The 111,114-nt window shown below is 67.8% G+C and carries 120 protein-coding genes and 1 pseudogene (2 of these 121 running past the window's edge); 74 read left to right on the forward strand and 47 right to left on the reverse strand.

Annotated elements, in window-relative coordinates:
- From G6N67_RS27605 to G6N67_RS27635, 7 genes are all read left to right on the forward strand, one after another.
- A protein-coding gene (locus tag G6N67_RS27605; RefSeq protein ID WP_036436887.1) for a magnesium chelatase subunit D family protein crosses the window boundary here: on the forward strand, positions 1-1,369 show its 3' portion. The gene continues 509 nt to the left of window position 1, outside the view; 1,369 of the gene's 1,878 nt are visible here — the last part of the coding sequence; the start codon falls outside the window, past its left edge; it ends in the stop codon at positions 1,367-1,369.
- An 11-nt stretch (positions 1,370-1,380) separates the two neighbouring features.
- Positions 1,381-1,995: a cob(I)yrinic acid a,c-diamide adenosyltransferase gene (gene cobO, locus G6N67_RS27610; protein ID WP_036436890.1), complete on the forward strand. Its 615-nt coding sequence runs from the start codon at positions 1,381-1,383 to the stop codon at positions 1,993-1,995.
- 133 nt (positions 1,996-2,128) lie between these two features.
- Positions 2,129-3,502, forward strand: a complete 1,374-nt coding sequence (locus G6N67_RS27615; protein ID WP_036436892.1) for a cobyrinic acid a,c-diamide synthase CobB — start codon at positions 2,129-2,131, stop codon at positions 3,500-3,502.
- The gene (cobA, locus tag G6N67_RS27620) at positions 3,499-4,713 is read left to right on the forward strand and encodes a uroporphyrinogen-III C-methyltransferase (RefSeq protein ID WP_036436894.1); all 1,215 of its coding nucleotides are present in this window, start codon (positions 3,499-3,501) and stop codon (positions 4,711-4,713) included. The genes G6N67_RS27615 and cobA overlap by 4 nt, the downstream gene beginning before the upstream one ends.
- 33 nt (positions 4,714-4,746) lie before the next feature.
- Positions 4,747-6,339 (forward strand): MFS transporter, encoded by a 1,593-nt coding sequence (locus tag G6N67_RS27625; RefSeq protein WP_036436895.1) that lies wholly within the window; start codon positions 4,747-4,749, stop codon positions 6,337-6,339.
- 3 nt (positions 6,340-6,342) lie between these two features.
- Positions 6,343-7,011, forward strand: coding sequence for a VOC family protein (locus tag G6N67_RS27630; RefSeq protein ID WP_036436897.1), 669 nt, complete (start codon positions 6,343-6,345; stop codon positions 7,009-7,011).
- Between the two features lie 23 nt (positions 7,012-7,034).
- Positions 7,035-8,792 carry a proline--tRNA ligase gene (locus tag G6N67_RS27635; RefSeq protein ID WP_036436899.1) on the forward strand — a complete coding sequence of 586 codons (1,758 nt, stop codon included), beginning with the start codon at positions 7,035-7,037 and terminating at the stop codon, positions 8,790-8,792.
- Positions 8,793-8,855: 63 nt separating this feature from the next.
- Here the strand turns inward: G6N67_RS27635 and G6N67_RS27640 are convergent, their stop codons facing one another.
- The gene (locus G6N67_RS27640) at positions 8,856-9,317 is read right to left on the reverse strand and encodes a ferritin-like domain-containing protein (protein ID WP_036436904.1); all 462 of its coding nucleotides are present in this window, start codon (positions 9,315-9,317) and stop codon (positions 8,856-8,858) included.
- Positions 9,314-9,835, reverse strand: coding sequence for a hypothetical protein (locus tag G6N67_RS27645; protein ID WP_110798567.1), 522 nt, complete (start codon positions 9,833-9,835; stop codon positions 9,314-9,316). Before G6N67_RS27645 ends, G6N67_RS27640 begins: the two co-directional genes overlap by 4 nt.
- Before the next feature lie 182 nt (positions 9,836-10,017).
- Here G6N67_RS27645 and rimP point away from each other — a divergent pair, with 182 nt between their 5' ends.
- From rimP to G6N67_RS27680, 7 genes are all read left to right on the forward strand, one after another.
- Positions 10,018-10,563 carry a ribosome maturation factor RimP gene (gene rimP, locus G6N67_RS27650; RefSeq protein ID WP_036436905.1) on the forward strand — a complete coding sequence of 182 codons (546 nt, stop codon included), beginning with the start codon at positions 10,018-10,020 and terminating at the stop codon, positions 10,561-10,563.
- Positions 10,560-11,588, forward strand: a complete 1,029-nt coding sequence (gene nusA / locus G6N67_RS27655; protein WP_036436906.1) for a transcription termination factor NusA — start codon at positions 10,560-10,562, stop codon at positions 11,586-11,588. The genes rimP and nusA overlap by 4 nt, the downstream gene beginning before the upstream one ends.
- A 188-nt stretch (positions 11,589-11,776) precedes the next feature.
- Positions 11,777-12,019: a DUF448 domain-containing protein gene (locus G6N67_RS27660; RefSeq protein WP_306666498.1), complete on the forward strand. Its 243-nt coding sequence runs from the start codon at positions 11,777-11,779 to the stop codon at positions 12,017-12,019.
- A 101-nt stretch (positions 12,020-12,120) separates the two neighbouring features.
- Positions 12,121-14,934, forward strand: a complete 2,814-nt coding sequence (infB, locus tag G6N67_RS27665; RefSeq protein ID WP_163642320.1) for a translation initiation factor IF-2 — start codon at positions 12,121-12,123, stop codon at positions 14,932-14,934.
- Between the two features lie 31 nt (positions 14,935-14,965).
- A complete protein-coding gene (gene rbfA / locus G6N67_RS27670; RefSeq protein WP_036436911.1) occupies positions 14,966-15,481 on the forward strand; it encodes a 30S ribosome-binding factor RbfA in 516 nt (171 codons plus the stop codon).
- On the forward strand, positions 15,474-16,454 hold the full coding sequence (locus G6N67_RS27675; protein ID WP_036436914.1) for a DHH family phosphoesterase: 981 nt from the start codon (positions 15,474-15,476) through the stop codon (positions 16,452-16,454). The genes rbfA and G6N67_RS27675 overlap by 8 nt, the downstream gene beginning before the upstream one ends.
- On the forward strand, positions 16,447-17,793 hold the full coding sequence (locus G6N67_RS27680) for an MATE family efflux transporter (protein WP_036436917.1): 1,347 nt from the start codon (positions 16,447-16,449) through the stop codon (positions 17,791-17,793). The genes G6N67_RS27675 and G6N67_RS27680 overlap by 8 nt, the downstream gene beginning before the upstream one ends.
- A 76-nt stretch (positions 17,794-17,869) precedes the next feature.
- Here G6N67_RS27680 and G6N67_RS27685 read toward each other — a convergent pair whose 3' ends face one another.
- Entirely contained in the window at positions 17,870-18,481 is a 612-nt protein-coding gene (locus G6N67_RS27685; RefSeq protein ID WP_036436919.1) for a class I SAM-dependent methyltransferase, read from the reverse strand.
- 45 nt (positions 18,482-18,526) lie between these two features.
- Between G6N67_RS27685 and G6N67_RS27690 the strand changes: the two genes are divergently transcribed.
- The gene (locus G6N67_RS27690; RefSeq protein ID WP_036436922.1) at positions 18,527-18,967 is read left to right on the forward strand and encodes a MerR family transcriptional regulator; all 441 of its coding nucleotides are present in this window, start codon (positions 18,527-18,529) and stop codon (positions 18,965-18,967) included.
- Between the two features lie 97 nt (positions 18,968-19,064).
- On the opposite strand, the gene G6N67_RS27695 is transcribed toward G6N67_RS27690, so the two are convergent.
- The 4 genes from G6N67_RS27695 to G6N67_RS27710 form a co-directional block, all read right to left on the reverse strand.
- Positions 19,065-19,886: an ABC transporter ATP-binding protein gene (locus tag G6N67_RS27695; protein ID WP_036436925.1), complete on the reverse strand. Its 822-nt coding sequence runs from the start codon at positions 19,884-19,886 to the stop codon at positions 19,065-19,067.
- A 16-nt stretch (positions 19,887-19,902) separates the two neighbouring features.
- Positions 19,903-20,934 carry an ABC transporter substrate-binding protein gene (locus G6N67_RS27700; RefSeq protein WP_036436932.1) on the reverse strand — a complete coding sequence of 344 codons (1,032 nt, stop codon included), beginning with the start codon at positions 20,932-20,934 and terminating at the stop codon, positions 19,903-19,905.
- Positions 20,935-20,961: 27 nt separating this feature from the next.
- Entirely contained in the window at positions 20,962-21,837 is an 876-nt protein-coding gene (locus G6N67_RS27705) for an ABC transporter permease (RefSeq protein ID WP_036436939.1), read from the reverse strand.
- Between the two features lie 112 nt (positions 21,838-21,949).
- Positions 21,950-22,981: a LacI family DNA-binding transcriptional regulator gene (locus G6N67_RS27710; RefSeq protein WP_036436942.1), complete on the reverse strand. Its 1,032-nt coding sequence runs from the start codon at positions 22,979-22,981 to the stop codon at positions 21,950-21,952.
- Between the two features lie 176 nt (positions 22,982-23,157).
- On the opposite strand from G6N67_RS27710, the gene G6N67_RS27715 reads away from it, so the two are divergent.
- Genes G6N67_RS27715 through G6N67_RS27725 form a run of 3 tightly spaced genes read left to right on the forward strand, consistent with a single transcriptional unit; the run spans position 23,158 to position 26,347 of the window.
- Positions 23,158-24,324, forward strand: coding sequence for a Gfo/Idh/MocA family protein (locus G6N67_RS27715; protein ID WP_036436945.1), 1,167 nt, complete (start codon positions 23,158-23,160; stop codon positions 24,322-24,324).
- A 5-nt stretch (positions 24,325-24,329) separates the two neighbouring features.
- Entirely contained in the window at positions 24,330-25,511 is a 1,182-nt protein-coding gene (locus tag G6N67_RS27720; RefSeq protein WP_051579107.1) for a dihydrodipicolinate synthase family protein, read from the forward strand.
- Entirely contained in the window at positions 25,508-26,347 is an 840-nt protein-coding gene (locus tag G6N67_RS27725; protein WP_036436955.1) for a sugar phosphate isomerase/epimerase family protein, read from the forward strand. Before G6N67_RS27720 ends, G6N67_RS27725 begins: the two co-directional genes overlap by 4 nt.
- Here the strand turns inward: G6N67_RS27725 and G6N67_RS27730 are convergent.
- The 3 genes from G6N67_RS27730 to G6N67_RS27740 all read right to left on the reverse strand — a co-directional run bounded on the left by G6N67_RS27730 (position 26,334) and on the right by G6N67_RS27740 (position 29,104).
- On the reverse strand, positions 26,334-27,173 hold the full coding sequence (locus G6N67_RS27730) for an EamA family transporter (protein ID WP_230022219.1): 840 nt from the start codon (positions 27,171-27,173) through the stop codon (positions 26,334-26,336). The two genes, G6N67_RS27725 and G6N67_RS27730, sit on opposite strands and share 14 nt — an antisense overlap.
- A 187-nt stretch (positions 27,174-27,360) precedes the next feature.
- Entirely contained in the window at positions 27,361-28,278 is a 918-nt protein-coding gene (locus tag G6N67_RS27735) for a hypothetical protein (RefSeq protein ID WP_131524778.1), read from the reverse strand.
- A gap of 67 nt (positions 28,279-28,345) precedes the next feature.
- Positions 28,346-29,104 (reverse strand): enoyl-CoA hydratase, encoded by a 759-nt coding sequence (locus G6N67_RS27740; protein ID WP_036436960.1) that lies wholly within the window; start codon positions 29,102-29,104, stop codon positions 28,346-28,348.
- Between the two features lie 36 nt (positions 29,105-29,140).
- Here G6N67_RS27740 and G6N67_RS27745 point away from each other — a divergent pair, with 36 nt between their 5' ends.
- Complete coding sequence (locus G6N67_RS27745) at positions 29,141-29,407, forward strand: DUF2277 domain-containing protein (RefSeq protein ID WP_036438388.1); 267 nt, start codon at positions 29,141-29,143, stop codon at positions 29,405-29,407.
- Positions 29,404-29,967 carry a DUF1802 family protein gene (locus G6N67_RS27750; RefSeq protein WP_229479916.1) on the forward strand — a complete coding sequence of 188 codons (564 nt, stop codon included), beginning with the start codon at positions 29,404-29,406 and terminating at the stop codon, positions 29,965-29,967. The genes G6N67_RS27745 and G6N67_RS27750 overlap by 4 nt, the downstream gene beginning before the upstream one ends.
- Here G6N67_RS27750 and G6N67_RS27755 read toward each other — a convergent pair.
- Positions 29,956-31,602, reverse strand: a complete 1,647-nt coding sequence (locus G6N67_RS27755) for a CocE/NonD family hydrolase (protein WP_036438390.1) — start codon at positions 31,600-31,602, stop codon at positions 29,956-29,958. The two genes, G6N67_RS27750 and G6N67_RS27755, sit on opposite strands and share 12 nt — an antisense overlap.
- A gap of 42 nt (positions 31,603-31,644) precedes the next feature.
- Positions 31,645-32,229, reverse strand: coding sequence for a DUF3558 domain-containing protein (locus tag G6N67_RS27760; RefSeq protein WP_036436961.1), 585 nt, complete (start codon positions 32,227-32,229; stop codon positions 31,645-31,647).
- A 149-nt stretch (positions 32,230-32,378) separates the two neighbouring features.
- On the opposite strand from G6N67_RS27760, the gene G6N67_RS27765 reads away from it, so the two are divergent.
- From G6N67_RS27765 to G6N67_RS27820, 12 genes and pseudogenes are all read left to right on the forward strand, one after another.
- Positions 32,379-33,335, forward strand: coding sequence for an ACP phosphodiesterase PptH (locus G6N67_RS27765; protein ID WP_036438391.1), 957 nt, complete (start codon positions 32,379-32,381; stop codon positions 33,333-33,335).
- A 28-nt stretch (positions 33,336-33,363) separates the two neighbouring features.
- Positions 33,364-34,029, forward strand: a complete 666-nt coding sequence (gene pptT, locus G6N67_RS27770; RefSeq protein WP_036436962.1) for a 4'-phosphopantetheinyl transferase PptT — start codon at positions 33,364-33,366, stop codon at positions 34,027-34,029.
- The gene (gene truB, locus G6N67_RS27775) at positions 34,026-34,913 is read left to right on the forward strand and encodes a tRNA pseudouridine(55) synthase TruB (RefSeq protein ID WP_036436963.1); all 888 of its coding nucleotides are present in this window, start codon (positions 34,026-34,028) and stop codon (positions 34,911-34,913) included. Before pptT ends, truB begins: the two co-directional genes overlap by 4 nt.
- A 164-nt stretch (positions 34,914-35,077) precedes the next feature.
- The gene (locus tag G6N67_RS27780) at positions 35,078-35,659 is read left to right on the forward strand and encodes a TetR/AcrR family transcriptional regulator (protein WP_110798618.1); all 582 of its coding nucleotides are present in this window, start codon (positions 35,078-35,080) and stop codon (positions 35,657-35,659) included.
- A 120-nt stretch (positions 35,660-35,779) separates the two neighbouring features.
- A complete protein-coding gene (locus G6N67_RS27785; RefSeq protein WP_036436974.1) occupies positions 35,780-36,985 on the forward strand; it encodes a lipid-transfer protein in 1,206 nt (401 codons plus the stop codon).
- A gap of 101 nt (positions 36,986-37,086) precedes the next feature.
- Positions 37,087-37,527: a type II toxin-antitoxin system Rv0910 family toxin gene (locus tag G6N67_RS27790; protein ID WP_036436976.1), complete on the forward strand. Its 441-nt coding sequence runs from the start codon at positions 37,087-37,089 to the stop codon at positions 37,525-37,527.
- Positions 37,524-38,411, forward strand: a complete 888-nt coding sequence (locus G6N67_RS27795) for a MaoC/PaaZ C-terminal domain-containing protein (RefSeq protein ID WP_036436983.1) — start codon at positions 37,524-37,526, stop codon at positions 38,409-38,411. The genes G6N67_RS27790 and G6N67_RS27795 overlap by 4 nt, the downstream gene beginning before the upstream one ends.
- A 3-nt stretch (positions 38,412-38,414) precedes the next feature.
- Entirely contained in the window at positions 38,415-39,287 is an 873-nt protein-coding gene (locus G6N67_RS27800; protein ID WP_036436986.1) for an SDR family oxidoreductase, read from the forward strand.
- Positions 39,284-40,525 (forward strand): acyl-CoA dehydrogenase family protein, encoded by a 1,242-nt coding sequence (locus G6N67_RS27805; protein WP_036436987.1) that lies wholly within the window; start codon positions 39,284-39,286, stop codon positions 40,523-40,525. Before G6N67_RS27800 ends, G6N67_RS27805 begins: the two co-directional genes overlap by 4 nt.
- Complete coding sequence (locus G6N67_RS27810; RefSeq protein ID WP_036436989.1) at positions 40,522-41,358, forward strand: alpha/beta fold hydrolase; 837 nt, start codon at positions 40,522-40,524, stop codon at positions 41,356-41,358. The genes G6N67_RS27805 and G6N67_RS27810 overlap by 4 nt, the downstream gene beginning before the upstream one ends.
- Positions 41,359-41,393: 35 nt before the next feature.
- Positions 41,394-41,654, forward strand: a pseudogene (locus tag G6N67_RS27815) (AMP-binding enzyme); the annotation flags it as partial.
- Positions 41,651-42,499, forward strand: coding sequence for an SDR family oxidoreductase (locus tag G6N67_RS27820; protein ID WP_036437006.1), 849 nt, complete (start codon positions 41,651-41,653; stop codon positions 42,497-42,499). The pseudogene G6N67_RS27815 and the gene G6N67_RS27820, both read left to right, overlap by 4 nt.
- A 6-nt stretch (positions 42,500-42,505) precedes the next feature.
- On the opposite strand, the gene G6N67_RS27825 is transcribed toward G6N67_RS27820, so the two are convergent.
- Entirely contained in the window at positions 42,506-43,675 is a 1,170-nt protein-coding gene (locus G6N67_RS27825; RefSeq protein ID WP_036438392.1) for an LLM class flavin-dependent oxidoreductase, read from the reverse strand.
- Between the two features lie 121 nt (positions 43,676-43,796).
- Positions 43,797-44,504, reverse strand: a complete 708-nt coding sequence (gene mntR / locus G6N67_RS27830; RefSeq protein ID WP_036437008.1) for a manganese-binding transcriptional regulator MntR — start codon at positions 44,502-44,504, stop codon at positions 43,797-43,799.
- Between the two features lie 81 nt (positions 44,505-44,585).
- On the opposite strand from mntR, the gene G6N67_RS27835 reads away from it, so the two are divergent.
- The 6 genes from G6N67_RS27835 (at position 44,586) to bla (ending at position 51,200) form a co-directional block, all read left to right on the forward strand.
- A complete protein-coding gene (locus G6N67_RS27835) occupies positions 44,586-45,572 on the forward strand; it encodes a bifunctional riboflavin kinase/FAD synthetase (RefSeq protein WP_036437011.1) in 987 nt (328 codons plus the stop codon).
- 96 nt (positions 45,573-45,668) lie between these two features.
- Positions 45,669-45,938 (forward strand): 30S ribosomal protein S15, encoded by a 270-nt coding sequence (rpsO, locus tag G6N67_RS27840; RefSeq protein ID WP_036437013.1) that lies wholly within the window; start codon positions 45,669-45,671, stop codon positions 45,936-45,938.
- Positions 45,939-45,948: 10 nt separating this feature from the next.
- Positions 45,949-46,449: an LppU family putative lipoprotein gene (gene lppU, locus G6N67_RS27845; protein ID WP_419724252.1), complete on the forward strand. Its 501-nt coding sequence runs from the start codon at positions 45,949-45,951 to the stop codon at positions 46,447-46,449.
- A 292-nt stretch (positions 46,450-46,741) separates the two neighbouring features.
- Positions 46,742-49,003 (forward strand): polyribonucleotide nucleotidyltransferase, encoded by a 2,262-nt coding sequence (locus G6N67_RS27850; protein ID WP_036437019.1) that lies wholly within the window; start codon positions 46,742-46,744, stop codon positions 49,001-49,003.
- Positions 48,981-50,306, forward strand: coding sequence for a M16 family metallopeptidase (locus G6N67_RS27855; RefSeq protein WP_051579109.1), 1,326 nt, complete (start codon positions 48,981-48,983; stop codon positions 50,304-50,306). Before G6N67_RS27850 ends, G6N67_RS27855 begins: the two co-directional genes overlap by 23 nt.
- Before the next feature lie 18 nt (positions 50,307-50,324).
- On the forward strand, positions 50,325-51,200 hold the full coding sequence (bla, locus tag G6N67_RS27860) for a class A beta-lactamase (protein ID WP_036437021.1): 876 nt from the start codon (positions 50,325-50,327) through the stop codon (positions 51,198-51,200).
- A 9-nt stretch (positions 51,201-51,209) separates the two neighbouring features.
- Here bla and G6N67_RS27865 read toward each other — a convergent pair whose 3' ends face one another.
- The 3 genes from G6N67_RS27865 to ald all read right to left on the reverse strand — a co-directional run bounded on the left by G6N67_RS27865 (position 51,210) and on the right by ald (position 53,577).
- On the reverse strand, positions 51,210-51,701 hold the full coding sequence (locus G6N67_RS27865; protein ID WP_051578988.1) for an Hsp20/alpha crystallin family protein: 492 nt from the start codon (positions 51,699-51,701) through the stop codon (positions 51,210-51,212).
- 113 nt (positions 51,702-51,814) lie between these two features.
- A complete protein-coding gene (locus G6N67_RS27870; protein WP_036438395.1) occupies positions 51,815-52,366 on the reverse strand; it encodes a DUF4334 domain-containing protein in 552 nt (183 codons plus the stop codon).
- Between the two features lie 95 nt (positions 52,367-52,461).
- The gene (ald, locus tag G6N67_RS27875; protein WP_036437023.1) at positions 52,462-53,577 is read right to left on the reverse strand and encodes an alanine dehydrogenase; all 1,116 of its coding nucleotides are present in this window, start codon (positions 53,575-53,577) and stop codon (positions 52,462-52,464) included.
- Positions 53,578-53,674: 97 nt separating this feature from the next.
- On the opposite strand from ald, the gene G6N67_RS27880 reads away from it, so the two are divergent.
- On the forward strand, positions 53,675-54,187 hold the full coding sequence (locus G6N67_RS27880; RefSeq protein WP_051578989.1) for an HTH-type transcriptional regulator AldR: 513 nt from the start codon (positions 53,675-53,677) through the stop codon (positions 54,185-54,187).
- Here the strand turns inward: G6N67_RS27880 and G6N67_RS27885 are convergent.
- On the reverse strand, positions 54,176-54,943 hold the full coding sequence (locus tag G6N67_RS27885; RefSeq protein ID WP_036438399.1) for an META domain-containing protein: 768 nt from the start codon (positions 54,941-54,943) through the stop codon (positions 54,176-54,178). The genes G6N67_RS27880 and G6N67_RS27885 overlap by 12 nt on opposite strands.
- A 22-nt stretch (positions 54,944-54,965) precedes the next feature.
- Here G6N67_RS27885 and G6N67_RS27890 point away from each other — a divergent pair, with 22 nt between their 5' ends.
- Positions 54,966-57,674 (forward strand): helix-turn-helix transcriptional regulator, encoded by a 2,709-nt coding sequence (locus tag G6N67_RS27890; protein WP_036437024.1) that lies wholly within the window; start codon positions 54,966-54,968, stop codon positions 57,672-57,674.
- 62 nt (positions 57,675-57,736) lie between these two features.
- A complete protein-coding gene (locus G6N67_RS27895; protein ID WP_051578990.1) occupies positions 57,737-58,774 on the forward strand; it encodes an LLM class flavin-dependent oxidoreductase in 1,038 nt (345 codons plus the stop codon).
- Here G6N67_RS27895 and G6N67_RS27900 read toward each other — a convergent pair.
- Positions 58,766-60,151, reverse strand: a complete 1,386-nt coding sequence (locus G6N67_RS27900; RefSeq protein ID WP_036437025.1) for an HNH endonuclease signature motif containing protein — start codon at positions 60,149-60,151, stop codon at positions 58,766-58,768. The genes G6N67_RS27895 and G6N67_RS27900 overlap by 9 nt on opposite strands.
- Positions 60,152-60,276: 125 nt before the next feature.
- Between G6N67_RS27900 and dapB the strand changes: the two genes are divergently transcribed.
- From dapB to G6N67_RS27920, 4 genes are all read left to right on the forward strand, one after another.
- The gene (gene dapB, locus G6N67_RS27905; protein ID WP_036437026.1) at positions 60,277-61,014 is read left to right on the forward strand and encodes a 4-hydroxy-tetrahydrodipicolinate reductase; all 738 of its coding nucleotides are present in this window, start codon (positions 60,277-60,279) and stop codon (positions 61,012-61,014) included.
- Positions 61,011-61,475: a hypothetical protein gene (locus tag G6N67_RS27910; RefSeq protein ID WP_036437027.1), complete on the forward strand. Its 465-nt coding sequence runs from the start codon at positions 61,011-61,013 to the stop codon at positions 61,473-61,475. Before dapB ends, G6N67_RS27910 begins: the two co-directional genes overlap by 4 nt.
- Before the next feature lie 22 nt (positions 61,476-61,497).
- Positions 61,498-61,950, forward strand: coding sequence for a flavodoxin family protein (locus tag G6N67_RS27915; protein WP_036437028.1), 453 nt, complete (start codon positions 61,498-61,500; stop codon positions 61,948-61,950).
- A gap of 70 nt (positions 61,951-62,020) precedes the next feature.
- Positions 62,021-62,476, forward strand: coding sequence for a hypothetical protein (locus tag G6N67_RS27920; RefSeq protein WP_036437031.1), 456 nt, complete (start codon positions 62,021-62,023; stop codon positions 62,474-62,476).
- Here the strand turns inward: G6N67_RS27920 and G6N67_RS27925 are convergent.
- Both G6N67_RS27925 and G6N67_RS27930 read right to left on the reverse strand, forming a co-directional pair.
- Positions 62,470-63,387, reverse strand: coding sequence for an HpcH/HpaI aldolase/citrate lyase family protein (locus tag G6N67_RS27925; RefSeq protein ID WP_036437034.1), 918 nt, complete (start codon positions 63,385-63,387; stop codon positions 62,470-62,472). The genes G6N67_RS27920 and G6N67_RS27925 overlap by 7 nt on opposite strands.
- Before the next feature lie 45 nt (positions 63,388-63,432).
- Positions 63,433-64,170, reverse strand: a complete 738-nt coding sequence (locus tag G6N67_RS27930) for a dienelactone hydrolase family protein (RefSeq protein WP_036437037.1) — start codon at positions 64,168-64,170, stop codon at positions 63,433-63,435.
- A gap of 96 nt (positions 64,171-64,266) precedes the next feature.
- Here G6N67_RS27930 and G6N67_RS27935 point away from each other — a divergent pair, with 96 nt between their 5' ends.
- The gene (locus G6N67_RS27935; protein WP_036437040.1) at positions 64,267-65,067 is read left to right on the forward strand and encodes a thymidylate synthase; all 801 of its coding nucleotides are present in this window, start codon (positions 64,267-64,269) and stop codon (positions 65,065-65,067) included.
- A gap of 56 nt (positions 65,068-65,123) precedes the next feature.
- Positions 65,124-65,594: a dihydrofolate reductase gene (locus G6N67_RS27940; RefSeq protein WP_036438403.1), complete on the forward strand. Its 471-nt coding sequence runs from the start codon at positions 65,124-65,126 to the stop codon at positions 65,592-65,594.
- Here the strand turns inward: G6N67_RS27940 and G6N67_RS27945 are convergent.
- On the reverse strand, positions 65,576-66,814 hold the full coding sequence (locus tag G6N67_RS27945; protein ID WP_036437043.1) for a DUF4303 domain-containing protein: 1,239 nt from the start codon (positions 66,812-66,814) through the stop codon (positions 65,576-65,578). The two genes, G6N67_RS27940 and G6N67_RS27945, sit on opposite strands and share 19 nt — an antisense overlap.
- 55 nt (positions 66,815-66,869) lie before the next feature.
- Here G6N67_RS27945 and G6N67_RS27950 point away from each other — a divergent pair, with 55 nt between their 5' ends.
- Positions 66,870-68,072: a winged helix-turn-helix domain-containing protein gene (locus tag G6N67_RS27950; protein ID WP_036437046.1), complete on the forward strand. Its 1,203-nt coding sequence runs from the start codon at positions 66,870-66,872 to the stop codon at positions 68,070-68,072.
- Here G6N67_RS27950 and G6N67_RS27955 read toward each other — a convergent pair.
- Complete coding sequence (locus G6N67_RS27955) at positions 68,062-68,649, reverse strand: PepSY domain-containing protein (protein WP_051578991.1); 588 nt, start codon at positions 68,647-68,649, stop codon at positions 68,062-68,064. The two genes, G6N67_RS27950 and G6N67_RS27955, sit on opposite strands and share 11 nt — an antisense overlap.
- A gap of 101 nt (positions 68,650-68,750) precedes the next feature.
- Here G6N67_RS27955 and G6N67_RS27960 point away from each other — a divergent pair, with 101 nt between their 5' ends.
- A complete protein-coding gene (locus G6N67_RS27960) occupies positions 68,751-69,452 on the forward strand; it encodes an RsiV family protein (protein ID WP_051579110.1) in 702 nt (233 codons plus the stop codon).
- A 5-nt stretch (positions 69,453-69,457) separates the two neighbouring features.
- Here G6N67_RS27960 and G6N67_RS27965 read toward each other — a convergent pair whose 3' ends face one another.
- Positions 69,458-70,849, reverse strand: coding sequence for an APC family permease (locus tag G6N67_RS27965; protein ID WP_036437049.1), 1,392 nt, complete (start codon positions 70,847-70,849; stop codon positions 69,458-69,460).
- Between the two features lie 32 nt (positions 70,850-70,881).
- The gene (locus tag G6N67_RS27970; RefSeq protein ID WP_036437051.1) at positions 70,882-71,811 is read right to left on the reverse strand and encodes a proline iminopeptidase-family hydrolase; all 930 of its coding nucleotides are present in this window, start codon (positions 71,809-71,811) and stop codon (positions 70,882-70,884) included.
- 90 nt (positions 71,812-71,901) lie between these two features.
- On the opposite strand from G6N67_RS27970, the gene G6N67_RS27975 reads away from it, so the two are divergent.
- Positions 71,902-72,669: a FadR/GntR family transcriptional regulator gene (locus G6N67_RS27975; protein WP_036437053.1), complete on the forward strand. Its 768-nt coding sequence runs from the start codon at positions 71,902-71,904 to the stop codon at positions 72,667-72,669.
- A 12-nt stretch (positions 72,670-72,681) separates the two neighbouring features.
- Here the strand turns inward: G6N67_RS27975 and G6N67_RS27980 are convergent, their stop codons facing one another.
- The 6 genes from G6N67_RS27980 to G6N67_RS28005 form a co-directional block, all read right to left on the reverse strand.
- On the reverse strand, positions 72,682-73,245 hold the full coding sequence (locus G6N67_RS27980; RefSeq protein WP_036437056.1) for a nucleoside deaminase: 564 nt from the start codon (positions 73,243-73,245) through the stop codon (positions 72,682-72,684).
- A gap of 25 nt (positions 73,246-73,270) precedes the next feature.
- Positions 73,271-73,552, reverse strand: a complete 282-nt coding sequence (locus G6N67_RS27985; RefSeq protein ID WP_036437058.1) for a hypothetical protein — start codon at positions 73,550-73,552, stop codon at positions 73,271-73,273.
- 172 nt (positions 73,553-73,724) lie between these two features.
- Complete coding sequence (locus G6N67_RS27990; protein WP_081812691.1) at positions 73,725-74,372, reverse strand: sensor domain-containing protein; 648 nt, start codon at positions 74,370-74,372, stop codon at positions 73,725-73,727.
- Between the two features lie 124 nt (positions 74,373-74,496).
- Positions 74,497-75,369, reverse strand: a complete 873-nt coding sequence (locus tag G6N67_RS27995) for a hypothetical protein (protein WP_036437060.1) — start codon at positions 75,367-75,369, stop codon at positions 74,497-74,499.
- Entirely contained in the window at positions 75,369-75,962 is a 594-nt protein-coding gene (locus tag G6N67_RS28000; RefSeq protein WP_051578992.1) for a TetR family transcriptional regulator, read from the reverse strand. The genes G6N67_RS27995 and G6N67_RS28000 overlap by 1 nt, the downstream gene beginning before the upstream one ends.
- Positions 75,959-77,425 carry an FAD-dependent monooxygenase gene (locus G6N67_RS28005; protein WP_036437062.1) on the reverse strand — a complete coding sequence of 489 codons (1,467 nt, stop codon included), beginning with the start codon at positions 77,423-77,425 and terminating at the stop codon, positions 75,959-75,961. Before G6N67_RS28005 ends, G6N67_RS28000 begins: the two co-directional genes overlap by 4 nt.
- 100 nt (positions 77,426-77,525) lie before the next feature.
- Between G6N67_RS28005 and G6N67_RS28010 the strand changes: the two genes are divergently transcribed.
- The 5 genes from G6N67_RS28010 (at position 77,526) to G6N67_RS28030 (ending at position 81,618) form a co-directional block, all read left to right on the forward strand.
- On the forward strand, positions 77,526-77,795 hold the full coding sequence (locus G6N67_RS28010; protein ID WP_036437064.1) for a type II toxin-antitoxin system VapB family antitoxin: 270 nt from the start codon (positions 77,526-77,528) through the stop codon (positions 77,793-77,795).
- Positions 77,792-78,184, forward strand: a complete 393-nt coding sequence (locus G6N67_RS28015) for a type II toxin-antitoxin system VapC family toxin (RefSeq protein ID WP_036437066.1) — start codon at positions 77,792-77,794, stop codon at positions 78,182-78,184. Before G6N67_RS28010 ends, G6N67_RS28015 begins: the two co-directional genes overlap by 4 nt.
- 23 nt (positions 78,185-78,207) lie before the next feature.
- Positions 78,208-78,960: an FAD-dependent thymidylate synthase gene (thyX, locus tag G6N67_RS28020; protein WP_036437068.1), complete on the forward strand. Its 753-nt coding sequence runs from the start codon at positions 78,208-78,210 to the stop codon at positions 78,958-78,960.
- A 64-nt stretch (positions 78,961-79,024) separates the two neighbouring features.
- The gene (gene dapA / locus G6N67_RS28025; protein ID WP_179976880.1) at positions 79,025-79,933 is read left to right on the forward strand and encodes a 4-hydroxy-tetrahydrodipicolinate synthase; all 909 of its coding nucleotides are present in this window, start codon (positions 79,025-79,027) and stop codon (positions 79,931-79,933) included.
- Positions 79,934-79,941: 8 nt separating this feature from the next.
- Entirely contained in the window at positions 79,942-81,618 is a 1,677-nt protein-coding gene (locus tag G6N67_RS28030) for a ribonuclease J (RefSeq protein WP_036437071.1), read from the forward strand.
- On the opposite strand, the gene G6N67_RS28035 is transcribed toward G6N67_RS28030, so the two are convergent.
- Together G6N67_RS28035 and G6N67_RS28040 are read right to left on the reverse strand one after the other, a co-directional pair.
- Positions 81,615-82,052, reverse strand: a complete 438-nt coding sequence (locus G6N67_RS28035) for a hypothetical protein (protein ID WP_036437073.1) — start codon at positions 82,050-82,052, stop codon at positions 81,615-81,617. The two genes, G6N67_RS28030 and G6N67_RS28035, sit on opposite strands and share 4 nt — an antisense overlap.
- A complete protein-coding gene (locus tag G6N67_RS28040; RefSeq protein ID WP_036437075.1) occupies positions 82,049-82,672 on the reverse strand; it encodes a helix-turn-helix transcriptional regulator in 624 nt (207 codons plus the stop codon). Before G6N67_RS28040 ends, G6N67_RS28035 begins: the two co-directional genes overlap by 4 nt.
- 50 nt (positions 82,673-82,722) lie before the next feature.
- Between G6N67_RS28040 and G6N67_RS28045 the strand changes: the two genes are divergently transcribed.
- The gene (locus tag G6N67_RS28045; protein ID WP_036437077.1) at positions 82,723-83,322 is read left to right on the forward strand and encodes a DUF2249 domain-containing protein; all 600 of its coding nucleotides are present in this window, start codon (positions 82,723-82,725) and stop codon (positions 83,320-83,322) included.
- A 4-nt stretch (positions 83,323-83,326) separates the two neighbouring features.
- Here G6N67_RS28045 and G6N67_RS28050 read toward each other — a convergent pair whose 3' ends face one another.
- Genes G6N67_RS28050 through G6N67_RS28060 form a run of 3 tightly spaced genes read right to left on the reverse strand, consistent with a single transcriptional unit; the run spans position 83,327 to position 85,340 of the window.
- Positions 83,327-84,202: an SAM-dependent methyltransferase gene (locus tag G6N67_RS28050; RefSeq protein WP_036437079.1), complete on the reverse strand. Its 876-nt coding sequence runs from the start codon at positions 84,200-84,202 to the stop codon at positions 83,327-83,329.
- Positions 84,199-85,026 (reverse strand): mycofactocin-coupled SDR family oxidoreductase, encoded by an 828-nt coding sequence (locus G6N67_RS28055; protein ID WP_036437081.1) that lies wholly within the window; start codon positions 85,024-85,026, stop codon positions 84,199-84,201. The genes G6N67_RS28050 and G6N67_RS28055 overlap by 4 nt, the downstream gene beginning before the upstream one ends.
- Entirely contained in the window at positions 85,026-85,340 is a 315-nt protein-coding gene (locus tag G6N67_RS28060; protein WP_036437083.1) for a putative quinol monooxygenase, read from the reverse strand. The genes G6N67_RS28055 and G6N67_RS28060 overlap by 1 nt, the downstream gene beginning before the upstream one ends.
- Positions 85,341-85,467: 127 nt before the next feature.
- Between G6N67_RS28060 and G6N67_RS28065 the strand changes: the two genes are divergently transcribed.
- Positions 85,468-88,089 (forward strand): DNA translocase FtsK, encoded by a 2,622-nt coding sequence (locus G6N67_RS28065; protein WP_230022211.1) that lies wholly within the window; start codon positions 85,468-85,470, stop codon positions 88,087-88,089.
- A gap of 7 nt (positions 88,090-88,096) precedes the next feature.
- On the opposite strand, the gene G6N67_RS28070 is transcribed toward G6N67_RS28065, so the two are convergent.
- Entirely contained in the window at positions 88,097-89,089 is a 993-nt protein-coding gene (locus tag G6N67_RS28070; protein WP_036437088.1) for a hypothetical protein, read from the reverse strand.
- The gene (locus G6N67_RS28075) at positions 89,086-89,568 is read right to left on the reverse strand and encodes an amino-acid N-acetyltransferase (protein ID WP_110798621.1); all 483 of its coding nucleotides are present in this window, start codon (positions 89,566-89,568) and stop codon (positions 89,086-89,088) included. Before G6N67_RS28075 ends, G6N67_RS28070 begins: the two co-directional genes overlap by 4 nt.
- An 81-nt stretch (positions 89,569-89,649) precedes the next feature.
- Between G6N67_RS28075 and pgsA the strand changes: the two genes are divergently transcribed.
- From pgsA to pspM, 5 genes are all read left to right on the forward strand, one after another.
- The gene (gene pgsA / locus G6N67_RS28080; protein ID WP_036437092.1) at positions 89,650-90,255 is read left to right on the forward strand and encodes a CDP-diacylglycerol--glycerol-3-phosphate 3-phosphatidyltransferase; all 606 of its coding nucleotides are present in this window, start codon (positions 89,650-89,652) and stop codon (positions 90,253-90,255) included.
- Positions 90,233-90,721, forward strand: a complete 489-nt coding sequence (locus G6N67_RS28085; RefSeq protein WP_036437095.1) for a CinA family protein — start codon at positions 90,233-90,235, stop codon at positions 90,719-90,721. The genes pgsA and G6N67_RS28085 overlap by 23 nt, the downstream gene beginning before the upstream one ends.
- Positions 90,722-90,803: 82 nt before the next feature.
- Entirely contained in the window at positions 90,804-91,124 is a 321-nt protein-coding gene (gene clgR / locus G6N67_RS28090; protein ID WP_036437097.1) for a transcriptional regulator ClgR, read from the forward strand.
- Positions 91,125-91,290: 166 nt separating this feature from the next.
- Positions 91,291-92,103, forward strand: coding sequence for a phage shock protein PspA (gene pspA / locus G6N67_RS28095; protein WP_036437099.1), 813 nt, complete (start codon positions 91,291-91,293; stop codon positions 92,101-92,103).
- A gap of 18 nt (positions 92,104-92,121) precedes the next feature.
- On the forward strand, positions 92,122-92,952 hold the full coding sequence (pspM, locus tag G6N67_RS28100) for a phage shock envelope stress response protein PspM (RefSeq protein WP_036438410.1): 831 nt from the start codon (positions 92,122-92,124) through the stop codon (positions 92,950-92,952).
- A 3-nt stretch (positions 92,953-92,955) separates the two neighbouring features.
- Here the strand turns inward: pspM and G6N67_RS28105 are convergent, their stop codons facing one another.
- Both G6N67_RS28105 and G6N67_RS28110 read right to left on the reverse strand, forming a co-directional pair.
- Positions 92,956-93,369 (reverse strand): DUF5313 domain-containing protein, encoded by a 414-nt coding sequence (locus tag G6N67_RS28105; protein ID WP_036437101.1) that lies wholly within the window; start codon positions 93,367-93,369, stop codon positions 92,956-92,958.
- Positions 93,370-93,375: 6 nt separating this feature from the next.
- Positions 93,376-93,810, reverse strand: a complete 435-nt coding sequence (locus G6N67_RS28110) for a limonene-1,2-epoxide hydrolase family protein (RefSeq protein WP_036437103.1) — start codon at positions 93,808-93,810, stop codon at positions 93,376-93,378.
- A gap of 41 nt (positions 93,811-93,851) precedes the next feature.
- On the opposite strand from G6N67_RS28110, the gene G6N67_RS28115 reads away from it, so the two are divergent.
- The 5 genes from G6N67_RS28115 to recX all read left to right on the forward strand — a co-directional run bounded on the left by G6N67_RS28115 (position 93,852) and on the right by recX (position 97,252).
- Positions 93,852-95,024, forward strand: a complete 1,173-nt coding sequence (locus G6N67_RS28115; RefSeq protein WP_036438412.1) for a glycosyltransferase — start codon at positions 93,852-93,854, stop codon at positions 95,022-95,024.
- 10 nt (positions 95,025-95,034) lie between these two features.
- Entirely contained in the window at positions 95,035-95,229 is a 195-nt protein-coding gene (locus tag G6N67_RS28120) for a DUF3046 domain-containing protein (protein ID WP_036437105.1), read from the forward strand.
- A 43-nt stretch (positions 95,230-95,272) separates the two neighbouring features.
- Positions 95,273-95,476, forward strand: coding sequence for a hypothetical protein (locus tag G6N67_RS28125; RefSeq protein WP_036437106.1), 204 nt, complete (start codon positions 95,273-95,275; stop codon positions 95,474-95,476).
- Between the two features lie 200 nt (positions 95,477-95,676).
- The gene (gene recA, locus G6N67_RS28130; RefSeq protein ID WP_036437110.1) at positions 95,677-96,726 is read left to right on the forward strand and encodes a recombinase RecA; all 1,050 of its coding nucleotides are present in this window, start codon (positions 95,677-95,679) and stop codon (positions 96,724-96,726) included.
- A complete protein-coding gene (gene recX / locus G6N67_RS28135; RefSeq protein ID WP_036437113.1) occupies positions 96,695-97,252 on the forward strand; it encodes a recombination regulator RecX in 558 nt (185 codons plus the stop codon). The genes recA and recX overlap by 32 nt, the downstream gene beginning before the upstream one ends.
- Before the next feature lie 30 nt (positions 97,253-97,282).
- On the opposite strand, the gene G6N67_RS28140 is transcribed toward recX, so the two are convergent.
- Genes G6N67_RS28140 through G6N67_RS28155 form a run of 4 tightly spaced genes read right to left on the reverse strand, consistent with a single transcriptional unit; the run spans position 97,283 to position 100,431 of the window.
- Entirely contained in the window at positions 97,283-98,170 is an 888-nt protein-coding gene (locus tag G6N67_RS28140; RefSeq protein ID WP_036437114.1) for an amino acid ABC transporter permease, read from the reverse strand.
- Positions 98,167-98,847: an amino acid ABC transporter permease gene (locus G6N67_RS28145; RefSeq protein ID WP_036437117.1), complete on the reverse strand. Its 681-nt coding sequence runs from the start codon at positions 98,845-98,847 to the stop codon at positions 98,167-98,169. Before G6N67_RS28145 ends, G6N67_RS28140 begins: the two co-directional genes overlap by 4 nt.
- A gap of 16 nt (positions 98,848-98,863) precedes the next feature.
- Positions 98,864-99,676, reverse strand: coding sequence for a glutamate ABC transporter substrate-binding protein (locus G6N67_RS28150; protein WP_036438414.1), 813 nt, complete (start codon positions 99,674-99,676; stop codon positions 98,864-98,866).
- A gap of 26 nt (positions 99,677-99,702) precedes the next feature.
- On the reverse strand, positions 99,703-100,431 hold the full coding sequence (locus G6N67_RS28155; RefSeq protein WP_036438416.1) for an amino acid ABC transporter ATP-binding protein: 729 nt from the start codon (positions 100,429-100,431) through the stop codon (positions 99,703-99,705).
- Positions 100,432-100,580: 149 nt separating this feature from the next.
- On the opposite strand from G6N67_RS28155, the gene miaB reads away from it, so the two are divergent.
- Both miaB and G6N67_RS28165 read left to right on the forward strand, forming a co-directional pair.
- Positions 100,581-102,146, forward strand: a complete 1,566-nt coding sequence (miaB, locus tag G6N67_RS28160) for a tRNA (N6-isopentenyl adenosine(37)-C2)-methylthiotransferase MiaB (protein ID WP_036437120.1) — start codon at positions 100,581-100,583, stop codon at positions 102,144-102,146.
- Positions 102,134-102,769, forward strand: coding sequence for an Rv2732c family membrane protein (locus G6N67_RS28165; protein ID WP_036437121.1), 636 nt, complete (start codon positions 102,134-102,136; stop codon positions 102,767-102,769). Before miaB ends, G6N67_RS28165 begins: the two co-directional genes overlap by 13 nt.
- Here the strand turns inward: G6N67_RS28165 and G6N67_RS28170 are convergent.
- Complete coding sequence (locus G6N67_RS28170; RefSeq protein WP_073917081.1) at positions 102,766-104,085, reverse strand: DUF349 domain-containing protein; 1,320 nt, start codon at positions 104,083-104,085, stop codon at positions 102,766-102,768. The genes G6N67_RS28165 and G6N67_RS28170 overlap by 4 nt on opposite strands.
- Before the next feature lie 150 nt (positions 104,086-104,235).
- Between G6N67_RS28170 and G6N67_RS28175 the strand changes: the two genes are divergently transcribed.
- From G6N67_RS28175 to hflX, 5 genes are read left to right on the forward strand one after another with little or no spacing between them, the layout of a single operon-like run.
- Positions 104,236-105,111 carry a DMT family transporter gene (locus G6N67_RS28175; protein WP_036437124.1) on the forward strand — a complete coding sequence of 292 codons (876 nt, stop codon included), beginning with the start codon at positions 104,236-104,238 and terminating at the stop codon, positions 105,109-105,111.
- 9 nt (positions 105,112-105,120) lie between these two features.
- Entirely contained in the window at positions 105,121-105,804 is a 684-nt protein-coding gene (locus G6N67_RS28180; RefSeq protein WP_036437126.1) for a class III extradiol ring-cleavage dioxygenase family protein, read from the forward strand.
- The gene (miaA, locus tag G6N67_RS28185; RefSeq protein WP_036438420.1) at positions 105,801-106,706 is read left to right on the forward strand and encodes a tRNA (adenosine(37)-N6)-dimethylallyltransferase MiaA; all 906 of its coding nucleotides are present in this window, start codon (positions 105,801-105,803) and stop codon (positions 106,704-106,706) included. Before G6N67_RS28180 ends, miaA begins: the two co-directional genes overlap by 4 nt.
- 4 nt (positions 106,707-106,710) lie before the next feature.
- Complete coding sequence (gene dapF, locus G6N67_RS28190; protein ID WP_036437128.1) at positions 106,711-107,577, forward strand: diaminopimelate epimerase; 867 nt, start codon at positions 106,711-106,713, stop codon at positions 107,575-107,577.
- A 45-nt stretch (positions 107,578-107,622) separates the two neighbouring features.
- Positions 107,623-109,023 (forward strand): GTPase HflX, encoded by a 1,401-nt coding sequence (hflX, locus tag G6N67_RS28195; RefSeq protein WP_036437131.1) that lies wholly within the window; start codon positions 107,623-107,625, stop codon positions 109,021-109,023.
- A gap of 11 nt (positions 109,024-109,034) precedes the next feature.
- Here the strand turns inward: hflX and G6N67_RS28200 are convergent, their stop codons facing one another.
- Positions 109,035-110,522, reverse strand: coding sequence for a PE-PPE domain-containing protein (locus tag G6N67_RS28200; RefSeq protein WP_036437134.1), 1,488 nt, complete (start codon positions 110,520-110,522; stop codon positions 109,035-109,037).
- Positions 110,523-110,620: 98 nt separating this feature from the next.
- Positions 110,621-111,114, reverse strand: the 3' portion of a protein-coding gene (locus G6N67_RS28205) for a molybdopterin guanine dinucleotide-containing S/N-oxide reductase (RefSeq protein WP_036437136.1). 1,795 nt of this gene lie beyond the right edge of the window; only the last 494 of its 2,289 coding nucleotides appear in the window; the start codon falls outside the window, past its right edge — the gene reads right to left on this strand; the stop codon is at positions 110,621-110,623.

Raw genomic sequence — 111,114 nt, forward strand, 5'->3', positions numbered from 1 at the left:
CGTCGCGGCATCGCGTGACGTCGACGTGCGGGTCGAGGTGATCCGGTCGCGCATGGACTACGAAGCCGACCCGGAGGGATTCGGCGGTCGCTACGCCGAGGCCGATGCCGAGGTCTCCCGGCGGATAGCCGCGGCGCGTGCGCTTGTCGGCTCGGTCATCTTGCCGGACAACGAGTTACGGCGTATCGCGGCGCTGTGCGCAGCGTTCGATGTGGACGGTATGCGGGCGGACCTCGTGGTGGCACGTACCGCGGTGGCGCACGCGGCGTGGCGTGGAGCCGCGACCGGGGCGAGCGGAGCGACGGGAAGTATCACCGTCGACGAAGAGGACATCCGCGTCGCGGCCGAACTCGCGCTGCCGCACCGCAGGCGGCGTGATCCGTTCGACGATCCGGGGCTGGACCCCGAGCGGCTCGACCAGGCCATGCAGCAGGCGGGGGAGTCCGCCGAACACGACGAGCCGGAGCCGGATCCCGATCCACCCGGTGGCGGTGACGGTGGTGGGCTGTCCACGGAAGGGCAAGCCGCGCCGGGCAATTCGCAGTCGTCGGCACCTCGGCAGAGTGCGCCGCCTGCGGCGGTGTTCCGCACCAAGGCCCTGGTGGTGCCGGGAATCGGTGAGGGCGCGCCGGGTCGACGGTCGCGGGCCCGCAACCGCACGGGCACGCCCATCGGGGCAACCGCCGAACCCGGTGCCGGGCACGGCTTGCACGTCTTCGGCACCCTGCTGGCCACGGCGGGCCGGCAGCGGGATGCCGGCCGCCCGCGCCCACAACCCGACGACGTCCGGCGCGCGATCCGCGAGGGTCGCGAAGGCAACCTGGTGATCTTCGTCGTCGACGCGTCGGGTTCGATGGCGGCCCGCGACCGCATGTCGGCGGTCGCGGGCGCGACGCTGTCGCTGTTGCGTGACGCCTATCAGCGTCGGGACAAGGTCGCGGTGATCACGTTCCGAGCCGACGACGCCCGGGTGCTGCTGCCACCGACATCGTCGGTGCACATCGCCGGCCGGCGGCTGGCCCGCTTCGACACCGGCGGCAAGACCCCACTGGCCCAAGGACTCCTGACGGCCCGTGACGTGGTCGTGCGTGAGAAGGCACGTGACCGCGCGCGGCGGCCGCTTTTGGTGGTGTTGACCGACGGCCGTGCCACCGGGGGCCCCGATCCGCTCGGCCGGACCAGGACTGCCGCGGCCCGGCTGGTGGCCGAGGGGACTGCGGCCGTCGTCGTGGATTGTGAAACATCCTTCGTGCGACTGGGTTTGGCCGGACAGCTGGGTGAGCAACTCGGTGCGCCGGTGGTGCGGCTCGAGCAGCTGCACGCCGACGGGCTCACCAGGCTGGTCAAGACCCAGGCCGACGCCGCGTAGAGAGGACCGCCATGCCACAAGGGCAGCCGCTCACCGTCCCCGACGACGGGCTGACCACCAAAGCCCGGCGCAACGCGCCACTGCTGGCGGTGCACACCGGTGCGGGCAAGGGAAAGTCGACCGCCGCGTTCGGCATGGCGCTGCGGGCGTGGAATCAGGGATTCCGTGTCGCGGTGTTCCAGTTCGTCAAGAGCGCCAAGTGGAAGGTCGGCGAGGAGGCCGTGTTCCGCGAGTTGGGCCGCCTGCACGACGAACACGGTGCCGGCGGTTCCGTCGAGTGGCACAAGATGGGCTCGGGGTGGTCGTGGACCCGCAAGCACGGCAGCGATGTCGATCATGCCGCGGCCGCAGCCGACGGCTGGGCGGAGATCAAGCGCAGGCTGGCCGACGAGCGCCACGACTTCTATGTGCTCGACGAGTTCACCTACCCGCTGAAGTGGGGTTGGGTCGACGTCGACGACGTGGTGGCGACGCTGACCGCGCGCCCCGGCACCCAACATGTGGTGATCACGGGCCGGGATGCGCCGCAACGCCTCGTCGACGCCGCCGACCTGGTGACGGAGATGACCAAGATCAAGCACCCTATGGACGTGGGCCGCAAGGGTCAGAAGGGCATCGAGTGGTGACCCTTTCCCGCGCGCACCTTTCTCCCGCGAGCAGACACATCGGTACCCCTGAACGGCGGTTTCCGGGTACCTGCGTTGGGGGCACCTCCCGCTTGCGGGGGACTGCTCGCCGAGAGACTGCTCGCGGGAAGACGTGACTTCCACGACCACGCCGGCGGTGGTGATCGCCGCACCGGCGTCGGGCAGCGGGAAGACCACTGTCGCAACGGGTCTCATCGGTGCCCTGCGCACCGCCGGTCACACGGTCGCGCCGTTCAAGGTGGGGCCGGATTTCATCGACCCCGGCTACCACGCGCTCGCGGCGGGCCGCCCCGGCCGCAACCTCGACCCGGTGCTGGTGGGGGAGAATCTGATCGGCCCGCTGTACCGGCACGGCACGGCAGACGCCGACATCGCGGTGGTCGAAGGCGTCATGGGCCTGTTCGACGGCCGTATCGACGACCAGATGACGGGCACACCCCGCGGGTCGGCCGCGCAGGTTGCTGGCCTGCTCGGCGCGCCGGTGGTCCTGGTGGTCGACGCGCGGGGCCAGAGTCACAGTGTGGCCGCGCTGCTGCACGGGTTCGCGACGTTCGACCCGGCCGTGCACATCGCCGGGGTGATCCTCAACCGGGTCGGCTCCGCGCGGCACGAGACCGTGCTGCGCCAGGGCTGCGAACACGCCGGCGTCCGGGTGCTCGGCGCGATCCCGAGGGCTGACGAATTATCCGTTCCCTCACGGCATCTCGGGCTCGTGACCGCCGTCGAGCACGGCAGGCAGGCCCGTGCCGCGGTCGCCGCGATGACCACGCTGGTGGCTCGCCACGTCGACCTCGCGGCCGTCGCGGCCGTGGCCGGTGCACAGGTCGGCGCTCCCGCGTGGAGCCCCGCCACCGAACCGGTGCCGGGCGAGGTGACCGTGGCGTTGGCAGCGGGCAAGGCCTTCAGCTTCGGCTACACCGAACACGGCGAACTGCTGCGAGCCGCGGGTGCCCGCGTCGCCGAGTTCGACCCGTTGGCCGATCCGTTGCCGCCGGGCACCGACGCCCTGGTGCTGCCCGGCGGCTTCCCCGAGCAGTTCACCGCCGAGCTTTCCGCCAACACCGTTGTGCGGCGCCAGATCAGAGAACTGGCGCACCGCGGCGCCCCGGTGCACGCGGAGTGCGCCGGGCTGACGTATCTGGTCGACGATCTCGACGGCGTGCCGATGTGCGGCGCGCTCGCGGGCTCGGCGCGGTTCACCGAACGGCTCACACTGGGCTACCGCGACGCCGTCGCGGTCGTCGACTCGTCGCTGCATGCCGCGGGTGAACGCGTCACCGGCCACGAATTCCACCGCACCGCAGTGACGTTCACCGACGGGCACCCTCCGGCATGGGCGTTCGCGGGGCCGGGTGGTCGGGGCGTGCGGGACGGTGCGGTGCACCGCGGTGTGCACGCCGGCTATCTGCACACCCACCCCGCCGCGCACCCTCGGGCCATCACCCGGTTCGTCGCGGCTGCGGCACGCACTAAGCTCGGCGGGTGAGCTCAGAGAACGCCTACCTCGTCGGCCTGCGGCTGTCCGGCAGAAAGGTTGTCGTCGTCGGCGGTGGAACCGTCGCGCAACGGCGACTGCCATTGCTGATCGCCAACGGCGCCGATGTGCACGTCATCGCGCGGAGTGCCACCCCGGCGGTGGAGGCGCTCGCTCAGGAGAAGCCCGGCATCACGCTGCACCTGCGGGACTACCGCGCCGGAGATCTCGACGGCGCCTGGTACGCGATCGCGGCCACCGATGATCCCGAGGTCAACGCCGCCATCGTGGCCGAAGCCGACGAGCGGCACATCTTCTGCGTGCGCGCCGACATCGCGCGCGAAGGTTCGGCGGTGACACCCGCGACCTTCGACCGGGCCGGGTTGTCGGTGGGTGTGCTCGCCGGTGGTGACCATCGTCGGTCCGCGGCGATCCGTTCGGCGATCCACGAGGCGCTGCAGAGCGGACTGTTGACCGAAGAGTCGACCGGCGACGAACCCGCCGCCGGGGTGGCACTCGTCGGCGGCGGACCCGGGGATCCGGAACTGATCACGGTGCGGGGCCGCCGGCTGCTGGCCCGCGCCGACGTCGTCGTCGCCGACCGGCTGGCACCGCAGGATCTGCTCGCCGAGCTCGGCCCGCACGTCGAGGTGATCGACGCCGCAAAAATCCCGTACGGCCGGGCCATGGCCCAGGACGCCATCAACCAGGTCCTGATCGACCGGGCCCGCGCCGGCAAATTCGTGGTGCGCCTCAAAGGAGGCGATCCGTTCGTGTTCGCGCGGGGCTACGAAGAGGTACTGGCGTGCGCCGAGGCGGGCGTTCCCGTCACGGTTGTGCCGGGTGTGACAAGTGCCATAGCAGTTCCTGCGCTGGCCGGTGTTCCGGTCACTCACCGGGGCATGACGCACGAGTTTGTGGTGGTCAGCGGCCATGTTGCGCCGGGGCACCCCGAATCGTTAGTGAATTGGGACGCACTGGCCGCGATGACCGGCACGATCGTGCTGCTGATGGCCGTCGAGCGCATCGAGCTGTTCGCCAAGGTGCTGCGGGAAGGGGGCCGACCTGCGGATACGCCGGTGCTGGTGGTGCAGCACGGCACCACGATGGCTCAGCGAACGTTGCGTGCCACGCTCGGGGATGCGCCGGAGCGGATTCGCGAGGAGGGGATTCGACCTCCCGCGATCATCGTGATCGGTCCGGTGGCGACCTTCGCCGGTTAAAGGATTCTTAAGATTACTGTAAGGTAGCCCGGTATGACGGCTCTCAATGACGCAGAGCGCGCAGCAATCAACCGAGGCGCAGAGGACAACGCAGAGCGGGGGCTTCCGGTGCAAGGTGCGGCCCGGCGAGGCGAGGGGCTCGCGGCGCGGCTGCCCTCCTGGTTCCCGTCCTGGGGCTTCCTTTCGGCGGTCATCGCCATCGGCGGTATGCAGCTGCTCGCCACCATGGACAGCACCGTCGCGATCGTCGCGCTGCCGCGCATCCAGGACGAGCTCGGCCTGTCCGATGCCGGCCGCAGCTGGGTCATCACGGCCTATGTCCTGACGTTCGGCGGTCTCATGCTGCTCGGCGGTCGGCTGGGTGACACCATCGGCCGCAAGCGCACCTTCATCGTCGGCGTCGCCCTGTTCACCATCGCCTCGATCCTGTGCGGCATCGCCTGGAACGAGGCCACCATGGTCACCGCCCGGCTGCTGCAGGGCGTCGGTGCGGCCATCGCCTCGCCGACCGGGCTCGCGCTGGTCGCGACGACATTCCCGAAGGGGCCCGCGCGCAACCTCGCCACCGCGGTGTTCGGCGCCATGACCGCCATCGGCTCGGTCATGGGTCTCGTGGTCGGCGGCGCGTTGACCGAGGTGTCGTGGCGGCTGGCCTTCCTGGTCAACGTGCCGATCGGCATCGTGATGCTCTACCTGGCCCGCACGGCCCTGCGCGAGACCAACCGCGAGCGCATGAAGCTCGACGCCGCGGGCGCGATGCTCGCGACCCTGGCCTGCACGGCCGCGGTGTTCGCTTTCACCCAGGGCCCCGAGAGCGGCTGGCTGTCGCCCATCACGCTGGGCTCCGGTGCGGCGGCTGCCGTGTTCGGTATCGCGTTTCTCATCGCCGAGCGCAACGCGGAGAACCCGGTGGTGCCGTTCGATCTGTTCCACGAGCGCAACCGCGTCGCGACGTTCGCGGCCATCTTCCTGGCAGGCGGCGTGCTGTTCACGCTGACCGTGCTGATCGGCCTGTACGTGCAGGACATCCTCGGCTACAGCGCATTGCGCGCGGGTGTGGGCTTCATCCCGTTCGTGATCGGCATGGGCATCGGGCTCGGTGCGTCGTCCCAGATCGTGCGGTTCTTCCAGCCCCGCCTCGTCGTGATCGCGGGCGGCATCCTGGTTCTCGGATCGATGATCTACGGTTCGACGCTGCACCAGGGCATCCCGTACTTCCCCAACCTCGTGGTGCCGATCACCATCGGCGGTATCGGCATCGGCATGATCGTGGTGCCGCTGACGCTGGCCGCGATCGCGGGCGTCGGCTTCGACCGCATCGGCCCGGCCTCGGCCATCGCGCTCATGCTGCAGAACCTGGGCGGTCCGCTGGTGCTGGCCATCATCCAGGCCGTCATCACCTCGCGCACGCTGTACCTGGGAGGCATCACCGGCCCGGTCAAGGAGATGAACCCGGCGCAGCTGGCCGCGCTCGACGCGGGCTACACCTACGGCCTGCTGTGGGTCGCGGCGGTTGCGGTCCTGGTCGGCGGTGCGGCGCTGTTCATCGGCTACTCGTCCGAACAGGTGGCACACGCGCAGGAAGTCAAGGACGCGATCGATGCCGGAGAGCTCGAAGTCGACTGAGCCGTGAGCCCTCTGACGCGCCGGCAGCTCTCCGACACCGTCGGCGCACTCGGCTGGCGCCTGGTGCTCGGCGCGATCTACACCGAGGTGCTCGCGCCGTCGATGTCCGATGCTGTGGCAGCTGCGTCGCACGCGGTCGCGGCCGCGGGCCGCGACGCGGCGCGCCACCTCGCCATCGACATCCGCGCCGACCGCGCCGTGCTGCGGCTGCGGTCGGCCGATTCGGCCACTGCCACCGAGCGTGATCTGGAGCTTGCGCAGGCGCTCTCGCAGGCGCTGGCCGCGCGTGGATTCGAGCTGACCACAGGCGGGGCCGTGCAGGCCGTGGAGATCGCGATCGACGCGCTCGACATCGCCGCGGTGCGGCCGTTCTGGAAGGCCATCACCGACTACGAGGACGAACCCGGCCCGTCGGACCTCAATGCGGGCCTGGTCGACCCCTTCGGCCGTGGGCCCGCGATCTGGTTTCAGCAAATGGATTCGCCACGGCCGCAACGCAATCGGATCCACCTCGACATCGACGTCCCGCATGACGTGGCCACCGCGAGGATCGAGGCGGCGCTCGCCGCGGGCGGCACCCTGCTCAGCGACGACGCCGCGCCGGCGTTCTGGGTGCTGGCCGACGCCGAGGGCAACGAGGCGTGCATCTGTACCTGGCAGGGCCGCGACTGAGCGCATCGCTAAGGTTGTCGGCTGTGATCACCCGAATGTCAGAGCTGTTCCTGCGCACCCTGCGCGACGACCCCGCCGACGCCGAGGTGCCCAGCCACAAGCTGCTGATCCGGGCCGGCTACGTCCGCCCGGTCGGCCCAGGCATCTACAGCTGGCTGCCACTGGGCCTTCGGGTGCTGCGCCGGATCGAGAAGATCGTCCGCGACGAGATGAACGCCATCGGCGGTCAGGAGATCCTGTTGCCCGCGCTGCTGCCGCGTGGGCCTTATGAGACCACCAATCGGTGGACCGAGTACGGCGACACCCTGTTCCGGCTGCAGGACCGGCGCGGCAACGACTATCTGCTCGGGCCGACGCACGAGGAGATCTTCACACTCACGGTCAAGGGGGAGTACTCCTCCTACAAGGATTTTCCGGCCATCCTGTACCAGATCCAGACCAAATACCGCGACGAGGCACGACCGCGTGCCGGCATCCTGCGTGGTCGCGAGTTCGTCATGAAGGACTCGTATTCGTTCGACATCGACGACGACGGCCTCAAGAACGCCTACCACGCGCACCGTGAGGCCTATCAGCGCATCTTTGCGCGCCTGGGGGTGCGCTACGTGATCGTGTCGGCCGTATCCGGCGCGATGGGCGGCAGCGCTTCCGAGGAATTCCTCGCCGAGAGTGAGGTGGGAGAGGACACGTTCGTCCGCTGCCTGGACTCCGGCTACGCGGCCAACGTCGAGGCGGTGATCACGCGGGCACCGGCGCCGCTGCCGATCGATGGGCAGCCCGAGGCGGTCGTCCACGACACGCCAAACACCCCGACCATCGCGACCCTCGTGGAGTGGGCCAATTCCACTGGCCTGCCGCAGTTCTCGGACCGCGCGGTGACCGCGGCCGACACGCTCAAGAACATCCTGGTCAAGACCCGCGAACCCGGTGGCGAGTGGGAACTGCTCGGCATCGGTGTGCCCGGCGATCGTGAGGTCGACGAGAAGCGCCTCGGCGCCGCGCTCGAACCGGCCGAGTTCGCGCTGCTCGACGAGGCCGACTTCGCCAAGAACCCCTTCCTGGTCAAGGGCTACGTAGGCCCGAAGGCGTTGCTGGAGAACGGGGTTCGCTATCTCGTCGACCCGCGGATCGTGGACGGCACGGCCTGGATCACGGGCGCCGACGCGCCCAACAAGCACGTCGTTGGCCTGGTCATGGGCCGCGATTTCACCGCCGACGGCACCATCGAGGCGGCCGAGGTCCGCGACGGCGACCCGTCGCCGGATGGCGCGGGTGTGTTGACCTCGGCGCGCGGCATCGAGATCGGCCACATCTTCCAGCTGGGCCGCAAGTACGCCGACGCGTTCACCGCCGATGTGCTCGGCGAGGACGGCAAGCCGGTCCGGTTGACGATGGGCTCCTACGGTGTCGGGGTGTCGCGACTGGTCGCGGTGATCGCCGAACAGCAGCACGACGAGCTCGGCCTGCGCTGGCCGGCGTCGGTGGCGCCGTTCGACGTGCACGTCGTGGTGGCCAACAAGGACGACGCGGCCCGCACCGGCGCCACCGAGCTGGTGGCAGGCCTGGACCGGCTCGGCCACGAAGTGCTGTTCGACGACCGCAAGGCCTCACCCGGCGTGAAGTTCAAGGACGCCGAGCTGCTGGGCATGCCCTGGATCGTCGTGGTCGGGCGCGGCTTCTCCGACGGTGTGGTCGAGCTGCGCAATCGGCTCACCGGCGAAAAACAGGAGATCCCGGTGGACGGCGCGGTCGAGGCGATCTCGGCGGCCCTCACCACCTAGCGCGAACAGTCACGTAGGTACCCGGAAACGCGCATTTTCGGGTACCGAAGTGTCTGCTCGGCGTTATTCGGAGCCGCCCGGGAACGCGACGGTGACTGGCCAGACGTCGAGCATCTGGCTCCACCTGGCCGCGGTGACCGCGGCTTCGGTCAGGGCGGTCACGGCGAAGGTGCGCAGCTCGCTCGTGGTCGCCTGTTCGAGTACCGCGCGCCAGGCGACGGCCGCATCCTGCTCCATGCGCACCGCGAGGTTGGCGGCATCGGTGGGATCGGTCACCTGGGCCGGCAGCTGGTAGCCGGCCGCGGGCAGCGGCGGGGTCACCGAGCGTTGGTCGAGCATCGCGATCGCGGCTTCGCGGCGGGCCCGGTGTTCGGCCATCGCTGCCGCCACCAGGGCGTTGTCCTCGGCGGTGGCATGTGCGGAGACCAGGCCGTAGCCGTAGATGATGCCGTGCTCGGTGGCCACGGCGTCGAACAGGGCGCCGTCCTCGGCCGTGGTGGGCCGTGCCGGTTCGGGTGAGGTCATTGCGCACCGCCCAACGCGACGGTCTGCGCCGCGGTGCACGACGCCGCGATCGAACCGAGCAGCCCGGCGCGGTAGCCGGACAGCCGGGCGGCCAGGTCGGCTGCGCTGTGCGCCGACTGTTGCAGCGCGTTGCCGACGTCCTTGACGGTCGGTGCCTGCGCCGGGGCCGTGGTGTTCGACGGTGCCGTCGAAGTCGTCGTCGCGGCCCACGCCTCGGCCTTGTCACCCGCGATCCGCGCCAGCTCGTCCGAGAGCGCCTGGGCATGCGCCGAACGCTCGGAGGCCACCGCGGTCAACGCGCGCAGCTGCTTCGACGTGGGCGGTAGGGCCGCGGCGGCGTCGCTGGCCATGGACGCGTCGGCACGGGCTCGCTCCAGTTGTGCGGTCAGATCGGTGTATTCGGGCGGTGGTGGCGCTGTCCCGCATGCTGCGGTGGCGCCCAGCAGGGCCAGGGCCGCAGCCGAGAACAACGCACGCCGCCGGCTCATGGTCGGTAGGGCGCGCGGCACGTGGAACATCCTGCCATTGCTCCGAACCCGTCCTGCCGGGCGTCAACCGCCTCAGGGGGCGAGCCTGGACATTCGCTGCGCCAAATCCGGATTGCCGCTTGCCGGGGCGGGCCTGGCGTATCGTGGAGAGTCGATTCCAGGGGGCATCGCCTCTGAATCGTGTCCGGACAACTCAAGATGAGGAGCTCGCCGTGGCACCGGATCCGAAGTTGCGGTCTGCGGATTTACCGTCGCAGAAGCAGGTGATCGAACTGCTGGACGGCGAGTTCACGCGCGCCGGTTATGAAATCGACGATGTCGTCATCGACGCTGCCGCTCGGCCGCCGCGCGTCACCGTGGTAGCGGACGGCGATCAGGGGCTCGACCTGGATTCGCTTGCGGAACTGTCGCGGACGGCATCCGAATTGCTCGATCAACTCGACCGCGGCGACACGCCGTACGTGCTCGAGGTCACGTCGCGCGGTGTCGATCGACCGTTGACCGAGGCCAAGCACTTCCGGCGGAACCGCGCCCGCAAGGCAGAACTGACGTTGGCCGACGGTTCGACGCTCACCGGCAGGCTGGGGGAGACCGACGCCGAGTCGGTACAGGTGGTGGTCAGGTCCGCCCGGGATTTCGAGGTCCGCCGGGTCGCCCTCGCCGACATTGTCAAAGCCGTTGTCCAAGTGGAGTTTTCGCCGCCCAACCGGCGTGAACTGGAACTGGCCGGAGAATCTGGGAAGGGGGCCCACCGATGAACATCGACATGGCGGCGCTGCATGCCATCGAGGCGGACAAGGGCATCACGGTTGACGTGGTCATCGAGACCATCAAGTCGGCGCTGCTGACGGCCTACCGGCACACCGACGGTCACGAACCCGATGCCTACATCGACATCGATCGCAAGACGGGTGTCGTCAAGGTCATCGCGCGGCAGACCGACGCCGACGGCAACGTCGTGCACGAGTGGGACGACACGCCCGAGGGTTTCGGCCGGATCGCCGCGACCACCGCCAGACAGGTCATCCTGCAGCGGTTGCGCGACGCGGAGAACGAGAAGACCTACGGCGAGTTCTCGGCGCACGAGGGCGACATCGTGGCAGGCGTGATCCAGCGTGACGCGCGCGCCAATGCCCGCGGCCTGGTCGTGGTGCGCATCGGCAGTGAGACCAAGGGCTCGGAAGGTGTGATCCCGAGCGCCGAGCAGGTGCCCGGCGAACGCTATGAACACGGCGACCGCCTGCGCTGCTACGTCGTCGGCGTCACCCGCGGAGCCCGCGAGCCGCTGATCACCCTGTCGCGTACGCACCCGAACCTGGTGCGCAAGCTGTTCTCGCTCGAAGTGCCCGAGATCGCCGACGGGTCGGTGGAGATCGTCGCGGTGGCCCGCGAGGCCGGCCACCGGTCCAAGATCGCCGTCACGTCGCGGGTGCCCGGGCTGAACGCGAAAGGCGCCTGCATCGGGCCCATGGGTCAGCGGGTGCGCAACGTGATGAGCGAGCTGTCGGGCGAGAAGATCGACATCATCGACTACGACGAGGATCCGGCCCGGTTCGTCGCCAACGCGCTGTCACCGGCCAAGGTCGTGTCGGTATCGGTGATCGACGAGGCCGCGCGCGCGGCCCGCGTGGTGGTGCCTGACTTCCAGCTGTCTCTGGCAATCGGCAAGGAAGGGCAAAACGCCAGGTTGGCGGCCCGCTTGACCGGTTGGCGCATCGATATCCGCAGCGATGCCGCGGCCCAGTCGGACTCCGAGGCGCCGCACGGGGCGGTCCGCGACTGACGTCTCGATCGACACGTCGACCGGCGGTTCGGAGCACACCCCGCGGGGCGGTAGACTCAGCCGTGATCCAGCGCGAGACTTCGGCTTCGGCGCCTCCACCCAGCCCCGGCGATTCGGTCGGGCCGGTACGGACATGCGTCGGCTGCCGGAAACGAGAGTCAGCCGCTGAATTGCTTCGTGTAGTCGCCGTGAGCGACGGGAACGGACAGCACGTCGTTTCCGTTGACCCAGCGGCAAGGCTTCCCGGGCGTGGTGCTTGGTTGCACCGCGACCGGCAGTGCCTACAGGTGGCAATCCGGCGGCGGGCATTCGCCCGAGCGCTGCGCATCGCCGGTTCGCCGGACACGTCCGCGGTGGTCGAGTACATCGAGACCTTCGAGAACGAAGAGAACGAAGAAGTGCCCGATCACGTCGGTAAAGAGAACAGGTAGCGAAGAACATGAGCACACCGTGAAGTCCCGATGACCATGCGTCATAGCTAACCCGAGGCACGGCGCCTACCACCGCTGTTGCCTCCAGATGAGGAGAAGTAGTGGCAGGTAAGGCCCGTGTACACGAGTTGGCCAAGGAACTCGGTGTCACAAGCAAGGAGCTGCTCGCCAAGCTCAAGGAGCAGGGCGAGTTCGTCAAATCGGCGTCTTCCACGGTGGAAGCGCCCGTCGCGCGGCGGCTGCGCGAAACGTTCGGCACGCAGTCTGCGGCCAAGTCCGACAACAAGCCCGCAGCGCGTCCCGCGCCTCGAACCGATGCAAAGCCCGGTGGCGGTGCCACGCCGGCGGCTCCGCGGCCGTCCGCGACCCCCGGCCCGGTGACCCCGGCCGCGTCGGCGCCCTCGCCGGCGGCTGCCCGGCCGGCTCCGGCCAAGCCCGCAGCGCCCGCACCAGCCGCGTCCCAGGCCAAGCCTGCGGCCCCGAAGCCGGCTGCTCCGCAGGCTCCGGCCGCCCCGAGTGCCCCGGCGGCGTCCGCGGCGCCGAGTGCCCCCGCGGCGACACCGGCACCGCGCCCGACCCCGGGGGCCACCCCCGGTCCCCGGCCCGGCCCGTCCAACGCACCGAAGCCCGCGCCCCGTACGCCGCGGGTCGGCAACAACCCGTTCTCCACTCAGCAGCCTGCTGAGCGGCCCATCCCGCGTCCCCAGCCGCGTCCGGGTGCACCCCGGCCCGGCGGTGGCCCACGTCCGTCACCCGGCAACATGCCCCCGCGTCCGGCGGGTGCAGGCGCGCCGGGTCGCGGTGGCCCCCGCCCCGGTCCGCGTCCCGGCGGTGGCCCCCGTCCCGGTGGACAGGGCGGTCGTCCCGGTGGCGGCGGTGGCGGTAACTACCGCGGCGGCGGTGCCGGTGGCGGTGGCGGTGCTGCGGCCGGTGGTGGCGGTGGCTTCCGCGGCCGCCCGGGCGGTGGCGGCGGTGGCCGTCCCGGCCAGCGCGGCGGCGCGGCAGGTGCCTTCGGTCGTCCCGGCGGCGCTCCCAAGCGCGGTCGCAAGAGCAAGCGGCAGAAGCGGCAGGAATACGACTCGATGCAGGCGCCGGTCGTCGGCGGCGTGCGGTTGCCGCACGGCAACGGTGAGACCATTCGGCTGGCCCGCGGCGCATCGCTGTCCGACTTCGCCGACAAGATCAACGCCAACCCGGCCTCGCTGGTGCAGGCGCTGTTCAACCTCGGTGAGATGGTCACCGCGACGCAGTCGGTCGGCGACGAGACGCTCGAGCTGCTCGGCAGCGAGATGAACTACGTCGTGCAGGTCGTGTCCCCGGAGGACGAGGACCGCGAGCTGCTCGAATCCTTCGACCTCACCTACGGCGAGGACGAAGGCGGCGAAGAGGATCTGCAGGTCCGTCCACCCGTTGTCACCGTCATGGGCCACGTCGACCACGGCAAGACCCGACTGCTCGACACGATCCGTAAGGCCAACGTCCGGGAGGGCGAGGCCGGCGGCATCACGCAGCACATCGGCGCCTACCAGGTGGAGGTGGACCTCGACGGCAACGTCCGGCCCATCACCTTCATCGACACCCCGGGTCACGAGGCGTTCACCGCCATGCGTGCCCGCGGTGCCAAGGCCACCGACATCGCGATCCTGGTGGTCGCGGCCGACGACGGCGTCATGCCGCAGACGGTCGAGGCGATCAACCACGCGCAGGCCGCTGACGTGCCGATCGTGGTCGCGGTCAACAAGATCGACAAGGAAGGCGCGGACCCGCAGAAGATCCGGGCTCAGCTCACCGAGTACAACCTGGTGGCCGAGGACTACGGCGGCGACACCATGTTCGTCGACATCTCGGCACGGCAGGGCACCAACATCGACCAGCTGCTCGAAGCGGTGCTGCTGACCGCCGATGCCGCCCTGGATCTGCGGGCCAATCCCGACATGGAAGCCCAGGGCGTGGCCATCGAGGCGCACCTGGACCGCGGCCGTGGTCCCGTTGCCACCGTGCTCATCCAGCGCGGCACCCTGCGGGTCGGCGACTCGATCGTCGCCGGCGACGCCTACGGGCGTGTCCGCCGCATGGTCGACGAGCACGGCGAGGACGTCGAAGAGGCGCTGCCATCGCGGCCGGTGCAGGTCGTGGGCTTCACGTCGGTGCCGGGCGCAGGCGACAACCTGCTGGTCGTCGACGAGGACCGCATCGCCCGCCAGATCGCCGACCGGCGCAACGCGCGCAAGCGCAACGCGTTGGCCGCCCGTTCGCGCAAGCGGATCAGCCTGGAAGATCTCGATTCGGCGCTGAAGGAAACCAGCCAGCTGAACCTGATCCTCAAGGGCGACAACTCGGGTACCGTCGAGGCCCTCGAGGAGGCCCTGATGGGCATCCAGGTCGACGACGAGGTGGAGCTGCGCGTCATCGACCGCGGCGTCGGTGGGGTCACCGAGACCAACGTCAACCTGGCATCGGCGTCGGACGCGATCATCATCGGGTTCAACGTCCGCGCCGAGGGCAAGGCGACCGAGCTGGCCAACCGCGAGGGTGTGGAGATCCGCTACTACTCGGTGATCTACCAGGCCATCGACGACATCGAGAGCGCGCTCAAGGGCATGCTCAAGCCTGTCTACGAGGAGAAGGAGCTCGGCCGCGCCGAGATCCGGGCGATCTTCCGGTCGTCGAAGGTCGGCAACATCGCCGGCTGCCTCGTGCAGTCCGGGATCATGCGGCGCAACGCCAAGGCCCGGTTGCTGCGGGACAACGTCGTGGTCGCCGAGAACCTCACGGTGTCGTCGCTCAAGCGTGAGAAGGACGATGCCACCGAGGTCCGCGAGGGTTACGAGTGCGGTCTCACGCTGACCTACTCGGACATCAAGGAAGGCGACATCATCGAGACGTACGAGCTGGTCGAGAAGGCGCGTACGTAAGTGGCCGACGAACGCTTGCGTGAGGAGCATTGTGGTTGACCCTGCACGCGCGAAACGACTCGCCAAGCGGATCTCCACGATCGTCGCCTCGGCCATCGAGTACGAGATCAAGGATCCGCGCCTGGCGGGTGTGACCATCACCGACGCGAAGGTGTCCGGTGACCTTCACGACGCCACGCTGTACTACACGGTGATGGGGCCGACGCTGGACGACGAGCCGGATTACGCCGGTGCGGCGGCAGCGTTGGAGAAGGCCAAGGGCGTGCTGCGGACCAAGGTGGGCGCCGGGACCGGGGTGCGATTCACCCCGACCCTGGCGTTCGTCCGCGACACCGTGCCCGATGCGGCGCACCGCATGGAGGAGCTGCTGGCCGCCGCCCGGGCTGCCGACGCCGATTTGGCCCGAGTTCGGGAGGGTGCCACACACGCCGGTGACGCCGACCCGTACCGTGTGAGCGGGGCGGAGGACACGAACGGGCCTGTCGACGGGGCAGACACAGAGGACGACGGTGACTACCGAACTCGTGACGACCGATTCGATGGCTGACATCGCTGCTCCTGGCGTGCGAGTCGACGCTCACCGAGCCGTCGATCTGCTCTCGGCGGCATCGAGCGTCAGCGTGGTGTGCCACGTCTACCCCGACGCCGACACCATCGGTGCGGGCTTGGCGCTCGCCCAGGTTCTCGAGGGCGCAGGCAAGAGCGTCGAAGTGGCGTTCGCCGCGCCGGAGAAGCTGCCGGAGTCCTTGCAGTCCCTGCCCGGCGGGCACCTGCTGGTCTCGCCCGACGTGATGCGTGACGACGCGGATCTCGTTGTCACGGTGGACATTCCAAGCGTCAACCGGCTCGGCGCGCTTCGAGGGCTCGCCGAGGACGGCCGCGCAGTCCTGGTCATCGACCATCACGCATCCAACCGGCTCTTCGGGTCGGCGAACTACGTCGATCCGTCGGCCGATTCCACCACGATGCTGGTGGCCGAGATCCTCGACGCGTGGGACAAGCCGATCGACCGTCAGGTCGCGCACTGCCTGTATGCGGGTCTGACCACCGACACCGGATCGTTTCGGTGGGCCAGTGCACGGGCACACCGGCTGGCGGCCCGGCTCGTCGAATTGGGCGTGGACAACGCCTCCATCAGCCGGACCCTGCTCGACACCCATCCGTTCGCGTGGCTGCCGATGCTGTCGCGGGTGCTGTCCTCGGCAGAGCTGTGCCCCGAGGCCGTCGACGGCCGCGGCCTGGTGTACGTCGTCGTATCCCACTCCGAGTGGTCCGGCGCCCGGCCCGAAGAGGTCGAGAGCATCGTCGACATCGTCCGCACCACCCAGCAGGCCGAGGTCGCCGCGGTGTTCAAGGAGATCGAGCCGCAGCACTGGTCGGTGTCGATGCGGGCGAAGTCCATCGACCTGTCGAAGGTCGCGATGTCGTTCGGCGGCGGTGGGCACCGGCTGGCCGCAGGCTATTCCGCGACGGGTCCGGCCCGGGACGTGGTGAAGGCGTTGCAGGCCGCTCTTGGCTGAGTTCGGCCTCGACGCGGAAGGCGACCGGCCCGTCGCGCCCGTGACGAGTCGGCGCATCGCCGCGTTGGCGCTTCCCGCGCTGGGAGTGCTGGCCGCCGAGCCCGTCTACCTGTTATTCGACATCGCGATCGTCGGCCGGCTGGGTGCGCTCAGCCTCGCCGGCCTGGCGATCGGCGGTTTGGTGCTCAGCCTCGTCAGTTCGCAGCTGACCTTCTTGTCCTACGGAACCACGGCGCGCTCGGCGCGGTTCTACGGTGCCGGGGACCGGACCGCGGCGGTCGGCGAAGGCGTCCAGGCCACCTGGCTGGCAGTGCTGCTCGGTGTGCTGATCCTCGCGGTCGTGCAGGCTGTTGCGGTGCCGCTGCTGTCGGTGATCTCCGGCGGCGGCGAGATCGCCGAGGCGGCGTTGCCGTGGCTGCGGATCGCGATCCTGGGAGCGCCCGCGATCCTCATCTCGTTGGCCGGCAACGGCTGGATGCGCGGTGTGCAGGACACCGTGCGTCCGCTGCGCTACGTCGTGACCGGATTCGCGGTCTCGGCGGTGCTATGTCCGCTGCTGGTGTACGGCTGGCTGGGAATGCCGCGGCTGGAGCTGGCGGGCTCCGCGGTGGCCAACCTGGTGGGGCAGTGGGTCGCGGCGGCGATGTTCATCTGGGCGCTGTTGTCGGAAAAGGTTCCGCTGGGTCTGCACCCGTCGGTGCTGCGGGCCCAGCTGGTGATGGGCCGGGATCTGCTGCTGCGCACCATGGCGTTTCAGGCGTGCTTCGTCTCGGCCGGTGCGGTGGCGGCCCGCTTCGGCGCGGCCGCGGTCGCGGCGCATCAGGTCGTGCTGCAGCTGTGGAGCTTCCTCGCGCTGGTGCTCGACTCGCTGGCCATCGCGGCGCAGTCACTCGTCGGTGCCGCGTTGGGCGCGGGCGAACTGGGCCACGCCAAGGTCGTGGCCTGGCGCGTGACGGTGTTCTCGACTGTGGCCGCGGTCGTGCTGGCGGCGGTGTTCGCGGTCGGGGCCGACGTCATGCCCGCGTTGTTCACCGATGACCGTTCGGTGCTCGACGAGATCGGCGTGCCATGGTGGTTCCTGGTGGCTCAATTGCCGATCGCCGGAATCGTTTTCGCGCTCGACGGGGTACTGCTCGGCGCAGGCGACGCGAAGTTCATGCGCAACGCGACACTGGTCAGCGCGTTGGTCGGGTTCCTGCCGTTGATCTGGTTGTCGCTGATCTACGGCTGGGGGCTGCTCGGCATCTGGTCGGGCTTGAGCACGTTCATGGTGCTGCGGTTGGTCTTCGTCGGCTGGCGCGCGTTCTCCGGGCGCTGGCTCGTAGCCGGCACCGGCTGACCCAGCCGCGCGAGCGTGCGAGTCTGCTGCCCGACACGCCGGTCGGCACCAGCATTTTGCGCACCTTCGGCGGTGTTCAGTGGCGAGTACCGCCGACCACCCACACGGCCCGCTTGCCGCTGCCGCGCCGGGCCACGGTCACGTCGTCGAAACCCGCGTGGCGACACAGCTCCGCGAAGGACTCGGCCTGCTCCTCGGTCCAGCCGTGGCTGGCCAATCCGGTGGCGTCGGCCGCCACCTGCCGCTCGACCGCGAGCAACCGTCCGCCCGGCTCCAGCACGCGGCGCGCCTCGCCGACGGCCACACCGACGTCTTGCCAGTGGTGCACGGTGGCCAGCGCCCACACCACGGTCGCCGATCCGTCGGCAACCGGGAGGGCTTCGGCAGTGCCTTCGCGCCACGTGACGGCGAGCCTGCGCGGGGTCACCATGCGCGCGACCCTGAGCATGGTCGATGCCGGATCGACACCGGTGACCCGGGCGCCCCTGCGGGCGGCCACGCGGGCCGCGGTGCCGGGGCCGCATCCGACATCGACGACATGGTCTGCGGACGACACCTCCGCGATGTCGGCCGCCATCCTGGCCTTCGCCCGCCCCACCACGAGGAAGAGCAGCCCGCACAGCACACCACCGATCCCCGCGAATCCGGGGTGGTCGGCGTGGTGATTGACCGCACGTACGGAGCCCATGGGTAGACCTTGCCGGTTCAACTTGGGTTGAAGTCAAATATCGGCATGGATGTGATCTCGATCGGCGAGGCCGCCGCGCGGCTACAGATGAGGCCCTCGGCGTTGCGGTACTACGACGAGCGCGGGTTGGTGTCGCCGCGGCTGCGCCGGGCGGGCAAGCGGATGTACGGGCCCGAGGAGCTGCGCCGGCTCGCGTTGCTCAAGATATTCCACCGGTTGGGCCTGCCGCTGGAGACTGCGGCTGCGGTGCTCGACGCGCCGGGCGATCAGTGGCGCGAGACGGTGCGCAAGCAGATCGCCGAGCTCGATCGGGTGATCGCGCAAGCACAAGGGGCGCAACAGTTTCTGACCCACTCCCTGAATTGTCCGGCCGATCACCCCGCCCGCGAGTGCGCGACGATGATGGGCGCGCTGGACCGGCTCGTCGACGGGATGAGCGTCGAGGAACTCGGCGCCGAACAGGGATCCGGTTGGCCGGCCGACTGAGTGACGATGCCCGCGTGAGGGTGCGCAAACTGTTGGCTGACAACGGTGTGCCGGGCGACAAACACGCACGCTCGCGGTGTGAGGTGGGCGGGTTGACTCAGTCGGCCGCGCTGGAACTGCCCAGCAGATCGCGCACGCGGTTGGCCACGCGGATGAACTCCGGGCGTTCCATGGTCTCGGCGTAATCCCGTTCGGCAGGCAGCTCGACGTCGAGTGTCTCGACGATCCGGCCCGGCCGGGGGCTCATCACCACCACCCGGTTGGCCAGGTACACCGCTTCGGCGACCGAGTGCGTGACCAGCACCACCGTGGTGCCGGTGTCGCGCCAGATCCGGTGCAGTTCGACGTTCATCTTCTCGCGGGTCAGCGCGTCGAGCGCCCCGAACGGCTCGTCCATCAGGAGCACACCGGGCTCGTGCAGCAGTGCACGGCACAGTGAAACCCGTTGCTGCATACCGCCGGACAGCTCGTGCGGCAGCGCATTCTCGAATCCCGCCAACCCCGTCATCTCGATGAGCTGGTCGCACCGGCGGGCCGCGGCGGCCTTCGGCATGCCGCGCATCTCGGCCTGCAACAGGATGTTCTTGCGTACCGAACGCCATTCGAGCAGCGCAGCCCGTTGGAACACATAGCCGATCTCCCGCTGCGGCCCTTTCACGTGTCGTCCGCGAAGCCGCACGGAGCCCGAGGTCGAGTCGGTCAGACCCGCGACCACCTTCAGCAGCGTCGACTTTCCGCAGCCGGAAGGGCCTGCGATCGAGACGAACTCACCGTCGGCCACGCGCAGGTCGATGTCGTCGAGGGCCGTGACAGTGGCTCGTTTGGAGGTGAACCTGACCGTGAGGTTCTCGATGGCGATGGCTTCAGCGGCTTCGGTCGTCACCGTCGTTCCCGGGGCAGTGATCGTGGCAGTGGTCATGTCAGTCAGGCTCCTGCTATTGCTGAGGCTTCGGGGCGAACGACGAGTCCCAATACTCCGCAGGGTCTTTCGCGGTTTTGAGCAATCCGGCGTCGGTCAGCGTGGTGATCGTGGTGGTCCAGTCCTCGTTGGAGTTGGTGCCCGGCGGCTGGTTGGCGGTCGCGGGCGTGCTCAGCAGCGGGATGGTCTGCTTCCACTGGTCCAGCAGCACCTCCCGGGGCGGCATCTGCGGATCCTTTCCTGCCATGGCCTGCACGGCGGCCTCGGGATTCGCGGCGGCAGCGGTGAATGCCTCACTCGTCGCATCGACCATCGACCGCACGAGATCCGGGTCGTCGCTGATGGTTTGGGTGTTGGCGATCAGACCGTTGCTGTAGAAGTTCAGCCCCGCGTCAGAGTACTTCAGGTACCGCACCTCCCGGCCGCTCTTGTTGGCGATGGTCGGGCCCTGGTCGTGGGCGAACCCGATCAATCCGTCGACGCGCCCGGACAGCATCGCCGACATCTTGCCCGCGGCGTCGAGGCTCTGCTGGGTGACCTGGTCGGCGGGTACGCCCACCTTGTCCAGATAGATGGGGAACGTCGTGGTGGGGGCATCGCCTGCCGAGACCGCGATGGTGCGGCCCGCGAGATCTTTGGGCTCGTCGATGCCCGAGTCGGCGAACACCTGTACGGCCGACGGCGTGGTCTGCAGGAACACACCGGTGCTCTTGACCTTGACACCTTTGTCGATGTTGGTCAGCACGGCCGGGGTGTCGGCCCAACCGAAGTCGGTCTGTTGCGAGCCGACGGCCTGCACGGTCTTGGTCGAACCCTGGCCCGCGTCGATGGTCAGGTCGATGCCGTGTTTGGCGAAGATGCCCTCCTGCACACCGTAATAGAACGGCGCGTGCTCGCCGTACGGATACCAGTTGAGCATCAGGGTCGCCGGGGTGGCCGAACCGTCTGCGGCGGGGGACTTTTCAGAATTGCTGCCGCCACAGGCGGACAGGGTGAGAGCCGCGGCAGCGGCAAGCGCAACGGTGGTGCGGCGCAGAGATGAGGTCATGGCTCTAGTTTCCTGGGTGGTTGCGGATCAGGCGGAGGTGGCGGACTTGGCGGTACGGCGCGAGGAATGCCATGGGATGAGCAGCTTCTCGGCGATCTCGATGATCGCGAAGAGCGCGATGCCAAGCACCGACATGATGATGAGGGCCGCGAACAGCATTGCGGTGTCGATGTTTCCGTTGGCCTGAAGGATCACGTAGCCCAGGCCTTCGTTGGCGCCGACGAACTCGCCCACGACCGCGCCGGTGACCGCCAGGGTGGCGGCGACCTTGAGGCCGGACATCAACTGCGGCAGAGAAGCCGGAAACCGGATCTTGAGGAAGGTCTTGAACCGGCTCGCGCCCATGGTCGAGGTCAGTTCGAGGATCTCGGGGTCCACCGAACGCAGACCGGCCAGACCCGAGATCACGATGGGGAAGAACGCCATCAGCACGGCCACCAGGATCTTCGGCGACGGACCGAAACCCAGCCACACGATGAACAGCGGCGCGATCGCGATCTTCGGGATGACCTGTGCGAACAGGATCAGCGGGTAGACGGTCTTCTCGAGGCTCGCCGAGTAGATCATGATCACCGCAACGAATTCGCCGATGATCGCGGCGATGACGAACCCGATCACGGTCTCCCAGGTGGTCACCCAGGTGTTCTGCGCCAGATAGGCCGCGTTCTCCTGAGCGGTGCGCCAGGTGTCGGCGGGCGAGGGGAGGATGTAGGGCGCGACGAGTTGGGCCTCGGTGACGGCCCACCAGGCGGCCAGCAGTGCCGCGACGAGCACCAGTGGCCGCCACAGGGCCGAGGCCGTGCGTCGCGCCGAAACGGCAGGGGAGAAGATTCGGCGCTGGGGTGCCGGGCCGGAGTCCGGAGACCCGGAGGGGCGCACCCCGGCCGAAGCGGTTACCGCCATGGATGAGTCCTAAGGTCGCAGTATTCGCGGGAGTGGAACCCGATCTGGGAATGCGCTTTCCGAAGCGGTTCGACCATAACGTGACCCAGCGCACACTGTCAACGGCGCCCCGCTAGGGCAGCCGGGTGCTGTCGCGCAGAATGACCCGTCCGGGAACGCGTTCACGCAGGTCATCGCACTCCGTGTCAGTGCGCAACGCCAACTCGACTGCGCGCGCGCCGATCTCTTCGAGGGGCAGGGCCACGGTCGTCAGGCTCGGGATGTGGTCGCGCAGTGTGGGGATGTCGTCGAAGCCCGCGATGCCGATGTCTTCGGGCACCGACAGACCGAGTTCGCGCCACGCGGCGACGGCTCCTATGGCCATCACGTCGGTGACCGCGAACACGCACACCGGCTCGGCCTGAGCACCCGGGCTGAGCTGCAGTGCCCCCGCGAGCCGGCGCGCCGCCGAATGGCCGCCGTCGCGGGTGAATTCGCCCGAGACCTCGACGAGCGGGGTGAGACCGCGCCTCCCGAGCGCCTCGACGAATCCATTGCGTCGGTCGACTCCGGTGCGGATGCTGCCCGGGCCGCCGATGACCGCGAACTGCGTATGCCCGGCGGCCATCAGGGCATCGGCCAAATCGCCTGCAGCCACGTGATTCTCGGGTTCGACGGCACCTCCGAAGGCCAGTGGCTGGCCGATCACCACGACCCTGCCGCCGTTGACCCGGTAGCGGTCGAACTCTGCCTCGAGTTCTCGGTCGAGATCGCCACTCTGGCGCGAGCCGGCCAGCACGATGGCGTCGGCGCGGTGCGCGATGAACGTCGAGACCGATTCGCGCTCGATGTCGAAGTCGCGGTCGGTACTGGCCAGCAGCACCTGCTTGCGTGCGGTCCGCGCCGCGGTCTGCACACCGCGCGCGATCGAGGAGAAGTACGGGTCGGCGATGTCGTGCACGATCAAGCCGAGCAGTCCTGTCGCGGCCCGCGCGAGGGCCTGTGCCTGCGCGTTCGGCACATAGCCGAGTTCCCTTGCGGCCGTGCGGACGCGGTCGGCGACACCCTCGCCGGGTACCCGGCTCGACCCGTTGATCACCCGTGACGCGGTGGCGAGTGAAACGCCTGCTCGCGCGGCCACATCCTGCAATCTCACCGCTGCCATGTGCGCTCCCGACGTCGTTGGGGTTGACCGGATCGTCGTCATGAGCTTACCTTGGAAAGCGCATTCCGAAGTGCTGACATCGCCGAACGCCCTCTCGAAGGCGTTCGTCGGTGCAGGTCAGTCAATCGACCGCGCTTGCCGGCCGTCGCCGGCCCATCACAGAAGGCTTCCCTGGAATGAGTACATCCTCGGGCACCGCCCGCCGCACCGTGCGCATCGCGATGAACGGTGTCACCGGACGCATGGGCTACCGCCAACACCTCGTCCGGTCCATCCTGCCGCTCCGCGATGCGGGCCTCGTCCTGGCGGACGGCACGCGGGTGGCCGTCGAGCCGATCCTCGTCGGGCGCAGCGCGGACAAGCTCGCCGACATGGCGGCCGAGCACGGCATCGAGCACTGGACCACAGACCTCGCCGCCGTCATCGCCGACCCGAGCGTCGACGTGTATTTCGACGCGCAGGTGACCTCACGCCGGGTCGAGGCGCTGACCGCGGCGATCAAGGCGGGCAAGCACGTCTACACCGAGAAGCCCACCGCGGAAACCCTCACCGAGGCAGTCGAACTCGCGCGGATGGCAGAGAACGCCGGCATCACCGCCGGAGTCGTGCACGACAAGCTGTATCTACCCGGCCTGGTCAAACTGCGTCGACTGGTCGACGAGGGCTTCTTCGGCCGCATCCTGTCCATGCGCGGCGAGTTCGGTTACTGGGTGTTCGAGGGCGACGGCCAGCCCGCCCAGCGGCCGAGTTGGAACTACCGGGCTGAAGACGGTGGCGGGATCACCGTCGACATGTTCTGTCACTGGAACTACGTGATGGAAGGAATCCTCGGCAAGGTCGAGGCCGTGACCGCCAAGGCGGTGACACACATCCCCACCCGGTGGGACGAAGCGCACGAGCCCTATGCGGCGACCGCTGACGACTCCGCCTACGGCATCTTCGAACTGGCGGGAGGCATCGTCGCTCAGATCAATTCGTCATGGGCGGTCCGGGTCTACCGTGACGAGCTGGTCGAGTTCCAGGTAGACGGTACGCACGGCTCCGCGGTCGCCGGGCTTCGCCGGTGCGTCGCCCAACACCGTTCGCATACACCGAAACCCGTGTGGAACCCCGATCTGCCCGTCACGGAGCCGTTCCGCGACCAGTGGCTGGAGGTGCCGGCCAACGCTGATCTGGACAACGGGTTCAAGTTGCAGTGGGAGGAATACCTGCGTGACATGCTGGCCGGCCGTCCGCACCGATACGGGCTGCTCTCGGCGGCGCGGGGTGTCCAGTTGGCCGCACTGGGTTTGCAGAGTTCGGCGGAAGGCCGCCGCATCGAGGTTCCGGAGATCGTGCTGTGACCCTGATCCAGACCGGTACCACGGTGTCGTTGCCCATCGACGGGCAATTGCGGACCTTCGAGCTCGGGGAGCCCGGCTCCTGGCACCGGCCGGAACATCCCATCACGTCGCGGATCGCTTATGCCGCCGCGCATGTCGTTCCGCGGCCACTGGCCGACAACACCCCGGGCGCGCCGGCCGACCTGGACTGGGACGCCACGCTGGCGTACCGCCGCGAGCTGTGGTCGTACGGTCTCGGCGTGGCCGATGCGATGGACACCGCGCAGCGCGGCATGGGAATGGACTGGGCCGCCACCCGTGAGCTGATCCGGCGCAGCGGTCGGGAGGCCGCTGCCGCGCACGGTCGGCTGGCTTGCGGAGCGGGGACCGATCAGCTTGCACTCGACGATGTTTCATCGGGTGCGGCTGGTCTGAGGACGATCGCCGACGCCTACCGCGAGCAGGTGGAGGTGGTGCGCGAGGCCGGTGCACAGGTGATCCTGATGGCATCGCGGGCGCTGGCCAGGGCCGCGCAGTCCCCAAGCGACTACCTGACGGTCTACGACGCGGTCCTGTCGGACGTCGATCAGCCCGTCATCCTGCACTGGCTCGGGGAGATGTTCGATCCCGCGCTCCGCGGCTACTGGGGGAGCGCCGAAACCGAAACCGCGACACAGGTTTTCCTGGAGCTGATCGGCGCCAATGCCGCCAAGATCGATGGCGTCAAGGTCTCGCTGCTCGATGCCGATCACGAGGTGGCGTTGCGGCGTGCCCTGCCCGCCGGGGTCCGGCTGTACACGGGCGACGACTTCAACTACCCGGAGCTGATCGTCGGTGACGAGCACGGCCACTCCGACGCCCTGCTCGGCATTTTCGCGGCGATCTACCCGGCCGCATCGGCGGCCCTGCAGGAACTCGATGCCGGCGATGCCGACAACGCACGAGCGATCCTGGAGTCCACGCGTGCGCTCGGCCGGCACATCTTCACCGCACCCACCTATTACTACAAGACCGGGATCGCGTTCCTGTCCTGGCTCAACGGCCGGCAACCCGGATTCGGGATGGTCGGCGGATTGGCCGGCGGCCGTTCGGTTCCGCACCTTTCAGAACTGTTCGTGCTTGCCGACCGGGCCGGACTGCTGACCGATCCGGCGCTGGCCGCACACCGGATGCGGATGTTTCTTGAGCTGAACGGAGTGCGGCCATGAGCACCGCGGATTACGACCGGTTGTCGCTGAACACCATGACCACCAAGGGTTTCACGCTTCGCGAGGCTGTCGAGGCGGCCGCCGGTGCCGGTCTCGGGGCGATCGGCCTATGGCGCGACCGGGTCGCCGAGGCGGGCCTGGACACCGCGGCAAAGCTGGTGCGCGAGCACGGATTGCGGGTCTCCAGTCTGTGCCGCGGTGGATTCCTCACGGGAGCCGACGCGACCGCGGCGTTCGACGACAACCGGCGCGCGATCGAAGAGGCGGCCACTCTGGGGACGGCCGAACTGGTGTTGGTGGTGGGCGGTCTCGTCGACCGTGATCTTCCGGAGGCACGCAGGCGGGTGGCCGACCGGCTCGACGAGCTGGTGCCGTACGCCGTCGAGCACGACGTCCGTCTCGCGCTCGAACCACTGCACCCGGTCTTCTGCGCGGACCGCGCGGTGATCTCGACGCTCGCTCAGGCACTCGCACTGGCGGCCCCCTACCCGGCGTCGGCCGTCGGCGTCGTCGTCGACACGTTCCACGTGTGGTGGGATCCGGACCTCGCGGCGGGTATCGCGGAAGCCGGGGCGCAACAGCGCATCAGCGCATACCAGGTGTGCGACTGGCTGGTGCCGATGGCCGCCGACCCCTTGGTGTCGCGCGGCATGATGGGGGACGGCGTGATCGACTTCGCGGCGATCACGGCGCTGGTGCGCGATGCCGCGTACGACGGCGACGTCGAGGTCGAGATCTTCAACGAAAAGATCTGGGCGACAGCCGGACACGCCGTGATCGAGACCATGAAGCAGCGCTATCGCGATCTGGTGGCGCCCGCGCTCACGGCAGGCTGATCAACAGCACTCCGGCCAGCACCACACCGGCGGCCACGGCTCGACGGGCACCGAGCCGCTCGCCGAGGAACACCGCTCCGATCAGCGCGCCGAACACGATGCTGGTCTCACGCAGTGCAGCGATAGGTGCGAGCGCGCCGGTGGTCTGTGCCGCGAGCACGATCGTGTACGCCGCGAGTGAGATGGCCCCGCCGGCCAGGCCCGGCACCGCGCACTCGCGCACGGCGCCGGCGAGCCGTGGCCCGCGGCGAACGGCAGCGATGATGGCCAGCGGCGGGCCCTGCAGCAGAAACATCCAGCCCGCGTAGGCGAGCAATGGTGAATGGGCAACGCCGACACCGTCGACCACCGTGTAGCCCGCGATGGTGACGCCGGTCAGCAGCGCGGCTGTCAGCGCGGGAACGTCTTTGCGCCGCGGCAAGCCACCGGCCAGGACCAGGCCGATCAGCCCGGCCGAGATGGTCAGCACGCCGATCAGTTCGGCCACCGGTAGCTCGCGGCCGAGGAAGACCCCGGCGATCACCGCGACCAGCCACGGCGAGGTGCCGCGCGCGAGCGGGTACATCTGGCTGAACTCGCCGAGCTGATAACTCGCCAGCAACAGCAGGTTGTACACAACGTGGGCGGCCGCCGACGCGACGATGTACGGCCAGGCCCCGGCAGGCGGCAACCCGCCGATCCCGATCATCACCGCGCCACCCACCGCGTCGACCAGACCGATGAGCGCAAAACCCACCAGCCGGTCAGGGATGGCGTGGGCCAGTGAATTCCACACGGCGTGCATGAGTGCGGACAGCAGGACCGCGAGCATGATCGGAACGGACAACGAGAGGCTCCTCGGGTCGGCCCCGTGATAGGGGCGTGGGCGATGGAGCCTCCAGGCTTTTGCCCCGTCAGCTGTGGACGTCTGTCCAGGCGCCGCTCGGTCCAGTCCCGAACCGTCCTGATTGTCGATCCATGGCGGACGGCCGGCGGAACCCTAGGCGCGATCGATGTCCAACTTACCTGTGAGCTCAGTGCGCCTGGGCAGGGCCCCTCAGTGAGACGAACACGTCGTCGAGCACGCGTGGCCTTCCGGCACGTTCGGCGGTGTTGCGGGACGCGGGGTTGTGTCGATCGATGGTGCCGATCAACATTCGGGCCCGATCGGTGGCAACACCTACAGCCCAAGCGGTTTGGGCCGACGCCGCGTAGCCGTTGCCGTTGTGCCCGGCATCGATCACCTCTTCGTTGATCTCGTCGCCGGTGATCCAGCCGATCGCGCCCGGTGCGATGGCAAGAACCCCGACGCTGACATCACGTGCGCGGATGGCGCGCAGCAGTCCGTCGTCATGCCAACGCCTCAGGTCGGCCGAGTCGGCCGCAGAGATGTTGCGCGCCAACGCAGGTTGATGCCCGGCGACGTGTGCGTACCGGCGCTCCACGAGGTCGATGGCCTCATCGGCACTGTTGAAGCGGTCGAGTCGAACACGCCCGTCGGGTGGTGCCATGTCCCGATACCGAGCGACATGGATGCTGACGTCGAGCAACACGCCCGGCCCGGTCAGGCGGCCGGGACGGGTTCGCAGGCGCAGGTATGGCGGTCTGAACGCAGCCCACTCCGCGGCGACGCAGTCGCCCAGTGCGGCAACGTCATCGAAGCTGTGTGCGGCGACTTCCACGAAAGGCCGTGTCACGTCGCGACTGTAGAACCGGATCCCTCCGATGAGATCACCGCGGGAACTACGAATCCGGCGATGTGAGTAATCGGCCGGTTCGATGCCGGGCAGCGTGATGTGGTCGGAGAATGTCCGGCCGAACGCGAGGTTGCCGACCCGGTCGGTTTGTTCGGCAAACCACTCGTCGACCAGGGCGTCGCCGTGGTCGCCGTAGAGTGCGGCCGCGACGTCGATCTGGTCTGACAGCGAGGGCCATCGGGTACCGAGACGCATCTGAGCCAGCATCGTCCGGGAAGGCCCTCGCGTCCACGGATTTTTGGACGCCGAGTCGCGACGCTGTTCAGCGCACCTGCGCGCGGCCGCGCTCGAACACCGACGCGCGGCTGGCCGCGATGTCGTCGCCGGTCGCACCGGCCATCCAGGCCCGCGCGGACTCGGCCTCGATCCACAGCCCGGCGTTGGTCTGGGACGCATCGATGCGGTGATACGAGTGCAGCAGGGCACGCACCGCCGCCTGGTTGTTGCCGACGATCGAGGCCGCCACAGCGCGGGCCGCCGTCAACAGTTCGTCGTGCGGCACGACCTCGGTGACCAGCCCGGCGCGCAGGGCATCGGTGGCCGAGAGGTAGTCGCCCGTGAGGCTCATCCGGCGCGCGAGGCCCACACCGACCTTCTGCGGCAGCCGGACCGAGAGGCCCCACGTCGGCAGCAGGCCCACCCGGGCGTGGGTGTCGGCGAACCTCGCGTGTTCGGAGGCGATCAGGATGTCGCAGTTGAGCGCCAATTCGAGGCCACCGGTCACCGCTGCGCCGTTGATCGCGCCGATGACGGGCTTGGTCATGGCGGGCCACTTGGGTGAGATGTCGGGCAACTCGGTGGTGTCACCGAGTTCCTTGAGATCGAGCCCGGCGCAGAACACCGGATCGGCGCCCGTGAGGATCACGACGTCGACGTCGTCGTCGGCCTGCGCGGCGTGCAGCGCAGCGTAGAACGCCGTTCGCAACTCGGCCGACAGCGCATTACGGGATTGCGGCCGGTTGAGTGTGAGGGTGCGAATCCGATCGGTGGTTTCGGTAAGCAGGACGGCGGCGTCGGTCATGGCATGAACCTATCGCGGGGCACCTATCGTGGGGACATGTGCCGCAACATCACCGAGCTGCGGGGGCTTGAGCCCGCCGCAACCGACGAGGAGATCGAAGCCGCTGCCAGGCAATATGTCCGCAAGGTCAGTGGTATCACCCGCCCGACCGGAGCCAATGTGGACGCTTTCGAGACCGCGGTCGCCGAGGTGACCGCGACCACGACGCGTCTGCTGACCGGGTTGGCCCCGCGCCGTCAACCGCCGAAAACCGTTCCGCCGCTGCGCCGTCCCGAGGTTCGTGCGCGGCTTGCGGCGAAGTGAGCACGACCGCGCTGACTCAACCCGCGCTCAAGGAATGGAGCGCGGCCGTGCATGCGCTGCTCGACGGCAGGCAAACCATCCTGCTGCGCAAAGGCGGCATCCACGAGAAGCGGTTCGCCGTGAACAGCGGACAGTTCCTGCTGTTCCCGACGGTTGCGCACAGCCACGCCGAGCGGGTTCGCCCCGAACACCGTGACCTGCTCGTCCCGGCGGCGGCCGACAGCACCGAGGACGCGCTGATCATCCGGGCCGGCGCGAAAGTGGTTGACACCATTGAGGTCAACCATCCGGAGGCCATCGATGCTCTCGAGTCCATGCACATCTGGACGCGGGAGTCGGTGCAGGCCGACCGGTTGGATTTCCGGCCACGGCATCGGCTTGCCGTGCTGGTGGTGCAGGTCAGTGCGCTGGCGGAGCCGGTCCGCCTGGACCGCACGCCCGACTACGCCGGATGCAAGAGTTGGGTACAGCTGCCCGTGCAGGCCGATTGGCGGCCACCGGTGCACGGCGACGCCGCGCTGCGCGACGTCGCCGCCCGGGTTCGGAGCTCAGTCGGCTGACGGCGGGCGTGACCCGGCCGGCAGCACGAGTCGCGAAAGCCCACCGTGGCCGTGATGAACGGTGTGGGTCGCACGGACCATGCGTGAACCGGAGACGACCGGCTCGGCGGTACCGAGATTGCGCGCGAAACGGGGATGAGAGCCGCCCGAGATCATCAGCCGAATCCGCGAACCTGCCCTGAAGCGGTGTGCGACCGCGTCCAATTCCAGGCGCACCGGCCCGGTGTGGTTGTTGAGCCGGCGGAACGCGTCGGAGACGTTGCGGGAGCGCCCCTTCGCGTCCACCTCGCTGACTCGCACGAAGATGTCGTGGTACGGGTTGTCGCAACTGTGCGCCAACTCCACGACCGGGTTGCCGGTCACGAAGAGATCGGCGGGCAGCGGGTCACCTGTGAACGTCAGCACGTCGCTGCGCTCGGCGAGCCGGCTGTCGTTGCGGTAACCACCCTCACGAGCCAGCAGCCGGCCGCCGATGGTCGGGGTGGGATTGGCGGGGTGGTAGGTGAACGTCGACGGCGGCGCGGTCTCGGCGGGTGCGACGCCGGCCAGCCGTCCCGTCGGCTGTAGAAACAACTCGTGATCGGTCTGCCGCGGCGGCCAGTCGGGCAGGTCGACCCAGCCGTGGTTGGTGACGTGGATGCGCACGGGGCTGCGGTCCACCGCGGGCTTCCCGGCAAGATGCGTGCCCAGCCAGTCCAGCGATTCCCGCAGCACCGTCGGTGCGCCCTTGGTCATTACCTGGGTGTGGGTCCAGGATCCGACGGTCAGTGCGACCGGGACATCCCGCCGCCGCAGGTGCTGATACTGCGCGAGCGTCTGCTCCAGAAACAGATCCTGCCAGCCGCCGACCAGCAGGACGGGCACCGACGTGCGGTCGAGCGCCTCGGGGCATCGCAGCGCGTCCCAGAACGGATCCTCCGCGTCGGGATGGTCCAGCCACGTCTCGTACCAGGGCGCACCGGCGCCGAGCAGGGTCCGGCCGGCCTGTCCCGCGGGCAATCGGTCGGTGGCCCTGGCGACCGCACGCGGGGCGCGCCATTCCCGCAGAATCGTGCGCGCGAGCCCCGGGTCTTCCTGGTGGGCGACCATGTTGCTCCAGCCGAGGAAGTCGTTGAGGGTGAACGAGCCGGTGCCCCACGCGGAGGCCTGGAAATCGTGCGGCCCGACGGTGATCACCGCGGCCTTGAGTTCCGGCGGCGGATCCGACAGCAGCGCCCATTGGGTGAACCCGAGGTAGGACAGACCGATCGTGCCGAAGCTGCCGGTGAACCACGGTTGCCCGCGCAGCCATGCCACGGTGTCGGCGCCGTCGGCCTTCTCGTGGACCATGGGCGTGAACTCGCCGCCGGATCCGAACGTGCCACGCACGCTCTGCAGCACGACGTGGTAGCCGCGGGCGGCGTACACCTGTGCGAACAGCGCCGAAAACGGGAACCGGCGCCCGTACGGGCCGCGCACCAGCAGCGTTCCTGCGGGCGTTTCGGTGTGTGGCGCGTAGTGGTCGGCGATCAGGTCGACCCCGTCGCGCATCGGGACACGCAGGCGCTGGTGCACGGTGAAGGTGGTGGTGTGGGGTGGCAGCCCCAGCAGCCGACTGACGGTCCGGCGGGCGGCCGCCGGGGCAGTGGTAGTCACGGTCACCACACCGAGCCTACTTAAGCCTGCTAATCAGTTGGTTCAGAACTTGTAGTACGGCGCCAGTTCGTGGGCCCGCTGCATGTTGGTCTGCAGGCAGTCGGGGTTGGGCTCGGAGTAGATCGGCGAATAGAACAGCGACTGCTGGATCACGCCGTAGCTGGTCTTGAACGCCACCATGCAGGTGATCCACCACCGGTCGTTCCAATCGGTGGGCTTCATGATCCAGTACTGCGCGGCACGGTGACCGTCGATGTCCAGCTCGAGGGCGTCGGCGGGAATCGTCGCCTCGTAGGTCCGCCACACGAACGCCTCGACGGCCATCTGGTAGTTGCCGGCGTCGTACTTGCACCGCAGGCTGTCTTCCGGGGTGGGCGGCGTGAAGGCCAGGCCGATCCGCTGGACCACGTCCAGCGGGATGTCGCGGCACGGATCGAACGGTGAGGGGTCCGTGGTTTCGATCACCGGCCACTTGATGGTCGTCGACACGTTGGTCATCGGCAGATCGGTGGCTTCCAGACGCAGGACTCCGGAGCCGGAACCGGCCGTCGGTGTCGTCTGCCAGACCACGATCACTGCTGCGACCAGCGCGCACAACGCCGACAACAGGCGCAGCCTGGCGGCCATGAAACCCCCTTGCGGTTCGGTGAGAACTCATCCCCGGCTTGCCGGGAGTGTAGCGGTCCGCGGCGGCCGACTCGACCATAAACGAGAACCTGTTCTAGTTGGCGGGCGGTTCGCGACCGGGCGCGCCGCTAGGCTGGTCGGTTGTGGTGATGGACCAGGAGTCGAGAGATCGACAGCCGATTCTGTGGGCGATCAGCGATCTGCACACCGGACACACCGGAAACAAGCCGGTCACCGAGTCGCTGTATCCGGCTTCACCCGACGATTGGCTGATCGTCGCGGGCGACGTCGGTGAACGCACCGACGAGATCCGGTGGGCGCTCGACCTGTTGCGCAAGCGCTTCGCGAAGGTCATCTGGGTGCCGGGCAACCACGAGCTGTGGACCACCAACAAGGATCCGATGCAGATCTTCGGGCGGGCCCGCTACGACTACCTGGTCGACATGTGCGACCAGATGGGGATCATCACCCCCGAGCATCCGTATCCGGTGTGGACCGAACAGGGCGGCCCGGCCACGATCGTGCCGATGTTCCTGCTCTACGACTACACGTTCCTGCCGGCCGGTGCGGCGACCAAGGCCGAGGGCCTGGCCATCGCGCGCGACAAGAATGTCGTCGGGACGGACGAGTTCCTGCTGTCGTGCGAGCCGTACGCGACACGTGACGCGTGGTGTCGCGACCGGGTGAGCCAGACCCGCAAGCGCCTCGAAGACCTCGACTGGATCACGCCGACGGTCTTGGTGAACCATTTCCCGCTGGTCCGGGAACCCTGCGAGGCGATGTTCTACCCCGAGTTCTCGCTGTGGTGCGGGACGACGGCGACCAAGGACTGGCACACGCGCTACAACGCGATCTGTTCGGTGTACGGGCATCTGCACATTCCGCGCACCACCTGGTATGACGACGTGCGCTTCGAAGAGGTTTCGGTCGGTTATCCCCGGGAATGGCGGCGGCGCAAGCCGTACCGGTGGCTGCGGCAGATCCTGCCCGATCCGAAGTACGCACCCGGCTACCTCAACGAGTTCGGCGGACATTTCGAGATCACGGCCGAGATGCGCACGCACGCCAAGCAGATGCAGGACCGGATCAGCCAGAGGCGCGGGTGATGAGCGCTTGCGCGAAGAGCAGAGCAATATGACGGGCACGCTGCTGGCCCAGGTGCTGCCCGACTCGGTCGCCTCGGCCGAACTGTATGACGATCCGCCGGGATTGGCCCCGCTGCCCGAGGAAGAGCCGCTGGTCGCGCGCGCAGTCGCCAAGCGCCGCAACGAGTTCGTCACGGTGCGCTACTGCGCGCGGCAGGCGCTGGGGGAGTTGGGCATCGGCCCGGTCCCGATCCTCAAGGGCGACAAGGGCGAACCGTGTTGGCCCGACGGTGTGGTCGGCAGCCTGACCCACTGCAAGGGCTTCCGCGGCGCGGTGGTCGGCCGGGCGGGCGAGGTGCGATCGGTCGGGATCGACGCCGAGCCACACGATGTGCTGCCTGACGGCGTGCTCGACGCGATCACCGTGCCCGCCGAGCGTATCGAGCTCGGCGGGATGCCCGACGGCCTGCACTGGGATCGAATCCTCTTCTGCGCCAAGGAGGCAACGTACAAGGCGTGGTACCCGCTGACGCATCGGTGGCTCGGGTTCGAGGACGCGCACATCACCTTCGGCGTGGACGCATCGGGCGTCACAGGTGGGTTTCGGTCGCGGATTCTCATCGACCCCGCGGCCGAGCACGGTCCACCGTTGACCGCGCTCGAGGGACGCTGGTCGGTGCGGGACGGTGTCACGTTGACGGCGATCGTCCTGTGAGCGGCCCCGAAGCCGGCCTGGTCATCGTCGACAAGCCGGCGAGCATGACGAGCCACGATGTCGTGGGCCGGTGCCGACGGTTGTTCGGTACGCGCAAGGTCGGCCACGCCGGCACGTTGGATCCGATGGCGACCGGCGTGCTGGTGGTCGGGATCGAGCGCGCCACCAAGATCCTCGGGCTGCTCACCGCGACCGACAAGTCCTACGCCGCCACCATTCGGCTCGGCCAGACCACCACCACCGAGGATGCCGAAGGTGAAGTGGTGCAATCTTTTTCAGCCTCGCACGTGACGGGGGAGCAGATCGCCGAAGCGGTCGCGGCGTTGCGCGGCGACATTCACCAGGTGCCTTCTGCGGTGAGCGCGATCAAGGTCGACGGCCAGCGGGCCTACAAGCTGGCCCGGGAAGGGCAGACCGTCGAACTGGCGGCCCGGCCCGTGCGCATCGACCGGTTCGACGTCCTCGCCGTGCGACATGTCGACGAGTTCGTCGACGTGGACGTCGAGGTGGACTGTTCCTCCGGCACATACATTCGGGCGCTGGCCCGCGACGTCGGTGCCGCGCTCGGTGTGGGCGGACATCTGACCGCGTTGCGGCGCACCAAGGTTGGTCGCTACGGCCTCGACGAGGCGCGCACCCTCGACGAGCTTGCCGACCAGGCGCGGCTGAGCTACACGCTCGACGAGGCCTGCCTGGTCGGCTTCCCGCGTCGCGACCTGACCGCGGCGGAGGCCGAGGACACCAGGCATGGCCGGCCGCTCAAACCAGCCGGGATTGACGGCGTCTACGCCGCGACCGCACCCAGCGGACAGGTGATCGCTCTTCTGCAGGATGGCTCGTCGCGCACCAAGAACGTCGTGGTGTTGCGTCCGGCAACGTTGTAGGAGGCGACGATCCCGACGAGGGCTGTATCGCCACCGGTCAACTTAGATACCAGTTTGATGGTTTCATGCCCGGTGTGCATGGCCTGACGACGTAAGATGCAGCGGTGACCGCACGAGTGGACGGGCCGGCCAAGCGGCGCACGCAGGCCGAACGCAGCGCCGCCATGCGAACGCGCTTGCTCGACGCCACCGTGGAATGCCTCGTCACCTACGGCTATGCGGGCACGACCACGCAGCGAGTGGCCGAGGTTGCCGGTGTCACGCGTGGAGCGCAAGTCCACCACTTCCGGTCCAAGGAAGATCTCGTGGTGGCTGCGATCGAGCACCTTGCCGAGCAGCGCGCTCAAGCCGCCGTCCGTGACCTCGGCCGCGTGGCCGCGAGCCCGGACCCGGCCTCGATGGTGCTGGACTATCTGTGGGAGTCCCATCAGGGTCCGGTATTCGTTGCAACGCTTGAACTCTGGGTGGCGGCGCGCACCGATGAGGTGCTGGCCGCGCAGATCGAGCGGGTCGAGCCGATCGTCACCGGCGCGTTGGTCGGAGCGCTCGCGCAACTGGTCCCGGATCGGGCGGCGCAGAAGGAACTGCGCGACCTGGCGTACACGGCAATGGATGCACTGCGGGGGATTCTGCTGTCGAGCTTTGCAGATCGCGATCCCAAGCGGGCCAGAAAGCGGTGGGACAGGGTGTGTGTGCACCTCGGCCGCATGCTCTCCGACACCTTGAACGCCGAGATCTCGTCGTAAGCCGTGCCGCGTAGCGGCCTGGTCTCGGAAATTCGTCTCGACGCGGGCGGAAGTCGTGGCCTTCTTGTAAAGATACAAACAGGTTGGTATGTTTCTCTCGAGCAGAGGAAAAGAGGGTTCATGCCCAACAAGGTCTATGTCATCGGCGTCGGGATGACGAAGTTCGAGAAGCCCGGCCGCCGGGTCAATGACGACGGGTCACCGTGGGACTATCCGGACATGGCCCGTGAGTCGGGGTCAAAGGCATTGGCAGACACGGGAATCGACTATCGCGAAGTCCAGGAGGCCTACGTCGGCTACGTCTACGGCGAGTCGACATCGGGCCAGCGGGCTGTCTACGAGCTTGGCATGACCGGCATCCCGGTGGTCAATGTCAACAACAACTGCTCGACCGGATCGACCGCGCTGTACCTCGCGGCGCGGGCCGTCCGCGCTGGGCTGGCGGACTGTGCGCTGGCGCTCGGGTTCGAGAAGATGCAACCGGGTTCACTCGGGTCGACGTATGACGACCGCGAGCAGCCGATGGCCAGGCACTTCCTGGCGCTGGCCGAGATCTCCGAAGTGCTGTTCCCGCCGGCGCCCTGGATGTTCGGCGCGGCCGGTCGCGAGCACATGAGGCAATACGGTTCTATTCCAGAGCATTTCGCGAAGATCGGCTGCAAGAACCACAAGCATTCGGTGAACAATCCGTACGCGCAGTTCCAGGATGAGTACACGCTCGACGACATCCTCGGCTCGCGGATGATCTACGACCCGCTGACCAAGCTGCAGTGCTCACCGACCTCCGACGGGTCCGGCGCGGCGATCCTGGCGAGCGAGGACTTCGTCGACAAGCATGGGCTGGCCGGGCAAGCCGTGGAGATCGTCGGCCAGGCCATGACCACCGACTTCGAGAACAGCTTCGACGGCACCTGCAAGGCGCTCATCGGTCACCACATGAATGTCGCTGCTGCCCAACAGGTTTACGATCAGTCCGGTCTCGGCCCCGAGGACTTCCAGGTCATCGAGCTGCATGACTGCTTCAGTGCCAACGAACTGCTGCTGTACGAAGCGCTGGGTCTGTGCGCTGAGGGTGAAGCGCCGAAGCTCGTCGACAACGGCGACACGACCTATGGCGGGCGCTGGGTGGTCAACCCGTCGGGCGGGCTGATCTCCAAAGGGCATCCGCTGGGTGCCACCGGCCTGGCCCAGTGCGCCGAACTCACCTGGCAGTTGCGGGGCGCCGCCGACAAGCGACAGGTGGACAACGTCACCGCTGCGCTTCAGCACAACATCGGCCTGGGCGGCGCCGCCGTGGTGACCGCCTACCAGCGCGCCGAGCGCTAGGACTTCCCTGCCGAGCACACGTGCGGGCGCCCGCGTTTCGCGGCTTTTGGGGTACCGGCGCGTCTGCTCGGCGAATAAAACAAGCACAAGGAGAAACGACAGTGGGACATATCGAAGCAACGCGTTACCTGACCGCCGGCCCTGATGCGCTGTGGGCGACTGTCGCGGACCCGCAGACGTGGGACAAATGGTTCACGGTCCACGACAGGTGGCTGGAGGAGCCGCCGGCCACGTTGACCGAAGGGGCCCGGCTCACCGCCAAGATCGTGATGCTGGGCATGGCGAACAAGATCGAATGGACCATCGAATCTGTCGACGCTCCACACAGTCTCGTGCTCAGCGGCACCGGAATGGCCGGAGTCAAGGCGAGGTTCGCGTTCACCATCGAGCCCGCCGGCACCGGATCCCGTTTCACGGTCACCGGCGACTTCGAAGGGGCCCTCGTGAAGGGCGCGCTTGCCAAGGCCGTGGAGAAGGACGGTGTCAAGCAGCTCGACAAGAGCCTGGACGCGCTCGACGCGCTGGCATCGGCGTCGGCATGACCACGACGAACAACGCCACCGGAGAGGAATTGCGCTTCGACGACAGCGGGTTGAACACCTGGACCGACGAGGAACGGTTCGAGGTCACCCGGAAACGACTCGCCGAATACGCCGCGGCCACCAACGATCCGATCCCCGCCCATTGCTCTGGTGACGTCGCCTCGCCGGTCTTTGCGATCGTTCCGGTCTTCGAGGCGTTGCTGGTGCCCGCGGTTGACGTGCTGCCGGTGGAACTGATTCCCCGGGTGGTACACGGCGAACAGGACTTCCACTTTCATCGGCCGATCCGGCCGGGCGACAAGCTGGTGTCGCGCGGCAAGATGATCGGCTACGAAGGACTCGAGAACGGCACCCGCGCGGCGATCTATCTCGAATGCCGCACCGAGGACGGCGAACTGGTCAACGAGCAGTACGTCACGACGTTCGTGCGCGGCTTCGATGCCGGCAAGGCCATGGGGGAGTTGAGCCCCGGGCACCGCTTCGACGCGGCACTGCGTGCGCACGACCCGGTCGCCACCGTCGTCCAGCACGTCGACGACGATCAGACCTTTCGGTACAGCCCCGCCGCGGGTGACCCCATGCCCATCCACCTCGACGAGGAGGTGGCGCGTGACGCGGGTCTGCCCGGGATCATCGCTCATGGACTGTGCACCATGGCGTTCACGTCGTGGGCTCTGCTCACCGAGGTGGGCGGATCAGATGTCAGCCGGCTCAAGCGGTTCGCGGTGCGTTTCTCCAAGATGGTGCTTCCGGGTGACGACCTCGAAACCCGCATCTGGCGGAAAGAGACAACTGGCGGTGCCACGACATACGCGTTCGAAACCGCCAGGGGATCCGACCTCGTCATCACCGACGGCCTGGCCGAAATCGTAGAGGAGACATAGCTGATGGGTGCACTGGAAGGCCGCGTCGCGATCATCACCGGCGCAGGGCGCGGGATCGGCCGTGAACACGCGCTGCTGTTCGCGGCCGAAGGCGCCAACGTGGTCGTCAACGATCTCGGCGGCAGCAACGCCGGTGAGGGCGCCGACGCCGGGCCGGCCCACGAGGTGGTGGCCGCGATCAAGGCGGCCGGCGGCAAAGCAGTGGCCAACACCGAGAACGTCGCCACCTGGGATGGTGCGAAAACCCTGGTCCAGCAGGCGATCGACGAATTCGGCCGACTCGATGTCGTGGTAAACAACGCCGGAATCCTGCGAGACGGTTTCATCCCGACGATGGCCGAATCCGACTGGGACGCCGTGATCGCCGTCCATCTCAAAGGCCATTTCGCGGTGCTGCGCCACGCGGCCGAATACTGGAAAGCGCAGTCGAAGGCAGGTGACCAACCCATCGCTTCGGTGATCAACACCGCTTCGGGTTCCGGTACCACGATTCCCAACGCGGGTCAGGCCAACTACGGTTCGGCGAAGGCCGCGATCGCGGCGCTGACGCTCGTGGCTGCCGACGAGTTGGACCGCTACGGCGTGCGGGTCAACGCCATCGCGCCGATTGCGCGGACCCGGCTGACCCTCGCCACCCCCGGTATGGGCGCACTGATGGCCGAACCCGAGGACGAGGGCGAGGTCGACCTGTTCAGCCCCGTCAACATCTCACCCCTGGTGGCCTACCTCGCAACCGAGAAGTGCACGATCACCGGTCGGGTGTATGCCGTTCAGGGCGGGGCGATCTCGCAGCTCGCCGGGTGGCATGACGTCGAGACCATCGAGACCGACGGGCTGTGGCAGATCGACGACATCGCCGAAAGGTTGCCATCGTGATCGAGTGGTCCGACACCGACGTCATCATGCGCGACACGGTGCGCGAGTTCATCGACCAGGAGATCCGGCCCCACCTCGATGGTCTGGAATCTGGCGAGCTGTCACCGTATCCGTTCGCCCGCAAACTGTTCAGTGAGTTCGGTCTCGACGTCATGGCTGCCGAGGCCGTCAAGACCATGCTGGACAAGCAACGTGAACGTGGTCCGGGGGACACGGCGCACAAGACCCGTGGAATCGGGGGTTTCGGTGAGCAGGCGTCGATGGCCGCTGTCATGGTCTCCGAGCTGGCTGGGGTCAGCATCGGGCTCCTGAGCACGATCGGGGTGAGTCTCGGGCTCGGTGCCGCGACGATCATGAGCCGCGGCACGCCGGCGCAGAAGGAGCGCTGGCTGCCTGAGCTGGTGACGCTGGACAAGATCGCGGCATGGGCCATCACCGAGCCCGATGCCGGCTCGGACGCGTTCGGCGGCATGAAAACCTACGTCAAGCGGGACGGTGCCGACTACATCCTGAACGGGCAGAAGACGTTCATCACCAACGGCCCCTACGCCGATGTGCTGATCGTCTACGCAAAGCTCGACAGCGGCGACGCAGCAGTCGACAGGCGTGATCGTCCGGTACTCACCTTCGTCCTGGACTCCGGCATGCCCGGGCTGACGCAGGGCAAGGCGTTCAAGAAGATGGGCATGATGTCCTCGCCGACCGGCGAACTGTTCTTCGACAACGTGCGTCTCACCCCGGATCGGCTACTGGGTGAGACCGAGGAACACGGTGGCGGAGATGGACGCGACAGTGCGCGTGCGAATTTCGCGGCGGAGCGGGTCGGTGTGGCATTGATGGCGCTCGGGATCATCAACGAATGTCATCGGCTGTGCCTGGACTATGCGAAGACGCGCACGCTGTGGGGCAAGAAGATCGCCGAGTTCCAGCTGATCCAACTGAAGCTGGCCAGGATGGAGATCGCGCGGATCAACGTGCAGAACATGGTCTTCCAGACGCTGGAGAAGCTTCAGGCAGGGAAGATGCCCACGCTCGCGGAGGCCTCGGCGATCAAGCTCTACTCGTCAGAGGCCGCGACCGAGGTGGCGATGGAGGCGGTCCAACTGTTTGGCGGCAACGGTTATATGGCCGAGTACCGCGTCGAACAGCTCGCCAGGGACGCCAAGTCGCTGATGATCTACGCGGGCAGCAATGAGGTGCAGGTGACCCACATCGCGAAGGGGCTGCTCGCGGGATGATCGCCGAGACCCGGGCCGGCTACGGAGGTGTCGGGACACGGGTGCTGTCGGTGGCCGGCGACGGAACTCCCGTCGTCCTTTTCCACGGCTATGCCGACAGCGCCGATACCTGGCGAGGGGTACTGGCTCGACTCGATGAAATGGGACGCACGGCGTTCGCGGTCGATCTGCCCGGTTTCGGCCAGGCAGATCGCCGCGGCCCAGGTCCGATGCTGCCCCAGTTCGATGCGTTTGCCGACGCGATCCTCGCCGAGCACGGACCTGCGATTCTGGTCGGTAACTCACTCGGCGCGGCGACCGCTGTCCGCGCTGCCACCCGCAATCCCGATCGGGTCACCGCACTGGTGGCGCTCGATGATCCGCTCAACGCACGGCACTGGTTGGCGAGACTTGCCAGATCGCGAGAACTTCCCGTTCGATTCTGGAAAGGGCTTGGACGCGTTCCTGTTCCGGCACGAGCATGGCAGTGGGTCGGGAGCCAGAGCTTGCGCCGGGTGCTGTACGGCTCGCCGAGCGCTGCTGATCCGGCAGTGATGGCTCACTGGCTCGGAACCTTCGAGAGTACGGCGTCGGTGGCCACCCTTGGCCGCTACGCGTTCCAGTACGCGCACGAGACCACGGGTGGGCACCGTGACGTCCGGGTCACCTGCCCGACCGTCGTCGTTCACGGTGCCCGTGACCGCATCATCCCTGTGCAAGCGAGTCATGTTCTGCACCAGCAGATTCCAGGAAGCGAGCTTGTCGTGCTACCGCGAGCAGGTCACTGCCCCCAGCTCGACGACCCCGACGCCGTCACCCGACTCGTCATCGGGATCGGGGCGAGTCGGCGATGACCGTCCTCCGCACACTGCGCGACGTCGTGGCGGCGATCGTCTCGGGTGGCGAGAACGTCTTCCCGCTGGAAGTCAAGAACGTGCTCGGTGTCGATGACGGCGACTTCGGAAAACGCCTGCGGGCCTTCATGGTTCGCCGGCGCGGAGCCGTGCTGGACGCCGACGCGGTACGAGCTCACGTGCGGTCCGGGCTGGCTCGGCACAAGGTGCCCAGGGACGTGATCTTCCTCGACTCGCTGCCGCGCAACGAGACCGGGAAGGTTCTCAAAGGTGTGTTGCGGAAGGAGTTTCGATGAAGTCGCACTCGTATCGCGGTGGCCAGGTGGTGGCGATCACCGGCGGAGCCAGAGGGATCGGCAGGGCGACGGGCGCGGCATTTCTGCGCGCAGGTGCGCGGGTCGCGCTCGGCGACGTCGATACCACGCTGGTCGAGAAGACTGCGGCCGAGCTTGCCGAAGTGACCGGCGGTGTGGTGTGCGGGCTGCCGCTCGACGTCACCGACCGGACATCGTTCGCGCGGTTCCTCGATACGACCGAGGATCGGCTCGGCCCACTGGACGTGCTGGTGAACAACGCGGGCATCATGCCGACCGGCTGCTTCACCGACGAGACCGACGACATGACCGACCGCATGGTCGCCATCAACCTGTGTGGCGTCCTCTCCGGTTCGAAACTCGCCGCGACGCGAATGGCGGACCGCGGCGGGCATATTGTCAACGTCGCATCGCTCGCGGGCGTGAGCGCATTCCCGGGCTTGGCCACCTACTGCGCGACCAAGCACGCGGTCGTCGGGTTCTCCGAAACGTTGCATCTCGAGCTCGCCGCGAACGGCATCGGTGTCACGGCGGTGTTGCCCGGCGTGGTGCACACCGAACTCTCCGCAGGCCACGGTGCTCCGAAGTGGATCCGTCCGATCGCGGAGGTGGAACCCGAAGAGGTCGCGACCGCAATCGTCGACGCTGTCGGCGGCCGGCGGGCGAAGGTCTCAGTGCCCCGCGCCCTCGGAACGATGATCAAGATCGCGTCGGGCCTGCCCGACGGCGTGCGACACCGCATCTCGCACGCCGCCCATTTCGACACCGCGTTCACCGACGTCGATCCGGCAGTGCGGGAGGCGTATCACCGCAGACTTCGGCGCTGACCGCGACTAACGTGCTGCCCCCACGAACGGGATGGACGCGGGGCTGGCACCTGGGGTGCCGCCGTCGAACAGCCCACGCTTGCGCAGGATCGGCACCACGCCCTCGCCGAACCAGAACAGCTCCTCCAGGTGCGGATAGCCCGAGAAGATGAACTCGTCGATACCGATCTCGGCGTACTCCGCGATGCGGTCGGCGACCTCGGTGTGGCTGCCCACCAACGCGGTTCCCGCGCCGCCGCGCACCAGCCCGACACCGGCCCACAGGTTGGGTGCGATCTCCAAACTGCGTGCGTCACTCCAGGTTCCGTTGACGCGATTGGCTTCGTGCAACGCCAGCATGCGGCGTTGGCCCTCGGACTGGCTGCGGGCCAGCCCGGCCTGCGCGGTGCGGACCGTGTCCTCGTCGAGCGCCGCGACCAGCCGGTCGGCCTGCGCCCAGGCCTCCTCGGACGTGTCGCGGGAGATGGTGTGCAGCCGGATGCCGAACCGTAGCTTGCGGCCCTGCTCCTCGCCGAGTGCGCGGATCCACTCGATCTTCTCGCGCACCGCTACGGGCGGCTCGCCCCAGGTGAGGTAGACGTCGGCGTGACGGGCCGCGACCGGACCCGCCGCCGCGGAGCTACCGCCGAAGTACAACGGCGGCACCGGGTTCGGCGGCACCGCCAACGCCGCGTCCTCGACATTGATGTAGTCACCCCGGTGGGTGACGGTCTCGCCGTCCCACAGCCGCCGCACCACGTCGAGGAATTCGTCGGCGCGCCGGTACCGCTCGTCCTTCTCGAGATGGTCGCCGAAGGATCGTTGCTCGTGGGCTTCGCCGCCGACCACCACGTTGAGCAGGATCCGGCCCGGCGCGTGGCGGGCGAACGTGGCGGCCATCTGCGCCGACAGTGTCGGGCTCACCAGCCCGGGGCGGAACGCGACGAGGAACGCCAGCGACGTCGTCTCGCGGGCCAGCAGGGCCGCGGTGATGAACGCGTCCTCGCACCACGCACCGGTCGGGATGAGCGCTCCCGTGAAGCCGAACCGTTCGGCGGCCCGCACAATCGACGCGAGGTAGTCGATCGACGCTTCGCGATCACCGCCGGCCGCGCCTGCGGGCGTTCCGTGTCCGCCCCCGACGATCAGGCGGCTGTCGCCGTACGTGGGCAGAAACCAGTGCAATGAGACAGTCACGAGCAGTTCATTCTGGTCTTCGACGGGCCGCGTCGCACGAGTAAAAATCGCGGTGATCCCGAAATGACGGCGAGCGGACGCGGACTCGCACAAACCGAGCCGCCGGCTGGTCACCGGATGGTCAGGCGACGACCCAGATCGCCTCGGCCGCCGGGCTGCCCAGGTCGACCGTGATCTCCGCTTCCGTCTCGCCCGGCGTGGCGGGTTTCTCGACGGCCACCGAGATCATGCCCGCGAAGTCCCGGCGGGCCAGCACACGCAAGCGAGAGTCCAGGCTGATACCGACGCTGTCGAAGTACCGCAGCATCTCCGGGTCGGCATCGGAGATCCGGGCCACGGTGCCGGCGTCACCGTCCTGGCAGACCGACAGCTGCCGGGCCGGCGGGGTCGGCACCTTGCCGTCGGCAGCCGGAATCGGATCGCCGTGGGGGTCGCGCGTCGGGAATCCGAGCTTGGCGTCGATGCGGTCGAGCATCCGATCGCTCACCGCATGCTCGAGGATCTCGGCCTCGTCGTGCACCTCGTCCCAGCCGTAGCCGAGCTCCTGCACCAGGAAGGTCTCCATCAGCCGGTGTCGGCGCACCATGGCCAGCGCCGCGCTGCGCCCGGCGTCGGTGAGCGTCACCGCGCCGTACTTCTCGTGGTCCACGAGGCCCTGGTCGGCCAGCTTGCGGATGGACTCCGAGGCGGTCGAAGCCGACACACCCAGCCGCTCGGCCAGCAGTTTTGTGCTGACCTTCTCCAGCGACCACTCCTGGGCTGTCCATATGACTTTCAGGTAGTCCTGGGCAACCGTCGAGAGGTCGCGATGATTACCGTCGGGACTCACAGTAGGAAAGTTTAGGCAATCGTCACTTCATCCGGGGATCTAGAGCAGACCCCGGCGTGGCCGGGCCGTAGGCTTGGCGCTGTGCAACGCTGGCGTGGGCAGGACGAGATCCCCACGGACTGGGGCAGGTGTGTTGTCACCATCGGGGTGTTCGACGGTGTTCACCGCGGACACGCCGAGTTGATCAGCCATGCGGTCAAGGCGGGCAGATCCCGCGGCGTACCGGTCGTGCTGATGACATTCGACCCGCATCCGATGGAAGTGGTGTTCCCGGGCAGCCATCCGGCGCAGCTGACCACGCTGACCCGGCGCGCCGAACTCGTCGAGGAACTCGGCGTCGACGTCTTCCTCGTCATGCCGTTCACCTCCGACTTCATGAAGCTCACGCCCGACCGCTACATCCACGAGCTGCTGGTGGAACACCTGCACGTGGTCGAGGTGGTCGTGGGCGAGAACTTCACGTTCGGCAAGAAGGCCGCCGGAAACGTCGACATGCTGCGCAAGGCCGGTGAGCGGTTCGGCTTCGCGGTCGAGAGCATGTCGCTGGTGACCGAGTCCCTCGACGCCGAGCACCGCGACGAGCGCGTGACGTTCTCGTCCACCTACATCCGGTCGTGCGTCGACGCCGGTGACGTGGTGGCCGCGGCCGACGCGCTGGGCCGGCCGCATCGAGTCGAGGGCGTGGTGGTCCGCGGCGACGGCCGCGGCAGGGTGCTGGGCTTTCCGACCGCCAACGTCGCGCCCCCGATGTACTCGGCGATCCCGGCCGACGGGGTCTACGCGGCATGGTTCACGGTGTTGGGACACGGGCCGGTGATGGGCACCGTCATTCCGGGGGAGCGCTATCAGGCCGCGGTGTCGGTCGGCACCAACCCGACCTTCTCGGGCCGCACCCGCACCGTGGAGGCCTTCGTCCTCGACACCGAGGCCGACCTCTACGGCCAGCACGTCGCGGTCGATTTCGTGTCCCGCATCCGCGGTCAGGAGAAGTTCGACTCGGTCCAGGATCTGGTGGTGGCCATGGAGGCCGATACCGACCGGGCCCGCGCGATTCTGGCTGCGCAGTAGAAGGCTGCTAGACTTCCCGGCGATCCGGCACATGCTGCAGGCCGCGGTGGCTGTGTCGAGAATATGTTCGCGGACCGATTTGATGGAGTTGTCTTCGTGGCGCTTACTGCCGAGCAGAAAAAAGAAATCCTGGGTTCCTACGGTCTGCACGAGACCGACACCGGTTCGCCCGAGGCGCAGGTCGCCCTGCTGACCAAGCGGATCTCGGACCTGACCGAGCACCTCAAGGTGCACAAGCACGATCACCACTCGCGCCGCGGCCTGCTGTTGCTGGTCGGCCGTCGTCGCCGGCTGCTGAAGTACGTCGCGCAGGTCGACGTCGAGCGCTACCGCTCGTTGATCGAGCGTCTCGGACTGCGTCGCTGACCCGAACTCAGTGGCATTCCGGCCCGCGGCCGCCCTCATCGGGGCGGCCGCGTTCTTCGCTACGGCGGTATTGACGGGGTGTGCGTCCGCGGCCTCGGCGGACATGCAGGTGGGGGATTGTTTACGGATCGGCGGCACGCTGGAGCATCCGGAGGCCACCGAGGCGCCGTGCGGCAGCAGGGCATCCAACTACAAGGTGGTCTCGACGGTCACCGACAGTGATCAGTGCCCATTGGACGTGGACTCCTATTACACGCTGACCACACCGCTGCGCGACGAGTCCGAAACCATCTGTATGGACATCGACTGGACCGTCGACGGATGTATGAGCATCGACCCGGAATACGATCGGGATCCGTTACGGGTCGACTGTGGCGACTCCGGTGCGCCGAACCGCCAGCGCGTCACCCAGATCCTGACCGGCGTGGCGAATGTCGACCAGTGCGCCAGCGGCGTGGGGTACGCATACGATCAACGCCAGTTCACCGTGTGTGTCGAGGACGTGTCCTAGCTGGGCACGGATGGCGATTCGGCGGTTGCTGCCGTGTAACATGAGGGCGTTCGCCGGCTGTTTCCGCCGTGCGAACCCTGGGTGCGGTACCCGCAGAACCGCGGGCACCGCTCCTGCGAGTCACAGCAGGGCCCGCCTGATCGGGCGGTCTTCGGTAGTGGCTGCCGGGAACCCCGTACGGGACATGTCCGGCCGCTTCGATCGACGGCCGTAGCCGCATCAGGGTCAGTGGCGTATCTGACCGTGACGACGCGAAACAGCTGAATCGATTCGAAAGAGGCAACCGGACTAAATGTCTGTAGTTGAACTTGAAGACGGTGTGTTCGAGTCCACCGCTGTCATCGACAACGGGAGCTTCGGCACCCGCACCATCCGCTTCGAGACGGGCCGTCTGGCCCAGCAGGCCGCCGGTTCCGCCGTCGCCTATCTCGACGACGAGACCATGCTGCTGAGCGCGACCACCGCCAGCAAGAACCCCAAGGACCACTTCGACTTCTTCCCGTTGACGGTCGATGTCGAGGAGCGCATGTACGCCGCGGGCCGCATCCCCGGCTCGTTCTTCCGTCGCGAGGGCCGTCCCTCCACCGAGGCGATCCTGACCTGCCGCCTGATCGACCGGCCACTGCGCCCGTCGTTCGTCGACGGCCTGCGCAACGAGATCCAGGTTGTCGTCACGGTCCTGAGCCTGGACCCCAAGGATCTCTACGACGTGCTTGCCATCAACGCCGCATCCGCGTCGACCCAACTGGCCGGTCTGCCGTTCTCCGGCCCGGTCGGTGGCACCCGCGTCGCGCTGATCGACGGCCAGTGGGTCGCCTTCCCGACCGTCGAGCAGCTGGAGCGCGCGGTGTTCGACATGGTCGTCGCGGGCCGCGTCCTCGAAGACGGTGACGTCGCGATCATGATGGTCGAGGCTGAGGCCACCGAAAACGTCATCGAGCTGGTCTCCGGAGGAGCCCAGGCGCCGACCGAGGCCGTCGTGGCCGAGGGACTGGAGGCGGCCAAGCCGTTCATCAAGGCGCTGTGCACCGCCCAGCAGGAGCTGGCCGAGCGCGCCGCCAAGCCGACGGGCGAATACCCGGTGTTCCCCGACTACGAGGAAGACGTGTATTCGGCGGTCGCCGCGGTGGCCACCGATGCGTTGTCGGAGGCGCTGACCATCGCGGGCAAGACCGAGCGCAACGACCGCACCGACGAGATCAAGGTCGAGGTGCTGGAGCGGTTGGCCGAGACCTACGCCGGCCGCGAGAAGGAGATCGGCGCCGCGTTCCGCTCGCTGACCAAGAAGCTGGTCCGCCAGCGGATCCTGACCGACCACTTCCGCATCGACGGCCGTGGCATCACCGACATCCGCGCCCTGAGCGCCGAGGTGGCCGTGGTGCCCCGCGCGCACGGCAGCGCTCTGTTCGAGCGTGGCGAGACCCAGATCCTGGGTGTCACCACGCTGGACATGATCAAGATGGCCCAGCAGATCGACTCGCTGGGACCGGAGACCACCAAGCGCTACATGCACCACTACAACTTCCCGCCGTATTCGACCGGTGAGACCGGTCGTGTCGGCTCGCCCAAGCGTCGCGAGATCGGCCACGGCGCGCTGGCCGAGCGGGCCCTGGTGCCGGTGCTGCCCAGCGTCGAGGAGTTCCCGTACGCCATCCGTCAGGTGTCCGAAGCCCTTGGCTCCAACGGCTCGACGTCGATGGGCTCGGTGTGTGCGTCGACGCTGGCGCTGCTGAACGCCGGTGTGCCGCTCAAGGCGCCGGTGGCCGGCATCGCGATGGGTCTGGTCTCGGATCAGGTCGAGGGTGAAGCCCGGTACGTCGCGCTTACCGACATCCTGGGTGCCGAGGACGCGTTCGGCGACATGGACTTCAAGGTCGCGGGCACCAAGGACTTCGTCACCGCGCTGCAGCTGGACACCAAGCTGGACGGCATCCCGTCCAAGGTGTTGGCGGGGGCGCTGAGCCAGGCCAAGGACGCACGGCTGACCATCCTCGAGGTGATGGCCGAGGCCATCGACACCCCCGACGAGATGAGCCCGTACGCGCCGCGCATCACCACCATCAAGGTTCCGGTGGACAAGATTGGCGAGGTGATCGGGCCCAAGGGCAAGATGATCAACTCGATCACCGAGGAGACCGGCGCCCAGATCTCGATCGAGGACGACGGCACGGTGTTCGTCGGTGCCGCCGACGGGCTGTCCGCCCAGTCCGCGATCGACAAGATCAACGCGATCGCCAACCCGCAGCTGCCCAAGATCGGCGAGCGCTTCCTCGGCACGGTCGTCAAGACCACCGACTTCGGTGCGTTCGTGTCGCTGCTGCCGGGCCGTGACGGCCTGGTCCACATCTCCAAGCTGGGCCGCGGCAAGCGCATCGCCAAGGTCGAGGACGTGGTGAAGGTCGGCGACAAACTCCGCGTCGAGATCGCCGACATCGACAACCGCGGCAAGATCTCGCTGGTCCTCGTGGATGAAGAGCAGGCAGAGCAGGCCGCAGCTCCCGAGTCGGGTGAGGGCGCTGCCGCGTCCGCCGATGTTGCGCCCGCCGAAGCCTGATATCGGGGCCGCACTGGACACGTCGCACGTCCGCCGGACAACTCTGCCCGGCGGACTGCGCGTCGTCACGGAGTACATCCCGTCAGTGCATTCCGCATCGGTGGGGATCTGGGTCGGTGTCGGTTCCCGCGATGAGGGCCGGACAGTGGCCGGGGCCGCGCATTTCCTCGAGCACCTGCTGTTCAAGTCGACACCGACCCGCAGTGCCGTCGAGATCGCACAGGCGGTGGACGCCGTCGGCGGTGAGCTCAACGCGTTCACCGCACGCGAGCACACCTGCTACTACGCACACGTGCTCGACAGTGACCTCGCGCTGGCGGTGGACCTGGTGGCCGACGTGGTGCTGCGTGGCTGCTGCGCGGCCGAAGATGTCGAGGTCGAACGCGACGTGGTGCTCGAAGAGATCGCCATGCGCGACGACGACCCCGAGGACACCCTCGGTGACGTGTTCCTGTCCGCGATGTTCGGTGACCACCCGGTGGGGCGTCCCGTGATCGGCAGTGTCGAGTCCATCTCGGAAATGACGCGGGCTCAGCTGCATTCGTTTCACATGCGGCGCTACACACCCGAACGCATGGTGCTCGCGGTCGCGGGCAACGTCGACCACGACGAGGTTGTCGCGTTGGCGCGGCAGAACTTTCGGGGCCGGCTGGTCCGCGGCCGGAAAGCCGCCGCACCGCGCAAGGGTGCAAGCCGGCTGTCCGGTCGCCCTACGCTGCAGTTGATCGATCGCGACGGTGAGCAGACCCACCTGTCGCTGGGAGTGCGCACACCCGGTCGGCACTGGCAGCACCGCTGGGCATTGTCGGTGCTCAACACCGCTCTCGGCGGTGGACTGAGTTCCCGGTTGTTCCAACAGATCCGGGAGACCCGGGGCCTGGCGTACTCGGTGTACTCGACGGTGGACACGTTCGCCGACAGCGGGGCGTTCTCGGTTTACGCCGGATGTCAGCCCGAGCGGTTCGACGAGGTGGTCCGGGTGACCACCGATGTGCTGGAAACCGTTGCGCGGGAAGGCATCACCGAAGAGGAGTGCCGGATCGCAAAGGGCTCGTTGCGCGGTGGGCTGGTGCTCGGGCTCGAGGATTCGAGTTCGCGCATGCACCGGATGGGCCGCAGCGAGCTCAACTATGGTGAGCACCGCACCATCGAACACACGCTCGCCCAGATCGACGCCGTCACACTCGACGAGGTCAACGCGGTCGCGCGCCAGTTGCTCACCCGAGACTACGGCGCCGCTGTGCTGGGCCCGCATTCATCGAAAAAGTCTCTGCCGCAACGGCTCCGGGCAATCGCCGGATAGCACGCTAGGCTGGGCCCCGTGACGGAACTTTCACGGCGAGGCGTATTGATCGGTTCCCTGGCGGCGATCGTGGCGGCGGGGATGAGCAACCAGACGGCGTCGGCCGCCCCGCTCGACGGCCAGATCAGCGCGCTCGAACAGCGTGACAACGCACTGATCGGGATCTTCGCGACCAACCTGGACAACGGCCGCACGGTGACCAATCGGGCCGACGACCTGTTCGCGATGTGCTCGACGTTCAAGGGCTACGCCGCGGGTCGGATACTGCAGCAGGTCGGGCGTGGTCAACTGTCGCTCGACAAGCGGGTTTTCGTCGATCCGGGTGCGGTCGTGGCCAACTCGCCGGTGACCGGGCCGCGGGCCGGCAGCGAGATGAGCCTCGGTGAGCTGTGTCAGGCCGCGCTGCAGCAGAGCGACAACACCGCGGCGAATCTGCTGCTGAGGACCATGGACGGGCCGGCCGGGATCACGGCGTTCGCACGCAGCATCGGTGACGACCGCACGCGGCTGGACCGCTGGGAGACCGAACTGAATTCGGCGATCCCGGGTGACCCCCGCGACACCAGCACACCGGCGGCGCTGGCAGCCGGTTATCGCAGACTTCTGGTCGAGGACGCGCTGAGCCCTGCGCAACGCGGCCAACTCGAGGAGTGGATGCGGGGCAATCAGACCTCGAGCCTGCGGGCCGGCCTGCCGGCCGGCTGGACCACCGCCGACAAGACCGGCAGCGGTGACTACGGCAGCACCAACGACGTTGGCGTGGCGTACGGTCCTGACGGTCAGCGGCTCGTGCTGGCGGTGATGACGCGGTCGCAGGCCGACGACCCGAAGGCCGACAACCTGCGACCGCTCATCGGTGAGTTGGCGGCGCTGCTGGTGCCGTCGTTGCTCTGACCTGCTCGACTACTCGCCGTCGTGGTGCTCTGTGTGAGTGCCTTCGACAGTCGCGTTCTCGGCGCCGAGATCCTCGGCGTTCTGGATCGCGATCTGCCGTGCGTTGGACGGTGCCTGCGACAGCGGAACCCGCACGGTCAGGATGCCGCGCTCGTAGCTCGCGGTGATCAGCTCCTCGTCGGCCTCGGCGGGCAGGGTCACGGTGCGCAGGAACGAGCCGTAAGAGAATTCGGAGCGCGAGTTGACCTCCGAGCGCTCGGTGCGCTCGGCCTTCACGGTCAGCTGGCCGTCGGCCACGGTGATGTGGACGTCGTTGGCCGGGTCGATGCCGGGGATCTCGGCGCGCAGCTCGTAGTGGTCGTCGGTGACCTCGTCCTCGATGCGCATGAGGTTGCGCTCGAAGATCGGCCGGAGGCTGGCGAACGGGGTGATCCCGGCGAAGAACTCGGAGAGCTCCGGCAGGAACGGACGGGGCTGGTGCGCGACGGGCAGGTTAACCACAGGTGACTCCTCGGATCCTGGTAAAAGACTTGTGACGCTTGCTCTTTCGATCCAAGCATCGTCGCGGAGCCGACGGCCGAATGTGTGGTGAACAGCGGGAGTACGCGCGGCTGCTAGGCCGGCCGCAGGGAGTCGTCGCGGTGCAGGACGAAGAAATACGGTCGACGGGATCCCCGCAGGTCCATCGCGCCGATCACGGCGTCGTCGGTCAACCGGCGAAACACGTCGTTGATCGGCAGCTGGTCGTAGATCATCGTCGCGGTGTCGACACCGCGGTACCGGGTGGTGCGCAGTCTGGCCTTGGGGGATCGGGTCTGCAGCACGGGCCGCAGGGCCGCGATCGGCCCGGCCACCGAGCGGTTCTTCAACAGCGGCACTTTGGACGAGATCCCCAGGCCACCGAACGCGAGTGCGGGATTGAGGGCCCACAGGGCGTTTCCGTCGCTGGTGGGGAACAGCAGCGGATGCACGGTCTCGGCGTCGGTGAACTGCTTGCCCCACCAGCCGCTCGCCTCGAGCAGCCCGTCCATGGGGTGTTGCGTCGGCAACTCGGCACCATGCCAGGTACCGATCATGAACTCCGGCTCGACGGCTTCGGCCGCGTCGAACACGGCGAGGGCCGCGGCGGTCGTGGTCGGGATCGTGGGAAACAACTCGTGCAGCATGGCCGTCACCCTACTTGACACGTGTCAAGAATGGCCAGGCGCGAAAACTGATCGCCCGGCCGGAGTTGTTCCGGCCGGGCGATTCGGTGGGGTGATTACGCCAGGAACTGTGCGGGATCGGTGAACGGCAGGTCCAGATCCTTGGCGACCTGTTCGGACAGCAGGCCACCGTCATGGGTCGACAGGCCCTTCGCGAGCGCGGGGTCCGCCGCGCACGCGGCCTGCCAACCCTTGTCGGCCAGCTTGAGCACGTACGGCATGGTGGCGTTGGTCAGCGCGAAGGTCGAGGTCCGCGGCACCGCGCCCGGCATGTTCGCGACGCAGTAGAACACGGTGTCGTGCACGTTGAACGTCGGATCGTCGTGCGTCGTGGGCCGGGAATCCTCGAAGCAGCCACCCTGGTCGATCGCGATGTCGACCAGTACGGCGCCGGACTTCATATGCGCCACAGTCGAATTGGTGACCAGCTTGGGCGCCTTCGCGCCTGGGACCAGCACCGCGCCGATCACCAGGTCAGCGCGCTTGACGGCCTCCTCGAGTTCGAGGCTCGACGAGTACCGCGTCTCGATGCTGCCGTTGTTCTCGTTGTCGATCTTGCGCAGCGTGTTGATGTTGAGGTCGAACACCGTGACGTGGGCGCCCATGCCTTTGGCGATCCGGGCGGCGTTGTAGCCGGCGACACCGCCACCGACGACGACGACCTCTGCGGGCGCGACGCCGGGCACGCCTCCCATGAGCACGCCGCGGCCACCGTGGCTACGCATCAGGTGATAGGCGCCGACCTGTGCGGAGAGCCGGCCGGCGACCTCGCTCATCGGGGCCAGCAGCGGCAACGCACCGTCCGCGGTCTGCACGGTCTCGTAGGCGATCGAGGTGGTACCCGAGGCGAGCAGCGCGTCGGTGCACGGCTTCGAGGCCGCGAGGTGCAGGTAGGTGAACAGGGTCTGGCCCTTGCGCATGCGCGAGTACTCGGCCTCGATCGGCTCTTTGACCTTGAGCAGCAACTCGGCGTCGGCCCACACCTGGTCGGCGGTCGCGACGATCTCCGCGCCGGCGGCCTTGAAGTCGTTGTCCGAGATGGCCGAACCGTCACCGGCTCCGGCCTGGATGATCACGTCGTGGCCACGACGGGTCAGCTCGGCCACACCCGCGGGGGTGATCGCCACGCGGTACTCGTTGTTCTTGATCTCGGTCGGGATACCGACGAGCATGGTCGCTCCTTCAGGGTTGGAATGCTGCAAATAAGTGTGAAGAAACTTCGGCTACCAGGCAATATCCCTGATGAAGATTCGATACGATTGTGCGGTGATGGAAGAATCGACGAAATCTGCGGCGAGTTCGGCCCGCGGGTCGAAGGATGTTCGGCCCTCGGACCTCGACGAGGTCGACCGGCGCATTCTGTTGGCCCTGCATGCCGATGCGCGCATCTCCAACAGTGCCCTGGCCGACGCGGTCGGGATCGCCGCGTCGACGTGTCACGGGCGGGTGCGCCGGCTGCAGGAGATCGGCGTGATTCGCGGTTTCTACACCGACATCGACCCTGCGGCAGTCGGTCTCGGCCTACAGGCGATGATCTCGGTGAGCCTGCAATCCAACGCCCGCGGCAAGATTCGCAGCTTCATCGCACAGATCCGGAAACGGCCGCAGGTGATGGACGTCTACTTCCTGGCCGGCGGCGACGATTTCATCCTGCACGTCGCTGCGCGCGACACCGACGATCTGCGCAAGTTCGTGGTGGAGAACCTCAACGCCGATGCCGACGTCGCAGGCACCCAGACCTCGCTGATCTTCGAACACCTGCGGGGCGCGTCACCCCTGTGAGCGCAGAACCAGGCCGTATCCGTCGTCGCGCGTGAGGCGCAACTGGTCGGCATCGACCGCAGCAGTCACGTGGCCGGTGAGTACCCGCAGCACGGCTTGTTCGATCTCGCCGATCTCGCCGGCACAGGCCATCTTGGTCACCGCGAGCGGCCCGAAGTCCACGGCGTCACCGCTCCCGGAGACCTCGGCGTGGCCGTTGAACCGGTTGCACCCGGTCGTCCCCGTGACCGTGCCGTCGGGCGCGATCGTGAGACTGGGTTTGGCCTGCTCGATGGCCACCGACGTGGTGACCGCCTGGTCGGATACCAGGCTGTGCACCTGCCACGTGGTGCCGGTGAGCGGGCGGTCGGGATTCAGCACCTTGCGGTCCTGCAAGGTCACCGTGGCGGCGTCGGTGCGCAGCGTGAGAGTGTCGCCGTCCAGCGTCCAGGATGGGCGTGCATCGAAGAACTTCGACATCCATGCATCGGCGTCACCCGCCGGCGGCGGGCAGGCCATCATCGTCATCGCCAATTGCGCGGCGATGTGGCCGTCGGCAAGGTCGGCCGTTCCCGCTCCCCGGTTGCAGCCCGCGAACGTGCTGATCCGATCCCCGTCGAACCCCACCGTCAGCGGCCCGCCGCCCGGGATCTGATCGCCGTCGACCGCGACCGAGACGAACGTGCGACCGTCCACCGTCTGCGGATCCGCTGAAGCGCTCTCGGTACCGGAACAACCCGCCAGAACCAATGCGATGACGATCGGTAACACGCGCATCACCACACGGTAGTTTGAACATGTGCTGCACGGGAGGGCGGCCGAGCTCGGTGCCATCCGCGCATGTCTGGCGCACGCACGAACCGGTCGCAGTTCGGTGCTGTTGGTCGTCGGAGAGGCCGGCAGTGGGAAGACCGCATTGCTCGACCGTGCTGTGGAGGATGCGGGTGACTTCCGGATCCTGCGCTGCACCGGTGTCGAATCAGAGGCCGAATTGCCGTTCGCGGCATTGCACCTGTTGCTGCACAACGACCTTGACCAAATCGGTAAGCTCCCGGCGCCCCAGGCGGCCGCGGTGCGCGCGGCCTTCGGTCTTGCCGAGGCGCCGGGCGTCGACCGCCTGCTGGCCGGCCTGGCGACCCTGGGCCTGCTGTCCGAGATCGCGACCGACACTCCGTTGCTGTGCCTGGTCGACGACGCCCAGTGGGTGGACCGGGCATCGCTGGACGCGCTGCTGTTCGCCGGTCGCAGGTTCGGCGCAGAAGGAGTGGTGTTGCTGATCGCGAGCCGTGAGGATCTCACCGCCGCAGACCTGCCCGCCGTACGGCTCGGCGGCCTGTGTCAGTCGGCGGCAGTCGCGCTCCTGGCCGAGCGGGCCGCAGCCCTGACCCCTGACCAGCGTGACCGCGTGCTGATGCAGTCGCAACGAAACCCACTGGCGCTCATCGAATTCGCCGCGGCGCAGCAGTCTGGAGGACTCGGTGCGGTAACGGATGCCGCACATCGGGTGATCGATGCGTTCGAGGTGCAGGTACGACGCCTACCCGCGGCCACTCGGCGCCTGCTGTTGGTGATGGCGGCCGACGACACCGGCGAGCTGGGTGTCCTTCTCGCGGCCTCGGCAAGTCTGGACCTCGGGCCGGCCGACTTCCGTCCGGCAGAAAACGCCGGATTGATCCAGCTGAGCGTGGAATCCGCGGTATTCCGTCATCCGCTGATCCGGTCCGCGGTCTATCGCGCAGCGTCGATCACCGACCGCGGCCGGGCACATCGCGCACTGGCCACGGCTCTGTCGGCCGATGGGTACGCGGATCGCCGGGCATGGCACTTGGCCTCGGCGGCAGTCGGATTCGACGCTGCAGCTGCCGACGCGCTGGAAGCGGCTGCGGTGCGGGCCGAGCGTCGTGGCGGGTACGCGGCCGCGACTGCAGGCTACGAACGTGCCGCCCGGCTCACCGCCGATCCTGATATTCGGGGTCGTCGGCTGGCGGCAGGCGCGGCGTGTGCGCGTGATTCTGCTCAACTCGACCGCGCTGCCTCGATGGCCACTGACGCGGACCGACTGACCACTGATCCGCGCAACCGCGCGCGCCTCGCGTGGGTGCGTGCCCGCGTCGAGTTCGAGCGCGGTACTCCGAGGCGGGCTTCCGAACTGATGCTCGACGGCGCCGGTCTTCTGACGGGCATCGATGACGAGCGCGCCGCGCAGATGCTGGTCGAGTCGGGACGCATGGCCTACTTCGCCGATGCCGCACCGAGTTTGGGCCGCTTGATAGAAGCCATCGACGGAATAGACCTGCCACGCAACCATCCCCTGAGAGCCTTCCTGGCGGCGACGTCGATCGTGGCCAAGCTGCAGGCGGGGTGGCCCGGCCGAGAGGTGCCGCCGCTGCCGCCCGTGGTGCACGCGATCGCGGCGGACTCGCTCGGTGCCACGGTCGGCAACCTTCCCGCGCACAGTGCGTTTCTCAACCTTGTGATCGGGGATGCCGACGAAGCGATGGCGCAGGCCGGGCGCATGCTGGCCGAGGCCCGTGAACGCGGCCTGATCGGCGGGCTTCCGCACATTCTGCTGACGGCGGCGCAGGCTGCCTTGCTCGCTGGGAGGTTGTCGGACGCGCTGCATGCCGCCGAGGAGGGGATCCGGATATCGGAGGACACCGGTCAGCAGCATTCCGCGGTGAACTTACGGGCGGTGTTGGCCCGGGTCACCGCGATGACCGGGGACGCCGACCGCTGCCGCGCCCTCGCCGAGGAGACAATCGCGTCAGGTGTGCAACGACATTCGCTGAGCTCGGGTTTGGCGCAGTTGGCGCTCGCGACGCTCGACCTCGGTTCGGCACGATACGCAAGCGCGCTGGACCGGTTGGCAGCAGTGCCCGAGCCCCTGCAGCGGCACCCGGGTTTCGTGAATCTCGCCGCGCCGGAATGGGCCGAAGCGGCCAGCCGTTCCGAGCAGCCGGAGCGGGCCGCGGACGCAATGCGCAATTTCGAGGCGTGGGCCGAGTATCGCGACAATCCGGTTGTCTACGCCGGCTGGAACCGCTGCCGGGCGCTGCTGGCCGCTGATGACCGGGCGGAAGACCACTTCACAGCGTCACTGCGGCTGTACCGCACCATCAACCGGCCACTGGGGCTCGCCCGCACACAGTTGCTGTACGGCGAATGGCTGCGGCGCATGAGACGCCGGTCGGAATCGCGGGCGCCGTTGCGGCGCGCATTGCATGTCTTCGAACAGGCCGCCGCGCGGTCTTGGGCGGAGCGCGCGCGTGCTGAGCTGCGGGCTACCGGCGAGCGTGTGTCGAGTGGAGCTGAGTATGGTGGCGCAGTAGACCGGCTTACCGCCCAGGAGCTGCAGGTGGTTCGGCTCGCGGCGGCCGGGCTCAGCAATCGCGACATCGGCGCGCAGCTGTTCATCAGCCCGCGAACCGCCGGATACCACCTGTACAAGGCGTTCCCGAAGCTCGGCGTGGCAGATCGGCGCGAGTTGGGCGGCCTCGATCTGCACTAGAGCGCCGAATACAGTCACGCGACAGATTCGGAGACGCCGCTGCTCGCGGCACGGTCGGTGGCATGAAATTCGGAGTCGATATCCCCACCTGCCTGGCCGGGATGGCTTACCCGGTGCCGTTCGCCGGAGCCGACGAGGTCGTGCGGATCGCGGTTGAGGCCGAACAACTCGGGTATGACGAAGTGGCGGGCAACGACCACCTCAGTACGCAGCAGTTCGTCCGGCAGGCCTGGCAGGCGCCGCCCGACTATTACGAACCCCTGATCATGCTGGCGACGATCGCGGCCCGGACATCGGTGGTGCGGCTGGGCACCGGCATCCTCGTGCTGCCGATGCGCGACCCGGTGCTGCTGGCCAAGCAGGTAGCCACCCTCGACCAGATCAGTGGCGGCCGGGTGAATCTCGCCGTGGCAGCAGGAGGCTACCGCGACGAATTTGAAAGCGTCGTGCCCGACCTCGCCGATGCGTCGAGATCCGATCTGATGGCCGAGGGCATCGACGCCTTGCGTGTGCTGTTTGAGCAGCCACGGTCGACATTTGAGGGAAAGTACCGGCGATTCGTCGACGTCGAGTCCTATCCGAAGCCCGTGCAGAGCCCGTTACCGATCTTCTCGGGCGGCAACGCCACAGGTGCTCTGCGGCGGGCAGGGGAGCGGTGCGACGGATGGTTGCCTGCCAAGATCGGCCCCGCCGAGATCGGCGAAGGGCGCGAACGGATCGCGCAGTATGCGCGGGCCGCGGGCCGCGATCCGGCGGCGATCACCATCGGCCTGCAAACAGTGGTGTGCATCGCCGACACCGCCGAACAGGCGCGCGAGAAGTTCGAGCGATCGACGTTCGAACTGTTTCGCGGGTCGTTGTCGAACACCATGATGAAGGGTGTCGACCTCGACAAGTACCTGTCCGACAACCTCATCGGCACCCCCGAGGAGGTGTGTGCCAAGGCGGCGGCGTTCGACGCGGCTGGGTTGGACGGGTTCTACGCAACCCTGTTCGTCGCCGACACGGTCGATGAGATGCTCGGCCAGATGCGGCGTTTCGCGCAGCATGTGATTCCGGAGTTCCGGGACCGGCATGCTGAGGCGACAAATTCACGTTGAGCGACAGTCGGTTTCGTCGTCGTCGTCATCTTCGGTGAGGTAGTGCTGAGGGCGGTGGTGGTAGTTGATCCGGGCTTGCCCCCAGTCGAGTAGCGGTGGTGGCGTCCATTGGTAGCGGCCGGTGGGGCCCTTCGTGGTGGTCCAGCCGTAGGCGGTGACCAAGCCGTTATCCGGCCCGCAGGCCAGGGTGAGGTCGTCGATGTTGGTTTCCCCGCCGTGTTGCCAGTCCTGGTGGCCGTGATGGGCCTGGCACCGGTAGCCGCACGCGGTGCACCCGGGCCGGGTGCAGCCCCGATCCCGGGCGAACAGCATCAACCGCTGCCCGACCGAAGCGACCCGTTTGGTGCGGCCCAAATGCAGCGCGATGTTGGTGTGCTGGTCGAACACCGCCAGGTAGTGCCAGGCGTGGGCGGCCAACCGGATCAGATCCGGTATCGGCAGCCGGGTACCGCCCGCGGTGACAGCCACTCCCGCTCCGGCTTCCAACTCTTGCAGCGTGGTGGTGACCACGATCGAGGCGGGCAACCCGTTGTGCTGACCCAGATCCCCGGTCTTCAACGCGGTGCGCGTGATCGCCAACAACGCATCATGGGTGCGCTGGCCGGGGGTGCGGGTATCGGCGTCGATCTGGTCCTGCGACGGCGTCCCAGACACACACGGTGCCTCGTCGTCCGGATTGCACATCCCCGGCGCCCCGTATTTCTCCAGCCCCGGTTCCAGATGCGCCCGCAATTCCGGGGTGATGATCCCATACAGCCGCGACATCCCCTCGGAATCCTGCGGCCCCAGGTACAGCCCGCGACGCTGCGCGCGGCGCTGCTCGACGGGCACCGGCCCGTCCTGATCCAACAAGTACAACGCTTCATCCACGGTGTGTTGCAGCGCTTCGGGGGTGTCCTGGGCCGCTGCGGCGGTCAGCTTCTGCTCGAACTCCACCAGGCGGGCCTCCTCGACCCACCCCGGGCACTTGGTGAAGAACCCGTGCAGAATCGCCACATGATCGGGGGTGAGCCAGCCACCGGCCTGCGCCGCAGCGATCACCGCCCGCCGCGCCGGCAGCACCTCCCCGGTCACCGCGAACCGCGGCCCCAGATGATGGGCGTCGCGCAACCGGCGGCGGGCCTCCTTGCCGGAGATCCGCAGCCGGATCCGCAACGCCTCCGGCCACGACTTGGCGCCGATCTTCTTCGGCGTGGTCTGCTCTCCCAACACCGCAATCGCGGTCTGCTCCACCGTCGGCAACCCGTTGTAGGCGTCCTGCACACCCGCACACACCGCGAGCAGATCTGCCTCCGACAACACCTGCCACGGCAGCTCCCGCAGGCCGGCCACCGCCGCGTGCAACGCGGCAAGCTTGGCAGCCACCTCCGGATTCATGCTTCGAACATTAGTTCGAACATCTGACACTTTTCGTCGATGTGGGGCGCATGAGGCCACAGTGGCCAGAGTTTTTGCAGCGCCATCGGCCGGGGTCGAAAATCCCGGGCAGTAGGCTGCCACCCATGCGAGTTGGTGTTCTTGGTGCACGGGGCAAGGTCGGCGCGACCATGGTCCAGGCGGTTGAATCGGCGGACGATCTGACCTTCACCGTCGGTGTCGATGCCGGTGACGAGCTCAGTACGTTGACCGGATCCGATACCGAAGTGGTCATCGACTTCACTCATCCGGATGTCGTCATGGACAACCTGAAGTTCCTGATCGACAACGGCATTCACGCCGTCGTCGGTACCACGGGCTTCACCGACGAGCGCATCGCACAAGTGCAGGCCTGGCTCAAGGGCAAGCCGGAGGTCGGCGTGCTCATCGCGCCGAACTTCGCCATCGGTGCCGTGCTGAGCATGCACTTCGCCAAACAAGCAGCGCGCTTCTTCGAGTCGGTCGAGGTCATCGAGCTGCACCACCCACACAAGGCCGACGCCCCGTCGGGCACCGCGGCGCGGACCGCCAGACTCATCGCTGACGCGCGAAAAGGCCTGCCGCCCAACCCCGATGCCACCAGCACCGGTCTGGAGGGCGCGCGCGGTGCCGATGTGGACGGCATCCCGGTGCACTCCATCCGGCTCGCGGGCCTGGTCGCCCACCAAGAGGTGCTGCTGGGTACCCAGGGCGAGACGCTCACCATCCGGCACGACAGCCTGGACCGGACGTCGTTCGTCCCGGGAGTGCTGTTGGCGGTGCGCAAGATCCGCGAGCACTTCGGGCTCACCATCGGCATTGAGCCGTTGCTCGACCTGTCGTGAGCGAGAGCGCGCGGTCGCTGCGCATCCAGTTGCTGATCGGCTTCATGTGTCTGGCGCTGATCGTGTACTTCCTCATGTTGGGCCGCACCGCGATCATCCTCATCGGCTCGGGGGACGCCGCGCCGGTCGGACTCGGAGTGGCGTTGTTGGTCTTTCCGTTGATCGGTGCGTGGGCGATGGTCGCCACCCTGCGTGCCGGCCTGGCTCACCAGCGGTTGGCCCGGCTGGCGCGCGAGCAGGGAATGGAACTCGACGTCAGCGATCTGCCGCGGCGTCCGTCGGGCCGCATCGAGCGTGAGGCGGCCGACGCACTGTTCATGACGGTCAAGGGCGAGCTCGAAGAAGACCCCGACAACTGGGTGCGGTGGTACCGGCTGGCCCGCGCCTACGACTATGCCGGCGACCGCAGCCGCGCCCGCGAAACGATGCGCACCGCGGTTCGGATGCAAGAAGGCCGTTGACCGTGACAGTGTGGGGGAACCGATGCCACGACTGCTGATCGTCCACCACACGCCGTCGCCGTATACGCAGGCGATGTTCGAAGCAGTGCTTGCGGGCGCGACGGATCCCGAGATCGAGGGCGTCGAGGTGGTCCGTAGGCCCGCGCTCAAGGTCGCGCCGAGCGACATGCTGGAGGCCGACGGATACCTGCTCGGCTCACCGGCCAATCTCGGATACATCAGCGGCGCACTCAAACACGCATTCGACGTGTGCTACTACCCATGCCTCGATACGACGCGCGGGCGGCCCTACGGGTTGTACCTGCACGGCAACGAGGGCACCGAAGGCGCGGAGCGCGCCGTCGACACCATCACGACCGGCCTGGGCTGGGCCAAGGTCGCAGAGTACGTCGTGGTGTCGGGTAAACCGGGCAAATCCGAGTTGCAGGCGTGCTGGGAACTCGGCGCGACAGTTGCCGCACAGCTCATGAATTGACGCCCGTTACGGGTATTTTCGACGAGACCGCAGCCGTGTTGTAGCGAGACGATGTGACGGAGGATCAGGTATGCCGGGGATTGCCGAACTAGCTCTCGGTGCCGCACCGATCGCCGGAGGCGCCATGCTCGGGGTGATCGCAGGCAATTTGAAACCGCCGGACGTGCGTGGGCTCATCGCCAAGGACATGGACCTGCTGGAACGGCTGCCGGCTGAGGACGTCGAATTGAAGGCGAGGCTCAAGGCCAGCATCGACCAGCGCATCAGCGAGCTCATCACGGCGGGGGACCGCAGTCGTGAGATTCGCGAGGCCGCAATGTCCTATCGCGGCAACTGGCGAGACATCGTCGTATTCATCTGCGCGGTGCTGTTCACCATCGTCTGGTGGAACGTGAGCCACAGCAGGGCCAATTGGCTCACGATGTTCATCGCGATGATCATCGTGTCAGTCGCCGCGGGCATCTACGCGGGCCGCGGGGTACTCCGCGCGATCAGGACGTTCCTGCACCGAGACGACGATCAATAGTGGAAGGTGTCGGACGGCGCGGGCACGTGATCCGGATCGTCGCCGAACTCGGATTCGTGGATGCCGTAGGCCTTTGCCAGATCGAGGATTTTGTTGGCGCGGGCGATACGGGGTAGGTCTGAGCCGTTGCGGATCTCGCCGCCGTCCCGCTGGAATTCGGCGAAAAACTCCTTGGCCCAGCTGATTTCCTCCTGAGAGGGCGACAGGCCCTCGTTCACCGTGGGGCACTGGTCCGGCGTCAGGCAGATCTTGCCGGTCATGCCGAACTCCGCCGAGACAGCGGTGGCCTCGGACAGTTTCAGTGCGCTCGACCCGACGGTGGGTCCGTCGATGGCGCTGGGCAGATGGGCGGCCTTGGCGGCGATAGTGAACCGGGACCGGGCGTAGGCCAACGTGGCCGGGTTGTCGCCGAAGCCGGTGTCACGGCGGAAGTCGCCGATCCCGAACGCCAGCCGGAAGGTGCCTTTGGCGGCCGCGATCTCGGTGATGCGTTCGAGGCCGCGGGCCGTTTCCACCAGCGCGACGATCGGGATGTTCGGCAGGCGTTTGGCGGTTTCGGTGACATGGTCGACCGACTCGACCATGGCCAGCATGATCCCGCCGACCGAGGTCTTGCCGAGCATCTCCAGATCCTCGGCCCACCACGGGGTGCCGAAGCCGTTTACCCGGACCCAGTCGGTGTTGCCCTCGCCCAGCCAGCGGATCACGTTGTCGCGTGCCGCGGTCTTGTCCTTCGGGGCGACAGCGTCCTCGATGTCGAGGATCACGATGTCGGCGCGCGACCGCGCGGCCGGCGCGAAGCGCTCGTACTGCGCGCCGTTGACCAGCAGCCAACTCCGCGCGAGTACCGGGTCGATGCGGAACCCGGACTCGTCGGGATCGGGCTGGAAGGTGCTGGTCTGGTCGTACACGCCGTCAATCGTCGCTTACCGCCGCACCGGCGGACGCGGCGGGGCTCAGCCGAGCCGCGCTCCGAAGAAACTCTCCATGGCGTCCCAATGCTGCCGCGCCGCGGCCTCGTCATACGGTGCGTTGTCGGGAACCGCGAAACCGTGTGCGGCAGCATAGATTTCGATGGTGTGCTCGACGCCTGCGGCCGTCAACGCCTTCTCCAGGGTTTCGGCCTGTTCGGGCGTGAACGAGGCGTCACCCTCCGCGCCGCCCACATACACCGCGGCCTGAATCTTGTCGGCCAGCAGATGCGGGCTGCCGGGATCGTCGGACGCGAGCCCACCACCGTGGAACGACATCGCCGCCGCGACCCGCTCGGGCACGCGGCCCGCGACCACGAGCGACGTCCGGCCGCCCATGCAGTAGCCGGTCGTGCCGAACTTGCCGTCGACGACCTCGGGCCGAGCCTGCAGATAGTCGAAGAACGCCGTGGCATCGGCCGCCATGACGTCGGGCGTCACCTTCTGCATCATCGAGAACAGCCGCGCACGTTCGGACTGGTCGCCGAACACGGTCGCCATGTCGAACGGGGCCCAGCCGGCGTCGCGGTAGTAGATGTCGGGAACCAGCACTGCGTAGCCTTCGTCGGCGAGCTGGGCCGCCATCTGGTCGAACGTCGCCCGCGGTCCACCGGCATCCGGGTACATGACCACGCCCGGCCACGGTCCGTGGCCGTCCGGAACCGCGAGGGTCACTGCACACGTTCCGTCGGCGGTGGTGATGGAGTCCTTGATGATGGGCATGGGTTCTGTTCTACTCCTGGAAGCTGAGCGCCGACGCGCCGCGGCCCCGTTGCGGGGGTCGTCGTCCCGCACCGCGATCCGACGTAAGCTGGCCCAGTGCCGATCAAAACGCCCTACGAGGATTTGCTACGGCTCGTGATGGCGCAGGGGACGCCCAAATCGGACCGCACGGGCACCGGTACCCGCAGCCTGTTCGGGCATCAGATGCGCTACGACCTCGCGGACGGTTTCCCGTTGCTCACCACCAAGAAGGTGCACACCAAGTCGGTGATCTACGAGCTGCTGTGGTTCCTGCGCGGTGATTCCAACGTGGGCTGGCTGCACGAGCACGGTGTCACCATATGGGACGAATGGGCCAGCGAGACAGGCGATCTGGGGCCGATATACGGAGTGCAGTGGCGGTCGTGGCCGACCCCGTCGGGTGAGCACGTCGACCAGATCAGCAACGCTCTGGAACTGCTCAAACGAGATCCCGACTCGAGGCGCAACATCGTCTCGGCGTGGAACGTCGGCGAGATTCCGCAGATGGCGCTGCCGCCCTGCCATGCGTTCTTCCAGTTCTACGTGGCCGACGGCAAGCTGTCCTGCCAGCTCTACCAGCGCAGCGCCGACCTGTTCCTCGGGGTGCCGTTCAACATCGCCAGCTACGCGTTGCTGACCCACATGATGGCCGCACAGGCCGGGCTCGGGGTCGGTGAGTTCGTCTGGACCGGTGGGGACTGCCACATCTACGACAACCACGTCGAGCAAGTGGCGCTGCAACTCGCCCGTGAACCCAGGCCCTATCCGGAACTCGTTCTGGCACCCCGTGATTCGATATTCGACTACACCTACGAGGACATCGTCATCAAGAATTACGACCCGCATCCCGCGATCAAGGCGCCCGTCGCCGTATGAGCGACCGTGAAAGTGTGATCGAGACTTCCGAGCAGAGCCGCACCCGGCTTCGGCGGCTGGCATTGATCTGGGCGCAGTCGACGTCGGGCGTCATCGGGCGCGACAACACCATCCCGTGGCGGTTGCCGGAGGACCAGGCCCGGTTCAAGGAGCTCACCCTCGGACAGACCGTGGTGATGGGCAGGCTCACGTGGGAGTCTTTGCCGGCCAAGGTGCGGCCGTTGCCGGGCCGGCGCAACGTCGTGGTCACCCGCAACCCCGGATACGTGGCGGACGGGGCCGAAGTCGTCACGGAACTGGGTGACGTGTTCCGCGGCTGGGTGATCGGCGGTGCGCAGATCTATCGGCAGGCGCTCCCGTTCGCCGACCGCTGCGAGGTGACCGAGATCGACGTCGATCTGCCGGCTGCTGCCGGTGATGCGATGGCGCCGGTTCTGGACGAGTCCTGGACCGGCACCAGCGGAGAATGGCTGACCAGCAGCTCGGGCTTGCGGTATCGGTTCTGCACCTACACGCGGCAGCTGTAGCCGGCCAGTCGGCGCACCTCCGCGTCGGAGTCGCCGGTCGCCGCGTCGCTGATCCGTTGGCGCAATACCTCCAGTTCGTCTGGGTCCACGTCGTCAGGGCCCATGGGGCCGATCAGCTCGCCGACGACGATCACCGCGTGGCGCCGGATCACCGGTTCGGGATGGTCGAGCCCGAGCCGCGCGCCCGGAATGTCGGCCGCGTCGGGGGTGCAGTATCCGCGCCCCGGTTTGAGCTCCTCGGTCACGGCCGCGGCGATCGACGGGTCGGCGAGACCGGCGGCCAGCAGCGAGTAATCCAACGGAGCCCAGCCGCGGCCCTGATCGCGGAACGACGTGTACGGCGCGGCAACCGCAGCGGCCCGGCTCGACGCGGGAAGGTCGCGGCGCGCCAACACCTCCGGTCCCGCACCGAGGCGTCCCAGTGCCGTGGCCACCCAGTCGTGGGCGTTGGCGCGCAGCGGTAGGGCAGCCCACAAGGCGTCCATCACGTCGGGCGTCGCGATGGCCAGGTCGGCGAGGAGTTTGGCGCCCGCCCACGCCGTGTCGGGGTGTGCCAGTGCCGCAATCCCGACCGGCACGGCGGCCGCGCCGGCGTCGAGGAGGAGTTCGATTGCGCGTTCACGGCCGAGTGCTTGCGGTGGTCCGGCGACGAGGCCTGCCGGCGTGGCGAGCGCCTGTACGCGCTGCTCGACCGGCATAGCCGCGACAGCGCGCTCAGCGTCGGCCGCGGCCGCGTAATCGGGAAAATGGAGGCGTAATTCCTCCGGCGTGACCGACCGCACCAGAAGCTCACCGGGCTCGTCGTCGACGAAGACGACGACGTCGGGCGGCAAGGTGCCGTCGGCCACGAGCGCGGCCCGGGTCCGCGCCGCGATGGTCAGGATGGCCTCGGCGAATCGGCCCCACGCCTGTTCCCACTGCGCGCGTGGCAGCCCCGTCACAGCCGCACTGAGCCGCTCGCCCCACCGCGCGTCGGTTTCGGCCCACTCATAATCCTGGTGCTCCCAATCCGGTGGGCTGAATCGGCAGTCGGCGTCCTCGACCGATTCTTCGGTCGCGAACGCGAGATTGGGCAGATAAATCACCCCGGTGGTCTCCGCATAGAACCCACTGAATGCCACTGCGTAGGGGCGTTCGCCGAGTACGTCGACCATGGCACGTACGGCGTCGGAGGCGGCCGCCGTCAACTCACCGACGAACCCGTCCCAATCGAATTCCACGGCGTCCAGTATCGCCGGAACCGGACTTGTCGGTGGCGTAGGGAACGATGGCGGGGTGGCCACTCTGACTACCGCACAGGCCCGCCGCATCGCCGTCGCTGCGCAGGGGTTTCATGAACCGAAACCCCGTGGCGCGGTCACGCGCGCGCATCTGCGCCGGTTGATCTCCCGGATCCAGGTACTGCAATTGGACTCGGTGTCCGTCGCGGTGCGCGCCCACTATGCACCGGTTTTCAGCCGGCTCGGCCCGTATGACCGGGAGATCGTGGATCGCGCGGCGTGGTCGCATTCGGCGCGCTCGCCGCGACTGCTGGTCGAATACTGGGCGCACGAGGCCGCGCTGATGGCCGTCGACGACTGGCCGTTGCTGCGGTGGCGGATGCGTGAGTACACCCACGGCCGCTGGGGCACCGATATCGTGCGGAAGAACGCCAAACTCGCCGAAGACGTGGTCGCCGCCGTCGCCGAGCTGGGTCCGTCCACAGCGGGACAGATCGAGGCCCACCTGGAAGCCGAACCCCGCGGGCGCAAGGGGCCGTGGTGGGGCCGGAGCGACACCAAGTGGGTCGCAGAGGCGTTGTTCGCGTCGGGAGTTTTCACGACCGCGACGCGGGTGGGGTTCGCGCGGCACTACGACCTCACCGAGAACGTGCTGCCGCCCGATGTGATCGCCCGGGAGGTGGGCGAGGATGATGCGATCCGCGAACTGACACTGCGCGCGGCGACAGCGCTGGGTGTCGGCACCGAAGCCGACATCCGGGACTACTTCCGGCTGGGGGCCAAGCAGGTCAAACCGGCCATCGCCAAGCTGGTCGCCGACGGGGAGCTGGAGCCTGTCGAGATCGAGGGTGTTCCCGCGTATCTGCGGGCCGGCCAGATCCTGCCCCGCCGTGATCGCGGCACCGCGCTGCTGTGCCCGTTCGATCCGCTGATCTTCTTCCGGCCCCGCGTCGAGCGACTGTTCGGCTTCCACTACCGCATCGAGATCTACACGCCCGCGCCCAAGCGCCAGTTCGGTTACTACGTCTGGCCGTTCCTGCTCGACGGCGAGTTGGTGGGTCGGGTGGACCTCAAGCGGACGGACACTGCCCTGCATGTGGTCGGTGCCTTCACCGAAGACGGTCAAGACCGCATCCGAGTCGCAGGTGCGCTGGCGGGGGAGCTGCGGTCGATGGCGTCATGGCTCGGGGTCGACGACGTGACCGCGGGGGAGCGCGGCGATCTGGTGACGCCGCTGCGCCGCAGCCTCACCGGGTAGCGATGACCGTTCCGGTCTGGGCGTCGACCTCGTACTCGACCTCCGAGCCGTCGGCCCGGACGAACTGAACTTTCCAGACCACGGTGTTCGCCGCGTTCGTGTCGATCTCCATTTCATCGAACGCGGCGTCACCCGCCTGCTCGCCGGCGGTCGTGAGGGCTCGCACCGCATCGGTCTGAATACCCTGAAGCTTGGCGATGTCGTCGTCGGGCGTGCTCTTCTGTTGCTGCGACACCACGCGGTTGCCGCTCGAATCGACCAGGATCTTGAACTCATTCGCATCCGACGCCACCTTGACGTCGAATACCTGTTCAGTGCCGCGGGAGTCGATCTCGAGGTCAAAAGGGCGCCCGTTGGGCACGGCGCCCGCTGCGGTGCGCAATGCGGCCTGGGCCGCAGCGACCGGGGCGGTGTCACTGCGGCCGGTTGTGGGCGCAGCGGGCGTCGTCTGCGTGGCTGCGGGCGACGTCGCTGTGGGCGACGGGGTTGCCTGCGATTCTGTGGAACTGTCGGCGCCGCAGCCGACGGTCACTGCCGCCAAGAAACTACCGATTACCGCTGCCAGCCGCACCACCACGACGCTTCCTCCCGACGATGTTCGTGCTTCGACTACCCGGACTTGCCGTCGGCAAAACGATCGGTGTCCGAAACACCCCCTGGCCGGACCATAATCGAATGATGGCGAGTAGGGGCATCGTTGCGGCATTCGCGGTTCTGTCGGTCATGGTCTTCGGCGGAACCGGAACTGCCGCCGCCGATACCGGAACCAGCAACGGCGCGACGTACACCGTGGCAACGAAGTCCGTCGACCCGGGCGACGGCTGGACAGTCGACGTAGGCCAGTTGTCCGGTGGAGACCAGGCCGTGGCCTCGGCGTTCAACGCGGCGAGCGTGGCGTCGGGGAGAACCATGGGCGGCATGCTCGACCGCGACGAGGTCATCCGGGACGACGCAACCTTCGAGGCCAAACCCGAAGTGAGCTTTCGCCCGACCGCCATCTCGCAGGTGCTGACCGGTGTGTACTTCCATCAGGGCGCGGCACATCCGCTGGACTACGTCACCACCGTCGTCATCGACAGCCGCTCCGCGCGGCCAATCACGCTCGACGACCTCTTCGCCGACAAGCAGGCCGGGTTGAACAGGCTTTCCGAGCAGACGAAGCTGCTGTTTCCGGGTCTCACGGGTGAGCCGTCACCGATGTCCGACCGGCCCGGCAACGCGCCCGTCGAGGAGAACTTCCACAACTGGATCCCGACCGCGGACGGACTGGAAATCCATTTTGAGGATTACCAATTCGCCCATGGTCTGCCGGTGATCACGGTGCCGTGGTCGAAGCTCACCGATGTGCTCGCCCCTGACATGCAGGTGCTGGCGCGGTAGCCGGGCTATTCCTCCGCGAGCTCCGGTACACCACGGCCCCGGATCATGTTGGTGGCGAACACGATTGCCCCGATCGCGAGCCACACGATGCCCCCGATCTTGGCCAGCGCGTCGGCGTTGACCAGCACGTACGCGATGATCAGGAAGCCGATTGCCGGGACCACCAGGTGCAGCAGATAGTTCTTCGACTTCTTGCGCACCAGGTAGTACCAGGCCACCGAGATGTGCAGCAGGCAGAACCCGAAGAGCGCGCCGAAGTTCACCAGTGACGAGATCAGGCCAATCTGGCCCACGAAGAACAGCACCAACACCAGGCTGAGCGCACTGACCACCAGGATCGCCGCGATGGGCACCTTGCGTGAACTGATCGTCGACAGGAACGACGGCAGTTGGCGGTCACGGCTCATCGAGTACAACAGGCGGCTGGTCGCGGCCTGCGCGGCCATGGCGTTCGCGAAGCCCACCGCCAGCACGTTGACGACGAAGAACGCGTTCATCCACCCCGTGCTCGACGCGGCCTGCACCAAGAGGAAGAAGGCGTTGCCCATCTCGTCGTCACTGAACGATTCGCGACCGCCGGCCAGCAGGCTGGCCAGCCACGTCTGGGTGATGAACAGGAACGCCACCACGAACAGTGCGATGATCATCGCCCGCCCGGCAGGGTTCTTCTTGCCGGTCGACTCCTCGGCCAGCGTCGAGATGCCGTCGAAGCCAAGGAAACTCAGCACCGCGATCGACAGTGCGGCGGCGATCAGCGGCGCGCTGACGAGCTCAGAATTCCAGATCGGTGTGGTGCTCCACACGACGTCGGGCAGCGTCTGCCCGTTGATGGCGCGCACCGCGATGACCACGAACAGCACGACGAACACCAGCTCGACGGCCAGGAACATGCGGTTGACGATCTTGAGGGATCCGACGCCGAGCAGGTTGATGACCGTGTTGACGACGACGAACACGATTGCCCAGACCCAGCGCGGCGTTCCGGGGAACAGTCCGACCATCGATTCGGCCGCGAAGACGTAGAGCAGCGTGGGGATCAGCAGGTAGTCCAGCAGGATCGCCCAGCCCGCGAAGAAGCCGAGGCCGGGGTGGATGCCGCGACCCACATACGCGAAGACCGATCCTGCCAGCGGAAACGACTTGGCCATCTGCGAATAGGCCAGGGCGGTGAACACCATGGCGATCAGGCCGATGAGATAGACCAGCGGCACCATGCCCGACGCGCTGTTGTAGACGGTGCCGAAGATCGTCCACGGTGCGATCGGCACCATGAACACCAGCCCGTAGACGATCAGGTCGACTGTCGATACGGAGCGGTCGAGTTCCTGTTTGTAGCCGAATGATTCGAGGCTGCGCTGTCCTTCACCGGTGGTGAGGTGGCTCGCGGTAGTGGCCATGGAGATCCTGTCGGGTCGAGGGATGGTGGGTGTCAGACCCGGGCGGCGGCGGCCAGATCGTGCTCGTGCAGGAATGCCGCGATGACGGCGCGGAACTCCTCGGGTTTCTCCAAATGTGTGCAATGACTGCTGTCCGGAAATACGTGACTGCGGACATCGGCGATGTGGTCCACGTACGGCTGCCATGTCGCGGGTGTCGCCTCGTCGAATTCGCCTGCCACCACGAGAACCGGCGCAGTGATCGCCGGCAGCCGCTCGATGATGCTCCAATCACGCAACGTGCCGATCACGTGAAACTCGTTGGGGCCGTTCATCGTGTGGTAGACCGTCGGTTCGGCGATCATCTGGGCCTCGCTGTCGGCGAAGTCCTTGGGCATGGGTGTCACCCGGCACACGTGGCGGCGGTAGAACTCGAGCGTGGCCTCGATATACGCCGGATCGTCGACGGTGCCATCGGCTTCGTGCCGGAGCATCGCGGCGAGCATCTCGGGTGGCAACTGCTCCCGGAGTTCGGCAGCGCCTTGCAGCCAGAGTTGCATCGAGGCGGGCGAATTGCAGATCGACAGCGACTCCAAGCCGTCCGGTTGCCGGACGGCGATCTCGGCACCCAGCATGCCGCCCCACGACTGGCCGAGCACGTGATAGCGCTCGATCCCGAGTGCCGCACGTACCGTGTGGAACTCGTCGACGAACAGCTCGGGCGTCCAGAAGTCCGCGGGTGCATCGGGTAGGTGCGTGCTGTTCCCGCAACCGAGTTGGTCGTAGTGGATAACGGTGCGGCCGGTCTCGTCGGCCAGCGCGGCGATGTTGGCGACGTAGTTGTGCGCCATTCCCGGGCCGCCGTGCAGGACGAACAGGGGCAGGGCGTCGGGGCGGGCGGTTTCCGGTGTGGTGACCTGAACCCAGGTCTGGTGCTCGCGGAAGGGCACCGTGCGGGTCGAACGTGGCATGGTGGTCAGCATGAGACATTAATGGTCTCGCGGCAAGACCATTAATGGTGTTTTAACAATTGCTGTCGATACTGTGGGTGCGGACGCGAGAGGGGAGCGGTGATGACGCAGCCCGCCGGTGCCGGGGTACCCGGGTTGCTGGAGTGTGAGCTCGAATCGCCGTCGCGCATCGACGAGATCACCGATCGGCTGGTCACGGCCATCGCGCTCGGCGAATACCTTCCCGGTGCGCGGTTGCCTGCCGAACGAGAACTCGCGGCAGCCCTTCGGGTGGGCCGAATGACGGTGCGGGCGGCGCTTGCGCGGCTGGTCGACCGCGGGCTGGTGGAAACCCGGCGCGGCCGCGGCGGCGGATCGTACGTTCTGCAGCAGTGGCCTGAATCGTCGACCGAGGCGGTCGGGCGCACGCTGACCATCCGGCTCGACGAACTGCGCGACCGGTGCGATGCGATCTGCCGTCTGCACGGTGCCATCTGCCGGGCCGCGGCCGAATCGCGGTCCGACGACGACGTCGCGGCACTGCGGGAGTGTTTGGCGGCGTACCGATCCGCCGAGAGCGGGCTGGCCGCTCAGCAGGCCGACAGCGCGCTGCACCTCGCGATCATCGATGCCGCGCACAACCGCGTCCTCAAGCAGGTTTTGCTCGAGCTGGAGGCGTCGGTGAGTATCGGTGCGCCCGCGCACCTTTGGGGCGAACCGGCGACGATGCGGCAGATGGAGCTGCGGGCCCTGTATGAGCACGAACAGCTGATCGACGCGATCGCCGCCGGCCGCGGCGACGACGCCGACGCGATCGCCCGCGCCCACGTCGCCATCGACTTCGAACTCATCTCGGCGGCGATGCGCCGCGCGGGCGTGCTCACCGACTGAGTTGCGGCTGGTTCAATTCAACGGAATGTCGTTGTTGCCCTTTGACTCCTGATACCGGTCGGACAGCGTCGCATACCGGGCACGGATCCGCTGATCCTGCTCGCGCATCTCCGGCTCGATCAGGTCGGGAATCGAGTAGGCGGTCCAGAACGCATTGCGTTGGCGATAGCCGCCGGGCTCCAACCCGAACACCTCGTCGAGGATCTTCAGGTCGTGGGGGATTGCGAAGCCGTCGCGCGAGTCCTGGTGGCTGAAGAAGTAGTAGAAGTTGTCGAAGCCGGCCCACGTGATGGCCGACATGCACATGGTGCAGGGCTCATGGGTGGACAGGAACAGCAGGTCGGCGGTGGACGGCCGGCCGGGCAGTTCGTAGAACAGTTTGAGCGTGTGAACCTCACCGTGCCAGAGCGGGTTTTCGATCTCGTTGTTGGTTCCGGCGAGCACCAGCGACAGGTCGGACTTCCGTAGGATCGCCGCGCCGAACACCTTGTTGCCATCCCCGACGCCTCGCTCGGTGATCGGCAGGATGTCATGCTCGATCACGTCGAGCAGGCGGCTGGCGAGATTCGGTGGCATGGCCAACCATAGAACGGTTGCGCCCTCAGATCATGCTGAGTGTCTCGAGGTGGATCTCGGTGGTCCCGAACTCGTCGGCCGGCGTGGTGCGCCGGCACCACAGGCCTTCCTGGCGCTTCTCGGTCTGCACGATGCGGCCGTCGACGTTGAACGTGATCTCCAACTCGACCGGCTGCCCCGCGTCGTCCAGGCCCTGATGCTCCCAGATGATCGTGCGCCGGTCGCTGTTCGGGCCACTGTCGAAGATCAGTTCCCAGTCCCGTTCGTTGGCGCGCTCACGCACCAGATCCATGACGTGATAGCTCATTTCGTTCTTCCTGGCTCGGTAGGCTGCTGCGTTGTCCAATGCTTGCGCATCCGCCGCCGGGCGTCTGTCCACCGATCGGACGGCAATGGGACGACGTATCGTTCGGCCGATCGGGGGATACCAGGTTGTTCTCATTTTCTGTAAGCGAGTCGCTGCTAGTTCTCACACTGAACTAGGCGGCTCGAATCTTCGAGACGATTCGCTCCGCCACATTCGACGCGCCCGCGACGTCATGTCCCGTCCCGCAAACTTCTGCGCCCAGAACCACATTTTCCACCCGGCGGACGTCGACGCCGCATAGCCCGGACCCGCCAGCCATAGTAAAGCTCCAATGCAACTGCGTCGCAGATGATTCGATGGATCCAACTGCGCTTTTAGCCTCAGGAGTGGCACGGCACTCATACAGTTTCGCCGTTAGCTGGTCGAAGATGTCGTCTGCAGTCGGCGCCTGCGGGTACAGTGCGATCGTCTGTGTGACTCTCGGTTGTATCTCGGTCGAAGATTCGACCGTTCGATATCCCAGATACGGACCCCCAATGACCGCCGCGTCACGAGGTCCGGCGACCATCTGTGCACATGGATAAGCACGATCGCCGCCCCGTTTCTGGGGCGTGCCCTCAATCATCGGTTCACCAGAAGCATCCAGGCCAGTCGCCGAGCGAATCTCCTCGCTACTCAGAAAAAAGCCTGAAAGTTCAGTTGCCGCAATAGCAGGTGTTGATTCGAATGAAGTACCAGGGTCTTTCGGCACGGCGTCCGAGCATCCGGAGATCGTCAGTATCACAGAGATAGCGCTGACAATCGCGGAGGACGGTCTCATATCCGGATCCTAGTGCAGCTTCTCAGCGTCAATGTGCCTCCTGGATATTCAGGCCGCCGGTTCTTGCACCAGGGTCGTGACCCCTGACAATCGGCAGCCCTGGTGTCGAAAGCGGCGCGCGCTTTCACGAGCTGTGTGCTTGCTCGAACTCGGCAGCGCCGGAGATGGCAACCGCGACGGCGCCGGCCACGGCCGCGATGAAGGCCAGGATCACCAACCAGCCGTACCCTGGGCGCGACACGTCGCCGAGCACCACCACGCCGATGACTCCCGGCACCACGGTTTCGCCGACCACCAGTGCCGCGGCGACGCCGTTCACCGAACCGACCTGCAGCGCGACGGTGAACAGGTAGAAGCCGCCGAGCCCGGCGACCACGATCGCCCACAGCGCCGGATCGGCAAGCAACACACGCACATTGAACGGCTCGAGGCCGTCGACCAGGCGCACCGCGACCGCCATCGCGCCGTAGAGCACCCCGGCGATCAGGCCAGCAGGTACCGCGGCGCTTCTTCCGAGCATCCGCACCGATCCCGCGCCCAGGCCCAGGATGACCGCCGATACGGCCAGGACGCCCCAGTGCATGACCGCGCCCGGATCGCGGTCGCCGAGGCGTCCGGCGGTCGCGCCCAGGATGCACAGTGCCACAAGGACTGTGGCAATGGCGATCCAGTCGCGTCGATGCAACCGGAGGTGCAGCACGAACATGCTCAGCACGGCCGTGACGACGAGGTTCGCGCTGATGATCGTCTGCGACAGGAACAACGGGATCAACCGCGCCGAGACCAGGCTGCCCACGAAACCGAAAAGGTCGAGTGCCATTCCGGCGATGAAGATGGGCGCGAGCATCGCCGTGATGGTCGACCGTAGGGTGGGCCCGTTCTCGGCGACATCACCGCCCGCCGCGACGGAATTCCGCGCAGCGTTGGACTGCAGGACCGACGCCGTGCCGTAGCCGACGCACGCCAGCAGCGCCGCTACGACGCCGAGCAGGGACATCAGGTGATTGTAGGAGGCGTGACACCCACTGCCAGTGCAGTGAACGCCGCGTCGATCATGGCGACGAGATCCGCGTCCTCGGCCCGGGCCCACGCGGTGATCGCCGGGGCCACCGCACCCAGCGCGGCTGACGCCTGTACGACGCACGTCAGATCGGGGGTGGTCAGGCCGGCCCGCCGCGCGAGCGCCCGCGCGAACAGGTCGCGGGATTGGTCCTGGGCGATGATGTTTCGTGACCGCAGCGCCTCGTTGTCGAGGATCAGCCGGATCCGCTGGAGCAGTGCGTCCCGGTCGGCACCGAGGATCCGCTCAAGCCCTTGTCGCATGGCGTGATGCAGTGCGGTCAGCGCGGGTTCGTCGGCGGGGCGCGCGATGATCAACTCTTCCAGCATCGGGTCGTACTCGTCGTACTCGACGACGGACTCCTTGCGCGGAAAGTACCGGAAGAACGTCATGTGCGATACGCCGGCCGCGGCAGCGATCTCTTCCACCGTCGTTGCGTCGTAGCCTTTTTCGGCAAACAGACGCAGGGCGTGGTCTTGGATCGACTGCCGGGTGGCGGCCTTCTTGGCCGCGCGCCAGTCGGTACTCATGCCGCAGGCACCGCCACCCGGCCCAGCGCGGAGTCGAGCCAGGCACGCAACGCGGTGGGGTCGGAGCCTTTCCACGCGACGTGGCCGTCGGGGCGAATCAGCAGGCCGGGTCGGGTGCCGCTCAGGGCCGTCACCGCGCCGAGCCGATCGGCTGCGACCGCGGCGAGGGACTGCGGGCCGATGAACGCCCACTGCGGCCCGAGCACGTCGTAGAGCCGTGCCGCAGTGCCTGCCACGGTGACGCATGTGCGGTCGGGGATCCGGTCACCGGGTTGGATTCCGGGGGCCCAGCGACGTCCGCCCCACGGTCCGCTGCGATACGAAACCTCAAGCTGTGAACCCTTTTCCGTGATCCGGCGCTGGATCAGGCGGCGGTTCAGCAGGGGTATGGCGATGTGGTCGCGGACGGCTCGCGCCACCCGGTTCTGCCCGACGACGATCTGGGTCAGGCCGCTGGTGGTCTGGAGCACGTCCTTGGCAATTGGTCGCCGCTCGGCTTCGTAGGTGTCGAGCACCCGCTCATCGGCGTGGCCCGACACCACGAGTGCGAGTTTGAACGCCAGATTCTCGGCGTCGCCGATGCCGGTGTTCATGCCCTGGCCGCCGAGCGGGCTGTGGATGTGCGCGGCGTCGCCGGCCAGCAGCACGCGTCCGCGCCGATAGCTGTCGGCCAGCCTGCGTTGAATGCGGAACGTCGACGTCCACACCGTGGAACGCACGGTGCCGCCGGCTTCGGCGGCCAACGCGGCGCCGAGGTGGCCGACGATGTCGTCCGGGCTCGCGTCGTCGGGCATGCCTGGGGGAGCGGGCGCCATGAGGCGCCACAGGTCGATCCCGGGCAGCGGGAACGCCGCGAGCAGCTTGTCGGCGCGTGCCCACGAAGTGGCGCCTTCACGCGTGCGATCCAGGTCTGCGTGCACGTCGGCGAGCAGGAACCGCTCGACGATCGGAACGCCGGGAAACCCGATGCCGACGGCCTTACGGACCGCGCTGTGCGCGCCGTCGGCGCCGACCACCCAGCCCGCACGCACCTCCTCGTCGCCGGCGATCAGGGTGATCCCGTCTGCGTATGCGGCGAGCCCGGTGACCGGCTTGTCCCACTCGACGGACCCGCCCAGCGTCGTCAACCGGTCCCGCAACGCGCCCTCGATCTCGGCTTGCGAGATCAGCAGCGCCGCCGGCCCGCGAAGGCGAGTGGGTTGCCCGACGGGAAAGCTCGCGAGTGCTTTCCCGTCGACGTTGACGTCGACGCGGCGCACGGGAAGCCCACGTTCGGGCAGATCGCCCAGTGCGCCCAGCCGGTCGAGCACCTCGACTCCACGTGGTTGCAGACCGAGCGCACGCGATGTCACGGCAGGCCCGTGGGCTTTGTCGAGTACCCGTACGGAGATCCCCGCGGCCCGCAAGCCGCAGGCGAGCGCCAATCCCGTCGGTCCGGCTCCCACGATCGCGACGTCTGTCATCACGCTGCCCTTCTGGTGTTAGTAACTAACATGTTAGGGGCTAACGGCATGACTGGCAACGGATGGTAGAAATGCAGAGTTATGAAGGTAGAATTCTACCGTGAGTCTGAACATCAAGAGTGAGCGCGCTGTAGCGCTCGTGCGAACCCTCGCGGCGCGCACGGGGATGAGCCAGACCTCGGCGGTCGAAGACGCGGCGGCCCGCCGCCTCGCTGAACTGGATCGTGCTGACTCGGATCGCGCCGGGCGCAGGCGGTCCGCCGCTGACGCGGTGTTGAGCGAACTGGGGCGCATGCTCACCGACGACGACAGGGCGGCGATCCGGTACGCGGAATCAGACCTCTATGACGACCTCGGTCTGCCGCGGTGATCGTCGACACCTCGGCGATCGTGTCGATCGTGCTCGCCGAGGCCGGTTCGGATGAGTTGAAAGACGCATTGGCGCGGTCCGAGCACACCCGGATGTCGGCTGCGACCTATGTCGAGCTGTGTGCAGTGCTGCATCGGCGAGGAAAGCCGGAAATCACCCGCCTGGTCGACCGATTGCTCGGCGCATACGGCATCGAGATCGAGCCGTTCGACGCAGACCAGGCTCGGGTGGCCGCTCAGGCCTATCGCGATTACGGGCGTGGCAGTGGACATCCGGCCCGCCTCAATCTCGGCGATACCTACAGCTACGCACTCGCCAGCTTCGCCGGCGAACCGTTGCTCTACCGTGGCGTCGGCTTCGGCCGTACGGACATTCCCGCGGCGGGCTGACCGGCCGACAGTAGGGTGGGCGCGTGGCCGAGATCGCCCCGCTGCGCGTGCAACTGATCGCCAAGACCGAATTCGTGGCGCCGCCGGACGTGCCGTGGGAGACGGACGCCGACGGTGGACAGGCGCTCACGGAGTTCGCCGGACGGGCCTGCTACCAGAGCTGGTCGAAACCCAATCCGAAGACGGCGACCAACGCGGGCTACATCGGCCACATCATCGACGTCGGGCATTTCTCAGTGCTCGAACACGCGTCGGTGTCGTTCTACATCACCGGGATCTCCCGATCCTGCACGCACGAACTGATCCGGCACCGGCACTTCTCCTACTCGCAGCTGTCCCAGCGTTACGTGCCGGAGAACGACGCCGAGGTCGTGGTGCCGCCCGGGATGGACGACGACCCGGAACTCGTCGAGATGTTCGTCGCCGCGGCCGACGCCAGCCGCGCGACGTATGTCGAGTTGCTGGCCCGGCTTGAGGCGAAGTTCGCGGATCAGCCCAACGCGGTGCTGCGCCGCAAGCAGGCCCGCCAGGCGGCCAGGGCCGTGCTGCCCAACGGCACCGAGACCCGCATAGTCGTCACCGGCAACTATCGCGCCTGGCGGCATTTCATCGCGATGCGCGCCAGCGAGCACGCCGACGTCGAGATCCGGCAATTGGCCATCGCATGCCTGCGCCGGCTGGTGGAGGTGGCCCCCGCGGTGTTCGACGATTTCGACATCTCGACACTGGCCGACGGGACCGAAGTGGCGACGTCGCCGTTGGCGACGGAGGCCTGACGAGGCTCGCCTGAGTGGCCTGCGGGTATCGCGGCGGAAGCCGGAACCCGAGCAGGTAATCTTGTTGCCCGTGAGCATCAGCGGAATCGACGTCACCACCCAGTTGGGCACCGTGCTGACCGCCATGGTGACGCCGTTCAAGCCCGACGGCTCACTCGACCTCGACACCGCGGTACGGCTGGCCGGTCACCTGGTCGATTCCGGCTGCGACGGGTTGGTGCTGTCCGGCACCACCGGTGAGTCGCCGACCACCACCGACGACGAGAAACTCGCCCTGCTGCGCGCGGTGGTCGGCGCGGTCGGTGACCGGGCGCGCATCATCGCCGGCGCAGGCAGCTACGACACCGCACACAGCGTGCACCTTGCCAAGGCGTCCGCCGAAGCCGGCGCCCACGGCCTGCTGGTCGTCACGCCGTACTATTCGCGGCCGCCGCAGGCCGGTCTGATCGCGCATTTCACGAAGGTCGCCGACGCCACGGACCTGCCCGTGCTGCTCTACGACATTCCGCCGCGCTCGTCGATTCCGATCGCGTGGGACACCATCCGCACGCTCGCCGAGCACCCCAACATCGTCGGGGTCAAGGACGCCAAGGGCGATCTGCACGGCGGCGGGCAGATCATTGCCGAAACGGGACTCGCGTACTACTCGGGTGACGACGCCCTGAACCTGCCGTGGCTGGCGATGGGTGCCGTCGGCATCGTGAGCGTCTGGGGCCACCTGGCCGCGGGCCAGCTGCGCGACATGGTGTCCGCGTTCCACTCCGGCGACGTCGCGACGGCCCGCAAGATCAACGTTGCGCTCGGCCCGCTCGCCGCGGCCCAGGCTCGGCTGGGTGGTGTGACCATGTCGAAGGCCGGTCTGAAACTACAGGGCCACGATGCCGGTGATCCACGGTTGCCGCAGATTCCGGCGTCCCCTGACGAGATCGAGGCGCTGGCCGCTGACATGCGCGCCGCCACGGTGCTCAGGTAGGGAGGCTGGTGAGCACCGACCTCGCACCGCCCGCGCCGCTGGCTCCCGGCGGCCTGCGGGTCACCGCGCTCGGCGGCATCAGCGAAATCGGCCGCAACATGACGGTTTTCGAGCATCTCGGCCGATTGCTGATCGTCGACTGCGGGGTGCTCTTCCCCGGGCACGACGAGCCGGGGGTGGATCTGATCCTGCCGGACCTGCGGCACATCGAGCACCGGCTGGACGACGTCGAGGCGCTTGTCGTCACCCACGCTCACGAGGACCACATCGGGGCCATCCCGTTCCTGCTCAAGCTCAGGCCCGATATTCCGGTGGTCGGTTCGAAGTTCACCATCGCGCTGGTCCGCGAGAAGTGTCGTGAGCACCGCATCAAGCCCGTTTTCGTCGAGGTCGCCGAGCGGCAGAGCAGCACGCACGGCGTCTTCGAATGCGAGTACTTCGCCGTCAACCACTCGATCCCTGGGTGTTTGGCCGTGGCCATCCACACCGGTGCGGGCACGGTGTTGCACACGGGCGACATCAAGCTCGACCAGATGCCCCTGGACGGTCGGCCGACGGATCTGCCCGGCATGTCGCGGCTCGGCGATGCCGGTGTGGACCTGTTCCTGTGCGATTCGACCAACTCCGAGCATCCGGGCGTGAGCCCGTCGGAAAGCGAAGTGGGCCCGACGCTGCACCGCCTGATCCGGGGCGCCGAAGGCCGGGTGATCGTCGCGTGCTTCGCGTCCAACGTCGATCGGGTGCAACAGATCATCGACGCCGCGGTGGCGCTCGGGCGGCGCGTGTCGTTCGTCGGACGTTCCATGGTGCGCAACCTGGGCATCGCGCGGGAGCTCGGGTATCTGCGCGTCGACGATTCCGACATCCTCGACATCGGGGCGGCCGAGATGATGCCGGCTGACAAGGTCGTGCTGATCACCACGGGAACCCAGGGCGAGCCCATGGCCGCGCTGTCGCGGATGTCACGCGGTGAGCACCGCAGCATCACCTTGACCGATGGCGACCTGATCATCCTGTCGTCCTCGCTGATCCCGGGCAATGAGGAGGCCGTCTATGGTGTCATCGACGCACTGGCCAAGATCGGTGCCCGCGTCGTCACCAATGCGCAAGCGCGCGTGCATGTTTCGGGTCACGCCTACTCGGGTGAGCTGCTGTTCCTCTACAACGGAGTGCGGCCCCGCAATGTGATGCCGGTCCACGGCACCTGGCGGCATCTGCGGGCCAATGCCGCGCTGGCCGCCCGCACCGGGGTGCCGCCGGAGAACATCGTGCTCGCCGAGAACGGTGTCAGCGTTGACCTGGTGGCAGGCAAGGCCTCGATCTCCGGGGCCGTCGCGGTGGGCAAGATGTTCGTCGACGGCTTGATCACCGGCGACGTCGGAGATGCGACACTGGGTGAAAGGCTCATCCTGTCTTCGGGTTTCGTCGCCGTCACCGTGGTCGTACACCGTGGCACCGGCAGGCCTGCCGGCCCGGCCCACCTGCAGGCTCGCGGTTTCTCCGAGGATCCCAAGGCGCTGGAGCCGGTCGCGCAGAAGGTCGAGCGCGAACTGGAAAGCCTTGCCGCCGACAACGTCACGGACCCGACCCGGATTGCCCAGGCGGTGCGCCGCACGGTCGGCAAGTGGGTGGGCGAAACCTACCGGCGGCAGCCGATGATCGTGCCCACCGTCATCGAGATCTAACTCGCGAACAGCAGGATTCCGCCGACCAGCAGGGCGACGACCTTGACCCCCTCCAGGGCGACGTACACGTAATGCACGCGCGAGCGGGTTGTCGCCGCGGCGCCGGCGGTTGCGGACAGCACGGCGTCGGAGCGTTGAGTCAGCTTGGGGCGCACCGCAAGCAACTGTGCGGCCAACGCCGCGACGGCAACGGCGAACGCCGTGATGGTCGCAGCCGGTGGGCGGTGCGCCGCGAGGGTGACGATGATGACGGCCGCGAACGCGGTCTCGGCGGCGTTGAGCGCGCGGAACACCAGGCGGCCGATGCCCAGTCCGATCTGGAGCGTCACGCCGGGGGCCCGGAATTTCAGCGGGGCCTCCAGGAACGAGATGGCCAGCACCATACCGAGCCAGCAGAATGTGACCGCGACCGCGACCGCGGCTGCGGCAGTCATGAAACTTCTCCTTTCACAAGTTGTTTCGGTGCCAGGTGGGCAACGCACAGATCGGGCTCGGCGAAGGCCTCGAGCCGTGTCACGGTCAGCGGCGCCCGCCAGCTTTCCAGCGCTCCGCGCATGAGCCCGAGGTGGATCGGGCACACCACCGCCGGGCGCTTCTCGGCCAGGTCGAGAAATGGGCAGTGCCGCAACGGCATTTGATCGCCCACGGGCTGTTCGGGGGCGAAACCGAGGTCATCGAGCAGGCCCACCAGCGCGTGCACCGCGGAATCGGCTGTGGTCGGAGGCACCGTGCGGCCCCAGCTGCGGCCGAGCGCGAGGGCCTTGGCGCCGGGATCGTCCTCGTCGGCCAAACCCTGGGTCAGGATCTCGGCGAGCATCCGGTATTGCGTGGGCCCACCGGGATCCATTCGGCGCACCGCGCGGAACAGCTGCGGAGGCCGGCCCGGGCCGTGGTGGCCGGGCTCCACACGTTCGACCTGACCGGTGCCGGCCAGGGCTTCGAGGTGGAACCGGACGGTGTTGGGGTGCACGTCGAGAATCTCGGCGACCTGGATGATCGTCATGGGTGCAGGAGCTCGCCTGAGAGTGTCCAGGACATCGGTGCGACGGCTCATCCCCGATCCCTCCTGGTTTTGACAATCTCGATTTGTATAAACTGTAGCGCATGCCTGACCTGGAGCTCGACGTGCGAGCCTTGCCCAAACCGGACAAGCACCCGGCGGCCTTCGCGGCGTATCAGAGCCTGGCGGTCGGTGGTGCATTCGTTCTCGTGAACGATCACGATCCGAAGCATCTGCGCGACGAGTTCGAGGTGGAGCACCCGGGCAGCTACGGCTGGGAGTATGTCGAGTCCGGGCCGCGGGTCTGGCGGATCCGGATCAGCAAGCGCGCGAGCACCCCGCTGCCGCGGGTGCTCACCAACACCGCGGCCGCAGATCACGGTGTCGCGGACGTCACCGGCGCGGTGTGGAAACTGCAGATGCGCGACAGGGGACTCGATTCCAACATCATCGCGCTGGCGCCGGAGACCGGCATCGACGCGCATGCCGGGCCGGATCTCGACGTGCTCATCCACGTGCTCGACGGATCAGGCCGGCTCACCACCGAATTGGGATCATTCGAGCTGACTCCGGGGGATGTGGTGTGGTTGCCGCGGCGGTCGCATCGCCAGTTCAGCGCAGGCCCGCACGGCCTGCGATACCTGACCGTGCACCGCCGCCGTCAGGCGCTGGTCCTGCAAACCGCTGCGCCCCGGGTGGTCTGACGACCTACCGTCGCTCCGCGTACGCCGTCCACTCGATCTGTGAGGCGGTCAGATTGCGGCCGGCCGGAGTGATGTATCGCTCGGTGAAGAACTCGGGGCCGGCCTGCTCGAGCAGATGCCAACCGAACCGGCCGACGTACCCATCGACCTCGCCGGGCTCGAGCCCGAACTTCCAGATCTGGCTGCGCACGCGGAACTTGCGGTACAGCGACTCGGCGCCGTAGCGGTTGGTTCCGTCGATGAAATCGCTTCGGACATAGGTGAACACCAAGCGGCTGCCCGTGGCCGCACGGGACAGCATCGCGAACGTCGACCCGACGGCCTCGGCGGTCAGGTACTGGGTCACGCCTTCCCAGACATAGAACGTCCGCGCGTCGGCCCGGTGCCCACTCTTCGCGAGTTCGGCTGCGACATCGTCGCTTTCGAAGTCCACCGGCACCAGGTGCACTGACGCGGGTTGCCGGCCCAAGGCCCGGCGCACCACGGCGCGCTTGCGTTCGATGTTGACCGGCAGATCCACCTCGTACACCGGGATTTCGCTGCGACGGGCCAGCCGGTAACCTCGCGTGTCCAGGCCCGCGCCGAGAATCACCACGGCGTCGATGCCGGGCAGGGCGGCATCGAGCCGCTCGTCGATGAATCGCTTGCGGCAGGCTAGATTCGCCCACAGGCCGGGGCCGGACCGTTCGGTCGCGTCGACCATCAACCGGCGCACGGCGGCCCATCGGGTGGCCGCTGTCACCGCCCGCAGCCCGGCCGGCAGGAACGCCTGCGCCAGATCGTCGTCGACCAGCCGGTGTGCGGGCGGCTCGTGTTGCTCCACAGCGGCGAGGACCATCGGGCCGAATGCCGTCTGGGCGGCCGGGTTCCGCTGTTTCATCGTTTGTTCACGAATCCGGCGTCGACCGGCAGCGTCACCCCGGTGACGTAGCGCGCCTGGTCGGACACCAGCCACGCGACGGCGTTGGCGATGTCCTCGACCTGCAGCACCTGGACGGGCAGCGCATTGCCCATGTCGACCGGCGCATCGGATTCCTCGGCGACCCGTTCGAGCCAGCCGCGGATGAACTCGTTGTTGATCATCGGGGTGTCGACGCCCGTCGGATGGATCGAGTTCACGCGGATGCTGTGCGGCGCCAGATGGTTGGCGTAGGCGCGCATCAACCCGACCACTCCGTGCTTGGCCGCGGTGTAGCCGAGCGACCCGCGGTCGCCACCGCCGATGCCGATCAGCCCTGCCGCCGAGCTGATCAACACGATCGACCCGCCCTCGCCCTGCTCGACCATGGTCGGCATCGCGACCTCGACGGTGTGGTGCACGCCGGTCAGGTTGACGTCGACGACATCGCGCCAGCCGTCGGCACCCGAGAGCATCGGTGCGATGCCGGCATTGGCCACCACGATGTCGAGGCGGCCGAGTTCGGCCACTCCGGCGTTCAACGCCGTGCCTAGCGCCGCCTCGTCGCGCACGTCGGCCTGCTGCGCCACGATGCGGGCGCCCGTGTCCTCGACCAGCTTGACCGTGGCCGCCAGATCATCGGGTGTGGCCATGGGGTAGGGGACCGACGCGATCTGGTCACACAGGTCGACGGCGATGATGTCGGCTCCGTCGGCCGCGAGCCGCACGGCCTCGGCCCGCCCCTGGCCGCGGGCCGCGCCGGTGATGAACGCGACCTTCCCGGCCAGGGGTCCGTCGGCGCTCATCAGGGCCGCAACTGGCCCTTGGCGGGGTCGCCCGCGACGACGGGCTGCAGCATCTTGATGTCGGGTGCGCCGTCGAGCAGCTCACCGACCGTGCCGAACAGGGTGCCGACGGCAGGTGCGGTGCTGTGCGCTTTGAGCGCCTCGGCGTCGGCCCATTGCTCGACGAACACGAACGTGCCGTCGGCCTCGTGCAGCGAGTACAGCTCGCAGCCGGGCTCGTTGTGCACGGCCTCGATGGCTTGCGTGCACGCGGCACGCACCGCGTCGACGGACTCGGGCTTGGCCTTCATGGTGGCGACGACGACAACCGGCATGGGCGGTGGACTCCTCACTGAGCGGAACGTTGCGACCGGAATTGGACGCGTGTCCACCCTACTCAGCCGAGGTGTCTCCGCCGTTGTCCCGGCGACCCGCCCTAAGCAGCGGATTGACGGCGAATCGATGGCCAATCGAAACCTGTTTGTGACAGGTGTGGCAGATGTTGAAAGTGAGGTGTTTGCGACTAGGCTTGCGGGCATGGCCAACAAGACCGCCGCCCGATCCGGAGCCCGTCCGAGCAGGTCAAAGACCAGCTCGCGGGGCGGATCTCGGCGTCAGCCGCCGGCTCGCCCCGCGGCGCCACGTCGCAAGCCTGCCCGTCGGTCGCAGGGCTCTCCGGTGGCCGTCGCCGGGCAGAAACTCGGCCAGGGCGCCCGTGCCGGGTGGTTGATGCTGGCGAAGGGAGCGGGTTCGACCGCGCGTTCCGTCGGGCGCGCCCGCGACATCGAACCGGGACATCGTCGCGACGGCCTGGCCCTGGCGCTACTCGGCCTCGCGGTCGTCGTCGCGGCAAGCTCGTGGTTCGACGCGGCCCGGCCGGTAGGGCAGTGGATCGACACCGCCATCCGGACCGTCATCGGCGGTCCGGTCGTGCTGGTGCCCATCGTGCTGGCGGTCGTCGCCGTGGTGCTGATGCGTACCGGGCCCGATCCCGAGTCGCGTCCGCGGATGATCCTCGGCTCGGTGATGATCGTGCTGCCCGCTCTGGGGCTGTGGCATCTGTGGTCGGGATCGCCTGCCGATCCGACCGCGCGCCAACACGCCGCCGGATTCGTCGGCTTCGCGATCGGTGGGCCACTGGCTGACGGGCTGACGGCGTGGATCGCGGCACCGCTGCTGTTCATGGGTGTGCTGTTCGGCCTGTTGCTGGTCACCGGGACCACCATCCGCGAGGTGCCGTCGACGCTGCGGTCGATGTTCAGCACGGGCGCGTTCCGCGACGACGACGATGACTACGAGTATGACGACGTCGACGGCCACGAGTCCGACGACTTCTCGGACGGCTACTACGACGACGCGTCGTCCTATGCGGAGGACCAAGCCAAGACCTGGCCCACGGCCGCGATCGAGGCGCCCAAGCCCGCGGGCACGCCGATGGACAACTACCCGCTCGACGAAACTGCCGAGGCGCCAACGGTTCCCGAGCCCGCCGTCAAACCGCGTCGCAAGAAGGCCCCGGAACCCAAGCCGAAGAAGCCCGACGACACCCTGGTGATCGACCGGGTGGTCGAGGGCCCCTACACGCTGCCGTCGCTGGACCTGCTGATCGCCGGTGACCCGCCGAAGCTCCGCACGGCGGCCAACGACCAGATGACCGACGCCATCACATCGGTGCTGGAACAGTTCAAGGTCGATGCCGCGGTCACCGGCTGCACGCGCGGCCCGACCGTCACGCGCTACGAGGTCGAGCTCGGCCCTGGCGTCAAGGTCGAGAAAATCACTGCGCTGCACCGCAATATCGCCTACGCGGTGGCGACCGAGAGCGTCCGCATGCTGGCCCCGATCCCCGGAAAGTCCGCCGTGGGCATCGAGGTGCCCAACACCGACCGCGAGATGGTGCGGCTGTCCGACGTGCTCACGGCGCCGACGACACGGCGGGACCACCACCCGCTCGTGATCGGCCTGGGCAAGGACATCGAGGGCGACTTCGTGTCGGCCAACCTCGCCAAGATGCCGCACCTGCTCGTGGCCGGTTCCACCGGCTCCGGCAAGTCCAGCTTCGTCAACTCGATGCTGGTCTCGTTGCTGGCCCGGGCCACGCCCGAAGAGGTCAGGATGATCCTGATCGACCCCAAGATGGTGGAACTCACGCCCTACGAAGGCATTCCGCACCTGATCACACCGATCATCACCGAGCCCAAGAAGGCCGCCGCGGCCCTGGCCTGGCTGGTCGAGGAGATGGAACAGCGCTACCAGGACATGAAGGCGTCCCGGGTGCGCCACATCGACGTGTTCAACGAGAAGGTGCGCTCAGGCGAGATCACGGCACCGCTCGGCAGCGAACGCGTCTACAAGCCGTACCCCTACATCCTCGCGATCGTCGACGAGCTCGCCGACCTGATGATGACCGCGCCGCGAGACGTCGAAGACGCGATCGTGCGCATCACCCAGAAGGCCCGCGCCGCAGGCATTCACCTGGTGCTGGCCACACAGCGGCCGTCGGTGGACGTCGTGACCGGTCTGATCAAGACCAACGTGCCGTCGCGGCTCGCGTTCGCGACGTCGTCGTTGACCGACTCGCGCGTCATCCTGGATCAGCCGGGAGCCGAGAAGCTCATCGGCATGGGCGACGGCCTGTTCCTGCCGATGGGCGCCAACAAGCCGCTGCGTATGCAGGGCGCGTTCATCACCGACGAGGAGATCCACGCAGTCGTCGAGGCCACCAAGGCCCAGGCCGAGCCCGAGTTCGTCGAAGGCGTCACCGCGGTCAAGGCCGGCGAGCGCAAGGACGTCGACCCCGACATCGGCGACGATCTGGATGTGTTCCTGCAGGCGGTCGAACTGGTGGTGTCGTCACAGTTCGGCTCGACCTCGATGCTGCAACGCAAGCTGCGGGTCGGCTTCGCGAAAGCCGGTCGGCTCATGGACCTGATGGAGACCCGCAACATCGTCGGGCCGTCCGAGGGGTCCAAGGCCCGCGAGGTGCTCGTCAAACCCGACGAGCTGGCAGGCACGCTCGCGCTGATCCGGGGCGGGGCGGACGCCAACGGTGCCGACACCGAGGACGATCCGGAGGAGTTCTAGTAGCGGCTCAACACTTTTCGTACTGCTCGGACAGCGAGAGCTCGAGCGGCAAGCGGTGATGATCGTCTCGGTGCCGGAAGCAGCCGCCCACGATCAACTCCACCGGGCCGTCAGGGGTGCGCAGCGACAGCTGCGTGGGATGGCCGAACCGCGGCAACAATGGCGGGACACCGGTCGCGATGCGCGCGACACTCTCGTCCGAGTCGGCGCTCTCGGGCACCTCGATCTCGACCTCGGTCAGCGCCTGCCGCCCGTCGGTGAGTGGTGCCGTGAAGGCGTTTGCCTCGTCGTACCGACCCACGACGGCGCTGATGTCCGACCACAGGGCACGGTCGGCGTCGCTCGGCGGATTCGGCGTCGACGCGTAATCGTGGGATCGGCCGACATCGCCCACCGCGAGATGGATCTCCCACGTCGCTCGGGCCAGCCCGGGATCGCTGCGCTGCAGCCCGACCGCCCTGGCCGCCGGAGTCCACGGGTCGAGCGTGACGGTGATCTGGCGGCTGTCTCCGGCTTCGCCCCACAGCGGCTGCGTCAGATCCACGAGCCGGGCCACGCCCGAGCGTGCGGCGCGCAGCCAGACCGCCGCGCTGTCGCCGACCTGTTCGGCCGTGGGATCGAACCGCACCGACCTCTTGCCGAATGCAAAAGAGGCGGTCGAATACTCTTCGGTTCCGGGGTACTTCGGCGGCGGATCGGGACTGGAGAACACCAGCGACAACTGTGCGCTATCGTCATCGAGATCCGCCCGTCGGCTCTGATCGATGAACGTCCGGCCGATCTGCACCACTTGTGACTCGGTGACGTCCGGCATCAGATTGACGGTGAGTCTGAAAGACTCGCCGCTGCTGATGTTCGAGGTGTAGCTCAGGGCGGTGCTGGAAACTCCGGGCAGGCCTCCGATCTGCCGGTCGACGGATTCTGCTTCCCGCCGGTTGTCGCACGAGGCGGTGCACAACGCGGCTGCGGTGAGGACCGCGCCGAGCAGCGCTCGCTTCACAGCGTCAACAGCATTCGGGTGTTGCCGAGCGTGTTGGGTTTGACGTAGGACAGGTCGAGGAATTCGGCGACACCGGTGTCGTAGGACCGGCACATCTCCTCGTACACCTCGGCCGTCACCGGCGTGCCGTCGATCTCCTCGAAACCGTGCCCGCTGAAGAATTCCACCTCGAAGGTCAACACGAAGATGCGTTGCAGATGCAGTTCGCGGGCGACGTTGAGCAACTGCTCGACCAGGATGTGCCCGACGCCGGTGCCGCGCACCTTCGGATGGACCGCGACCGTGCGGACTTCGCCGAGATCGGCCCAGAGCACGTGCAACGCACCGCAGCCGACCAGTTCGCCGTCGAGTTCGACCACCCAGAATTCCTGGACCGCCTCGTACAGCGTCACCAGGTTTTTCTCGAGCAGGATCTTGCCCGCATAGATGTCGACGAGGCTCTTGATGGCCGGTACATCGGAGGTACGTGCGCGGCGCACCACGGGCCGCGCAGGCGCCGGGACGCTCGCTGCTGTCACACGTGGAAGAGTATCGGTTTGCCCAACCTATATTCTGTTGCGGTGCCGGGGCAGCCTTCTACCGATCCGGTGGTGCCGCGCGCCCGGGTGGCGAACCTCGCCAATGTGCTCACCGGGGTGCGCTTCATCTTGGTGCCGGTGTTCCTGGCGTTTCTGTTCGTCGGCGACGGCCATGAAATCGTCTGGCGGGTATCTGCTTTCGCGGTGTTCGCGGTCGCGGTGATCACCGACCGGTTCGACGGTGCGTTGGCGCGCAGCTACGGCATGGTGACCGAGTTCGGCACGTTGGCCGACCCGATCGCCGACAAGGCGCTGATCGGCTCGGCGCTGATCGGGTTGTCGATGCTGGGAGATCTGCCGTGGTGGATCACGGTGGTGATCCTGGTCCGTGAGCTCGGCATCACGTTGCTGCGTCTGGCGGTGCTGCGTCACGGTGTCATCCCCGCCAGTCGCGGCGGCAAGCTCAAGACCCTCGTCCAGGCGGTCGCGATCGGGCTGTTCGTGCTGCCGCTGCACGCCTGGCCGGCAATCTGGCTCACGGTGGCGTGGGTGATCATGTGGGCCGCCGTGGTGCTCACCGTGCTCACCGGTGCCGACTACGTCATCTCGGCGATCAGGGACTCGCGTGGACGACCCGCTCATCACTGACGACGCCCGGGCGCTCGTGGCCGACCTGACCGTGCACGGCCAGAGTGTGGCCACCGCCGAATCGTTGACCGCGGGCCTGCTCGCCGCCACCCTGGCGGGCGTGCCGGGTGCCAGCGCCGTGCTGCACGGCGGCCTGATCACCTACACCGAGGACACCAAGATCTGGCTCGCCGGAGTCGCACCTCAGGTGCTCGACGCGGTCGGCCCGGTCGCCGCACCGACCGCCCGTGCGCTCGCCGTGGGCGCCCGGCAGCGGTGCGCGGCGACGTGGGGCGTGAGCTTGACGGGCGTGGCGGGGCCCGAACCGCACGGCGGCCACCCCGTGGGCACGGTGTTTCTGGGCCTGGCCGGCCCCGTGGACACCGAAGTGGTCGAGTTGGCGCTGTCCGGTTCACGCTGGGAGATCCGCGTCGCAGCGGTGAACGAGGCGATCGCACGTCTGCGGCTGCTCGTCGAGCAGCAGTAATTGGCGCCGGCGGGAACCTCACGGAGGATTGCCGCGTTTGGCAGATAGCGACCCGCGATGAGCCACACCGAAGGAGGGCACCATGACGGCATTGCTGCGCGAGGTGATCGGCGACGTGCTGCGCAACGCCCGTACGGACCAGGGCCGGACCCTGCGTGAGGTTTCCGATTCGGCCAGGGTGAGTCTCGGGTACCTGTCCGAAGTGGAGCGGGGCCGCAAGGAGGCGTCGAGCGAACTGCTCAACGCGATCTGCGACGCCCTCGACGTCCCGCTGTCGCGCGTGCTCAGCGACGCCGGCGAGAGCATGGCGCGTCGCGAGGCCGCGGCCGACGTCAACGTCGCGCACATCGATGCCGCGACCAAGGTGGTCATTCCGCAAGTCGTCTCGATGGCCGTCGCCTGAGCGGTGTTGCCTGATCGGGCCCGGACCGGGCAGAAACCCCGGTGACACCCCTTGGGTGCTGTGGTCGCCTGCCCACAACCGATAAGTTGGCACAAGAGCAGTTGAGATAACCCGAATAGACGGCCCGAAGACACTAAGGCCCGAACCGACAAGGCGGAACGAACTCATGGCCAATCCGTTCGTCAAGGCGTGGAAGTACCTCATGGCGCTGTTCAGCTCCAAGGTGGACGAGTACGCCGACCCGAAGGTGCAGATTCAGCAAGCCATCGAAGACGCGCAGCGCCAGCATCAGGCCCTGACCCAGCAGGCCGCCCAGGTGATCGGTAACCAGCGGCAGCTGGAGATGCGGTTGAACCGTCAGCTCGCCGACATCGAGAAGCTGCAGGTCAACGTGCGGCAGGCGCTCACCCTCGCCGACCAGGCCACGGCAGCGGGCGACGCCGCGAAGGCCACCGAATACAACAACGCCGCCGAAGCGTTCGCCGCGCAGCTGGTGACCGCCGAGCAGAGCGTCGAGGATCTCAAGGGTCTGCACGACCAGGCGCTGCAGGCCGCCGGGCAGGCCAAGAAGGCCGTCGAGCAGAACGCGATGATGCTGCAGCAGAAGATCGCCGAGCGCACCAAACTGCTGTCGCAGCTCGAGCAGGCCAAGATGCAGGAGCAGGTCAGCGCATCGCTGCAGTCGATGAGCGAGGTCGCCGCGCCCGGCAACACCCCGAGCCTCGACGAGGTTCGCGACAAGATCGAGCGGCGCTACGCCAACGCGATCGGGCAGGCCGAGCTGGCCCAGAACTCGGTGCAGGGCCGCATGATGGAGATCCAGCAGGCCAGTGTTCAGATGGCCGGTCACTCGCGGCTTGAGCAGATCCGCGCCTCGATGCGTGGGGATGCGCTGCCCAGCGGCGGCGGCACCGCGACGCCTGCGACCCCTGCCGCCAACCCCACCCAGGCCACCCCAGAAAACCCCCTCGGCCAATAGCGTTTCGGAAGTGTGAACATGGCTACCAAGACCGGTCGAGGCGAAGCCTGGCAGTCGCTGCTGCAGCGTGGCGTGCAGCGGGGGATAGACACCGCAGCCGACCTCTCGGGTGCGCTCTCCGAAAAGCTCAGCGCCGCCGCCGATCCGCGCGCCAAGCTGTTGCGCAAGCGGCGGTGGGCACTGCGGCTGGGGCTGTTCTTCACCCTCGCGACGGGCTTCTGGGTCGTGGTGACAGCGGTCTTGGCGTCATGGAGCATCCCGGTCTGGGTGCTGATCATCACCGGGGCGATCGCGGCGGGGGCGGCGTTCCCGGCCACGCTGCTGTGGCTGCGCTACCGCTGGCTGCGGGCCGCGCCGCTGCCCGCCGAACGCCCCGTGTCGGGACGCCGGTTGCCGCCGTGGAGCTCGGCGGCCCGCCAGCCCATGTCGGCCCTGCTGGCCTCCGAGCGGGGCATGTTCTCCCTGCTCGGCGTGATGGAGCGGGGACAGATACTGCCGCCCGACCAGTTGCGGGAGTTGACCGCGGTGGCCAACCAGACCGCGCGCACCATGGCGGCGACCGCCAACGAGGTGGTGTCGATGGAGCGGGCGATCGCCAATGCCCCGCAGTCGCGGCCGCATCTGGTGCCGACCATCAACGCCTTCACCGCGCAGCTGGGCCAGGGTGTGCGGCAGTACAACGAAATGGTCACTGCCGCAGCGCAGCTCGTATCCGCCGCGAACAGCGGTCCGATGTCCACCGCGCCGCTCGCGCAGCAGCGCTACCGCAACGAGCTCACGGACGCCACCGACCGGCTGATCGGCTGGGCCCAGGCGTTCGACGAGCTCGGCCGGCTGCGCCGGGCCTGAGGCTCACACCGCGCTGCTGCTGGGCGGCCCCGATCGGGGGCCGTACTTCTCGATGTAGGCCTGGTGGATGTGGGCGTCCTTCTCGCGCTTGAGCTTGTCCACCAGGTTCGGATCCAGACCGTGCACTCGCAGCATGTGCTTGCGCCAGATCTTGTTCAGCGCATGCGAGAAGTAGATGAACGGGATGAGGATCGGGATCGTCATGCTCAGCCGCACGTCCCATGACGTGGGGACGAACAGGAACGGCGCCAGGATCAGCACGGCAGGCACCAGAACCCGCAGCATCATGCGGCGGGTGGCGCCCTTGCCGGTCAGATCCTCGCGGACCCAGTCGAGCATCGAATCCGGCAGCCGTCGGCCCAGGCAGTAGCCGACCAGCTGGAACGGGTTGGGTTTGCTGCGTCCGGTGGTGGCCATCGGGCTCTACAGCTTCGCTCGGACGGACGGGACCACGACGCCGACCAGGCCCCGCACGGTCGCCTTGAACATGTCGAAGAAGTCGAAGTAGTCCCGCCACAGGGTGATTCGGCCGTCGTGCACCTCGAACACCCCGCACACCCAGAACTGCAGCCGCAACGGGCCAACGGTCAGCGCGTCGGTCCGTTCCGTCAGCACCGAGGCGCCGTCGGCGGCGATCCGGTGAATCTTCACCTCGAAGCCCATCCGGCCCTCCATCGACCGGAACAGCTTCATCGCGCGATTGCGGCCGTAGATGGTCGGCAGCCCGACGTTCTGGTACACGAGGCTCTGTGCCAGCGAGTTCTCGGCGATCTGGAAATCCTGGTCCTGCAGTGCGCCGAGGAAGCTCTCGACCGTGCCGGTCGGGCTCTGCACCGCCGCCGATATTTGGTCAGCCATGCCCGAAGCCTAATGCGCAACAGGTGTGGCAGGGTAAGCCGGTGCGCGTAGCTGTGGTCGCAGGCCCCGATCCCGGACATGCTTTCCCGGCCATCGCGCTGTGCCTGAAACTCCTCGCGGCAGGTGATGCCCCGACCCTGTTCACCGGGGTCGAATGGCTCGACACCGCGCGGGACGCGGGGATCGACGCAGAAGAACTGGCGGGGCTGGATCCCACCGACGACGATGACGACGCCGACGCCGGGGAGAAGATTCACCGGCGCGCGGCGCGCATGGCCGTCCTCAATACCCCGCGGTTCGCCGAATTGGGTCTTGACCTGGTGGTTTCCGACGTCATCACGGCGTGCGGCGGGTTGGCCGCCGAGCTGCTCGGGCTGCCCTGGATCGAACTCGACCCGCACCCGCTCTACCTGCCGTCCAAGGGGTTGCCGCCGATCGGCAGCGGACTGGCACCGGGAGTCGGGCTCCGAGGCCGGCTGCGCGACACCGTGATGCGGGCGCTGACCGCGCGGTCGTGGCAGGAGGGCCTGCGCCAACGTGGCGCGGCGCGGGTGTCGATCGGGCTGCCCGCGGCCGACCCGGGACCGGTGCGCCGGTTGATCGCGACGCTGCCCGCACTGGAGGTGCCGCGCCCGGACTGGCCGGCCGAGGCCGTCTTGGTGGGACCGCTGCATTTCGAGCCGACCGCGGCGACGCTGGCGATTCCGCCCGGAACCGGGCCGGTCGTGATGGTGGCTCCGTCCACGGCCACCACCGGGACACAGGGCATGGCCGAATTGGTGCTCGACACGTTGCGTCCGGGCGACACGCTGCCCGAGGGGACACGCGTGGTCGTCTCGCGGCTCGGTGGAGCCGACCTCGACGTGCCGCCCTGGGCGACCGTGGGCCTCGGGCGCCAGGACGAACTGCTCGCGCATGCCGATCTGGCGATCTGTGGCGGCGGCCACGGAATGGTGGCCAAGGCGCTGCTCGCCGGTGTGCCCATGGTCGTCGTGCCCGGCGGGGGAGACCAGTGGGAGATCGCCAATCGTGTTGTACGCCAGGGCAGTGCGCGGTTGGTACGGCCCCTGACCGCGGATTCGTTGGCCGCCGCCGTCGGCACGGTGCTCGGTTCGCCGGGCTACCGCGAGGCCGCGCGGCGCGCCGGAGCGTCGGCCGCGGAGGTCGCGGATCCGGTACAGGTGTGCCACGACGCGCTCACCCTGGCTGGGTAGGTTGGTGGGCGTGCGGTTGACGGAATTCCACGAACTCCTGGACGGTCAGTTCGGCGCGATGCGGGGACGCTCGCTGCTCGTCGACCACGTGCTGACCGCTCTCGGCGGCCGGACCGGCGCCCAGGCCATCGAGGACGGCGTCGATCCGCGCGACGTGTGGCGGGCGTTGTGCGCGGACTTCGATGTCCCGCGCGATCAATGGTGACGCGCATCTTTTAGTGGATCGCTTCTAGGGGTATACCGGAGTTATGCGCCTGGGTGAGCACCCGCAACGGACACCGTTCTACGGTGTGCTGCTGGTCATCGGCGCTGTTCTGCTGTGCTGGCTGGTCGCCTCGACCTTGGGTGGCTGGCACGCGGCTGTCGGGTACTTCGTGGCGATCGGCGTCGGGGCGTTCGGGTTCGTCATGACGCTGCGGGATCTGGACGACTTCCCGCATTGGCGTAAGTGAGCGCGGCAGCTCTCACCGGGTATTTCCCCATCACCCGCGCCGTCTGCGGCGTGTCTCCTTGAATCGAACAGGTGTTCGTCTAGGCTGGGCAATGTTCGACGGCTAGATGCTGGTCAAGGCGACTTGTCGGTGGCTGCCTCTAGCGTCACGGCCAACTGATCGAAAACCGATCACCGAACATCACGAGGACGGAGACACTCATGGCGCCCCAGGCCCCCGATCGCGAAAAAGCCCTCGAGCTGGCGATGGCCCAGATCGACAAGAACTTCGGCAAAGGCTCGGTGATGCGCCTCGGCGAGGAAGTGCGTCAGCCGATCTCGGTCATTCCCACCGGATCCATCTCGCTCGACGTCGCACTCGGCATCGGCGGTCTGCCCCGCGGTCGTGTCGTCGAGATCTACGGCCCGGAATCCTCGGGTAAGACCACCGTCGCGCTGCACGCGGTGGCCAACGCCCAGGCCGCCGGCGGCATCGCGGCATTCATCGACGCCGAGCACGCGCTGGATCCCGAATACGCCAAGAAGCTCGGCGTGGACACCGATTCCCTGCTGGTGAGCCAGCCGGACACCGGTGAGCAGGCGCTGGAGATCGCCGACATGCTGGTGCGCTCGGGTGCCCTCGACATCCTGGTGATCGACTCGGTGGCCGCTCTGGTGCCGCGCGCCGAGATCGAGGGTGAGATGGGTGACAGCCACGTGGGTCTGCAGGCCCGTCTGATGAGCCAGGCGCTGCGGAAGATGACCGGTGCGCTGAACAACTCGGGCACCACCGCGATCTTCATCAACCAGCTCCGCGAGAAGATCGGTGTGATGTTCGGCTCACCCGAAACCACCACGGGTGGTAAGGCTTTGAAGTTCTACGCCTCGGTCCGCCTGGATGTCCGCCGCATCGAGACCCTCAAGGACGGTACCGACGCGGTCGGTAACCGCACCCGGGTCAAGGTCGTCAAGAACAAGGTTTCGCCGCCGTTCAAGCAGGCCGAGTTCGACATCCTCTACGGCCAGGGCATCAGCCGTGAGGGGTCGCTCATCGACATGGGTGTCGAGCACGGCTTCATCCGCAAGTCCGGATCCTGGTTCACCTACGAAGGTGAGCAGCTGGGTCAGGGCAAGGAGAACGCCCGTAAGTTCCTGCTGGAGAACGTCGATGTGGCCAACGAGATCGAGAAGAAGATCAAGGAGAAGCTCGGCATCGGTGCCGACGTGACCGCCGCGGCTGATGAAGCACTCCCGGCCCCAGTTGACTTCTGAGCCGGCTGACCAGCGCGGGGAGCAGGCGCAGGATCCTCGTAAACGCGAGGAACAGGCACGCGACGTGTGCCTGCGCCTGCTCACCGTGCGGGCACGGACCAGGGCCGAGCTGGAGGGCCAGCTGGCCAAGCGCGGCTATCCCGACGACGTCGGCGCGACAGTGCTCGATCGGCTGGCGCAGGTCGGGCTCATCGACGATGAGGACTTCGCCGAACAGTGGGTGCGCAGCCGTCACGCCAACGCGGGAAAGGGCAAGCGCGCCTTGGCCGTCGAGTTGCGCAAGAAGGGCGTCGACAACGACGTGATCGATGCGGCGCTCGCCGACCTGGATCCGGCTGCCGAACGGCAGCGTGCCGAGCAGTTGGTCCGCGACAAGCTGCGCCGTGAACGCCTCGCCGACGACGACGACCTCAAGGTGAGGCGCAGGCTGGTCGGCATGCTCGCCCGCCGCGGCTACAGCCAGTCGATGGCCTTCGACGTCGTCAGTGTCGAGTTGGCCAGCGAACGGGAGCGCCGCCGAGTCTGAGACCGGGCGGCCGGTCCCCGTCCGGTGGCGTCAGATCGAGCCGCCGGCACCCGCGCCGAACGATCCCTGGGTGATCGGCTGGATGTGCATGGGCTCGGGGCCGCGCCTGGCCCGGCGCATGCGTCCTTCCAGCCAGATGGCGAATCGGGACAGCGCGAAGTTGACACTGATCATCAAGATGGCGATCACGATCAGCGCGGGGATGTAGTTGCCGTAGGCAGAGCCGACCTGGGTGCCTTGGCGCACCATCTCCAGGAAGGTGATCTGGTACCCGATCGCGGTGTCCTTCAGGACGACCACCATCTGTGAGATCAGCACCGGCAGCATCGACGTGACGGCCTGGGGAAGCAGGATCAGCCGCATGGTCTGGCCCCAGCGCAGGCCGAGCGAGGACGCGGCCTCCGACTGTCCGCGGGGCAGCGCGTTGACGCCGGCCCGGACGATCTCGGCGATGACGGCGCCGTTGTACAGCGTCAGGCCTGTGATGACGCCCGCCAACGCCAGGTGCTTGGACAGGAACATGTCGTACTGCGCGTACAGAAAGTAGGCGAAGATCATCATGATCAGCACCGGCACCGCGCGGAAGAACTCGACCACGACCGCCGAGGGCAACCGGATCAGGGGATGCGTGGACAACCGCCCCACCCCCAGCAGAAACCCCAGCACGACCGCCAGCACGATCGACACGGCCGCGGCCGTCAGAGTGCCCTGAATACCGGGCAGGATGTAGGTCTTCCACAGGTTGGGCGTCAGGAACGGTTCCCACTTCGCGGCGGTGAGCTGGCCCTTGGACTCCAGCTTGGAGTACACCACCCAGACCACCAGCGCCGTGAGGACCAGTGTGACGGCCGTGACGACGCGGTTGCGCAGCAGCGCGCGCGGGCCGGGGGCGTCGAACAGAACCGATGTCCCGGTCACCTGGCCACCGCCAACCGCTTGCCGAGCCAGCTGAAGAACAACCCCATCGGCAGCGTCAGGATGACGAACCCGACCATGAAGATGGCGCCGATGTAGATCAGTGCTGCCTCGTTCTCGATCATCGTCTTCATCAACAATGCGGCCTCCGCGACGCCGATCGCCGACGCAATGGTCGTGTTTTTCGTCAACGCGATCAGCACCGACCCGAGCGGATTGATCACCGAGCGAAATGCCTGCGGCAGCAGAATCATTCGCAGGTTCTGACCGAACGTGAAACCCAACGACCGCGCCGCCTCGGCCTGGCCCAGTGGCACGGTGTTGACCCCCGAGCGCACCGTCTCGCACACGAACGCGGCGGTGTAGACGATGAACCCGAGCACGGCCAGCCGGAAATTGCTGTCTTCGATCGACGTCAGCGACGTCGAATCGACCAGCGTGATGCCCAGCGTCTGGGACAGCCCGAACGAGCAGAACAGGATGATCAGCGTCAAGGGCGTGTTGCGCACCACGTTGACGTAGAGGGTGCCGATCCAGTTGAGCATCGGCACCGGCGACAGCCGCATCGCAGCCAACAGTGTGCCCAGGATCAGTGCCCCGACAGCCGAATACACCGTCAACTGGATGGTGGTCCAGAACGCCTCGAGGATCTGGCTCTGGTACTTGCTGAACAGGTCCACGTCGGCCGGCGACCGCTTACTTGTCGACCGAAGGCGGCGTCGGCACGGTGATGCCTGCCGGTCCGAGGTTCTTCTCGAACGCGGCCTTCCACGCGCCGTCCTTCTCCATCTTGGTGATCGCGTCGTTGATCTTGGTGCGCAGCTCGGTGTCGCCCTTCTTCAGGCCGATGCCGTAGCGCTCTTCCGAGAACGTTCCGCCCACCACCTTGAAGGTGCCGGGGCTCTGCGCGGCGTAGCCGGCGAGGATCACCTCATCGGTGGTCACCGCGTCGATCGCGCCGTTCTTCAACGCTTCGACGCATGCCGAGTAGGTGTCGTACTGCTGCAGCTGGACACCCGGGTACTTGTCCTTGATGCGCTGCGCGGGTGTGGAACCCGACACCGAGCACAGCTTCTTGTTGTTCTGCAAAGACTCCGCGCCGGTGATGTCGGTGTTGTCGGCCTTGACCAACAGGCTCTGCCCGGTGATCAGGTACGGCCCGGCGAAGTCGACCTTCTCCTTGCGGGCGTCGGTGATCGAGTAGGTCGCGACGATGTATTTGACCTGGTCGTTCTGGATCAGGGTCTCGCGCTGGCCGGACGGGGATTCCTTCCACTCGATCTGGTCCTCGTTGTAACCGAGTTCCTTGGCGACGTACTTCGCCACGTCGACGTCGAATCCGCTCATGGTGCCGTCGGGGTTCTTCAGACCCAGTCCGGGCTGGTCGTACTTGGTGCCGATGACGATCTTGTTGCCTTCGTCGCCACCACCGCCGCAGGCGGTCGCGGTGAGCGGAAGTGCGACCGCGAGTGCGACGGCACCGATCAGCTTGAACGACACAGTGGGCATGGTTCTGGTTCCTTTCACCTTCAGCATTAGTGATGGAGAATCTTGCCGAGAAAATCCTTGGCCCGGTCGGACTTCGGATTGTCGAAAAACTCGCTGGGTTCGGCGTCTTCGACGATCGCGCCGTCGGCCATGAACACCACGCGATGCGAGGCGCGGCGGGCGAAACCCATCTCGTGGGTGACCACGATCATCGTCATACCCTCACCCGCCAACGAGGTCATCACCGCGAGCACCTCGTTGATCATCTCGGGATCGAGCGCACTGGTCGGCTCGTCGAACAGCATGACCTTGGGGTTCATCGCGAGTGACCGGGCGATCGCGACCCGCTGCTGCTGCCCGCCGGACAGCTGGGCGGGGTACTTGTCGGCCTGGTTGGCCACGCCGACCCGCTCCAGCAGCGCCATCGCCTTGTCGCGCGCCTCGGCCTTGGACTTGCGGCGCACCTTGACGGGCGCGAGCGTGACATTCTCCAGAATTGTCTTGTGCGCGAACAGGTTGAACGACTGGAACACCATGCCGACGTCTGAGCGCAGCTGGGCCAGCTTGCGGCCCTCGGCAGGCATGAGCTGACCGTCGACGGTGATGGTGCCGGAGTCGATGGTCTCCAGTCGGTTGATCGTGCGGCACAGCGTCGACTTGCCCGAACCCGACGGTCCCAGCACCACCACGACTTGGCCGCGGGCCACCTCGAGGTTGATGTCCTTGAGCACATGCAGGGATCCGAAGTGCTTGTTGACTGCCTGGAGTGAAATCATCGGCACGTCGGACGGCACCGGATTGTTGACCTGCGGCTGCGCGCCGGGGCTTCCCATGGCAGGTGACCTTACCCAGGGAATGCGCAGCTTGCCTGCATCTTGTGAATCCGCGCGGTTAACGTTGTCGTCGCCTCCGTACCATTGGGGCCGTGACTTCGACGGTGACCCGGGATGCGGCGGCAGAGCGCGCTGCTGATTCCTCGTCGGGCCCACGCACATACCAGGTCCGCACCTACGGCTGCCAGATGAACGTCCACGATTCGGAGCGGTTGTCAGGGCTGCTGGAATCCGCTGGTTATGAGCGTGCCGCCGACGGGGCCGACGCCGACATCGTGGTGTTCAACACCTGTGCGGTGCGTGAGAACGCGGACAACAAGCTCTACGGCAATCTCAGCCACCTGGCTCCCCGCAAGCAGTCGGACCCCAACATGCAGATCGCGGTGGGCGGATGCCTGGCGCAGAAGGACCGCGATACGGTGCTGAAGAAGGCGCCGTGGGTCGACGTGGTGTTCGGCACCCACAACATCGGCTCGTTGCCGACGCTGCTGGAGCGGGCCCGGCACAATCGCGAAGCCCAGGTCGAGATCGTCAACGCACTGCAGGAATTCCCGTCGACGCTGCCGGCGGCGCGCGAGTCCGCTTACGCCGCATGGGTTTCCATCTCGGTGGGCTGTAACAACACGTGTACGTTCTGCATCGTGCCCTCGCTGCGCGGCAAAGAGGTCGACCGCAGGCCCGGTGACATCCTGGCCGAGGTGCAGGCCCTGGTCGACCAGGGTGTGCTCGAGGTCACGCTGCTGGGGCAGAACGTGAATGCCTACGGCGTGTCGTTTTCGGACGAGCGCTTGCGCGAGGATCCGACAACTCCGCCGGAGTTGCCGCGTGACCGCGGCGCGTTCGCGAAGCTGCTGCGCGCGTGCGGCGGCATCGACGGGCTCGAACGTGTCCGGTTCACCTCACCACATCCGGCCGAGTTCACCGAAGACGTGATCGAGGCCATGGCCGAAACCCCGAATGTGTGCCCGACACTGCACATGCCGTTGCAATCGGGTTCCGACCGCATCCTCAAGGCGATGCGGCGGTCGTACCGGGCGGAACGGTATCTCGGCATCATCGACAAGGTGCGTGCCGCGATTCCGCACGCCGCGATCACCACCGACCTGATCGTCGGCTTCCCGGGCGAGACCGAAGAAGACTTCCAGGCCACCCTTGACGTGGTCGAACGGTCGCGATTCGCGAGCGCGTTCACCTTCCAGTACTCGATCCGCCCCGGCACCCCGGCCGCCGACATGCCCGACCAGTTGCCGAAAGCCGTTGTGACCGAGCGCTATCAGCGGCTGATCGAACTGCAGGAACGAATCTCGCTGCAGGAGAACCAGGCTCAGGTCGGCCGGGAGGTCGAGCTGCTCGTCGCCACCGGCGAGGGCCGCAAGGACGCCAGCACGGCCCGGATGTCGGGCCGGGCCCGCGACGGCCGGCTCGTGCATTTCGCGCCTGGGACCGGCGACATCCGCCCCGGCGACATCGTCGTCACCACCGTCACCGGCGCCGCGCCGCACCACTTGATCGCCGACGCCCCGATCGCGGCGCACCGGCGCACGCGGGCCGGGGACGCGCACGCGGCGGGACAGCGGCCGCGCACCGGCGTCGGCCTGGGAATGCCACGGATCGGTGTGCCTGCACCCGCACCCGCGGCGGGAGGATGTGGCAGTTGAGCAACGAGGGTGACTTCGATCAGTTCAAAGGTGACCTCGACGCCGTCGAACGCAAGATCGCCCGCGAGTTCGACCCCGGCCCGCGGGCCTTGGTGGTGGCGATCCTCGTCTTCGTCGTCCTGATCTCGTTCGTGCTGCCGCACACCGGGTCCAGCAAGGGTTTCGACGTGCTGGTCGGTGACGCCACCGCGATCGCCGACGGGATCTCGCTGCCGTCACGCGTGTTCACCTGGCTGGCCCTGGTGTTCTCGGTGGGGTTCTCGACGTTGGCGCTGCTGACCCGGCGCTGGGCGTTGGCCTGGATCGCGCTGGCCGGATCGGCTGTCGCGAGCGCGCTCGGCATGTTGGCGGTGTGGTCGCGCCAGACCGCGGTCGGCCATCCGGGGCCGGGGATCGGGCTCATCATCGCGTGGATCGCGGTGGTCGTGCTGACCTTCCACTGGGCCCGCGTGGTGTGGTCGCGCACCGCGGTTCAGCTGGCCGCCGAGGAGGAGCGCAGGCAGGCCGCCGCCAAGCGCGCGCAGCGCGGCCTGCTCGACGACGTCGCCGACAATGGCGGTGTCACCGGCAACGACGACTCGGACGACACCGACCCCGGCGGCGACAAGCCGGATCGGCCCTAGCGGCGCTTCTCCAGCGACTCGGCCGCCGCGTCGGCCCACTGGCGCCACTGCTCGGCGCTGGCCCGCGCGGCCTCGGCGTCTTTCGTGCGGCCCGCGGCCTCGGCCTTCTCGGCCTGCCGCTCGTACTGCTCGACTCGGGCCCGGAACTGGTCGGCGCGGGCCTTGGCCTCCGGGTCGACCCCACCCGTGGGAGCGTCGCGGATCTTCTTCTCCACGGCGCGCAGGCGCCGTTCCAGATCAGCGCTGCGCTCACGCGGTACCTTGCCGATCGCGTCCCACTTGTCGCCGATGGTCCGCAGCGCCGCGCGGGCGGCGTCGAGGTCGCTGGTGTCGATCTTCTCGGCCTCGGCGAGCAGGGCTTCCTTCGCGGCGGCGTTCGCCTTGAATTCGGCGTCCCGTTCGGCGTTGGCGGCGTTGCGTGCCGAGAAGAACGTGTCCTGCGCGGCCTTGAACCGCTGCCACAACGCGTCGTCGACGTCCTTGGACGCCCGGCCCGCGGCCTTCCACTCGGCCAGCAGATCCCGGAAGGCGGCCCCGGTAGCGCCCCAGTCGGTCGAGCCGACGAGTTCCTCGGCGCGCTGACACAGCGCCTCCTTGGCCTGGCGGGCCCCGACCCGGCCGCGGTCGAGCTCGGCGAAATGCGAACCGCGACGGCGGTTGAAGGTCTCCCTGGCCGCCGAATAACGCTTCCACAGCGCGTCGTCGGTCTTACGGTCCAGGCCCGTGATGGTGCGCCACTCGTCGAGGATTTCCCGCAGGCGGTCACCTGCGGCCTTCCACTGCGTGGCGTTGGCGGCCAGATCCTCGGCTTCGGCGGCGAGTGCCTCCTTGCGGGCGGTCTGCGCGGCGCGCTGTTCGTCGCGGTGCGCCCGCTCGGTCTGCGCGGCCGCGTCGGCCTGCTCCAGGATCGCCGACAACCGCGCCTCGAGCGCGTCGACATCGCCGAGAACCGCTGCGGTGGGCAGGCTTTCGGCCAGCGACGCGGCAGCCGACTTGATCTTGCGCGCGTCTCCGGTGCCGGAGGTGAGCCGACGTTCGAGCAGCGCCACCTCGGTGTGCAGATCGTCGAAGCGCCTGCCGAAGTGCGCGTATGCCGACTCGGTGTCACCGGCCTGCCAGGAGCCGATCACGCGCTCGCCGGATCCGGTGATGAGCCACACCGTGCCGTCGTCGTCCACGCGGCCGAACCGGTGCGGATCGCTCGTGGGTGCGACGGGAACAACCGGGGCGGTCTTGCTGGGGTGGGGCACCGGGCGAGGTCGCCCGGGTCGAGGGGTGGGTTTGGGGGCAGCTCCGCCTGGACCGCTGGTTGTCATATCCACTCCTCCGTACTCCGCGCAGTTGCCCACGCACCTGCCGCGCAACGCGGCGCCCGATTGCTGTTTCCGATCGCTATTCAAGCAGGTCGTGTTGTGTCCTGCCCATGCCTTTAGGCTCAATGGCTCCACAAACTCTGGAGGACGCCGGTGGCCAAGGCTGATTTCGCCGCGCTACTCGCGCTGGGAGCAGCACTGTTCATCGCGATCGGCGACGTCATCCACCTGCGCTCGGCACACGGGGTCAGCGATGCGCCCGCGGGCCAATTCGGCCTGTTCACCCGGCTCTTGCGGGATCCGCGATGGTGGTCGGGCAGCCTGGTCGCGGCCGTCGGATTCGCGCTGCAGGCCGCCGCACTCGGGCTGGGCTCGGTGTTGCTGGTACAGGCCCTGCTGGTGACGTCGCTGCTGTTCGCGCTGCCGATCAACGCGTGGCTCAACCATCGGCGAGTGACCCGGTGGCAGTGGCTGTGGGCCGCGCTGCTCGCCGCTTCGGTCGCGGTGATCGTCACCGTGGGCAACCCGACGGCGGGCCACGCCCGTGGTGCGTGGGAGACCTGGGCGGTCGTGATCGTCGTGCTCGGCTCGGTGCTCGCGCTGTGCCTGCTCGGCGCCCGGCTCGGATCCGGACCGGTCAGCGCGGTGCTGCTGGCCGTGGTGTCCGGTGTGCTGTGGGGCGTGTTCGCGGTGCTGACCAAAGGCGTGGTGGACCGGCTGGACCACGGGGTCTGGGCGCTGCTCGCGGCACCCGAGCTGTACGTGTGGGCCGCTGTCGCAGTGGCAGGCACGGCGGTGCAACAGTCGTCGTTCCGCGCAGGTGCGCTCACCGCGTCGTTGCCGACCATGACGGTCACCGAACCCGTGGTGGCATCGGCACTGGGCATCGCCGTGCTCGGCGAGACGCTGCGACCCGGGGACACGGGCTGGTTGGTGCTGATCGTCGCGATCGGCGCGATGGTGCTGGCCACCGCGGCATTGGCCCGCGGGGAGGCCGCCAGCGAACAGTCGGTGGCCGGCGAGCACTAGTTTGGACGCGTGCTGAGTGCCATCGCGATCATCCCGTCGGCACCCGTCCTGGTTCCGCAACTGGCCGGTGCGGCCGCCGCAGAGGTCGCCGACCTGCGCGCGGCGGTGATCGACGCCGCGAAGACACTGCCCAGGCGCTGGGTCGCGGTCGGTGTCGGCGCGTGCGATCGCGTGGTGGGACCGGAGTCGAGCGGGACGTTCGCCGGGTACGGCGTCGACGTGCCGGTGACGTTGGGCCCGGCGGGCGGCGCCCCCACCGAACTGCCACTGTGCGCGCTCATCGCGGGCTGGGTGCGCGCACTGGCCGGTGCCGACGTCCGCGCCGAGGTCCGTGCGTACGCCGAATCCCACTCGGCTGACAGCGCGCTCGACCACGGCCGACGCCTGCGATCCGAGATCGACGAATCCGCCGACGCCGTCGGTGTTCTCGTCGTCGCCGACGGTGCCAACACGCTCACACCGCCCGCGCCGGGCGGTTACGACCCGGAGTCGGTGGCCGTGCAGCGCGAGCTCGACGACGCGTTGGCTGCGGGCGATGCGGCCGTCCTGACCCGCTTGCCGGCCGCTGTCCTCGGCCGCGTCGCGTATCAGGTGCTGGCCGGCCTGTGCGAACCCGCGCCGCGATCGGCGCGCGAGCTCTACCGGGGCGCGCCGTACGGCGTCGGATACTTCGTGGGGGTGTGGACGCCATGAGACCGCTGGCCGTGATCGGACCGACCGGTACCGGCAAATCCGCGCTGGCGCTGGAGCTCGCCGAACAACTCGGTGGCGAAATCGTGAATGCCGACGCGATGCAGCTCTACCGCGGCATGGACATCGGCACCGCCAAGCTTGCGCCTGCCGAGCGCCGCGGCATCCCGCATCACCAACTCGACGTGCTCGACGTCACCGAGACCGCGACCGTGGCCCGCTACCAGGAAGCCGCGGCAGCCGACGTCGAGGCCATCGCGGCGCGTGGCGCGGTGCCCGTCATCGTCGGCGGATCCATGCTCTACATCCAGTCGCTGCTCGACGAATGGGCGTTCCCGGCCACCGATCCGGTGGTGCGCGCCCGCTGGGAGAATCGGCTCGCCCAGGTCGGCGTCGCAGCGCTGCACGCCGAGCTGACCCGGGTCGATCCCGCGGCGGGGGCGTCGATCCTGCCCACCGACGGCAGGCGCATCGTGCGGGCGCTGGAGGTCGTCGAGCTGACGGGGCAGCCGTTCGCGGCGTCGGCGCCGACCATCGGAGCGCCGCGTTGGGACACCGCGATCATCGGATTGGATTGGGACACAGCGATTCTCGATGAGCGTCTGGCGTTGCGCACCGAGAAGATGTTCGCCGACGGGCTGGTGGGCGAGGTGCGATCGTTGATCGACCGGGGCCTGCGCGACGGGGTCACCGCGGCGCGGGCCCTGGGCTATGCGCAGGTGCTCGCCGACCTCGACGCGGGGGGAGACGGCTCGGCCGCACAGGAGCCGACGTTCATCGGTACGCGCCGCTACGTGCGGCGGCAGCGGTCCTGGTTCCGCCGCGACCACCGGGTGGTGTGGCTGGACGGCGCCGCCGACGGATTGGTGGCCGAAGCCCTGCGCGTGTGGCGGCACGTATCCTGAACAGGTGATCTTCGCCAAGGGGCACGGCACCCAGAACGACTTCGTGGTGCTGCCCGACCTCGATGCCCAGCTGTCGCTGGCGCCGGCCGCGGTGGCCGCGCTGTGCGACCGGCGCCGGGGTCTGGGCGCCGACGGCGTGCTGCGCGTGACGACGGCAGGCGCCGCGCTGGCCGCCGGTGTGTTCGATCGCATCCCCGACGGCGTGGCCGCCGGCGACTGGTACATGGACTACCGCAACGCCGACGGCTCGATCGCGCAGATGTGCGGCAACGGTGTCCGGGTGTTCGCGCACTATCTGCGGGCCTCGGGGCTGGAATCGGCCGACGAGTTCGTGGTCGGCTCGCTGGCGGGGCCACGGCCGGTGGTGCTGCATCGCGCCGATGCCACCGAGGCCGAGGTGACTGTCGAGATGGGCAAGGCCAACCGGTTCGGCACCGGATCGGCAACCGTCGGCGGCCGCACCTTCACGGGGCTGGCCGTCGACGTCGGGAACCCGCACCTGGCGTGTGTCGGGGTGACCGCGGACGAGTTGGCGGCCCTCGATGTCGGGGCGCCCGTGTCATTCGACACCCAGCTGTTTCCCGGCGGGGTCAACATCGAGATCTTGACCGCGCCGGTCGACGGCGCGGTGGCCATGCGCGTGCACGAACGCGGCGTGGGCGAAACCCGGTCATGTGGAACCGGAACCGTCGCGGCCACGGTCGCGGCGCTGGCACATCAGGGCGCCGACACCGGCACCCTGCAGGTGCGGATACCCGGCGGCGAGGTGACGGTGACCGTCACCGAATCCACCAGCTATCTGCGTGGGCCATCGGTTCTGCTGGCCCGCGGTGAACTGTCCGAGGAGTGGTGGACCGCTGTACACGCGTAATTGGGATGCACAACCGGAGCTGACCGTGTCAACCTGTATTCACATATGACGTATCCAGAAACACCCAGCACCGGTGAGCTGGCCCTTGAGGACCGCGCATCGTTGCGCCGCGTCGCCGGACTCTCCACCGAACTTGCCGACGTCACCGAGGTCGAATACCGCCAGCTCCGCCTGGAACGGGTCGTGCTGGTCGGTGTGTGGACCGACGGCAGCGCGGCCGACGCCGACGCCAGCCTCGCCGAACTCGCGGCCCTGGCCGAGACCGCGGGCTCCGAAGTGCTCGAAGGTTTGATCCAACGCCGCGACAAGCCGGACCCGTCCACCTACATCGGCTCGGGCAAGGCCGCCGAACTGCGGGAAGTGGTGCTGGCCACCGGGGCCGACACCGTGATCTGCGACGGCGAGCTGTCGCCGGCTCAGCTCAACGCGCTGGAGAAGGCCGTCAAGGTCAAGGTCATCGACCGCACGGCGCTGATCCTCGACATCTTTGCCCAGCACGCCACGAGCCGCGAAGGCAAGGCCCAGGTGTCGCTGGCCCAGATGGAGTACATGCTGCCCAGGCTGCGCGGCTGGGGTGAATCGATGTCCCGGCAGGCCGGCGGCCGGGCCGGCGGCGCGGGTGGCGGTGTGGGCACCCGTGGTCCCGGCGAGACCAAGATCGAGACCGACCGTCGGCGGATCCGCGAGCGGATGGCCAAGCTGCGCCGCGAGATCCGCGACATGAAGAAGATCCGCGACACGCAGCGCAGCCGGCGCCTCTCGGCCGACGTGGCCTCGGTGGCCATCGTCGGATACACCAACGCCGGCAAGTCGAGCCTGCTCAATGCCTTGACCGGGGCGGGCGTGCTCGTCGAGAACGCGTTGTTCGCGACGCTCGAACCCACCACGCGCCGTGGCGAATTCGACGACGGCAGGCCGTTCGTACTGACCGACACCGTGGGCTTCGTGCGGCACCTGCCCACGCAGCTGGTCGAGGCGTTCCGGTCCACGCTCGAGGAAGTGGTCGATGCCGATCTGCTGGTGCACGTGGTCGACGGCTCAGACGCCAACCCGCTCGCGCAGATCAGCGCGGTGCGGCAGGTGATCAGCGATGTGATCGCCGAGCACGACGGGCGTCGAGCGCCGGAACTGTTGGTGGTCAACAAGATCGACGCGACCGGTGATCTCGCGCTGGCCCAGTTGCGGCGCGCGCTGCCCGACGCGGTGTTCGTCTCAGCGCACACGGGTGACGGCCTGGAGCGGCTGCGGCAGCGGATGGGGGAGTTGGTCGAGCCGACCGACACCATGGTCGACGTGACCATTCCCTACGACCGCGGCGACCTGGTGGCCAAAGTCCACGCCGACGGTCGTGTCGACGCGACCGAGCACACGGCCGACGGCACCAGGATCAAGGCCCGCGTGCCGGTGGCCCTGGCGGCCAGTCTCGGGGAGTACACCACCTTCTGAGTGCTCGGCGGTCAGGCCGCGGGCTTGGACTCCGGCTTGTCCGCGGTGGTGTCCTTTGCCGAGGTGTCGGCCTTGTCCTGACCGAGGGCCTTACGGACCGTGGTGCCGAGCGACTTGGCGAAGTCGCGCACCGGGTGGCCCTTGATGCCAAGGGCTTTCCGCAGCGACGGCCGCTGCTGTTCGGTGCCGTTCTCGTCGGGCAGCGTCAGCCCGTCCTTCGGCTTGGCGATCGCGCTGAGCCGCAGGACCGGCTTGCGGTCGGGCTTGGCCACAACCGTGTCCTGCTCGTGGGCGGCGACGGTCTGCGTCGTCGGAACCTTTGCGGTGTCCGCGGATTCGGTCGGGTCGCTCCAGCCGGGCAGTGGATCCAGCCCGGGGTTGCGGGCCGCGTCGATGCCCTCGGGGATGTCGTTGACGAGGTCGGTCGCCAATTTCACCGGGTCGACCTTCGGGACCAGCTGGAACGGTGTCGGAGCGCCGTAATCGCGACGGTCGTAACCGGTTTCGATCAGGGTCTGCATGGCGGGCGAGACTAGGTCGACGACGGGTACCACGACTGCCGACGTTCCGGTCGCCGCACCGATGTCGATCAGCGGCTGCATGATCGGCAGGTACTTGGCCGGCAGTGTGAGGTAGCGCGTGTCGCCGTGCACCTGGCAGTGGGTCTCTTCGGTGCAGCTTGCCCTGGCGTTGTCGACGGCGGCCTGTACCTGCTCGGGCGTGTAGCCGTAGGGCGTCGCGGTCGGCTCGTCGCTGCCCTTCGGGGCCAGGTAGGTGCCGTGCACGTATTCGAATCCTGCGACCGCGTTGGCCAGCGCGAGCGGGTTGAGCACCCAGGACGGCGCGTCGGCCACGCCGTCGTACTGCAACGCGATGTCGTCGGTGTTGATCGTGCCTTCCGGTGCGGTGTCGGTCCGTGTCGGATTGCCGAAGGTCGCGTCGAGGATGGGGACTGTGCCCAGGAGCGCGAGCCGTTCGAAGAGCCCACCGTTCGGCCGGTTGGGGTCACCGATCAGGACGAACGAGATGTTGTCGGGAATGGTGCCGTCGTTGTCGTCGGCAAGCTGGTTCTTGACGATGCCGGCGACGGTGGCGCCCTGTGAATAGCCGAATATGACAACGGATTCGCCTTCGGGCACCGCGCCGAGTTTGTCGTTGAGGCTCGCCACGCCGCTTGCCACCGAGACGTTCCACTTCGCGCCTTCGAGGCCACCCCATCCCGCGAACGGGAACGGCCAGAACTGCGCGATGTACGGAACGCCGACGCACGTGACGTCAGAGCACGTGCTGCCCGGGGCGACGTAATACTGGACGGCGTGGTCCTCGTAGTTCTGGGACAGGGCAGGATTCGGGGTACCCGTGCCGGGAACCACCAGGACCGTTGAGCTGAGCACCACCTCGGCCGTGAGCGTGGCGGTGACCCCGATCGCGGCGGAGCCGGACACCGCGACCGCGGCGACCAGCAGGGACCGGGCAGCGCAACGGGCTGAGATTCGCATCGGCCTGCATCTCCTTCTGCTGACGGCGGCGTCAGCAGAAGGATCTTTGCACTCTCACGCAACGGTCACATGCAAATCGAGCGAACTCTCGTGCCGGCTCAGCGCGCGACGATGCGCGGCGGCTCGTGGGCTCGTACGGGCGGCAGCGGGCGAGCGAACTTCTCCACCTGCACCAGGACGTGCGCACCCGTGCAGCCCCGCGCGAGCGACGATGTGCCTGCGTCGTCGGTGAGTACGTTCGGATTGCCGTGCACGCACAGCGAATCGGGGTCGGCCGGATCGGCCGGGTCGTACCAGGCGCCCGTCGACAGCTGCACCACGTCCTGGCGCAGCCGGTCGTCCACCACGACGCCGGCCAGGCACGCACCGCGGTCGTTGAACACCCGGACCACGTCACCGTCGACCAGGCCCCGCGCGGCCGCATCGACCGGGTGCATCCGGATCGGTTCCCGCCCTTGGATTTTGGAGCCCTGGCTGGTGGCTCCGCCGTCGAGCTGGCTGTGCAGCCGGGTCGCGGGCTGGTTGGCGACCAGGTGCAGCGGGTATCGGGTGGCGCGCGGCCCGCCCAGCCATTCGGTGGGCTCGTACCACG

The sequence above is a fragment of the Mycolicibacterium mageritense genome, assembly GCF_010727475.1.
Classification (GTDB): domain Bacteria; phylum Actinomycetota; class Actinomycetes; order Mycobacteriales; family Mycobacteriaceae; genus Mycobacterium; species Mycobacterium mageritense.

What these genes read in the sequence shown, in the direction of transcription:
- G6N67_RS27885 (WP_036438399.1), bottom strand. Translation starts at nt 54,943, where the DNA reads ATGCGCGTGTTACCGATCGTCATCGCATTGGTTCTGGCGGGTTGTTCC.
- G6N67_RS28125 (WP_036437106.1), top strand. Translation starts at nt 95,273, where the DNA reads ATGCGCCTGGGTGAGCACCCGCAACGGACACCGTTCTACGGTGTGCTG.
- G6N67_RS27710 (WP_036436942.1), bottom strand. Translation starts at nt 22,981, where the DNA reads ATGGCAGCGGTGAGATTGCAGGATGTGGCCGCGCGAGCAGGCGTTTCA.
- G6N67_RS27800 (WP_036436986.1), top strand. Translation starts at nt 38,415, where the DNA reads ATGGGTGCACTGGAAGGCCGCGTCGCGATCATCACCGGCGCAGGGCGC.
- G6N67_RS27900 (WP_036437025.1), bottom strand. Translation starts at nt 60,151, where the DNA reads ATGAATCCGGAGGTGGCTGCCAAGCTTGCCGCGTTGCACGCGGCGGTG.
- G6N67_RS27895 (WP_051578990.1), top strand. Translation starts at nt 57,737, where the DNA reads ATGAAATTCGGAGTCGATATCCCCACCTGCCTGGCCGGGATGGCTTAC.
- G6N67_RS27735 (WP_131524778.1), bottom strand. Translation starts at nt 28,278, where the DNA reads ATGCGTCTCGGTACCCGATGGCCCTCGCTGTCAGACCAGATCGACGTC.
- G6N67_RS27760 (WP_036436961.1), bottom strand. Translation starts at nt 32,229, where the DNA reads ATGGCCGCCAGGCTGCGCCTGTTGTCGGCGTTGTGCGCGCTGGTCGCA.
- dapB (WP_036437026.1), top strand. Translation starts at nt 60,277, where the DNA reads ATGCGAGTTGGTGTTCTTGGTGCACGGGGCAAGGTCGGCGCGACCATG.
- G6N67_RS27690 (WP_036436922.1), top strand. Translation starts at nt 18,527, where the DNA reads ATGGATGTGATCTCGATCGGCGAGGCCGCCGCGCGGCTACAGATGAGG.
- G6N67_RS27975 (WP_036437053.1), top strand. Translation starts at nt 71,902, where the DNA reads ATGACGCAGCCCGCCGGTGCCGGGGTACCCGGGTTGCTGGAGTGTGAG.
- G6N67_RS27780 (WP_110798618.1), top strand. Translation starts at nt 35,078, where the DNA reads ATGCGAACGCGCTTGCTCGACGCCACCGTGGAATGCCTCGTCACCTAC.
- G6N67_RS27985 (WP_036437058.1), bottom strand. Translation starts at nt 73,552, where the DNA reads ATGAGCTATCACGTCATGGATCTGGTGCGTGAGCGCGCCAACGAACGG.
- nusA (WP_036436906.1), top strand. Translation starts at nt 10,560, where the DNA reads ATGAACATCGACATGGCGGCGCTGCATGCCATCGAGGCGGACAAGGGC.
- G6N67_RS28165 (WP_036437121.1), top strand. Translation starts at nt 102,134, where the DNA reads ATGTGGCAGTTGAGCAACGAGGGTGACTTCGATCAGTTCAAAGGTGAC.
- G6N67_RS28005 (WP_036437062.1), bottom strand. Translation starts at nt 77,425, where the DNA reads ATGACAGACGTCGCGATCGTGGGAGCCGGACCGACGGGATTGGCGCTC.
- pspA (WP_036437099.1), top strand. Translation starts at nt 91,291, where the DNA reads ATGGCCAATCCGTTCGTCAAGGCGTGGAAGTACCTCATGGCGCTGTTC.
- G6N67_RS28155 (WP_036438416.1), bottom strand. Translation starts at nt 100,431, where the DNA reads ATGATTTCACTCCAGGCAGTCAACAAGCACTTCGGATCCCTGCATGTG.
- G6N67_RS27960 (WP_051579110.1), top strand. Translation starts at nt 68,751, where the DNA reads ATGGCGAGTAGGGGCATCGTTGCGGCATTCGCGGTTCTGTCGGTCATG.
- G6N67_RS27995 (WP_036437060.1), bottom strand. Translation starts at nt 75,369, where the DNA reads ATGTCCCTGCTCGGCGTCGTAGCGGCGCTGCTGGCGTGCGTCGGCTAC.
- G6N67_RS27870 (WP_036438395.1), bottom strand. Translation starts at nt 52,366, where the DNA reads ATGCTGCACGAGTTGTTTCCCACGATCCCGACCACGACCGCCGCGGCC.
- G6N67_RS27850 (WP_036437019.1), top strand. Translation starts at nt 46,742, where the DNA reads ATGTCTGTAGTTGAACTTGAAGACGGTGTGTTCGAGTCCACCGCTGTC.
- G6N67_RS27855 (WP_051579109.1), top strand. Translation starts at nt 48,981, where the DNA reads ATGTTGCGCCCGCCGAAGCCTGATATCGGGGCCGCACTGGACACGTCG.
- G6N67_RS27980 (WP_036437056.1), bottom strand. Translation starts at nt 73,245, where the DNA reads ATGCCACCGAATCTCGCCAGCCGCCTGCTCGACGTGATCGAGCATGAC.
- G6N67_RS27745 (WP_036438388.1), top strand. Translation starts at nt 29,141, where the DNA reads ATGTGCCGCAACATCACCGAGCTGCGGGGGCTTGAGCCCGCCGCAACC.
- G6N67_RS28050 (WP_036437079.1), bottom strand. Translation starts at nt 84,202, where the DNA reads ATGAAACAGCGGAACCCGGCCGCCCAGACGGCATTCGGCCCGATGGTC.
- G6N67_RS27820 (WP_036437006.1), top strand. Translation starts at nt 41,651, where the DNA reads ATGAAGTCGCACTCGTATCGCGGTGGCCAGGTGGTGGCGATCACCGGC.
- G6N67_RS28105 (WP_036437101.1), bottom strand. Translation starts at nt 93,369, where the DNA reads ATGGCCACCACCGGACGCAGCAAACCCAACCCGTTCCAGCTGGTCGGC.
- G6N67_RS28060 (WP_036437083.1), bottom strand. Translation starts at nt 85,340, where the DNA reads ATGCCGGTTGTCGTCGTCGCCACCATGAAGGCCAAGCCCGAGTCCGTC.
- G6N67_RS27700 (WP_036436932.1), bottom strand. Translation starts at nt 20,934, where the DNA reads ATGACCTCATCTCTGCGCCGCACCACCGTTGCGCTTGCCGCTGCCGCG.
- G6N67_RS27990 (WP_081812691.1), bottom strand. Translation starts at nt 74,372, where the DNA reads ATGAGACCGTCCTCCGCGATTGTCAGCGCTATCTCTGTGATACTGACG.
- G6N67_RS28065 (WP_230022211.1), top strand. Translation starts at nt 85,468, where the DNA reads ATGGCCAATCGAAACCTGTTTGTGACAGGTGTGGCAGATGTTGAAAGT.
- pspM (WP_036438410.1), top strand. Translation starts at nt 92,122, where the DNA reads ATGGCTACCAAGACCGGTCGAGGCGAAGCCTGGCAGTCGCTGCTGCAG.
- clgR (WP_036437097.1), top strand. Translation starts at nt 90,804, where the DNA reads ATGACGGCATTGCTGCGCGAGGTGATCGGCGACGTGCTGCGCAACGCC.
- hflX (WP_036437131.1), top strand. Translation starts at nt 107,623, where the DNA reads ATGACGTATCCAGAAACACCCAGCACCGGTGAGCTGGCCCTTGAGGAC.
- ald (WP_036437023.1), bottom strand. Translation starts at nt 53,577, where the DNA reads ATGCTCGTCGGTATCCCGACCGAGATCAAGAACAACGAGTACCGCGTG.
- G6N67_RS27930 (WP_036437037.1), bottom strand. Translation starts at nt 64,170, where the DNA reads ATGCCCATCATCAAGGACTCCATCACCACCGCCGACGGAACGTGTGCA.
- G6N67_RS27970 (WP_036437051.1), bottom strand. Translation starts at nt 71,811, where the DNA reads ATGCTGACCACCATGCCACGTTCGACCCGCACGGTGCCCTTCCGCGAG.
- G6N67_RS28040 (WP_036437075.1), bottom strand. Translation starts at nt 82,672, where the DNA reads ATGAGCCGTCGCACCGATGTCCTGGACACTCTCAGGCGAGCTCCTGCA.
- G6N67_RS28170 (WP_073917081.1), bottom strand. Translation starts at nt 104,085, where the DNA reads ATGACAACCAGCGGTCCAGGCGGAGCTGCCCCCAAACCCACCCCTCGA.
- G6N67_RS27920 (WP_036437031.1), top strand. Translation starts at nt 62,021, where the DNA reads ATGCCGGGGATTGCCGAACTAGCTCTCGGTGCCGCACCGATCGCCGGA.
- G6N67_RS27740 (WP_036436960.1), bottom strand. Translation starts at nt 29,104, where the DNA reads ATGACCGACGCCGCCGTCCTGCTTACCGAAACCACCGATCGGATTCGC.
- G6N67_RS28035 (WP_036437073.1), bottom strand. Translation starts at nt 82,052, where the DNA reads ATGACTGCCGCAGCCGCGGTCGCGGTCGCGGTCACATTCTGCTGGCTC.
- G6N67_RS27675 (WP_036436914.1), top strand. Translation starts at nt 15,474, where the DNA reads ATGGCTGACATCGCTGCTCCTGGCGTGCGAGTCGACGCTCACCGAGCC.
- G6N67_RS27810 (WP_036436989.1), top strand. Translation starts at nt 40,522, where the DNA reads ATGATCGCCGAGACCCGGGCCGGCTACGGAGGTGTCGGGACACGGGTG.
- G6N67_RS27965 (WP_036437049.1), bottom strand. Translation starts at nt 70,849, where the DNA reads ATGGCCACTACCGCGAGCCACCTCACCACCGGTGAAGGACAGCGCAGC.
- G6N67_RS27715 (WP_036436945.1), top strand. Translation starts at nt 23,158, where the DNA reads ATGAGTACATCCTCGGGCACCGCCCGCCGCACCGTGCGCATCGCGATG.
- G6N67_RS27725 (WP_036436955.1), top strand. Translation starts at nt 25,508, where the DNA reads ATGAGCACCGCGGATTACGACCGGTTGTCGCTGAACACCATGACCACC.
- G6N67_RS27640 (WP_036436904.1), bottom strand. Translation starts at nt 9,317, where the DNA reads ATGACCTCACCCGAACCGGCACGGCCCACCACGGCCGAGGACGGCGCC.
- G6N67_RS27705 (WP_036436939.1), bottom strand. Translation starts at nt 21,837, where the DNA reads ATGGCGGTAACCGCTTCGGCCGGGGTGCGCCCCTCCGGGTCTCCGGAC.
- G6N67_RS28200 (WP_036437134.1), bottom strand. Translation starts at nt 110,522, where the DNA reads ATGCGAATCTCAGCCCGTTGCGCTGCCCGGTCCCTGCTGGTCGCCGCG.
- recA (WP_036437110.1), top strand. Translation starts at nt 95,677, where the DNA reads ATGGCGCCCCAGGCCCCCGATCGCGAAAAAGCCCTCGAGCTGGCGATG.
- G6N67_RS27765 (WP_036438391.1), top strand. Translation starts at nt 32,379, where the DNA reads ATGGACCAGGAGTCGAGAGATCGACAGCCGATTCTGTGGGCGATCAGC.
- G6N67_RS27695 (WP_036436925.1), bottom strand. Translation starts at nt 19,886, where the DNA reads ATGACCACTGCCACGATCACTGCCCCGGGAACGACGGTGACGACCGAA.
- miaA (WP_036438420.1), top strand. Translation starts at nt 105,801, where the DNA reads ATGAGACCGCTGGCCGTGATCGGACCGACCGGTACCGGCAAATCCGCG.
- G6N67_RS27645 (WP_110798567.1), bottom strand. Translation starts at nt 9,835, where the DNA reads ATGTTCCACGTGCCGCGCGCCCTACCGACCATGAGCCGGCGGCGTGCG.
- G6N67_RS28045 (WP_036437077.1), top strand. Translation starts at nt 82,723, where the DNA reads ATGCCTGACCTGGAGCTCGACGTGCGAGCCTTGCCCAAACCGGACAAG.
- G6N67_RS28000 (WP_051578992.1), bottom strand. Translation starts at nt 75,962, where the DNA reads ATGAGTACCGACTGGCGCGCGGCCAAGAAGGCCGCCACCCGGCAGTCG.
- pptT (WP_036436962.1), top strand. Translation starts at nt 33,364, where the DNA reads ATGACGGGCACGCTGCTGGCCCAGGTGCTGCCCGACTCGGTCGCCTCG.
- G6N67_RS27625 (WP_036436895.1), top strand. Translation starts at nt 4,747, where the DNA reads ATGACGGCTCTCAATGACGCAGAGCGCGCAGCAATCAACCGAGGCGCA.
- G6N67_RS27880 (WP_051578989.1), top strand. Translation starts at nt 53,675, where the DNA reads ATGGAAGAATCGACGAAATCTGCGGCGAGTTCGGCCCGCGGGTCGAAG.
- G6N67_RS27785 (WP_036436974.1), top strand. Translation starts at nt 35,780, where the DNA reads ATGCCCAACAAGGTCTATGTCATCGGCGTCGGGATGACGAAGTTCGAG.
- cobO (WP_036436890.1), top strand. Translation starts at nt 1,381, where the DNA reads ATGCCACAAGGGCAGCCGCTCACCGTCCCCGACGACGGGCTGACCACC.
- G6N67_RS28110 (WP_036437103.1), bottom strand. Translation starts at nt 93,810, where the DNA reads ATGGCTGACCAAATATCGGCGGCGGTGCAGAGCCCGACCGGCACGGTC.
- G6N67_RS27685 (WP_036436919.1), bottom strand. Translation starts at nt 18,481, where the DNA reads ATGGGCTCCGTACGTGCGGTCAATCACCACGCCGACCACCCCGGATTC.
- G6N67_RS27915 (WP_036437028.1), top strand. Translation starts at nt 61,498, where the DNA reads ATGCCACGACTGCTGATCGTCCACCACACGCCGTCGCCGTATACGCAG.
- recX (WP_036437113.1), top strand. Translation starts at nt 96,695, where the DNA reads ATGAAGCACTCCCGGCCCCAGTTGACTTCTGAGCCGGCTGACCAGCGC.
- G6N67_RS28055 (WP_036437081.1), bottom strand. Translation starts at nt 85,026, where the DNA reads ATGAGCGCCGACGGACCCCTGGCCGGGAAGGTCGCGTTCATCACCGGC.
- G6N67_RS27795 (WP_036436983.1), top strand. Translation starts at nt 37,524, where the DNA reads ATGACCACGACGAACAACGCCACCGGAGAGGAATTGCGCTTCGACGAC.
- G6N67_RS28150 (WP_036438414.1), bottom strand. Translation starts at nt 99,676, where the DNA reads ATGCCCACTGTGTCGTTCAAGCTGATCGGTGCCGTCGCACTCGCGGTC.